The organism is Pseudomonas syringae KCTC 12500, from assembly GCF_000507185.2.
In the GTDB taxonomy this organism is placed as follows: Bacteria; Pseudomonadota; Gammaproteobacteria; order Pseudomonadales; family Pseudomonadaceae; genus Aquipseudomonas; species Aquipseudomonas syringae.
Genome location: NZ_AYTM02000002.1, coordinates 320,377 through 435,719, shown reverse-complemented (window position 1 = coordinate 435,719; position 115,343 = coordinate 320,377). Strand labels below are relative to the sequence as shown.

At 59.6% G+C, this 115,343-nt stretch carries 107 protein-coding genes (2 of these 107 only partly in view); 66 read left to right on the top strand and 41 right to left on the bottom strand.

Annotation, left to right across the window (positions count from 1 at the left end; all coding sequences use genetic code 11):
• The 45 genes from flgK to V476_RS02230 form a co-directional block, all read left to right on the top strand.
• On the top strand, positions 1–1,316 hold the 3' portion of the coding sequence (gene flgK / locus V476_RS02455) for a flagellar hook-associated protein FlgK (protein ID WP_003391318.1). The gene continues 745 nt to the left of window position 1, outside the view; only the last 1,316 of its 2,061 coding nucleotides appear in the window; its start codon lies off the left edge, out of view; the stop codon is at positions 1,314–1,316.
• A 13-nt stretch (positions 1,317–1,329) separates the two neighbouring features.
• On the top strand, positions 1,330–2,922 hold the full coding sequence (locus V476_RS02450) for a flagellar hook-associated protein 3 (RefSeq protein WP_024648360.1): 1,593 nt from the start codon (positions 1,330–1,332) through the stop codon (positions 2,920–2,922).
• Positions 2,923–3,011: 89 nt separating this feature from the next.
• Positions 3,012–6,584, top strand: a complete 3,573-nt coding sequence (locus V476_RS02445) for a glycosyltransferase (protein ID WP_024960295.1) — start codon at positions 3,012–3,014, stop codon at positions 6,582–6,584.
• A 114-nt stretch (positions 6,585–6,698) separates the two neighbouring features.
• Positions 6,699–9,605 (top strand): TIGR00180 family glycosyltransferase, encoded by a 2,907-nt coding sequence (locus V476_RS02440; protein ID WP_024960294.1) that lies wholly within the window; start codon positions 6,699–6,701, stop codon positions 9,603–9,605.
• Between the two features lie 307 nt (positions 9,606–9,912).
• A complete protein-coding gene (locus tag V476_RS02435; RefSeq protein WP_003316797.1) occupies positions 9,913–10,839 on the top strand; it encodes a ketoacyl-ACP synthase III in 927 nt (308 codons plus the stop codon).
• Positions 10,840–11,166: 327 nt separating this feature from the next.
• Complete coding sequence (locus tag V476_RS02430) at positions 11,167–12,015, top strand: flagellin domain-containing protein (protein ID WP_024960293.1); 849 nt, start codon at positions 11,167–11,169, stop codon at positions 12,013–12,015.
• A 72-nt stretch (positions 12,016–12,087) separates the two neighbouring features.
• Positions 12,088–12,480 (top strand): flagellar protein FlaG, encoded by a 393-nt coding sequence (locus tag V476_RS02425; RefSeq protein ID WP_024960292.1) that lies wholly within the window; start codon positions 12,088–12,090, stop codon positions 12,478–12,480.
• A gap of 83 nt (positions 12,481–12,563) precedes the next feature.
• Positions 12,564–14,015, top strand: coding sequence for a flagellar filament capping protein FliD (fliD, locus tag V476_RS02420; RefSeq protein WP_024682833.1), 1,452 nt, complete (start codon positions 12,564–12,566; stop codon positions 14,013–14,015).
• 123 nt (positions 14,016–14,138) lie between these two features.
• Positions 14,139–14,528: a flagellar export chaperone FliS gene (gene fliS, locus V476_RS02415; RefSeq protein ID WP_024960291.1), complete on the top strand. Its 390-nt coding sequence runs from the start codon at positions 14,139–14,141 to the stop codon at positions 14,526–14,528.
• Positions 14,529–14,552: 24 nt separating this feature from the next.
• A complete protein-coding gene (gene fliT, locus V476_RS02410) occupies positions 14,553–14,849 on the top strand; it encodes a flagellar protein FliT (protein WP_003391333.1) in 297 nt (98 codons plus the stop codon).
• Between the two features lie 179 nt (positions 14,850–15,028).
• Entirely contained in the window at positions 15,029–16,504 is a 1,476-nt protein-coding gene (gene fleQ / locus V476_RS02405; protein WP_024960290.1) for a transcriptional regulator FleQ, read from the top strand.
• A 122-nt stretch (positions 16,505–16,626) separates the two neighbouring features.
• Positions 16,627–17,841: a sensor histidine kinase gene (locus V476_RS02400; protein ID WP_024960289.1), complete on the top strand. Its 1,215-nt coding sequence runs from the start codon at positions 16,627–16,629 to the stop codon at positions 17,839–17,841.
• Complete coding sequence (locus V476_RS02395; RefSeq protein ID WP_003422163.1) at positions 17,841–19,256, top strand: sigma-54-dependent transcriptional regulator; 1,416 nt, start codon at positions 17,841–17,843, stop codon at positions 19,254–19,256. Before V476_RS02400 ends, V476_RS02395 begins: the two co-directional genes overlap by 1 nt.
• Before the next feature lie 242 nt (positions 19,257–19,498).
• The gene (gene fliE, locus V476_RS02390) at positions 19,499–19,828 is read left to right on the top strand and encodes a flagellar hook-basal body complex protein FliE (protein WP_003344011.1); all 330 of its coding nucleotides are present in this window, start codon (positions 19,499–19,501) and stop codon (positions 19,826–19,828) included.
• Between the two features lie 15 nt (positions 19,829–19,843).
• On the top strand, positions 19,844–21,628 hold the full coding sequence (fliF, locus tag V476_RS02385) for a flagellar basal-body MS-ring/collar protein FliF (protein WP_016568596.1): 1,785 nt from the start codon (positions 19,844–19,846) through the stop codon (positions 21,626–21,628).
• The gene (gene fliG, locus V476_RS02380; protein ID WP_003316807.1) at positions 21,621–22,637 is read left to right on the top strand and encodes a flagellar motor switch protein FliG; all 1,017 of its coding nucleotides are present in this window, start codon (positions 21,621–21,623) and stop codon (positions 22,635–22,637) included. Before fliF ends, fliG begins: the two co-directional genes overlap by 8 nt.
• Positions 22,638–22,652: 15 nt before the next feature.
• Complete coding sequence (fliH, locus tag V476_RS02375) at positions 22,653–23,471, top strand: flagellar assembly protein FliH (RefSeq protein ID WP_003344005.1); 819 nt, start codon at positions 22,653–22,655, stop codon at positions 23,469–23,471.
• Positions 23,461–24,819, top strand: a complete 1,359-nt coding sequence (gene fliI, locus V476_RS02370) for a flagellar protein export ATPase FliI (protein ID WP_003391356.1) — start codon at positions 23,461–23,463, stop codon at positions 24,817–24,819. The genes fliH and fliI overlap by 11 nt, the downstream gene beginning before the upstream one ends.
• A 6-nt stretch (positions 24,820–24,825) precedes the next feature.
• The gene (gene fliJ, locus V476_RS02365; protein WP_002554288.1) at positions 24,826–25,275 is read left to right on the top strand and encodes a flagellar export protein FliJ; all 450 of its coding nucleotides are present in this window, start codon (positions 24,826–24,828) and stop codon (positions 25,273–25,275) included.
• Between the two features lie 84 nt (positions 25,276–25,359).
• Entirely contained in the window at positions 25,360–25,707 is a 348-nt protein-coding gene (locus tag V476_RS02360; RefSeq protein WP_003344003.1) for an STAS domain-containing protein, read from the top strand.
• Positions 25,667–27,373, top strand: a complete 1,707-nt coding sequence (locus V476_RS02355) for a fused response regulator/phosphatase (RefSeq protein ID WP_024960288.1) — start codon at positions 25,667–25,669, stop codon at positions 27,371–27,373. The genes V476_RS02360 and V476_RS02355 overlap by 41 nt, the downstream gene beginning before the upstream one ends.
• Positions 27,374–27,407: 34 nt before the next feature.
• A complete protein-coding gene (locus V476_RS02350; RefSeq protein WP_024960287.1) occupies positions 27,408–27,764 on the top strand; it encodes an Hpt domain-containing protein in 357 nt (118 codons plus the stop codon).
• 112 nt (positions 27,765–27,876) lie between these two features.
• Positions 27,877–29,283, top strand: a complete 1,407-nt coding sequence (locus V476_RS02345) for a flagellar hook-length control protein FliK (RefSeq protein ID WP_024960286.1) — start codon at positions 27,877–27,879, stop codon at positions 29,281–29,283.
• Positions 29,284–29,807: 524 nt separating this feature from the next.
• A complete protein-coding gene (gene fliL, locus V476_RS02335; RefSeq protein WP_003343996.1) occupies positions 29,808–30,320 on the top strand; it encodes a flagellar basal body-associated protein FliL in 513 nt (170 codons plus the stop codon).
• 9 nt (positions 30,321–30,329) lie between these two features.
• Complete coding sequence (gene fliM / locus V476_RS02330; protein WP_003422170.1) at positions 30,330–31,298, top strand: flagellar motor switch protein FliM; 969 nt, start codon at positions 30,330–30,332, stop codon at positions 31,296–31,298.
• A gap of 61 nt (positions 31,299–31,359) precedes the next feature.
• A complete protein-coding gene (gene fliN, locus V476_RS02325; RefSeq protein ID WP_003316817.1) occupies positions 31,360–31,818 on the top strand; it encodes a flagellar motor switch protein FliN in 459 nt (152 codons plus the stop codon).
• Complete coding sequence (gene fliO / locus V476_RS02320) at positions 31,819–32,259, top strand: flagellar biosynthetic protein FliO (RefSeq protein ID WP_003343990.1); 441 nt, start codon at positions 31,819–31,821, stop codon at positions 32,257–32,259.
• Positions 32,259–33,011 carry a flagellar type III secretion system pore protein FliP gene (fliP, locus tag V476_RS02315; RefSeq protein WP_003412403.1) on the top strand — a complete coding sequence of 251 codons (753 nt, stop codon included), beginning with the start codon at positions 32,259–32,261 and terminating at the stop codon, positions 33,009–33,011. Before fliO ends, fliP begins: the two co-directional genes overlap by 1 nt.
• A gap of 25 nt (positions 33,012–33,036) precedes the next feature.
• Entirely contained in the window at positions 33,037–33,306 is a 270-nt protein-coding gene (locus tag V476_RS02310) for a flagellar biosynthetic protein FliQ (RefSeq protein ID WP_003321783.1), read from the top strand.
• A gap of 6 nt (positions 33,307–33,312) precedes the next feature.
• Entirely contained in the window at positions 33,313–34,098 is a 786-nt protein-coding gene (gene fliR / locus V476_RS02305) for a flagellar biosynthetic protein FliR (RefSeq protein ID WP_032620940.1), read from the top strand.
• A complete protein-coding gene (gene flhB / locus V476_RS02300; RefSeq protein ID WP_024684617.1) occupies positions 34,099–35,235 on the top strand; it encodes a flagellar biosynthesis protein FlhB in 1,137 nt (378 codons plus the stop codon).
• A gap of 214 nt (positions 35,236–35,449) precedes the next feature.
• Positions 35,450–37,579: a flagellar biosynthesis protein FlhA gene (gene flhA / locus V476_RS02295; protein ID WP_003343980.1), complete on the top strand. Its 2,130-nt coding sequence runs from the start codon at positions 35,450–35,452 to the stop codon at positions 37,577–37,579.
• Between the two features lie 11 nt (positions 37,580–37,590).
• A complete protein-coding gene (gene flhF, locus V476_RS02290; protein ID WP_003422173.1) occupies positions 37,591–38,919 on the top strand; it encodes a flagellar biosynthesis GTPase FlhF in 1,329 nt (442 codons plus the stop codon).
• A gap of 115 nt (positions 38,920–39,034) precedes the next feature.
• The gene (gene fleN / locus V476_RS02285) at positions 39,035–39,868 is read left to right on the top strand and encodes a flagellar synthesis regulator FleN (protein WP_003343974.1); all 834 of its coding nucleotides are present in this window, start codon (positions 39,035–39,037) and stop codon (positions 39,866–39,868) included.
• Positions 39,865–40,605, top strand: a complete 741-nt coding sequence (gene fliA / locus V476_RS02280) for an RNA polymerase sigma factor FliA (RefSeq protein ID WP_003316826.1) — start codon at positions 39,865–39,867, stop codon at positions 40,603–40,605. Before fleN ends, fliA begins: the two co-directional genes overlap by 4 nt.
• Positions 40,606–40,861: 256 nt before the next feature.
• On the top strand, positions 40,862–41,236 hold the full coding sequence (locus V476_RS02275; RefSeq protein ID WP_161420660.1) for a chemotaxis response regulator CheY: 375 nt from the start codon (positions 40,862–40,864) through the stop codon (positions 41,234–41,236).
• Positions 41,237–41,255: 19 nt separating this feature from the next.
• Complete coding sequence (locus V476_RS02270) at positions 41,256–42,041, top strand: protein phosphatase CheZ (RefSeq protein WP_003316828.1); 786 nt, start codon at positions 41,256–41,258, stop codon at positions 42,039–42,041.
• Between the two features lie 33 nt (positions 42,042–42,074).
• Positions 42,075–44,336, top strand: a complete 2,262-nt coding sequence (locus V476_RS02265; protein WP_024961251.1) for a chemotaxis protein CheA — start codon at positions 42,075–42,077, stop codon at positions 44,334–44,336.
• A 50-nt stretch (positions 44,337–44,386) separates the two neighbouring features.
• On the top strand, positions 44,387–45,547 hold the full coding sequence (locus V476_RS02260) for a protein-glutamate methylesterase/protein-glutamine glutaminase (RefSeq protein WP_003391381.1): 1,161 nt from the start codon (positions 44,387–44,389) through the stop codon (positions 45,545–45,547).
• Positions 45,547–46,287, top strand: a complete 741-nt coding sequence (locus tag V476_RS02255) for a flagellar motor protein (protein WP_003316831.1) — start codon at positions 45,547–45,549, stop codon at positions 46,285–46,287. The genes V476_RS02260 and V476_RS02255 overlap by 1 nt, the downstream gene beginning before the upstream one ends.
• A gap of 6 nt (positions 46,288–46,293) precedes the next feature.
• Entirely contained in the window at positions 46,294–47,181 is an 888-nt protein-coding gene (gene motD / locus V476_RS02250) for a flagellar motor protein MotD (RefSeq protein ID WP_003316832.1), read from the top strand.
• A 45-nt stretch (positions 47,182–47,226) separates the two neighbouring features.
• On the top strand, positions 47,227–48,015 hold the full coding sequence (locus V476_RS02245) for a ParA family protein (RefSeq protein ID WP_003316833.1): 789 nt from the start codon (positions 47,227–47,229) through the stop codon (positions 48,013–48,015).
• Positions 48,016–48,090: 75 nt separating this feature from the next.
• Positions 48,091–48,993, top strand: a complete 903-nt coding sequence (locus V476_RS02240) for a CheW domain-containing protein (protein ID WP_024961252.1) — start codon at positions 48,091–48,093, stop codon at positions 48,991–48,993.
• Between the two features lie 57 nt (positions 48,994–49,050).
• Positions 49,051–49,530 carry a chemotaxis protein CheW gene (locus V476_RS02235; RefSeq protein WP_003343961.1) on the top strand — a complete coding sequence of 160 codons (480 nt, stop codon included), beginning with the start codon at positions 49,051–49,053 and terminating at the stop codon, positions 49,528–49,530.
• Positions 49,531–49,932: a DUF2802 domain-containing protein gene (locus tag V476_RS02230; RefSeq protein ID WP_003412376.1), complete on the top strand. Its 402-nt coding sequence runs from the start codon at positions 49,531–49,533 to the stop codon at positions 49,930–49,932. It abuts the gene before it with no gap.
• 150 nt (positions 49,933–50,082) lie between these two features.
• Here the strand turns inward: V476_RS02230 and V476_RS02225 are convergent, their stop codons facing one another.
• Both V476_RS02225 and fnr read right to left on the bottom strand, forming a co-directional pair.
• Positions 50,083–50,631, bottom strand: coding sequence for an adenine phosphoribosyltransferase (locus V476_RS02225; protein ID WP_003316839.1), 549 nt, complete (start codon positions 50,629–50,631; stop codon positions 50,083–50,085).
• Between the two features lie 61 nt (positions 50,632–50,692).
• Positions 50,693–51,427, bottom strand: a complete 735-nt coding sequence (gene fnr, locus V476_RS02220; RefSeq protein ID WP_003316840.1) for a fumarate/nitrate reduction transcriptional regulator Fnr — start codon at positions 51,425–51,427, stop codon at positions 50,693–50,695.
• A 152-nt stretch (positions 51,428–51,579) separates the two neighbouring features.
• On the opposite strand from fnr, the gene V476_RS02215 reads away from it, so the two are divergent.
• Entirely contained in the window at positions 51,580–52,047 is a 468-nt protein-coding gene (locus V476_RS02215) for a hypothetical protein (protein WP_003391390.1), read from the top strand.
• Between the two features lie 14 nt (positions 52,048–52,061).
• On the opposite strand, the gene hemN is transcribed toward V476_RS02215, so the two are convergent.
• The 12 genes from hemN to ccoN form a co-directional block, all read right to left on the bottom strand.
• Complete coding sequence (hemN, locus tag V476_RS02210) at positions 52,062–53,444, bottom strand: oxygen-independent coproporphyrinogen III oxidase (RefSeq protein WP_024961253.1); 1,383 nt, start codon at positions 53,442–53,444, stop codon at positions 52,062–52,064.
• Positions 53,445–53,539: 95 nt separating this feature from the next.
• Positions 53,540–54,223, bottom strand: a complete 684-nt coding sequence (locus V476_RS02205; RefSeq protein ID WP_024961254.1) for a sulfite exporter TauE/SafE family protein — start codon at positions 54,221–54,223, stop codon at positions 53,540–53,542.
• A complete protein-coding gene (ccoS, locus tag V476_RS02200) occupies positions 54,216–54,419 on the bottom strand; it encodes a cbb3-type cytochrome oxidase assembly protein CcoS (protein ID WP_003391392.1) in 204 nt (67 codons plus the stop codon). The genes V476_RS02205 and ccoS overlap by 8 nt, the downstream gene beginning before the upstream one ends.
• Entirely contained in the window at positions 54,398–56,872 is a 2,475-nt protein-coding gene (locus V476_RS02195; protein WP_024961255.1) for a heavy metal translocating P-type ATPase, read from the bottom strand. The genes ccoS and V476_RS02195 overlap by 22 nt, the downstream gene beginning before the upstream one ends.
• Positions 56,873–56,874: 2 nt before the next feature.
• On the bottom strand, positions 56,875–57,411 hold the full coding sequence (locus V476_RS02190) for a FixH family protein (protein ID WP_024961256.1): 537 nt from the start codon (positions 57,409–57,411) through the stop codon (positions 56,875–56,877).
• A gap of 10 nt (positions 57,412–57,421) precedes the next feature.
• A complete protein-coding gene (ccoG, locus tag V476_RS02185; protein ID WP_024961257.1) occupies positions 57,422–58,834 on the bottom strand; it encodes a cytochrome c oxidase accessory protein CcoG in 1,413 nt (470 codons plus the stop codon).
• Positions 58,835–58,898: 64 nt separating this feature from the next.
• Positions 58,899–59,351, bottom strand: a complete 453-nt coding sequence (locus V476_RS02180) for a type II toxin-antitoxin system VapC family toxin (RefSeq protein ID WP_024662702.1) — start codon at positions 59,349–59,351, stop codon at positions 58,899–58,901.
• A complete protein-coding gene (locus V476_RS02175) occupies positions 59,351–59,602 on the bottom strand; it encodes a type II toxin-antitoxin system prevent-host-death family antitoxin (protein ID WP_002554250.1) in 252 nt (83 codons plus the stop codon). The genes V476_RS02180 and V476_RS02175 overlap by 1 nt, the downstream gene beginning before the upstream one ends.
• Positions 59,603–59,727: 125 nt before the next feature.
• Positions 59,728–60,705 (bottom strand): cytochrome-c oxidase, cbb3-type subunit III, encoded by a 978-nt coding sequence (gene ccoP, locus V476_RS02170; protein WP_024961258.1) that lies wholly within the window; start codon positions 60,703–60,705, stop codon positions 59,728–59,730.
• Positions 60,702–60,893 (bottom strand): CcoQ/FixQ family Cbb3-type cytochrome c oxidase assembly chaperone, encoded by a 192-nt coding sequence (locus V476_RS02165; protein ID WP_003316853.1) that lies wholly within the window; start codon positions 60,891–60,893, stop codon positions 60,702–60,704. The genes ccoP and V476_RS02165 overlap by 4 nt, the downstream gene beginning before the upstream one ends.
• A 5-nt stretch (positions 60,894–60,898) precedes the next feature.
• Positions 60,899–61,507 carry a cytochrome-c oxidase, cbb3-type subunit II gene (gene ccoO, locus V476_RS02160; protein ID WP_024961259.1) on the bottom strand — a complete coding sequence of 203 codons (609 nt, stop codon included), beginning with the start codon at positions 61,505–61,507 and terminating at the stop codon, positions 60,899–60,901.
• The gene (gene ccoN / locus V476_RS02155; protein WP_024961260.1) at positions 61,507–62,949 is read right to left on the bottom strand and encodes a cytochrome-c oxidase, cbb3-type subunit I; all 1,443 of its coding nucleotides are present in this window, start codon (positions 62,947–62,949) and stop codon (positions 61,507–61,509) included. The genes ccoO and ccoN overlap by 1 nt, the downstream gene beginning before the upstream one ends.
• A gap of 695 nt (positions 62,950–63,644) precedes the next feature.
• On the opposite strand from ccoN, the gene V476_RS02150 reads away from it, so the two are divergent.
• Positions 63,645–64,334: an alpha/beta family hydrolase gene (locus V476_RS02150; protein ID WP_024961261.1), complete on the top strand. Its 690-nt coding sequence runs from the start codon at positions 63,645–63,647 to the stop codon at positions 64,332–64,334.
• A gap of 1 nt (position 64,335) precedes the next feature.
• Here the strand turns inward: V476_RS02150 and V476_RS02145 are convergent, their stop codons facing one another.
• From V476_RS02145 to V476_RS02135, 3 genes are all read right to left on the bottom strand, one after another.
• On the bottom strand, positions 64,336–64,794 hold the full coding sequence (locus tag V476_RS02145) for a hypothetical protein (RefSeq protein ID WP_004417043.1): 459 nt from the start codon (positions 64,792–64,794) through the stop codon (positions 64,336–64,338).
• A 92-nt stretch (positions 64,795–64,886) separates the two neighbouring features.
• Positions 64,887–67,520: a hypothetical protein gene (locus V476_RS02140; protein WP_024961262.1), complete on the bottom strand. Its 2,634-nt coding sequence runs from the start codon at positions 67,518–67,520 to the stop codon at positions 64,887–64,889.
• 49 nt (positions 67,521–67,569) lie between these two features.
• Positions 67,570–69,399 (bottom strand): hypothetical protein, encoded by a 1,830-nt coding sequence (locus V476_RS02135; protein ID WP_024961263.1) that lies wholly within the window; start codon positions 69,397–69,399, stop codon positions 67,570–67,572.
• 604 nt (positions 69,400–70,003) lie between these two features.
• On the opposite strand from V476_RS02135, the gene V476_RS02130 reads away from it, so the two are divergent.
• Entirely contained in the window at positions 70,004–71,947 is a 1,944-nt protein-coding gene (locus V476_RS02130) for an autotransporter outer membrane beta-barrel domain-containing protein (protein ID WP_024961264.1), read from the top strand.
• A gap of 64 nt (positions 71,948–72,011) precedes the next feature.
• Here V476_RS02130 and V476_RS02125 read toward each other — a convergent pair whose 3' ends face one another.
• The 4 genes from V476_RS02125 to acnA all read right to left on the bottom strand — a co-directional run bounded on the left by V476_RS02125 (position 72,012) and on the right by acnA (position 78,610).
• Entirely contained in the window at positions 72,012–72,536 is a 525-nt protein-coding gene (locus tag V476_RS02125; protein ID WP_024961265.1) for a hypothetical protein, read from the bottom strand.
• 749 nt (positions 72,537–73,285) lie between these two features.
• Entirely contained in the window at positions 73,286–74,851 is a 1,566-nt protein-coding gene (locus V476_RS02120) for a methyl-accepting chemotaxis protein (RefSeq protein ID WP_003422194.1), read from the bottom strand.
• A gap of 91 nt (positions 74,852–74,942) precedes the next feature.
• On the bottom strand, positions 74,943–75,740 hold the full coding sequence (locus V476_RS02115; protein ID WP_024961266.1) for a CPBP family intramembrane glutamic endopeptidase: 798 nt from the start codon (positions 75,738–75,740) through the stop codon (positions 74,943–74,945).
• A gap of 125 nt (positions 75,741–75,865) precedes the next feature.
• Positions 75,866–78,610 carry an aconitate hydratase AcnA gene (gene acnA, locus V476_RS02110; protein ID WP_024961267.1) on the bottom strand — a complete coding sequence of 915 codons (2,745 nt, stop codon included), beginning with the start codon at positions 78,608–78,610 and terminating at the stop codon, positions 75,866–75,868.
• 192 nt (positions 78,611–78,802) lie between these two features.
• On the opposite strand from acnA, the gene rlmM reads away from it, so the two are divergent.
• Positions 78,803–79,876, top strand: a complete 1,074-nt coding sequence (rlmM, locus tag V476_RS02105; RefSeq protein ID WP_003422195.1) for a 23S rRNA (cytidine(2498)-2'-O)-methyltransferase RlmM — start codon at positions 78,803–78,805, stop codon at positions 79,874–79,876.
• A gap of 469 nt (positions 79,877–80,345) precedes the next feature.
• Here rlmM and V476_RS02100 read toward each other — a convergent pair whose 3' ends face one another.
• The 5 genes from V476_RS02100 to V476_RS02080 all read right to left on the bottom strand — a co-directional run bounded on the left by V476_RS02100 (position 80,346) and on the right by V476_RS02080 (position 85,611).
• Positions 80,346–81,806: an aldehyde dehydrogenase family protein gene (locus V476_RS02100; RefSeq protein WP_024961268.1), complete on the bottom strand. Its 1,461-nt coding sequence runs from the start codon at positions 81,804–81,806 to the stop codon at positions 80,346–80,348.
• A gap of 186 nt (positions 81,807–81,992) precedes the next feature.
• Complete coding sequence (locus V476_RS02095; protein WP_080278625.1) at positions 81,993–82,850, bottom strand: GNAT family N-acetyltransferase; 858 nt, start codon at positions 82,848–82,850, stop codon at positions 81,993–81,995.
• Positions 82,851–82,888: 38 nt separating this feature from the next.
• Entirely contained in the window at positions 82,889–84,073 is a 1,185-nt protein-coding gene (locus V476_RS02090) for an NAD(P)/FAD-dependent oxidoreductase (RefSeq protein WP_024961270.1), read from the bottom strand.
• A 13-nt stretch (positions 84,074–84,086) separates the two neighbouring features.
• On the bottom strand, positions 84,087–84,485 hold the full coding sequence (locus V476_RS02085) for a RidA family protein (RefSeq protein ID WP_024961271.1): 399 nt from the start codon (positions 84,483–84,485) through the stop codon (positions 84,087–84,089).
• Positions 84,475–85,611 (bottom strand): DSD1 family PLP-dependent enzyme, encoded by a 1,137-nt coding sequence (locus tag V476_RS02080; protein ID WP_024961272.1) that lies wholly within the window; start codon positions 85,609–85,611, stop codon positions 84,475–84,477. The genes V476_RS02085 and V476_RS02080 overlap by 11 nt, the downstream gene beginning before the upstream one ends.
• A 96-nt stretch (positions 85,612–85,707) precedes the next feature.
• Between V476_RS02080 and V476_RS02075 the strand changes: the two genes are divergently transcribed.
• Both V476_RS02075 and recR read left to right on the top strand, forming a co-directional pair.
• The gene (locus V476_RS02075; RefSeq protein ID WP_024961273.1) at positions 85,708–86,592 is read left to right on the top strand and encodes a LysR family transcriptional regulator; all 885 of its coding nucleotides are present in this window, start codon (positions 85,708–85,710) and stop codon (positions 86,590–86,592) included.
• Between the two features lie 110 nt (positions 86,593–86,702).
• The gene (gene recR / locus V476_RS02070) at positions 86,703–87,305 is read left to right on the top strand and encodes a recombination mediator RecR (protein ID WP_003316874.1); all 603 of its coding nucleotides are present in this window, start codon (positions 86,703–86,705) and stop codon (positions 87,303–87,305) included.
• Positions 87,306–87,326: 21 nt separating this feature from the next.
• Here the strand turns inward: recR and V476_RS02065 are convergent, their stop codons facing one another.
• A complete protein-coding gene (locus tag V476_RS02065; protein WP_003316875.1) occupies positions 87,327–87,650 on the bottom strand; it encodes an EscU/YscU/HrcU family type III secretion system export apparatus switch protein in 324 nt (107 codons plus the stop codon).
• Entirely contained in the window at positions 87,650–89,278 is a 1,629-nt protein-coding gene (gene fliK / locus V476_RS02060; RefSeq protein ID WP_024961274.1) for a flagellar hook-length control protein FliK, read from the bottom strand. The genes V476_RS02065 and fliK overlap by 1 nt, the downstream gene beginning before the upstream one ends.
• A 189-nt stretch (positions 89,279–89,467) precedes the next feature.
• Here fliK and ccmA point away from each other — a divergent pair, with 189 nt between their 5' ends.
• From ccmA to V476_RS02010, 10 genes are all read left to right on the top strand, one after another.
• On the top strand, positions 89,468–90,109 hold the full coding sequence (ccmA, locus tag V476_RS02055; protein WP_024961275.1) for a cytochrome c biogenesis heme-transporting ATPase CcmA: 642 nt from the start codon (positions 89,468–89,470) through the stop codon (positions 90,107–90,109).
• Entirely contained in the window at positions 90,106–90,777 is a 672-nt protein-coding gene (ccmB, locus tag V476_RS02050) for a heme exporter protein CcmB (RefSeq protein WP_024961276.1), read from the top strand. The genes ccmA and ccmB overlap by 4 nt, the downstream gene beginning before the upstream one ends.
• 54 nt (positions 90,778–90,831) lie before the next feature.
• Positions 90,832–91,635, top strand: coding sequence for a heme ABC transporter permease (locus tag V476_RS02045; RefSeq protein WP_024961277.1), 804 nt, complete (start codon positions 90,832–90,834; stop codon positions 91,633–91,635).
• On the top strand, positions 91,632–91,808 hold the full coding sequence (gene ccmD, locus V476_RS02040; protein ID WP_003422211.1) for a heme exporter protein CcmD: 177 nt from the start codon (positions 91,632–91,634) through the stop codon (positions 91,806–91,808). The genes V476_RS02045 and ccmD overlap by 4 nt, the downstream gene beginning before the upstream one ends.
• Positions 91,805–92,272, top strand: coding sequence for a cytochrome c maturation protein CcmE (gene ccmE, locus V476_RS02035; RefSeq protein ID WP_024961278.1), 468 nt, complete (start codon positions 91,805–91,807; stop codon positions 92,270–92,272). Before ccmD ends, ccmE begins: the two co-directional genes overlap by 4 nt.
• Before the next feature lie 3 nt (positions 92,273–92,275).
• Complete coding sequence (locus V476_RS02030; protein ID WP_024961279.1) at positions 92,276–94,249, top strand: heme lyase CcmF/NrfE family subunit; 1,974 nt, start codon at positions 92,276–92,278, stop codon at positions 94,247–94,249.
• A complete protein-coding gene (locus tag V476_RS02025; RefSeq protein ID WP_024961280.1) occupies positions 94,246–94,782 on the top strand; it encodes a DsbE family thiol:disulfide interchange protein in 537 nt (178 codons plus the stop codon). Before V476_RS02030 ends, V476_RS02025 begins: the two co-directional genes overlap by 4 nt.
• A complete protein-coding gene (locus V476_RS02020) occupies positions 94,779–95,249 on the top strand; it encodes a cytochrome c-type biogenesis protein (protein WP_003316886.1) in 471 nt (156 codons plus the stop codon). The genes V476_RS02025 and V476_RS02020 overlap by 4 nt, the downstream gene beginning before the upstream one ends.
• On the top strand, positions 95,246–96,445 hold the full coding sequence (gene ccmI, locus V476_RS02015; protein ID WP_024961281.1) for a c-type cytochrome biogenesis protein CcmI: 1,200 nt from the start codon (positions 95,246–95,248) through the stop codon (positions 96,443–96,445). The genes V476_RS02020 and ccmI overlap by 4 nt, the downstream gene beginning before the upstream one ends.
• Before the next feature lie 154 nt (positions 96,446–96,599).
• Positions 96,600–97,007, top strand: a complete 408-nt coding sequence (locus V476_RS02010; protein WP_003316888.1) for a lipoprotein — start codon at positions 96,600–96,602, stop codon at positions 97,005–97,007.
• A gap of 58 nt (positions 97,008–97,065) precedes the next feature.
• Here the strand turns inward: V476_RS02010 and V476_RS02005 are convergent, their stop codons facing one another.
• The 7 genes from V476_RS02005 to V476_RS01975 all read right to left on the bottom strand — a co-directional run bounded on the left by V476_RS02005 (position 97,066) and on the right by V476_RS01975 (position 104,747).
• On the bottom strand, positions 97,066–98,064 hold the full coding sequence (locus tag V476_RS02005; protein ID WP_024961282.1) for a sulfate ABC transporter substrate-binding protein: 999 nt from the start codon (positions 98,062–98,064) through the stop codon (positions 97,066–97,068).
• Positions 98,065–98,167: 103 nt separating this feature from the next.
• On the bottom strand, positions 98,168–98,992 hold the full coding sequence (locus V476_RS02000; RefSeq protein ID WP_024961283.1) for an ion transporter: 825 nt from the start codon (positions 98,990–98,992) through the stop codon (positions 98,168–98,170).
• 701 nt (positions 98,993–99,693) lie between these two features.
• A complete protein-coding gene (locus tag V476_RS01995; RefSeq protein WP_024961084.1) occupies positions 99,694–101,127 on the bottom strand; it encodes an efflux transporter outer membrane subunit in 1,434 nt (477 codons plus the stop codon).
• Positions 101,124–102,008 carry an efflux RND transporter periplasmic adaptor subunit gene (locus V476_RS01990; RefSeq protein WP_003344172.1) on the bottom strand — a complete coding sequence of 295 codons (885 nt, stop codon included), beginning with the start codon at positions 102,006–102,008 and terminating at the stop codon, positions 101,124–101,126. The genes V476_RS01995 and V476_RS01990 overlap by 4 nt, the downstream gene beginning before the upstream one ends.
• On the bottom strand, positions 102,005–102,214 hold the full coding sequence (locus tag V476_RS01985) for a DUF1656 domain-containing protein (protein ID WP_003315925.1): 210 nt from the start codon (positions 102,212–102,214) through the stop codon (positions 102,005–102,007). Before V476_RS01985 ends, V476_RS01990 begins: the two co-directional genes overlap by 4 nt.
• On the bottom strand, positions 102,211–104,298 hold the full coding sequence (locus V476_RS01980) for an FUSC family protein (RefSeq protein WP_024961085.1): 2,088 nt from the start codon (positions 104,296–104,298) through the stop codon (positions 102,211–102,213). Before V476_RS01980 ends, V476_RS01985 begins: the two co-directional genes overlap by 4 nt.
• Entirely contained in the window at positions 104,295–104,747 is a 453-nt protein-coding gene (locus V476_RS01975; protein ID WP_003344167.1) for a MarR family winged helix-turn-helix transcriptional regulator, read from the bottom strand. Before V476_RS01975 ends, V476_RS01980 begins: the two co-directional genes overlap by 4 nt.
• 537 nt (positions 104,748–105,284) lie before the next feature.
• Here V476_RS01975 and V476_RS01970 point away from each other — a divergent pair.
• A complete protein-coding gene (locus V476_RS01970; RefSeq protein WP_003344165.1) occupies positions 105,285–105,953 on the top strand; it encodes a polysaccharide lyase family 7 protein in 669 nt (222 codons plus the stop codon).
• A 19-nt stretch (positions 105,954–105,972) separates the two neighbouring features.
• On the opposite strand, the gene V476_RS01965 is transcribed toward V476_RS01970, so the two are convergent.
• Positions 105,973–107,361, bottom strand: coding sequence for a heavy metal sensor histidine kinase (locus V476_RS01965; protein ID WP_024961086.1), 1,389 nt, complete (start codon positions 107,359–107,361; stop codon positions 105,973–105,975).
• The gene (locus V476_RS01960; protein ID WP_002554192.1) at positions 107,340–108,029 is read right to left on the bottom strand and encodes a heavy metal response regulator transcription factor; all 690 of its coding nucleotides are present in this window, start codon (positions 108,027–108,029) and stop codon (positions 107,340–107,342) included. Before V476_RS01960 ends, V476_RS01965 begins: the two co-directional genes overlap by 22 nt.
• Before the next feature lie 170 nt (positions 108,030–108,199).
• Here V476_RS01960 and V476_RS01955 point away from each other — a divergent pair, with 170 nt between their 5' ends.
• The 3 genes from V476_RS01955 to V476_RS01945 all read left to right on the top strand — a co-directional run bounded on the left by V476_RS01955 (position 108,200) and on the right by V476_RS01945 (position 110,267).
• Positions 108,200–108,805, top strand: a complete 606-nt coding sequence (locus V476_RS01955) for a hypothetical protein (RefSeq protein ID WP_024961087.1) — start codon at positions 108,200–108,202, stop codon at positions 108,803–108,805.
• A gap of 74 nt (positions 108,806–108,879) precedes the next feature.
• Positions 108,880–109,500 carry a cytochrome b/b6 domain-containing protein gene (locus V476_RS01950; protein ID WP_003370324.1) on the top strand — a complete coding sequence of 207 codons (621 nt, stop codon included), beginning with the start codon at positions 108,880–108,882 and terminating at the stop codon, positions 109,498–109,500.
• Positions 109,497–110,267: a molybdopterin-dependent oxidoreductase gene (locus V476_RS01945; RefSeq protein ID WP_024961088.1), complete on the top strand. Its 771-nt coding sequence runs from the start codon at positions 109,497–109,499 to the stop codon at positions 110,265–110,267. Before V476_RS01950 ends, V476_RS01945 begins: the two co-directional genes overlap by 4 nt.
• Positions 110,268–110,449: 182 nt before the next feature.
• Here the strand turns inward: V476_RS01945 and efeO (V476_RS01940) are convergent, their stop codons facing one another.
• From efeO (V476_RS01940) to efeU, 4 genes are read right to left on the bottom strand one after another with little or no spacing between them, the layout of a single operon-like run.
• The gene (gene efeO, locus V476_RS01940) at positions 110,450–111,274 is read right to left on the bottom strand and encodes an iron uptake system protein EfeO (RefSeq protein ID WP_003427240.1); all 825 of its coding nucleotides are present in this window, start codon (positions 111,272–111,274) and stop codon (positions 110,450–110,452) included.
• Between the two features lie 29 nt (positions 111,275–111,303).
• A complete protein-coding gene (gene efeB, locus V476_RS01935; RefSeq protein ID WP_024664591.1) occupies positions 111,304–112,626 on the bottom strand; it encodes an iron uptake transporter deferrochelatase/peroxidase subunit in 1,323 nt (440 codons plus the stop codon).
• A gap of 19 nt (positions 112,627–112,645) precedes the next feature.
• Entirely contained in the window at positions 112,646–113,857 is a 1,212-nt protein-coding gene (gene efeO, locus V476_RS01930) for an iron uptake system protein EfeO (protein ID WP_024961089.1), read from the bottom strand.
• An 8-nt stretch (positions 113,858–113,865) separates the two neighbouring features.
• Positions 113,866–114,720, bottom strand: a complete 855-nt coding sequence (gene efeU / locus V476_RS01925; RefSeq protein WP_004417080.1) for an iron uptake transporter permease EfeU — start codon at positions 114,718–114,720, stop codon at positions 113,866–113,868.
• A 260-nt stretch (positions 114,721–114,980) separates the two neighbouring features.
• Here efeU and V476_RS01920 point away from each other — a divergent pair, with 260 nt between their 5' ends.
• Positions 114,981–115,343, top strand: the 5' portion of a protein-coding gene (locus V476_RS01920; RefSeq protein WP_024961090.1) for a DNA-3-methyladenine glycosylase family protein. Its footprint extends 318 nt past the window's final position; the window shows 363 of its 681 coding nt (coding positions 1–363); it begins with the start codon at positions 114,981–114,983; its stop codon lies beyond the right edge, outside the window.

The window sequence follows — 115,343 nt, the reverse complement described above, 5'->3', positions numbered from 1 at the left end:
CCGATCCGTTGCAGTACAACGTGCAGGTTGCCTACGGCCAGACCCAGACGGATGTGACTTCAGTGCTCACTGGCGGCTCGATCGGTGGTCTGTTGCGTTATCGCAACGAAGTGCTGGTGCCCGCGACCAATGAATTGGGCCGTACCGCGATGGTGCTGTCCGATCAGGTCAACAGCCAGATGAATCAGGGCATCGACAGCAAGGGTAACTTTGGTTCGAACCTGTACTCCAGCATCAACAGTGCGGATGCCATCACCCAGCGCAGCATCGGTAAAACCACCAACAGTGTCGGCTCCGGCAACCTCAACGTGACGATCGGCGACACCAGCAAGCTGACCGCCAACGATTATGAAGTGACGTTCAGCGACTCATCGAATTTCAGCGTGCGCCGTCTGCCCAATGGCGAGAGCGTGGGGGCCGGTTCGCTGGCTGACAATCCGCCCAAGCAGTTCGAAGGCTTCAGTGTGAGCCTCAACGGCAATACGCTGGCGGCGGGTGACAGTTTCAAGGTCATCCCCACCCGTACTGGCGCGGCGGGGATTTCGGTGGCGCTGACCGATGCCAAGGACATTGCAGCTGCGGCGCCCCTGACGGCAACGGCGGGTAGCAGCAACTCCGGCACCGGTGGCTTCACTCAGCCGGTGCTGAACACCAAGTCCAATATCTACGACAGCACCCAGACCGCTGATCTGCGTAATGCGCTCAAATCCTCCACCCCGATGAAACTGGTGATGGGTGCTGCGAACAGCAGCGGCGTGCAGAGCTACACCCTGATCAATGCGAGTGGCGGTGCGGTGCTTGACCAGAATGGCAACGCCGTCGGCGGTTCGATCATTCAGGGCCAGGCCAACACGGTCAAGTTGAACGTTGGCTACACTGACACTACGACGACGCCAAGCAGCAAAACCGCTTTTGAACTGCAAATGACTATCTCCGGCTCGCCGGTTGCCAATGACACGTTCAGCATTGGCATGACCGGTGGTGGCTCGTCCGATAACCGCAATGCGTTGGCGGTGGCAGGTCTGCAGACCGCCAAGACTGTCGGCGTCATCAACGGTGGTGTGGGCACCAGCCTGTCCGGTGCGTATGCAAGTACGGTATCTGTGGTAGGTACGTTGGCCAGCCAGAGCAAGAACGATGTGACCGCCACTGCGGCCGTGGTCAGCCAGGCCAAGTCGTCGCGTGATTCGGTCTCGGGTGTATCGCTCGACGAAGAAGCGTCCAACCTGATCAAGTACCAGCAGTACTACACCGCCTCTTCGCAGATCATCAAGGCGGCACAAACCATTTTCAGCACGTTGATCAACAGTCTTTAAGGAATCGTGAGCCATGCGTATCTCGACTACCCAGTTCTTCGAATCCACGAACACCAATTATCAGCGTAACTATTCGAACCTGAACAAGACCAGCGAAGAGGTCTCCAGCGGCATCAAGCTCAATACCGCGGGCGATGATCCGGTGGGTGCCGCGCGCGTACTGCAACTGGCCCAGCAGAACTCCATGCTGACCCAGTACGAAACCAATATCGGCACGATCAATACCAACGTTGTGACCACCGAAACGACCCTGACCAGCATCATCGACACGATGCAGGCTGCGCGTGAGCAGATCGTCTCGGCGGGCAGTGGCGCCTTTACCGACTCCGACCGTCTCGCCAAGGCTTCGGCGCTCAAGCAGTACCAGAGCCAGATTCTGGGCTTGATGAATAGCCAGGACCCGAATGGTCAGTACATATTTTCAGGTTCCAAGGCTTCGACGCCACCGTATGCGCAGAACGCTGACGGCTCTTACAGCTACAAGGGCGACCAGACCAGCGTCAATCTGGCGGTAGGCGACGGCCTGGTAATGGCCAGCAACACCACGGGTTTCGAGGCTTTCGAGCAGTCGGTCAACACCACCCGTACGTCTGCCACACTGCTTTCTCCTGCAACCGATGACGGCAAGATCGGCCTCAGCGGTGGCCTGGTGACGTCCACTCCGACCTATAACGCCAGCTACCAGGGCGGCGAACCTTACACGCTGACCTTTCTCAGCGGCACGCAGTTCAAGATCACTGATGCCAGTGGCACTGACGTGAGTTCCGATACGTCGTCGGGTGGCAAGTTTTCCCACGGCTCGTTCGATGCCCAGACGTTCACCTTCCGCGGCGTGGAAATGACCCTCAACGTCAACCTGCCTGCCGCTGACCGGGTCTCGGACGCTACCGCAGATGCGGCGCTGACCAATCGCAGCTACCAATTGGCGTCGACACCGGACAGTGTTTCCACAGCGCGCAGCGCCGGCAATACCTCGACGGCGACAGTCAGCAGCTCTGCCGTGGGCAATACCGCTGCGGACCGTACCGCGTTCAACAATACCTTCCCCACAGAAGGCGCAATCCTCAAGTTCACCAGCCCGACCGATTACGACCTGTATGCTGCGCCATTGACCAGTAACAGCAAGCCAGTGTCCAGCGGCACCATGACCGGTTCGACGGCCAATGCCTCCGGCGTGAACTTCAATATCAGCGGCACACCGGCTGCAGGCGACCAATTCATCGTCGAATCCGGCACACACCAGACCGAGAACATCCTGAATACGCTGACCGCTGCGATTAAAGCCCTGTCGACGCCCACGGATGGCAACCTGGTGGCCTCGCAGAATATGACGGCGGCGCTGAACACTGCGCTGGGCAACATGAGCAGTTCCATCGAACAAGCCTCTACGGCACGTTCCAGTGGCGGTGCGCGTCAGCTGGCGGCAACCGCACAAGGCACGACCAACGATCTGCTCAAAGGCAACAACACCACTGAGCAAGGCACTTACGTGAACGCCGATATTGTCGAGGCGACCACCCGCCTGACATTGCAGAAAACCATGCTGGACGCTTCTCAGCAGGTGTTTACCATGCTATCCAAGTTGAACCTGTTCAGTCAGCTTTGAGTTCTGACGTTGAGCATCCGCCGTCTTTTTTCAGCGGTGAGGGGGACCACTCGACTGAAGGGTCCCCAGCCGCTCGCGAGTCAGTCATAGTGAATTCAGTCCCTCTCGTCAGTATTGTCATTCCCGCCCTCAATCCGCGCTTCTTCCGCGCAGCGCTGCAAAGTGCGCTGGACCAGGTCTACGACAATCTCGAAGTCATCGTCTGTGATGATTGCCGTACCGACGAGATCAAGGCGATTTTCGACGAACTGGTGGCTCCCGACAGCGACCGGGCCCGTTACCTGCGCAATCCTCAGCGCCTGGGGTTTCAGGGCAATCTGCTCAAGTGTCTGGAGCAGGCGAGTGGCGAGTACATCAAATTTCTCTGTGATGACGACCGCCTCTATAACTACTGCGTTGCTTATCAGGCGCAAACCCTCGATACCTACAAGGACGTTCAACTCGTCGTCAGCAAGCGCCATCTGGTGGACGTCGATGATTATGTATTGCCGGCCCGCATGGAAAACGTCGGCCTCGTGCCCTACGACGCAGTGTTCAAGGGCGAGGACATGCTGGCGATTTTCGAGCGCACGCCGCGCAATTATCTGGGCGGTTTCAGTGGCGCGCTGATGCGCCGCGCTGATGTACAGGAATACCTGCCGTCCATTGCGCTGCCGCAGGGTTTCGTCGCGCTGCTGGATTTCACGCTGTTCATCTGCCTGCTGCGACGCGGCAATCTCGTTGTGCTGCACAGTATTCAGAGCACCGAACGCTTGCACCCGGGGCGCTTCAGCAGTCAGGGCGATATGCACCAGAAAGCCACCACCGAATGGGGCTGGCTGAACGAAATGCTCCAGGCGCGTAGCGGCGAAGACGCACCGGCCCAGGGCTGGGTGCGTTTTCTGCCTCTGCGTCGCGCCCAAGAAGAGCCGCGCGAGTGGGATGAGGTCGGTCTTTACGGGGTGATGGCTGGTCGTCAGGGCATCATGATGAGCCGCGTCGGCAGCAACAGTGACAGCTACGCAGAGCTTTACGCCGAGTGGCTGTCCTGCCGCCGGTTTTCCGAGCCGCAAAAAAAGTTGCTGGAACAGCGCATTGTCAGTTGGGCCTGGCAGCCACGGATCGTGCCGGTGATCATCGACCCGGATGGCGATGCCGAGGCCCTCGATATCACCTTGCGCAGTCTGGCCGAACAGGACTATGCCGCAGACTCGGTGGTGGTGCTGACCAACGCCAGCGTCGACGATCCGCAGGTGCTGCGTTTTTCTCTGCAGCCGGACTGGGCTCGGCAACTGAACGAAGTATTGCCACTGCTGGACAGTGCCGACTGGGTTTACCTGTTGCGCGCCGGTGACCGGCTGACGCAGCCAGCGTTGCTGATTCTGGCCGAGCGTATCGCCCAGATCCCCGGGCTGCTGTGTGTCTACAGCGACGAAGGCGCGCTGGTCGAGGACGAGTCCAGAGAGCCGATATTCAAACCCGGCTTCAACCTGGACCTGCTGCGTGCCTACCCTTATGTCGGGCGCACGCTGGCGTTCGAGCGCCGAAATCTGCTCGACATGGGCGGTTTCGATCCGGCCTTCGATGAACTCGCCCCGCACGATGTGATCTGGCGTCTGGTCGAGGGGGCAGGGCCGCAGAGCATCGAGCACATTGCCGAAGTGCAGGTCGAGTCGCGTCTGGCATTCGCTGACTGGCTGTCACTGCCCGGTGTCATCGAGCACAGCGAGCCTCTGGTTGCAGCCCACCTGTCACGGATTGGCAGAGAACACGTGATTCATCACGATCAGTTGCCGTTGCTCAATCGCATCGAGTACGTTCACCCGTCGTTGCCGCTGGTCTCGATCATCATCACCGCCAAGGATCAACTGGGCGCCCTGGAGCGCTGCATAGACAGCCTGCTCAGCAACACCACCTACCCGAATTACGAAGTCCTGATCGTCGACAACGCCAGCGAAAGCGCCGAAGCCCGGGCATGGTTCACGGCGATGAGTGAGCTGGGCAGCGACAAGCTGCGGATTTTTTCCCTGTCCGCGGCAGGCAGCGAGGCAGCTGCCCAGAATCACGCCGCCGGACAGGCGCGTGGCGATTATCTGCTGATGCTCAGCGCCTATGCCCTGATTCATCAGGCGGACTGGCTGCAGGGGCTTGTTCACCATGCTCAGCGCCCTGAAGTCGGGATCGTCGGCCCACGCATCCTCAATCCGCAAGGCAATATTCTGTACGCAGGCATGGTCATGGGCATGGATGGCCTGGCCGGTCGGCCGTTCGTCAATTTCCCCGCAGGGGCCAGCGGCTATATGCAGCGTCTGCAATTGACCCAGAACTGGAGCGCGGTCAGCGGCAATTGCCTGATGGTGCGCAAAGAGGTGTTCGATGCCGTCGACGCACTGGAGGCGACGACCTTCACGCAGGGGCTGCAGGACCTGGACCTGTGCATGCGCGTCGGGCGCGAGGGCTACCTGATCGTCGGTACTCCGGATTCATCGCTGGTACTGGCCGAGCCTGCCGCCGCTGAACGTAACGAGACGTCTCGTCAGGTACTCGACAACGAGCAGAAATCGTTCTTCCAGAAGTGGCTGCCGAAAATGGCCAGGGATCAGGCCTACAACCCCAATCTGTACCTCAACGAGGCGCTGTCGTTCGCTCTGGACCCCGGTCTGCTGGCAGGCTGGAGCCCGTTCTGTACCCGCCATCTGCCGTCCATTTTCGGTATGGCGGTCAACTCTTCGGCGGTGGGTCACTACCGGGTCAGCCAGCCACTGCTGGAGTTGATGGCGGCCGGGCGGGTGGTTGGCCGGATGACTTACGAGACCGCAACGCCGGTCGAAATAGAGCGTGAGTCGCCCGATGTCATCGTTTTCCAGGGCCGTTACACAGAAGCCAAGGTTCCGGACATCGAACTGGCGAAGAACTATTCCAGCGCCATGCGTATTTTCGAACTCGATGACTACATCGCCGATGTCCCCGAGCGCAACGAGCACAAGCGCAACATGCCGGACAACATCGGTGCCATGCTTCGCAAAGGCATAGGCCTGTGTGACCGTGTGGTGGTGTCGACTCATCCGCTGGCCGAGGTGCTGTCGAGCATGCACAGCGACATTCGTGTCGTGCCGAACATGCTGGCGACCCACTTGTGGAGCAACCTCAGAACCCAGCGGCGCAGCTCCGACAAGCCGCGTATCGGCTGGGGCGGCGGCACAAGCCACCGTGGGGACCTGGAGCTGATTGTCGATGTGGTGCGCGAACTGGCTGATGAAGTCGAGTGGGTGTTCTTCGGCATGTGCCCGGACCTGCTCAAGCCCTACATCCATGAGTTCCATCCGGGGGTCAGCCTGAAAACCTACCCGGCCAAGCTCGCCAGCCTGAACCTTGATCTGGCCTTGGCGCCGCTGGAATTCCATATTTTCAATGACTGCAAAAGCAACCTCAGGTTGCTTGAGTACGGCGCCTGCGGCTACCCGGTGATCTGCTCCGACACCGAGGCGTATCGCGGCCATCTGCCAGCGACCCGGGTGTACACCAACAGCTCCGAAGAGTGGTTGCAGGCGATCCGCATGCACTTGTCCGACCCCAATGCCAGTTACCGCATGGGCGACGAGTTGCGCGAGACAGTACTGCGTGACTTCATGTTGCGCGGCGAAAACCTGCAATATTGGGCCAACGGCTGGTTGCCGGACTGATCCGATCCGTTTGAACACGCACCAGCGGGTTGTCTGCTGGTGCGGCCACGCTACGCTCTTGCTTCAACGCCCGCTGCGGTTGAAGGCGCAATCGATTCGTTATAAGGAAAGATCATGCAAAGCCATTCGGGAAATGAACACACCGCTTTGAATCAGCGCCTGACCCTGCTGTTGATGGCCAAGGACCAGCCAGACTTCCTGCGCCGCGCCTTGAAGTATTACAGCCAGTTTCCGTGCACCCTCATAGTGGTCGATGCGTCAGCCCAGCCTGATGCGGAGATTGCCGGTACAGCAGGCCTGCATTACCTGCACAGTGACGCGCTGGCCAGTGCCAGCCTTGGCGTCAGGATCGCAGAGGGTCTCAAGCAGGTGACCACCCCCTTCGTGGTTCAGGCTCCGGTCGACAGTTTTTTGCTGCCTGATGCACTGAGCGCAGCGCTGAGCTTTCTTGAGGTCAACCCGACCTACGGCGCCTGTCAGGGCTACAGCCTGAGCTATCAGGCGCAGGTCGGTCAGGTGGACTATTTCCGTCGCGATCGCAAAACCTGCGAAGACTATGCCTCGGATGACGCGGGTGAGCGGGTTCTGAGTTTCATGAGCGAAAGCCTGTCGCTGCTCAGCGCAGTGACGCGCACGGAGCTGGCGCAGCAGTGGTTCACCTCGGTTACCGATGACACCGAACCGCATTGGCAGGAAATCGGCCACATGAACTATCTGGTTGCGGCGGCTCGCCTGCGCATCCTGCCAGTCCCTCATGCGCTGCACTTCACCTCGGGCAAGCAGGCCGAGCTGCGCCATGGCGCGGCCATTGCCGCCGCCGTCAGGCACACTGATCCCAAAGCCAGGACAGCCCGCGATGCGTTCGCCAAAAAACTGGTCGCGCTGCTCGGTGAAGGCGCGGGCTTCGACGGCGCGCAGGGCGAACAGAAGATTCAGGCCGGTCTTGCCGCCATGGGCGAGTGCCTCAAGACTCAGGGCTTCCAGGGCGATGAGAAAATCATCAGCGCGGTGTGGAATGTCGGCCTTGAGCAATCGGACGCGCTCTTCGAGCCTCGCCAGTTCGTCGAAATGCCGTTTTACAACCAGGCACTGTTCGATGAACTGGCCAGAATCGAATTCCTCACCCATCTGATGCCGGCGGGCCGTCTGCAGCTGGAAGGGGTGGAAGCGGCGCTGCTCAAGCAGGCCGAGTTGTTGCGCGAGCAGAGCAACCCGGACGCCGAGGCGCGCATCAGCCGCTTGTGGTACGCCTACGAAACCTACGCTTTCAACCTGGGCGTCGTGAAGAGCCTGATCGCGGAATTGATCAGCGGCAAAGGCAAGGACAGCGAAAAGCAGATCGAACAGGTTTCGGCGTGGAGCCAGCGTCTGCAGGCGGCATCCGCTTTCGACAATGGTCGGCTGCTCGATAGCATGGCTTCCGGTCAACTGCTCAACTGGCTCGATTCGCGCGATCCGGCGCCTGAGGCCCTCAAGCAGATCAGCGACAAGCTCGCCAGCAAACCGGCCGGGTCGCAGATCGGTATCCTGTTGCTGGACCTTGAGGCTGACGTATTCAAGCTGCAGTCCACGTTCGACAGCCTGATCAACAGTCATTACAAGGCCTTCAGGGTGGTGGTGTTCACCACCGGGGAATTGCCAGCCGTGACCACGCTGCACAATACCCTGCACTTTGTGAAAGTCACCGAAAGCAATTACGTCGACAAGATTAATCAGGTCGTCAAACAGTCGCCCAGCGACTGGCTGATGCTCGCGCAGGCCGGCGAAGAGTTCACCCGCAGCGGTCTGCTGCTGGCCAGCGCCGAGCTGATCGATGCGGCGCAGTGCCGGGCTGTTGCCGTGGATGAGGTTCAGCGTCAAGCCAATGGCACGCTGGCCCCGGTGTTCCGCCCTGGTTTCAACCTTGACCTGCTGCAAAGCCTGCCGGCATTGATGGCTCGTCACTGGCTGGTGCGTCGCGAGTTGCTGGTCGAGGCGGGTGGTTACTCGCGCGAGTTTCCCGAGGCGCTGGAATTCGATCTGTTGCTGCGCTTGATCGAGCAGGGCGGCATGAGTGGCCTGGCCCATCTGAGCGAACCGCTGCTGATCTGTGATGCGCCCGAGTTGAAAGACAACTCGGACGAACAAAAAGCGCTCAAGCGCCACCTTGGCAAGCGCGGTTATCAGGCAGAAATCAGCTCGGCGCAGCCTGGTACTTACAAGATCGATTATCGCCACGCCCATCGGCCGGTGGTTTCGATCCTGCTGCACAGCCAGGACAACCTGCCCGAATTGCAGCGTTGCCTGCAAAGCATTCTGCAACGCACCCGCTATCAGCGTTATGAAGTGCTGATCGGCGACAACGCCAGCACCTCTGCCGAACTGTCGACCTGGCTTGACCGGCAGGAGCAGGTGTCGGGTCGCGTGCGGGTGTTCCGGGCCGAACAGCGCATGAGTCCCGCAGCCCTGCGCAATCTGATCAGCCAGGAAGCCGGTGGCGAATACCTGATCCTGCTGGATGCCGAAAGTCAGATCGTCAATGTCGGCTGGATCGAATCACTGCTCAACCAGGCGCAGCGCCCGGAAGTGGGCGTAGTAGGCGCCAAGCTGGTGGATGGCGAAGGCGCAGTGACTCAGGCCGGTCTGGTGCTGGGACTCAATGGCGGCGTGGGTTCTGGGTTCGTCGGCGAGCCCAAGACCGCCACCGGCTACATGCAGCGGCTGGTGGTCGAGCAGAACTACTCTGCCGTGTCATCGGCCTGCCTGATGATTGCCAAGGAGCTGTACAACGCAGTGGGCGGCCTGGATGAGGAGGCATTCGCCGAAGCGTTGGGCGATGTCGACCTGTGCCTCAAGGCTGCGCAGGCTGGATACCTGATCGTATGGACGCCGCATGTGCAGGTGGTGCATTCCGGTGTGCTGCATGCCCCGCAGCAGGCGCGCGAAGCATTGATGGACAAGTGGTCATCGCAGTTCGCGCAGGATGAAGCCTACAACGTCAATCTGGATCTCCACGGCAAAGGCTTCACTCTGGCCGTTTGAGTCGTTCACCCCCGTAAAACCGGCTGCTTCGCGGCCGGTTCGTCACTTTGAAGGCTTCTTCGCAGGAAGCTGCCGGCAAGCATCAAGTGCATGTTCCCTCGACGCAAATTATCCTAAAGCATGCAGACGGGAGTGACCTGCGGGTCATAAAGTGCATCTCCACTGTATTGTTTTACAGGGAGCGACATGCGCCTGACTTGCTTTAACCTGCCAAGCGCCCTGAAAATGTCTGTAAATCACCCCTATTCGGTAGCGCCCCGATTTCGTCGGGACGAAAAATGACCTGTTTACTCATCGGGAAGCCATGATGATTGGCATTAAAAGCATAGCGAGTTACGTGCCTGTTGCAGGTGTTGATAACTACGCTCAAGGCGCCAAATTCGGCAAGGATGAAGAATTCATCCTTGGGAAAATCGGCTCCACCTTTCTGCCGCGCAAAGACGCCGGCCAGGAAACCTCGGATCTGTGCGTTGAGGCAGCCAACACGCTGTTTGCCAATAACCCGCAGCTCAAGCGCGAAAGCATCGATGTGCTGATCGTCGTCACCCAGAATGGCGACGAGGAAGGGCTGCCGCATACTGCAGCCATCGTTCAGGACAAATTGGGGCTGTCGACCAATGTCGCTGCATTCGACATATCGCTGGGCTGTTCCGGCTATGTGTACGGCATTTACGCAATCAAGGGCTTCATGGAAGCGGCAGGCTTGAAAAATGGCCTGTTGATCACTGCCGACCCGTATTCGAAAATTGTCGACCCGGAAGATCGCAACACCACCATGCTGTTCGGTGATGCTGCGACCGCTACCTGGATGGGCGAGGGGGCCGAATGGCAGCTGGGCAAAGCGAAGTTCGGTACCGATGGTTCCGGTGCGCCACATCTGAAGGTCAGTAACGGCATTTTCTTCATGAACGGTCGTCAGGTGTTCAACTTCGCACTGTTGAAAGTGCCGGCGCATCTGCATGAGCTATTGGCCGAGTCGGATCTGACTCCAGACGATATCGATGCCTTCTGTATTCATCAGGGCAGTGCCGCGATCGTCGATGCGGTCGCGCGGCGCTTCGAAGACAAGCCCGAGAAGTTTCTCAAGGACATGGTCGAAACCGGCAACACCGTGTCATCCAGTATTCCGTTGCTGATCGAAAAGCATGTGCTTGGATCTTCGTGGAAGCGGGTCGCCTTGAGTGGCTTTGGTGTGGGACTTTCCTGGGGCTCTGCAATTATCTATAAAGACTGAGTTCGACTCGTCTTACAAAGAACGCCTGCGGATAACTCCCCGGGCGTTTTTAAATTAAACTGTGATCTCCGTCACATTTTGAACTTCGCTACGCAACACGCTTGCCTCACCCTGTTTCTCACTGTCATCAATTCCTCTCTTTTTCGTCGTGTGATTTTGCCCCAAACCCTTGTTTTATAAGGGGTGTCACGGTGATGGCAAAATATTAAAAAAAAACACTCAAGCAACCTGCCATCGCGACGATAACTATTACGAAGGTTCTCTAGGCACACCCGGCGCTTGCAGGGGCCGGAAGCCACGTAGTACCAAACCAACGAGGAATTCATCATGGCTTTAACAGTAAACACCAACGTAGCATCGTTGAACGTCCAGAAGAACCTGGGTCGCGCTTCCGACGCCCTTTCGACCTCGATGACTCGTCTGTCTTCCGGTCTGAAAATCAACAGCGCCAAAGACGACGCTGCTGGCCTGAACATCGCCACCAAGATCAACTCGCAGATCAAAGGTCAGACCATGGCGATCAAAAACGCCAACGACGGTATGTCCATTGCTCAGACCGCTGAAGGCGCGCTGCAAGAGTCGACCAACATTCTGCAACGTATGCGTGAACTGGCTGTTCAGTCGCGAAACGACAGCAACAGCGATACTGACCGCGTTGCGCTGAACAAAGAATTCACCCAGATGAGTTCCGAGCTGACTCGTATCGCCGACAGCACAAACTTGAACGGCAAAGCGCTGCTCAACGGTTCTGCCAGCACCATGACTTTCCAGGTTGGCTCCAACTCCGGCTCTTCGAACCAGATCACTCTGACGCTGAGCGCCAGCTTTGACGCAAACACCCTGGGTGTCGGTTCGGCAATCACCATCGTCGGTTCCGACAGTGCTACTGCAGAGACCAACTTCTCCGCAGCAATCGCCGCTATCGACTCGGCTCTGCAGACCATCAACAACACGCGTTCTGATCTCGGTGCTGCACAAAACCGTCTGACCAGCACCATCTCCAACCTGCAGAACATCAACGAAAACGCCAGTGCTGCACTGGGTCGTATCCAGGATACCGACTTCGCTGCTGAAACTGCACAGCTGACCAAGCAACAGACCCTGCAACAGGCTTCCACCTCTGTTCTGGCTCAGGCTAACCAGCTGCCATCCGCTGTACTGAAACTGCTTCAGTAATAGCGTCGTGAGTTTTAGCGGGGGAGTACTTAACAGTGCTCTCTCGCTTTTTTACTTTCTGAGGTGATGGTCATGGATATGAGTGTGAAGTTGAACGTGACTTATCCGGCCGTTCCACCGGTGAGTCAGGCCCCTGTGCCGGATGCGTCGGTTGACAAGCCTGCTGATAAGGCGCCCGTCGAGCGCGTTGCCGCAACGGCCGAAAGTAAAGGCTCCGGTCTGCACAAGGATGATTCCAAGGACGATGCCAAAGTCAAGGCAGCCGCTGAGGACATCCAGAAGTTCTTTCACGAGGTAAAGCGCAATCTCGAGTTTTCGATTGACGAAGATTCTGGCAAAGTCATTGTCAAAGTGATTGCAAGCGATTCCGGTGAAGTAGTACGACAGATTCCCAATGCAGAAATCCTGAAGCTGGCCGATAGCCTGAGTGATGCGAACAGTTTGTTGTTCCGCGCCAAGGCCTGATCGCCGGTACGGCATGTGTTGTCGGGTCACTCGCCTTTTGAAAGGGCAGCGAACCCCACAGCATTCTTGAAGGGAGAAGCACCATGGCAAGTCCGATTACATCTACAAATGGTATTGGGTCCGGTTTGGCAATCGGTGCCATCGTCGAAGGTCTTGTTGGTGCTGAAAAAGCGCCCAAGCAAAACCAGATCGACAAGCAGAGCGCGTCCACGACTGCATCCCTGTCGGGTGTCAGTCAGTTGACGTCTGCACTGGCTGCGTTCCAGAAAACACTGGACACACTGGCCAGTTCCACCACGCCTGCCTTTCAGGGCTTTGCTGCCACGTCTGCCAATGAAGCAGTGGTCAAGGCCACAGCGGGCAACACGGCAGTCAACGGCACCTACGCGATCAACATTAGCCAGCTGGCAACGCCTTCGAAGGTGGCTACCGCCGCGCTGAGCTCGACGCAGTCGAGTGCTATTCCGAGTGGTACTCTGAAAATCACTCAAAATGGCACTGATTACAACGTGGCGATCGACAAGACCTCGACGCTGCAGGAAGTGCGCGACAAGGTCAACTCGACGCTGCAGGGTAAAGGCATCACTGCCAACATTATCAACGATGACAACGGTTCCAGGCTGGTGTTCAGCTCGACGACCACCGGCAAGGGCAGTGACATTTCGGTGACGGGGTCTTCCGGCCAGGAAGCACTTAACATTGATGGCACCAAGTTGATGAGTGCCTCGGGTACTGGCGCCGGTGCGATTACCGATACCGCCAAGGACGCCGCATTCACGGTCGATGGCTTGAGTCTGACCAGCAAGACCAATACCGTAAGTACGGCGATTTCCGGTCTGACGTTCGAACTGGTCGCGCCCAGCGCTTCTTCTGCTCCTTCGGCATCGACCACAGTCACGGTAGCCACTAACACCGATGGTCTGAAAACGTCATTGCAGTCTTTCGTCGACTCTTACAACACACTGGTTTCACTGGTGTCGTCGTTGACCAAGGGCACTGTCGACAGTCAGGGTAAATACACTGCCGCTGCGCTGACCGGCGATTCCACGCCGCGTGCCCTGCTGGCAACGATACGTGACCAGATTGCCACGGCTACGTCGAATGCCGGCTTGAGTTCCCTGTCGCAGTTGGGGATCAAGACTCAGCAGGCTGACGGTAAGTTGTCGTTGAACGCGGCTGACTTGACCACCGCGCTGAACGACAAGAAGCTGGGCAGCCAGATACAGGCGATGTTCACCGGTACGACCGCTGCTGACGGCACAAGCTCGGGTGGCTTGATTACACGCATGAACAAAGCGCTTGAGCCGTACACGAAAGCTGACGGTGTTCTCGCTGGCAAGACCACCATCCTCAATAAGGTGCAGACGCGACTGGCCAATGATCAGGAGGCGCTTAACCGTCGTATTACGACGTTGACGGCAACCCTCACCAAGAAATACAACGCAATGGACCTGATCGTCGGGCAGCTAAAAGCGACTGCTTCAAGCATTACGTCGATTTTTGATGCGATGAACGCCCAGAAAAACGCCTCGTAAATAACGAGTGCAGAAGTGCCAAGAACCCGACCCTGTGTCGGGTTCTTGCTTTTAGGCTAAAGTTTCCGGGCACTGCGTCGATAGCTTGAGTATCAGTATTCTGGATTTGTTACGAGGCCCATTATGAATCCGATGTTAGCGTTGCGGCAGTATCAGAAAATCGGCGCCCAGGCTCAGACCTCGGAAGCAAGCCCTCATCGTCTGGTCCAGATGTTGATGGAGGGTGGGCTTGACCGAATCGCTCAGGCCAAGGGCGCTATGGCGCGCAAGGATATCGCCAGCAAGGGCGTGCTCATCGGCAAGGCCATCGACATCGTGGGCGGCCTGCGTGAGGGACTGGATCTGGAAAGCTCGCCCGGCGGTGCGTTGGCCAGGCAGGACAGCCTCTATCACTACATGATGACGCGTCTGGCGGAAGCCAACGCCCGTAATGATCAGAAGATACTCGATGAAGTCGCCGGCCTGTTGATCACTGTCAAGGAAGGCTGGGACGCTATCGGCACCCTGCAATAATCTGCTGGCCTGAGGAGAACAATAATGAGTGCTGCGCTCAAGCGTATCGAAGAAACCCGTGAAGCCTTGGTAGGCGCGCTGGCAGATCGTGACTGGGAGGCTATCGTCAAGCTGGACCTGGCATGTCGCGAGTGCGTCGATGCGGTGGTCGGCGAAGCGCCCGACGACGAACCAGCACTGCGCAGCAACCTTGAGGAGTTATTGGGTGTCTACAGGCAACTGATTGATGTTGCAACCGGCGAGCGTCAAGCGGTTGTCGAAGAAATGACTCAAATCCAGAATGCGAAGAGCGCGACGAAGGTATACCATCTGTTTGGTTAATGTTTAATTGTCATTTTTATTGTTCGACAAGATTTTCGCCATAAATTTGACTGTGCCCGTTTTTTTGACTTAACTAGTGATGTTTACTATTTTCTGGCGTCTCAAAGTTTATACAGCTGAGAAAGCCAAGCTGCCCCCCCAATCATGGGCATTGAGTTGACTAGGGAAGTTGCTATTGCATGTGGCGTGAAATCAAGATTCTGCTAATCGATGACGATAGCCAGCGCCGCCGGGATCTGGCGGTTATCCTGAATTTTCTTGGCGAAGAAAATCTCTCCTGTTCCACTCAGGACTGGCAGCAGGTGGTCGGCTCTCTGGCGTCTCCACGAGAAGTACTGTGCGTACTTGTCGGTAGCGTAAACGCACCGGGCAGCCTGCAGGGGCTTCTTAAGACCATCGCGGCATGGGATGAGTTCCTTCCTGTGCTGCTGATGAGCGAAAATTCCTCTGTCGAATTGCCCGAGGATTTGCGCAGGCGAGTCCTCTCTGCCCTCGAAATGCCGCCCAGCTACAGCAAGCTGCTCGATTCGCTGCACCGCGCCCAGGTCTATCGCGAGATGTACGACCAGGCCCGCGAGCGCGGCCGTCATCGTGAACCGAACCTGTTTCGCAGTCTGGTAGGTACCAGCCGTGCGATTCAGCACGTGCGGCAGATGATGCAGCAGGTCGCCGACACCGATGCCAGCGTACTGATTCTTGGTGAGTCGGGGACCGGCAAGGAAGTGGTTGCGCGTAACCTGCACTACCACTCCAAGCGTCGTGATGCGCCGTTCGTGCCGGTCAACTGCGGTGCCATTCCGGCCGAACTGCTCGAAAGCGAGCTGTTCGGACATGAGAAGGGCGCGTTTACCGGCGCGATCACCAGCCGTGCCGGCCGTTTCGAGCTGGCCAACGGCGGCACATTGTTCCTCGACGAAATCGGCGACATGCCGCTGCCGATGCAGGTCAAGCTGCTGCGCGTCCTGCAGGAGCGCACGTTCGAGCGTGTGGGCAGCAACAAGACGCAGAGCATTGATGTGCGCATCATCGCTGCGACGCACAAGAATCTCGAGACCATGATCGAGCTGGGCAGCTTCCGCGAAGACCTTTACTACCGTCTCAATGTGTTCCCGATCGAAATGGCGCCGTTGCGCGAGCGTGTCGAAGACATCCCGCTGCTCATGAACGAATTGATTTCGCGCATGGAGCACGAGAAGCGCGGTTCGATTCGTTTCAACTCCGCCGCCATCATGTCGCTGTGTCGCCATGCCTGGCCGGGCAACGTTCGTGAGCTGGCCAACCTGGTCGAGCGCATGGCGATCATGCATCCGTACGGTGTGATTGGCGTGGCTGAGCTGCCAAAGAAGTTTCGCTACGTCGACGACGAAGACGAGCAAATGGTCGACAGCATGCGCAGCGAGATCGAAGAGCGTGTGGCGATCAACAGCAGCACCCCGAATTTCGCCTCTGGCGCGATGCTGCCGCCTGAAGGGCTCGATCTGAAAGACTACCTCGGTGGTCTTGAGCAAGGCCTGATTCAGCAGGCACTCGACGATGCCAACGGTATCGTTGCCCGCGCTGCGGAGCGCTTGCGTATTCGTCGTACCACGCTGGTCGAGAAGATGCGCAAGTACGGTATGAGTCGTCGTGAGGGCGATGAACAGGCAGATGATTGACGCCGGTTTTTTGTGCAAAAAACCAAGCCCCTGATTTTTCAGGGGTTTTTTTTAGGCACGGGGATTGCTAAGTCTCTCTTAACACACCGTTTACTGACGGTTCGCCACGAGAGAGATGAATCATGTCCCAGGCCGCCCAACTGACTTCCGCCCTATCTGTTCAGGCTCAGTACTCCCCGGAACTGGAAAGTCGTCAGGGGCTTGAGCAGGCATTCTCGCTGTTCAATCAAATGTCGGCGCAACTGACCAATTCCTACGGCGTGCTTGAAGCGCGTGTTACCGAACTCAAGGGCGAACTGGCGCATGCCGGCGCCCAGCGGCTTCAGGAACTGGCGGAAAAAGAACGCCTGGCCAACCGCCTGCAGAATCTGCTTGATCTGTTGCCTGGTGGCGTCATCGTTATTGATGGCATGGGCGTCGTGCGTGAGGCCAATCCCGCTGCCATCGATCTGCTCGGGCAGCCGCTGCTGGGCATGCTCTGGCGTCATGTGATCAGCCGCTGCTTTGCACCCCGTGAGGACGATGGTCACGAAGTCTCGCTCAAGGACGGTCGCAGGCTCTCTATTGCCACGCGTTCGCTGGATGCCGAGCCGGGGCAGCTGGTATTGATCAATGACCTGACCGAAACCCGTCATCTTCAGGAGCAGCTGGCTCGTCACGAGCGCCTGTCGTCACTCGGCCGTATGGTCGCTTCTCTGGCGCATCAGATTCGTACACCGTTGTCCGCTGCGATGATTTACGCCAGCCACTTGACCGAGCGGGAACTGCCGGTGGAAACCCAGCAGCGTTTCGCCGCGCGGCTCAAGGATCGTTTGCATGAGCTGGAGCATCAGGTTCGCGACATGCTGGTATTCGCCCGGGGCGAGCTGCCGCTGACGGATCGGCTGACCCCCGGAGCTCTGTTTCAGGCGCTGCAAAATGCTGCTGCGACGCATGTTCGGGGCTTAGCGGTGCGCTGGCAGTGCGACAGTATCGATGGCGAGCTGCTGTGCAATCGCGACACACTGGTCGGCGCTCTGCTCAATCTGATTGAAAACGCCGTCCAGGCCAGCGCTGGCCGGACGCTGCTGAAAGTCCACGCCTACAGTCGCGGCAATGAGCTGCGGATCTGCTTCAGCGATAACGGCAGCGGCATTGACAAGGCTGGGCTGGCGCGCATCGGTGAGCCATTCTTTACGACCAAGACCACTGGCACAGGGCTTGGTCTGGCTGTGGTGACGGCGGTGTCGCGTGCGCATCAGGGACGCGTGCATTATTTGTCGCGGGTCGGCCGTGGTACCTGCGCCATTATCAGTCTGCCGTTGATCCCGGCTTCCAGTTCGACAGGTACTAACTGATGCCGATCAATGTGCTGCTGGTCGAGGATGACCTTTCGCTCCGGGAAGCGCTTGGGGAAACCCTCGAGCTGGCCGGTTATGACTATCAGGCGGTCGGTTCTGCCGAAGAGGCGCTAGTGGCCGCCGACGCACAGCCCTTCAGCCTGGTGATCAGTGACGTCAACATGCCGGGCATGGACGGGCACCAATTGCTGAGTCTGTTACGCAGCCGGCATCCGCAATTGCCAGTGCTGTTGATGACTGCGCACGGCGCAGTCGAGCGCGCGGTCGACGCCATGCGCCAGGGCGCTGCGGATTACCTGGTCAAACCCTTCGAGCCCAAGGCGCTGATCGCACTGGTTGCGCGGCATGCACTGGGTCGTCTGGAGCCTGCCGAGCGCGACGGGCCGATTGCCGTGGAGCCCGCCAGTATCCAGTTGCTGAACCTGGCCAGTCGCGTGGCGAAAAGCGACTCCACCGTGTTGATCTCCGGCGAGTCCGGTACTGGTAAAGAGGTTTTGGCGCGTTTCATTCATCAAAACTCGCCCCGTGCCGATAAGCCTTTTATTGCGATCAATTGTGCAGCGATTCCGGACAACATGCTGGAAGCCACGTTATTCGGCCATGAAAAGGGTTCGTTTACCGGCGCCATTGCGGCGCAGGCCGGCAAGTTCGAGCAGGCTGACGGCGGGACGATCCTGCTGGACGAGATTTCCGAAATGCCGCTGGGGCTGCAAGCCAAATTGCTGCGTGTGTTGCAGGAACGCGAAGTCGAGCGCGTAGGGGCGCGCAAGCCGATCGTTCTGGACATTCGAGTCGTGGCGACCACCAACCGCGATCTGGCGGGCGAAGTGGCGGCGGGGCGCTTTCGTGAGGATCTGTTTTATCGCCTGTCGGTATTTCCACTGGCATGGCAGGCGTTGCGTCAAAGGACTGCCGATATTCTGCCGTTGGCCGAGCGGCTTCTGGCCAAGCACGTCAATAAAATGAAGCACGCGCCGGTTCGTCTTTCTGCAGAAGCGCAGCAGTGTCTGGTGAGCTATCCATGGCCCGGGAATGTGCGGGAACTGGATAACGCAGTACAGCGGGCCTTGATTCTGCAGCAAGGCGGGGTGATTCAGGCGCAGGATTTCTGTCTGTCCGGGCCGGTTACCAGCTTGCCTGTTGCCGCGCCCGTCGAGGCTGCAGCGGCTGTGACCGTCACTACCGTGGCGGAGAATGCAGGGACCGGCGTCAGTCCGGAATCTGCCGGCGCGCTGGGCGATGACCTCAGGCGTCATGAGTTTCAAATGATCATCGACACCCTGCGTTCTGAACGGGGACGTCGCAAGGAGGCTGCGGAACGCCTGGGTATCAGCCCACGTACATTGCGTTACAAGCTGGCGCAGATGCGTGACGCTGGAATGGATGTGGAAGCCTATCTGTTTGCCACATGAAGGAGGCACACTGATTGCCGTTCCCGATCGGCGGTCACTGAATATTTTTGCTGTGATGCAAGTCTGAAATACACCCGACGCCCCGTAAATAAGGGCGATTCGGCGTGATCTCGTGTCAAGTGACATGATGCACTTATCTGGTGTGGCAAATAGCCGCCATCTAGCTGGCATCGTTGTTGCTATACCTTCTGTACCCGCTGAATCAGTGTCAAAAATTTGCGGGCCTTACGAGAGATATGTCCATGAGCCAAGGTGTTGAATTTAATCGCTTGATGTTGGATATGCGGGCCATGCAGATGGATGCGATGTCTGCGCCCAAGCCCGTGTCCGGTGCGCAGGAAGCCGGTGCCAGCAGCTTCGCTGACATGCTTGGTCAGGCCGTCAACAAGGTCGCGCAGACCCAGCAGGCTTCCAGCCAGTTGGCCAATGCATTCGAAGTCGGCAAGAGCGGCGTGGATCTGACCGACGTCATGATTTCGTCGCAGAAAGCCAGTGTGTCTTTTCAGGCGTTGACCCAGGTACGTAACAAGCTGGTTCAAGCTTACCAAGACATCATGCAGATGCCGGTTTAAGGGACGTACTGAGTCATGGCCGAAGCAGCTGCCGATACCGTTCCTGCAAGAGCGGGCGCTTCCGAAAGAAAACCGTTGTTCGGTATGTCTTTTCTGGAAAATCTTTCCGAAATGACCATGCTGCGGCAGATCGGCCTCATGGTCGGTCTTGCCGCGAGCGTGGCCATCGGCTTTGCCGTGGTGCTCTGGTCCCAACAGCCTGACTATCGTCCGCTTTATGGCAGTCTGGCGGGCATGGACAGCAAGCAGATCATGGACACCCTGACTGCAGCGAACATCAACTACACCGTCGAGCCGAACTCCGGTGCGCTGCTGGTCAAGTCCGATGATGTGCAGCGTGCCCGCATCCAGCTGGCCCAGGCGGGCGTGGTACAGAACGACGCCAACATCGGCTTTGAAATCCTTGATAAGGATCAGGGCCTGGGTACCAGTCAGTTCATGGAAGCCACGCGTTATCGTCGCGGGCTGGAAGGCGAACTGGCGCGTACCATTTCTGCGTTGAACAACGTCAAGGGTGCCCGCGTGCACCTGGCCATTCCGAAAAGCTCGGTGTTTGTCCGTGATGACCGAAAGCCAAGCGCCTCGGTACTGGTCGAGCTGTACGCCGGTCGCTCGCTGGAGCCGAGCCAGGTGCTGGCCATTATCAATCTGGTCGCCACCAGCGTTCCCGAATTGAGCAAGTCGCAGATTACCGTCGTCGACCAGAAGGGCACGCTGCTTTCTGATCAGGCGGAAAACTCCGAGCTGACCATGGCTGGCAAGCAGTTTGACTACAGCCGGCGCATGGAAGGCATGCTGACCCAGCGTGTGCAGAACATCCTGCAGCCGATCCTGGGTAATGACCGCTACAAGGCCGAGGTCTCGGCGGTCGTTGATTTCAGCGCTGTCGAATCGACCGCCGAAAGCTTCAACCCTGACCAGCCTGCCTTGCGCAGCGAGCAGTCGGTCAATGAACAACGTTCCAGCAGCTCAAGCTCGGGCGGCGTTCCGGGGGCGCTGAGCAACCAGCCGCCCGGCCCGGCGACGGCTCCGCAGACTGCAGGTGCTGGTGCCGCCGGTGCTGCCGGCCCCATCGCGCCAGGCCAGCCCCTGCTGGATGCCAATGGTCAGCAGATCATGGACCCGGCAACCGGTCAGCCCGCATTGGCGCCATACCCGGCCGACAAGCGCGTGCAGTCGACCAAGAACTTCGAGCTGGACCGTTCGATCAGTCATACCAAGCAGCAGCAGGGTCGTCTGACCCGTCTTTCGGTCGCGGTAGTGGTCGATGACATGGTCAAGACCAACGCGGCCAATGGCGAAGTCAGCCGTGCTCCGTGGAGCGCGGCGGATCTGGCGCGCTTCACGCGTCTGGTGCAGGATGCCGTCGGTTTCGACGCCAGCCGCGGTGACAGCGTCAGCGTGATCAACGTGCCGTTCTCCAGCGAACGCGCTGAAGTGCTGCCTGAAGCGTCGTTCTATTCGCAACCCTGGTTCTGGGACATCGTCAAGCAGGCTGTTGGCGTGATCTTCATCCTGATTCTGGTGTTCGGTGTGCTGCGCCCGGTGTTGAACAACATTACCAACGGCAAGCGCAAGGAACTGGCAGGTTTCGGTGGCGACGCCGAGCTGGGTGGCATGGGCGGTCTGGACGGCGAATTGTCCAACGATCGCGTAAGCCTGGGCGGTCCGCAGAGCATTCTGCTGCCGAGCCCGACCGAAGGCTATGACGCACAGCTGAATGCAATCAAGAGTTTGGTGGCTGAGGATCCTGGCCGTGTGGCTCAGGTTGTGAAAGAGTGGATCAACACTGATGAATGAACGAGCCATGGTAGCCAAACTCTCCAAAGTTGAAAAAGCGGCTGTACTGTTGCTCTCGCTGGGCGAAACCGATGCGGCGCAGGTGCTCCGGCACATGGGCCCCAAGGAAGTCCAGAAAGTGGGCGTAGCGATGGCGCAGATGCGCAATGTGCATCGCGAGCAGGTCGAAGAGGTCATGAGCGAGTTCGTCGACATCGTTGGCGATCAGACCAGCCTTGGCGTCGGTTCCGACGGCTATATCCGCAAGATGCTGACTCAGGCACTGGGCGAGGACAAGGCCAACGGCCTGATCGACCGGATCCTGCTGGGTGGCAATACCAGCGGTCTGGACAGCCTCAAGTGGATGGAGCCGCGTGCCGTTGCCGACGTGATCCGTTTCGAGCACCCGCAGATTCAGGCCATCGTGGTCGCCTATCTCGACGCCGACCAGGCGGGCGAGGTGCTTGGGCATTTCGATCACAAGGTCCGCCTCGACATCATCCTGCGCGTGTCGTCGCTCAACACCGTACAGCCAGCGGCTCTCAAGGAGCTGAACCAGATTCTCGAGAAGCAGTTCTCCGGCAACGCCAACACGTCGCGTACCACACTGGGTGGTATCAAGCGTGCGGCCGATATCATGAACTTCCTCGACAGCTCGATCGAAGGTTCACTTATGGATTCGATCCGCGAGGTCGACGAAGACCTGTCGGTGCAGATCGAAGACCTCATGTTCGTCTTCAACAATCTTTCCGATGTGGACGATCGCGGTATCCAGGCGCTGCTGCGCGAAGTATCCTCGGACGTGCTGGTACTGGCCCTCAAGGGCTCGGACGAAGCGATCAAGGAAAAAATCTTCAAGAACATGTCCAAGCGTGCCTCCGAGCTGCTGCGCGACGACCTGGAAGCAAAAGGTCCGGTGCGTGTCAGCGATGTGGAAACCGCCCAGAAAGAAATCCTCACCATCGCGCGTCGCATGGCCGAGGCCGGCGAGATCGTACTCGGTGGCAAGGGTGGCGAGGAAATGATCTAAGGATTCAGCCGACTCATGTCCAGTTCCAATAAAGAATCGGCCAGCGACCTCATTCGCGCCAAGGACGCCGGGTTGCTCGATATCTGGGCGTTGCCCAGCTTCGATCCGCACGTCGAGCCCGAACCTGAACCGGAGCCCGAGCAGCTCGACGAACCGGCCGAGATGGAAGAAGTGCCGCTGGATGAAGTCCAGCCACTGACCCTGGAAGAGCTGGAAAGTATCCGTCAGGAGGCCTGGAACGAAGGCTTTGCCACCGGTGAAAAGGAAGGTTTCCACAGCACTCAACTAAAAGTGCGTCAGGAGGCTGAGGTCGTTCTTGCGGCAAAAGTCGCCAGCCTGGAACAACTGATGAGCAACCTGCTGACACCTATCGCCGAGCAGGACACCCAGATCGAGAAGGCCGTCATTCATCTGGTCGAGCACATCGCGCGCCAGGTGATTCAGCGTGAGCTGGTCACCGACTCGGCACAGATTGCCAGCGTCCTGCGCGATGCCCTCAAGCTCTTGCCGATGGGCGCGCAGAATGTGCGAATTTTCATAAACCCTCAGGACTTTCTGCTGGTCAAGGCCATGCGCGAACGTCACGAGGAGTCCTGGAAGATCGTCGAAGATGAAGACCTGCTGCCGGGTGGTTGTCGGATCGAAACCGAACATAGCCGTATCGACGCCAGCGTCGAAACGCGCATCGCCCTGGCAATTTCCAAGATGCACGACCAGTTGCATGAGCAGGTAACCCATCCTGCGGCAGCCGATCTGAGTATCGATCTGCAAGCCTCGCCAGGTACAGTGCCCACTGCTGACGAATCCGACGCGGACACCCTCGATGCGCCTTGATCGCACCAGTTTCGCCAAGCGCCTCGGTTCCTATGCCGAGTCGATCAGCCTGCCTGTCCAGCCCGTAGTGGAAGGCCGCCTGCTGCGCATGGTGGGTCTGACGCTTGAGGCCGAGGGCCTGCGCGCGGCGATGGGCAGCCGCTGTGTGGTCATCAATGACGACAGTCATCACCCGGTGGAAGTCGAAGCCGAAGTGATGGGTTTTTCCGGTGGCAAGGTGTTTCTGATGCCGGTCGGCAGCGTGGCCGGCATCGCGCCTGGCGCACGGGTCGTGCCGCTGGCCGATACCGGTCGGCTGCCGATGGGCATGAGCATGTTGGGCCGGGTGCTCGATGGCGCTGGCCGTCCGCTGGATGGTCGCTCGCCGATCAAGGCCGAAGACTGGGTGCCGATGGATGGCCCGACCATCAACCCGCTCAAGCGTGACCCCATCAGTCGGCCGCTGGATGTCGGCATTCGGTGCATCAACGGTTTATTGACGGTGGGCCGCGGTCAGCGTCTCGGGCTATTTGCCGGTACGGGCGTGGGTAAGAGTGTGCTGCTCGGCATGATGACGCGCTTCACCGAGGCGGACATCATCGTCGTCGGCCTGATCGGTGAGCGGGGCCGTGAGGTCAAGGAGTTCATCGAGCACATCCTCGGCGAAGAGGGCCTGAAGCGTTCGGTCGTCGTCGCTTCGCCAGCCGATGATGCGCCACTGATGCGCTTGCGTGCAGCGATGTATTGCACGCGAATCGCCGAATACTTTCGTGACAAGGGCAAGAATGTCCTGTTGCTGATGGACTCCCTGACCCGTTTTGCTCAGGCTCAGCGGGAAATCGCGCTGGCCATTGGCGAGCCGCCAGCCACCAAGGGTTATCCGCCTTCGGTATTCGCCCGTTTGCCCAAGCTGGTGGAGCGCGCTGGCAATGCCGAGGCGGGTGGTGGTTCGATCACCGCGTTTTACACGGTGCTCTCGGAGGGTGATGATCAGCAGGACCCGATTGCCGACTCGGCGCGTGGCGTGCTCGACGGTCACATCGTACTGTCCCGGCGCTTGGCCGAAGAGGGGCATTACCCGGCCATCGATATTGAAGCGTCCATCAGCCGGGTCATGCCTGCGGTGGTCAGCCCTGAACACATGGCGCGTGCCCAGCATTTCAAACAGCTGTGGTCGCGCTATCAGCAGACCCGCGACCTCATCAGCGTCGGTGCTTACGTGGCCGGTGGCGACCGGGAAACCGACATGGCGATCGCGCTGCACCCGGTGCTGGTGCGCTACCAGCGCCAGGGCCTGCGTGAAAACGAAAGCATAGAAGGCAGCAGCGAGGCGCTGGCGTCGATTTTCGCACCAGCGCCTGGCGGCTGATAAGCCATGGCCCAGAGTCGAGCGGCGCGTCTGGCGCCGGTGGTCGAGATGGCAGAAGCCGCCGAGCGAACCGCCGCCCAGCGCCTTGGGCACTTCCAGGGGCAGGTCAACCTTGCCAATAACAAGCTGCAGGAGCTTGACCAGTTTCGTCAGGATTATCAGCAGCAATGGTTGCAGCGCGGCAGTGCCGGGGTTTCCGGGCAATGGCTGCTGGGCTACCAGCGCTTTCTCAGTCAGCTCGATGTCGCCGTTGCCCAGCAATACAAAAGTCTCGAATGGCACAAGGCCAATCTGGATCGGGCGCGCAGCGCCTGGCAGGATTGCTATGCGCGAGTGGAGGGCTTGCGCAAGCTGGTGCAGCGCTACATGGACGAGGCGCGCAGGCTGGAGGACAAGCGCGAGCAGAAATTGCTCGACGAGTTGTCGCAGCGTCTGCCTCGCCATGAACAATTCTGACGTTTGACTCAATCAGACCCGCAGCAATCTCTCTGGCTGGTCTACGCTATCAATGTCTCGGTGATGAAACACCTCGAGGTTCCCATGACAGTCACTTCCAAACTTTCTGACGATGGCCGGACGCTGATCCTTGAAATCGAAGGACGCTTCGATTTCAACTCCCATCAGGCGTTTCGCGCTGCCTATGAGGACCATCCGCAGTCATTGAATTACGTGGTCGACCTGCGCGGTACGCATTATCTGGACAGCTCGGCGCTGGGGATGCTGTTGCTGCTGCGCGATCACGCTGGCGGTGACAAGGCGTTGGTGCGCCTGGTCAACTGCACGCCTGATGTGCTGAAGATTCTGGCCATTTCCAATTTCTCGAAGCTGTTCGAATTGAGCATACCCAGTGCAGTCAGCCCCGAAAAAACTGTGCATTCTGATCGCTGATGACAGCACCAGTGACCGCTTGCTGCTTTCAACTATCGTTGCGCGGCAGGGTCACCGGGTTCTCAGCGCGGGCAACGGTGTCGAAGCGGTTGCCATTTTCAAGGCCGAAAGCCCGCAGTTGATTCTGATGGACGCCATGATGCCGGTCATGGATGGTTTCGAAGCGGCGCGAAGAATCAAGGCAATGGCCGGCGAATCGCTGGTGCCGATCATCTTCCTGACCTCACTCACCGAAGGCGAAGCGCTCGCACGCTGCCTGGATGCCGGTGGCGACGATTTCATGTCCAAGCCTTACAACCCGCTGGTATTGGCCGCCAAGATCAACGCCATGAACCGCTTGCGGGTATTGCACGAAACCGTCCGCCAGCAGCGTGACCAGATCGCCAGGCATCATGAGTATCTGCTCAATGAGCAGCGTGTCGCCAAGGCGGTGTTCGATCAGATCGCCCACGCCGGTTGCCTGGGGGCGAGCAATATCCGCTACCTTCAGTCTCCCTACGCATTGTTCAACGGCGACCTGATGCTCGCCGCCTATACGCCAGCCGGGCACATGCAGGTGCTGCTCGGGGATTTCACCGGACATGGCTTGCCGGCGGCGGTGGGTGCCATGCCACTTGCCGAGGTGTTCTACGGCATGACCGCCAAGGGCTATGGTCTGGTTGAAATCCTCCGTGAAATGAACGCCAAGCTCAAACGCATCCTCCCGGTCGACATGTTTTGTTGTGCGACGCTGCTGTGTATCAATCTTCCGCAGCGGCAGGTTGAGGTCTGGAGTGGCGGCTTGCCGGACGGTTACCTGTTGCGCGGCGTGCAGGGCGAGCATGTGCCGCTGGCTTCGAATCATCTGCCATTGGGTGTATTGAGCGTCGATGCCTTCGACGCGCGCACTGACGTGTATCCGTTGGCACCGGGTGATCGCATATTTCTATTGTCCGACGGCGTGCTCGACACCAGTAACAGCCAGGAGGAGCTGTTCGGTGCGCAGCGTCTGCGAGAGGTTCTGTCTGCCAATCGCGAACCGCCGTTGCTGATCGAAGAGATCCTCGAGGCGCTCAACGAATTTGGCGGCAAGGCGCGTGACGATGTCAGCCTTCTGGAAGTCAGCGCTGTCGAGGCGCCGCTGAAAAGTCTGCCAGCGATGATGTATTCGGACAGCGGCGCATCCAGCCCGCTGGACTGGTCGGCCAGCTTCGAGTTTCGTGCCTCGACCCTCAAGCGTTTCAACCCACTGCCTTATGTGCTGCAACTACTGCTGGAGGTTCATGGCCTGCGTGATCAGGGGGCCGCACTGCACATGGTGCTTGGCGAGCTGTACAGCAATGCGCTGGAGCATGGTGTGCTAGCGCTGGATTCGTCGCTCAAGCACGATGCAGCAGGTTTCGCGCTTTATTACCAGCAGCGCGCAGAGCGTCTCGACAGGCTGCAGTCCGGCTTCATCCGGGTGACCCTGCAGGTCGAAACGGTCGCGCAGGGCGGTCGGCTGACCCTCAGCGTCGAGGACAGCGGCCAGGGATTCGATGTGGAAAAGACCCGGACGCCGACGTCTGCCAGCAATGAACTGTATGGTCGCGGACTGCATCTGGTCTGCGAATTGAGCCGCGAGGCCAGGTGGTCCAGGGATGGCAGGACCGCCTGCGTGGAATTTTCCTGGAAGGGAGTGGCATAATCCTCGCCTGGAGTCTTGATCAAGGAGTGAACAAGTGTCGATTCATCTGGATTACAGCGTATTGAATGCCTTGCAGGAGGTCATGGAGGACGAATATCCGACCTTGCTGGATGTTTTTCTCAAGGATTCCGAGCAGCGTATCGCGCAACTGCGCCTGGCTGTGGGGTCGCACGATCCTGATTTTCAGGAGTTGAGCCTGACCGCTCACAGTTTCAAGGGCAGCAGCAGCAACATGGGCGCCTTGCAGCTTTCCGAGCTGTGTCGTCAGCTCGAGGACCAGGCTCGCCAGCAGCAGTTCGCAGGCCTGGCAGAGCTGATTCGCACGATCGACAGCGAATACATGACGATTCGCGGGCTGTTCAATTCCGAGCTGCAACTGTTCGTCAGTTGAGTCCTGACGTCACCCCGTTGATTCCCGTTACCAGGGATCATTTAAAAAATTGGCCCGCATATTGCTAAGAACTCCGGTAAGGCGATAACCAGCAGCTGATGCGGAGACCGAAATGCCCCTTGCTACCAATGCGCTTCTTCAGGCCACAACCTCTGTGACCGCCAGGTCCGGTGTGGCCAATAATGCGGTCAAGTCTGCTGACAGCAGCAAGGACGGGGCCTCCAGCTTTTCCAATGTCTATGCAAAGCAGGCCAAAGACACTGCCCCTGCGCGGGAAAATGCGCCAGTAAAGCCAGCTCGCGACAAGACCGCGCCTGACAAGGACAAGGTCGCCGCCGGCAAGGACAAACCTGCAAGTGATCAGGCAAATGCCGCCGACAAGTCGAGCGTTGCCGATAGCGGCAATGATTTGCCAGCCAAGCCGGCTGCTGCAGATGATGACGCGGGGCATTCTGATGCTAAACAGGATGATGCACAGGCCTCTGCCGATCCGGCGTTGACTGAGGGCCAAGCGGTCGTCGATCCGGCCCTTGATCCGGCATTGCAGGCAATGGTCGCACAGGCTCCCGGGGCCCCTGTAGCCAAGGTGCCACCCACTTCGGAAGTCGTCACTGCGCCAGTGGTCTCGGCGCTCACCACCACCACTCAGGCGGCACCGCCGGCCGTGGTTGAAGACGCCTTCAACCCAGACGCCGATCCGCTTGATGGTCTGGATGCCGTGCAGTTGGCGCTGGAAAACGCCACTGCCAAAACCCAACTGGCTGCGCAGAATGCCCAGGCTGCCAACAAGGCGACGCCGAGCAATGCGGAAGCTGACCCCAATCAAAATATCGTCAATAACCTGTCGGTCTTGAGCGAGCAGCTTCCGTCCGAAGGCAGCAGCACTGAAAGCAGCGACAAGTCGTTCAGCGGTTTGATCGGTGAGGGGCTGAAGGATGTAAAAGGCGCCGCCGGTGACACGCGCGTCGACAACTTTGCCGATCGCCTCGCTGCGCTCAGCCAGGCCGCGCAACCCGTACGTGTAGCGGCGGCACCGGCTGCGCCCTTGATGAACCAGCCGTTGGCCATGCATCAAAGTGGCTGGACCGAAGGCATCGTCGACCGCGTCATGTACCTGTCGAGCCAGAACCTCAAGACCGCGGATATCAAGCTTGAGCCTGCCGAACTCGGCCGTCTGGATATCCGGATCAACATGGCGCCTGAGCAGCAGACCCAGGTGACCTTCATGAGCGCGCACCTGGGTGTCCGTGATGCGCTGGAAAGCCAAATGTCGAAGTTGCGTGAGTCGTTCGTGCAGCAGGGGCTTGGCAACGTCGACGTGAATGTCTCCGATCAGTCGCAACAGCAGGCCCAGCAACAGGCTCAAGAGCAGGCCAGTCGCGCCCAGCGCAGCGGTCGTGGTGGGGGCAGGAGCTCTGGCGATAGCTCGGATGAAATCGCAGGCGTCGATGCGGCCATCCCTGTCAGCCAGCCAGCGGCACGAGTGATCGGCACCAGTGAGATCGATTATTACGCGTGAGGCTCCTGCGCCACATGGCAACCGCGACGCGACGTCATGCATTGCCTGAACGTGTTGGCGCAGAAGTGCTTTTTGAACGCGATGGTACAGACGACGCAGAGTGCGACGTAAGTGACGGCTGAGTCCTGGCGCTGCTCCGGCGACCCCCGGATCAGTGACAGGGCAAAGGAACCCGACGAAGTCGGGCCGGAAACGGAGCCAGGGGCTTTGGTCACTTTGGCCCCATCAAAGTGACTCGCCGAGGGGCGAAAAGGTGACCTGAGCCGAACCTCAATCCACCTGACAAAGAAAAACCGCCGTGTGACGCAGAGCGTCACGACCTGCATTCCCACGCGCGTGAGGAACGATAGTCATCAGCTACCGCGCCGCGCCTTCAACGCCTGTACAAGAGTCACCATGCCCTTGCGCCCAAGCGCGTAACCGTTTGTGTCCAATACATCCCCGTTTCGTACAACTCTGGCATAACACTTGCTCTGCCTCTGTCACGTATTGAAGAACCTCTTGAATAGTGACGGATTATTGGCATGGCGCAGAGCGAAGAAGTTAAAGACCCCGCGACCACAGGCAAAGGTAAAGGCAAGCTCAAGCTCATTATCATTGCCGTCGTGGCGTTGCTGCTGGCGGTAGGCTTGTCGGTGGGCGCGACCTGGTTCCTCATGCACAAGAGTGAAAGCAAGGTAGACCCAGCGGCGGCCGCAGCGGCAGCGAACGTCAAGCCCGTGGCGGTGTTCGAGCCGATGACCCCGGCCTTCGTGGTCAACTTCAACGCCAATGGCCGCCAACGCTACATGCAGGTGAGCATCACCATGCTGGGCCGAAATGCAGCCGACATGGAAGCGCTGAAGGTACACATGCCATTGATCCGCAATAATCTGGTCATGCTGTTCGCAGCCATTCCCTTCGAATCACTGGCTTCGCCGATCGGCCAGGAAATGCTGCGTCAGAAAGCGACCGCCAGTATTCAGGAAGTCGCACAGAAAGAACTCGGCAAGACTGTGATAGAACAGCTGCTCTTCACTAACTTCGTATTGCAGTAGGACTCTCACATGGCCGTGCAAGACCTGCTCTCCCAGGACGAGATCGATGCGCTGCTGCATGGCGTCGACGATGGGATGGTCCAGACTGACAACAACAGCGAGCCTGGCAGTGTCAAAAGTTACGACCTGACCAGCCAGGACCGGATCGTCCGCGGACGCATGCCGACGCTGGAAATGATCAACGAGCGATTCGCTCGCTACACGCGTATCAGCATGTTCAACCTGCTGCGCCGCTCGGCGGATGTGGCAGTGGGCGGTGTTCAGGTCATGAAGTTCGGTGAGTACGTGCATTCCCTGTACGTGCCGACCAGCCTCAACCTGGCCAAGATCAAGCCGCTGCGAGGCACCGCGCTGTTCATTCTCGACGCCAAGCTGGTGTTCAAGCTGGTGGATAACTTTTTCGGCGGTGACGGTCGTCACGCCAAGATCGAAGGCCGTGAGTTCACGCCGACCGAACTGCGTGTCGTACGCATGGTGCTGGATCAGGCGTTTGTCGACCTCAAAGAGGCCTGGCAGGCGATCATGGAAGTGAATTTCGAGTACATCAACTCGGAAGTTAACCCGGCCATGGCCAACATTGTCGGGCCGAGCGAGGCTGTAGTGATCTCCACCTTCCACATCGAACTCGATGGCGGTGGCGGCGACTTGCACGTGACCATGCCGTACTCGATGATCGAGCCGATCCGCGAAATGCTCGACGCCGGTTTCCAGTCCGATCTGGACGATCAGGACGAGCGCTGGGTCAACGCGCTCAAGGAAGACGTGCTGGATGTCAACGTGCCGCTCACCACGACCATCGCCCAGCGCCAGTTGCCGTTGCGGGACATCCTGCACATGCGCCCTGGCGATGTCATCCCGGTGGAACTGAGCGACTCGCTGGTCATGCGTGCCAATGGCGTACCTTCATTCAAGGTCAAGCTTGGCTCGCACAAGGGCAAGATGGCCCTGCAAGTAATCGAACCTATAGCGCGACGCTGACCTTTCAGGTCTGCGTCGGAAATTGTTGCGTAACTGAAATACTGCGTGCAGAGGACAACCGATGGCTGATGAAAACGATATGACGTCTGCTGAAGACCAGGCATTGGCCGATGAATGGGCTGCTGCATTGGGCGAAGCTGGCGACAGTCAGGCTGATATTGATGCGTTGCTGGCTGCGGACGCCGGCAATTCGGGTAGCCGGATGGCTATGGAGGAGTTCGGCAGCGTGCCGAAAAGCACCGGTCCGGTTTCTCTGGATGGTCCCAACCTGGATGTGATTCTCGACATTCCGGTGTCGATTTCCATGGAAGTAGGCAGCACCGACATCAACATTCGTAACCTGTTGCAGCTCAACCAGGGCTCGGTGATCGAGCTGGACCGTCTGGCAGGCGAACCCCTGGATGTGCTGGTCAACGGCACACTGATCGCGCATGGCGAAGTGGTGGTGGTCAACGAAAAGTTCGGCATCCGTCTGACCGACGTGATCAGCCCGAGCGAACGCATCAAGAAGCTGCGCTAAGTGAGGCGCTGGCTGAGTGTTTTGCTGACCCTGCCATCGCTGGCCTGGGCTGCCGAACCCGCCGCTCAGGCGGCACCTGCGCAAGTGGCCAACACGGTCTCCGGCGGCATGGGCGGGCAGGTGGTGCAATTGCTGTTCGGTCTGATCCTGGTGATTGGTCTGATTTTCGTGCTCGCCTGGCTGATGCGCCGGGTGCAGCGCGTCGGGCCGAACAGCAATCAGGTGATCGAGCTGGTGAGTTCGCGCGCACTGGGCCCGCGTGATCGGCTGGTGCTTGTGCAGATCGGTAATGAACAAGTGCTGCTGGGCATTACGCCCGGGCGAATCACGCCTCTGCATGTGCTCAAGGAGCCCGTACAGGTGCCGGTGCGCGAGCAGGCTACCCCTGAATTCGCTCAGCGCCTGATGGAGCTGATGGGCAAGGATAAGGACAAGAAGTAATGGGCGCCTTGCGTTTCCTGATACTGCTGTTGCTGGTCATGGTGACGCCTGCTGCGTTGGCGGCCGATCCACTGTCGATCCAGGCGATCACGCTGTCCAACGGTGCCGATGGTCAGCAGGAGTATTCGGTCAGTCTGCAGATTCTGCTGATCATGACTGCGCTGAGCTTCATTCCGGCGTTCGTCATGTTGATGACCAGCTTCACGCGAATCATCATCGTCTTCTCGATTCTGCGTCAGGCCCTCGGCCTGCAGCAGACGCCGTCGAACCAGATCCTCACCGGCATGGCGTTGTTTCTGACCATGTTCATCATGGCGCCGGTCTTCGACCGGGTGAATCAGGATGCCTTGCAGCCTTATCTGGCCGAGAAGCTTTCGGCGCAGGATGCGGTGGCCAAGGCGCAGGTGCCGATCAAGGACTTCATGCTGGCCCAGACGCGCACCAGTGACCTCGAGCTGTTCATGCGCTTGTCCAAGCGTACCGACATCCCGACCCCGGATGCCGCGCCATTGACCATTCTGGTTCCGGCGTTCGTGATTTCGGAACTCAAGACGGCGTTTCAGATCGGTTTCATGATCTTCATTCCGTTTCTGATCATCGATATGGTGGTGGCCAGTGTGCTGATGGCGATGGGTATGATGATGCTGTCGCCGCTGATCATTTCTCTGCCGTTCAAGATCATGTTGTTTGTGCTGGTGGACGGCTGGGCGCTGATTGTCGGCACCCTGGCTGGCAGTTTTGGTGGCGTATGAGCCGTTTTACTGAGGAGTCTGCCCGATGACGCCGGAAGTAGCCGTCGATCTGTTCCGCGAGGCCCTGTGGCTGACTACTGTGCTGGTCGCGATTCTTGTAGTGCCAAGTCTGTTGTGCGGTCTGCTGGTGGCCATGTTTCAGGCCGCCACGCAGATCAACGAACAGACCTTGAGCTTCCTGCCGCGCCTGCTGGTGATGCTCATCACCCTCATCGTCATCGGCCCGTGGCTGTTGAAAATATTCATGGAATACATGCTGTCGTTGTACACCAGTATTCCGACACTGATCGGCTAGCACTGCATGCAGCCGATGCTTGCGCTGACCGATACCCAGATCAGTACCTGGGTAGCGAGTTTCATGCTGCCGCTATTTCGCATCATCGCGTTGCTGATGACCATGCCGATCATCGGCACCACACTGGTCCCGCGTCGCGTACGCATGTACCTCGCCGTGGCGATTACCGTGGTGGTCGCGCCTGCGCTACCTGCCATGCCGCCCGTGCAGGCGCTCGACCTGAGCGCGTTGTTGCTGATCGGTGAGCAGATCATCATCGGCGCCGGGATGGGCCTGTCGCTGCAGTTGTTCTTCCATATCTTCGTGGTCGCGGGGCAGATCATCTCGACGCAGATGGGGATGGGCTTTGCGTCGATGGTCGACCCTACCAACGGTGTTTCCTCCGCGACCATCGGCCAATTCTTCACGATGCTGGTCACCCTGTTGTTCCTGGCCATGAATGGCCATCTGGTGGTGCTGGAGATTCTCGTCGAGAGCTTTACCACGATGCCGGTCGGCAGTGGTTTGCTGGTCAATAACTTCTGGGAGCTGGCCAATGGGTTGGGCTGGGTACTGGCTTCGGGCATGCGACTGGTGTTGCCTGCGATTACCGCGCTGCTGATCATTAACATCGCTTTCGGGGTCATGACCCGCGCCGCGCCGCAACTCAACATCTTTTCCATCGGCTTCCCGCTTACGCTGGTCATGGGCATGGTCATTCTGTGGATGACGATGGGCGACATTCTCAATCAGTATCAACCGATCGCTACGCAGGCCTTGCAGGCGTTGCGCGACATGGTGAGGGCTCGTTGAATGGCAGAAAACGAGAATGGCCAGGACAAAACAGAAGACCCCACGGAAAAAAAGGTCAAGGACTCACGGGCTGACGGCCAGATCGCGCGCTCCAAGGAACTAACCACGCTGGTAGTGATGCTGATGGGGGCGGGCGGTTTACTGGTGTTCGGCTCCGATATCGCCCTGATGATGTCCGAGCTGATGCGCGACAATTTCACGATATCCCGTGAAACCCTGATGGATCAGTCTTACATGGGCAAGGCGCTGCTCAGTTCCGGGATGCATGCGCTGATCGTGGTCCTGCCGTTTCTGATCGCCATGCTGGTCGCTGCATTGGTGGGGCCGATCATGCTCGGCGGCTGGCTGTTCGCAACCAAATCGTTGATGCCCAAGTTCAGCCGGATGAACCCGGCAGCGGGGCTAAAGCGCATGTTCTCGCCGCATGCGCTGGTTGAATTGCTCAAGTCCTTCGGAAAATTTCTGATCATCCTGGCCGTGGCGCTGGTGGTTCTTAACAACGAGCGCAAGGACCTGGTTGCGATTGCTCACGAGCCGCTCGAGCAGGCCATGATCCATAGCCTGATGGTGGTGGGCTGGAGCAGTTTCTGGATGGCGTGTGGCCTGATATTTATCGCGGCGGCGGATGTGCCGTTTGTGTTGTATGAGGCGCACAAGAAGCTGCTGATGACCAAGCAGGAAGTGCGCGACGAGCACAAGAACAGCGAGGGCAGCCCGGAGGTCAAGCAGCGCATTCGTCAGCTGCAGCGTGAAATGTCCCAGCGACGCATGATGGCCTCCGTCCCCGAGGCCGACGTGATCATTACCAACCCGACACACTTTGCCGTCGCCCTGAAATACGATCCCGAACAGGGCGGGGCGCCGATGTTGCTGGCCAAGGGTACTGACCTGGTGGCACTGAAAATTCGCGAAATCGGCGCGCATAACGAGATCCTGATTCTGGAGTCTGCGGCACTGGCGCGTTCTATCTACTACAGCACCGAGCTTGACCAGGAAATCCCCGCCGGCCTGTATCTGGCGGTCGCACAGGTGCTGGCCTACGTCTACCAGATCCGCCAGTTCCGCGCCGGTCAGGGCAAGCGCCCCGACCCTCTGGGCGACATCAAGATTCCTCCCGACCTGCAGCGCGACGCGTAGCCCGCTCTCCCTTCGTTGCCGGCAGACCACCATCTTGCCCATGCTCCGCGTGGGCATGCCGTTCCGGGCGGTCCGCGCTCCGGTTTAACCTGGCTTGTGTCTCTAAAACCTTACCGCCGCTGGCTTTGTAAAAGTTGGACAGCTTTTTGCAACAGGGTCGATACAGGGCGCCATCGGCGTCAATGTTTTGATCTAGTGCGCAGGTAACGAATCAGTGGATCGCTCTCAATTACTCAGTAGCGCACGCAGCAACATCACAGGCCTGGGCCGTGGTCAGTTGGGCGTTCCGTTGTTGTTGCTGATCATGCTGGCAATGATGATGTTGCCCATGCCGCCGTTCCTGCTGGACGTACTTTTCACGTTCAACATTGCACTGTCCATCGTCGTGCTGCTGGTCTGCGTATACGCCCTGCGGCCGCTGGATTTTTCTGTGTTTCCGACCATTCTGCTGGTCGCCACGTTGCTGCGTCTGGCGCTGAACGTGGCTTCCACCCGGGTGGTGATGCTTCACGGCCAGGACGGCCACGCCGCGGCGGGCAAGGTGATTCAGGCCTTCGGTGAAGTGGTGATCGGTGGCAACTACGTCGTCGGTATCGTGGTGTTCGCGATTCTGATGATCATCAACTTCGTGGTTATCACCAAGGGTGCCGGCCGTATTTCCGAGGTAAGCGCGCGCTTCACCCTCGACGCGATGCCCGGCAAACAGATGGCGATCGACGCCGATCTCAACGCCGGTCTTATCGACCAGCCGGAAGCCAAGCGCCGTCGTGCCGAAGTGGCCCAGGAAGCCGAGTTCTACGGGTCCATGGACGGTGCCAGCAAGTTTGTACGCGGTGACGCGATTGCCGGCCTGCTGATTCTGTTCATCAACCTGATCGGCGGCATGCTGGTCGGTATCTTTCAGCACAACATGACCTTCGCCGATGCGGGTCGCGTTTACACCCTGTTGACCATCGGTGACGGTTTGGTGGCGCAATTGCCATCACTGCTGCTGTCCACCGCTGCCGCGATCATGGTGACCCGTGCTTCCGGTTCTGAAGAGATGGGCAAGCTGATCAATCGCCAGATGTTTGCCTCGCCCAAGGCGCTGGCTGTATCTGCCGCCATCATGATCGTGATGGGTCTGGTGCCAGGCATGCCGCATTTCTCCTTCATCGGCCTTGGCCTGGTGGCCGCAGGTGGTGCTTACCTGCTGTGGAAGAAAGACAACCAGGTGAAGGTCGAGGCGCTGGCCGAAGTGCAGCGTCAACAGGACCTGCTGCCGTCACCGACCCGCGTTCAAGACTCCAAGGAGCTGGGCTGGGATGACGTCACCCCCATCGATATCATCGGCCTGGAAGTAGGTTACCGCCTGATTCCGCTGGTGGATCGCAATCAGGGTGGTCAGTTGCTGGCGCGTATCAAGGGTGTGCGCAAGAAGCTCTCGCAAGAGCTCGGTTTTCTGATGCCCACCGTGCACATTCGCGACAACCTTGATCTGGCGCCAAGCGCCTATCGTCTGACACTGATGGGCGTGATTCTGGCCGAGGCCGAGATCTACCCGGATCGCGAGCTGGCGATCAACCCCGGTCAAGTGTTCGGCACCCTTAACGGCATCACCGCCAGAGATCCGGCGTTTGGTCTGGAAGCCGTGTGGATCGAAATAAGCCAGCGCAGTCAGGCTCAGTCGCTGGGGTACACGGTGGTCGATGCCAGTACTGTAGTGGCGACTCACTTGAACCAGATTCTCTACAAGCATTCGCATGAGCTGATCGGCCACGAGGAAGTCCAGCAATTGATGCAATTGCTGGCCAAAAGCTCGCCCAAGCTGGCTGAAGAGCTGGTACCTGGCGTGCTGTCGCTGTCCTCGCTGCTCAACGTGCTGCAAGCGCTGCTGGCTGAACACGTACCTGTCCGTGATATTCGCAGCATTGCAGAGGCTATCGCCAACAACGCCGGGAAGAGTCAAGATACCGCCGCTTTGGTGGCCGCGGTGCGCGTTGGTCTGAGTCGCGCAATCGTCCAAAGCATTGTAGGCGTTGAGCCGGAGCTGCCTGTTATCACTCTGGAACCAAGGTTGGAACAGATATTGCTCAATAGTTTGCAGAAGGCTGGTCAGGGTCAGGAAGAAGGCGTTCTTCTTGAGCCAAGCATGGCTGAGAAGCTCCAGCGTTCGTTGATCGAGGCCGCCCAGCGTCAGGAGATGCAAGGGTTGCCGGTAATTCTTCTGGTAGCAGGGCCTGTCCGGGCGATGCTGTCACGATTTGGACGATTGGCTGTACCGAACATGCATGTTCTGGCGTACCAGGAAATTCCGGACAACAAGCAAGTAACCATCGTAGCGACTGTCGGGCCAAACGGCTGAGGTAGTGAGTCATGCAAGTTAAGCGATTTTTCGCCGCCGATATGCGTCAAGCCATGAAGCTGGTTCGCGATGAGCTGGGCGCTGAAGCGGCCATCATCGGTAACCGGCGCATTGCCGGTGGCGTAGAGCTGACTGCTGCTCTGGATTACAAGCTGTCCGCCCTGGCACCGCGTGTGCCGAACATGGAACTGGAAGACGAGCTGCGCAAGACTCAGTCGCGCATCGTCTCCGCCCAGGCCGAATTGAACAACCGCAGCGACAGCGACGCATCGATCAACCTGCAGCTGTTTTCCGGCAAGCCGGCCAACCCTGCCGATACGCACATTGAGCCGACGCTCGAAGAGCCGCCGCGTCCATTCGCGTACGCACCGGCACAGGCCGCCGAGCCTGCCATTGGCCAGCGCGCCTATGACTCGATGCGCTCCGAATTGAACGGCCTGCGTGAGTTGCTGGAAGTCCAGCTCGGCTCGCTGGCCTGGAACCAGCTGCAGGGCAGTCGTCCGCAGCAAGCCAACCTTTGGCGCCGCCTGCAACGTGTCGGCCTGTCCGGCCCGCTGTCACGCGACCTGCTGTCGATGATTCCGGAGATTGACGAGCCTCGTCAGGCCTGGCGCATGCTGCTGGCGCACCTGGCCCGCATGATCGCCGTACCCGAAGTCGAGCCGCTCGAAGAGGGCGGCGTGATTGCAATGGTCGGTCCTGCCGGAATGGGCAAGACCACCACCCTGGCCAAACTGGCAGCACGTTACGTGCTGAAGTACGGCCCGCAGAATATCGCACTGGTCAGCATGGACAGTTTCCGTATCGGCGCGCAGGAGCAGCTCAAGACCCTTGGGCGCATCCTCAACGTACCGGTCACCCATATCGATCCTGGCCAGTCTCTGGTTCAGGCGCTGGAACCGCTGTTGCGCAAACGCGTGGTACTGATTGACACCGCCGGCCTGCAAGCCAGTGATCCTGCGCTGCGCATGCAGCTGGAAAGCCTCGCGGGTCGCGGCATCAAGTCGCGCAACTATCTGGTACTGGCAACCACCAGCCAGAAGCAGGTGCTGACAGCCGCGTATCACAGTTACAAACGTTGTGGCCTGGCCGGATGCATTCTGACCAAGCTTGATGAAACTGCCAGCCTTGGTGAAGTCCTGAGCCTGGCGATCAGTCACGAACTACCTGTGGCCTACCTCACGGACGGACCACGTATTCCTGATGACCTGCATACTCCGCGTCGTCATCAGTTGGTAAGCCGCGCTGTGAGTGTGCAGATGCAGGACGAGCCTAGCGAAGAAGCAATGGCTGATATGTTTGCTGACCTCTATCACACCCCTGGCAAGAGAGTGGGTTAAGTGATGGATATTATTGGAATGTCCCTGCGTCAACGGTCTGCCATACAGTGTTCATTTGCGAACGTGCAGCCCTCGATGTGGTTTCGGTCTACGCAAGACAAGGTAAAGAAATAACATGGGCAGCATGCATCCCGTACAGGTTATCGCGGTGACCGGTGGCAAAGGTGGCGTCGGTAAGACTAACGTGTCAGTGAACCTTTCACTGGCCCTCGCCGAGCTTGGCCGTCGCGTCATGCTGCTGGACGCCGATCTGGGTCTGGCCAATGTCGACGTGCTGCTTGGGTTGACGCCCAAACGCACGCTTGCCGATGTCATGGAGGGGCGTTGTGAGTTGCGCGACGTGCTGTTGCAGGGGCCGGGCGGGGTTCGAATCGTACCCGCCGCTTCCGGCACCCAGAGCATGGTGCATCTGTCGCCCGCCCAGCATGCGGGCTTGATCCAGGCGTTCAGTGAGATTGGCGACAACCTCGATGTGCTGGTGATCGACACAGCCGCCGGTATCGGTGAGTCGGTGGTCAGCTTCGTGCGCGCCGCTCAGGAAGTGCTGCTGGTGGTGTGCGATGAGCCCACGTCGATCACCGATGCCTACGCCCTGATCAAACTGCTCAACCGCGATTACGGCATGAACCGCTTCCGGGTGCTGGCCAACATGGCACAGAGCCCGCAGGAAGGGCGCAACCTGTTCGCCAAACTGACCAAAGTGACGGATCGTTTTCTCGATGTTGCTCTGCAGTATGTAGGTGCCGTGCCGTACGACGAGTGCGTACGCAAGGCGGTACAGAAACAGCGCGCTGTTTACGAAGCATTCCCGCGTTCCAAATGTGCACTGGCCTTCAAGGCCATTGCCCAGAAGGTTGATACCTGGCCGTTGCCAGCCAATCCGCGGGGTCATCTCGAGTTCTTCGTTGAGCGACTCGTTCACCAGACCAGTGCAGGGCCTGTGCAATGACTGCGAGCGGCTACCAGATGTACAGCAAGACTTCCCGTAATTCACAGTACGAGTTGATCGAGCGCTATGCGCCACTGGTCAAGCGTATCGCTTATCATCTGCTGGCGCGCTTGCCGGCCAGCGTGCAGGTCGAGGATCTGATCCAGGCCGGCATGATCGGCCTGCTTGAAGTCTCCACCAAGTATGATTCCACCAAGGGTGCGAGTTTCGAGACCTATGCTGGCATTCGCATCCGTGGTGCGATGCTCGATGAAGTGCGCAAGGGTGACTGGGCGCCACGCTCGGTACACCGCAATACGCGCATGGTCAGCGACGCAATTCGGTCAATTGAAGCTAAAACCGGCCGTGACGCTAAAGATCACGAGGTTGCGGCCGAACTCCAGTTGAGTCTCGATGATTACTACGGGATTTTGAATGACACCTTGGGCAGCCGCCTCTTCAGTTTCGACGACCTGCTGCAGGACGGCGATCATGAAGGGCTGCACGAGGATGGCGCAAGCGGATCGCTTGAGCCGTCGCGCGACCTGGAAGACGAGCGTTTCCAGGCTGCGTTGGCCGATGCAATTGCCAATCTGCCAGAGCGCGAGCGTCTGGTGTTGGCGCTGTACTACGACGAAGAGCTGAACCTCAAGGAAATCGGAGAGGTTCTTGGGGTCAGCGAATCTCGGGTCAGTCAGTTACACAGCCAGTGCGCAGCTCGTTTGCGAGGGCGTTTGGGGGAGTGGCGAGCGCGTTGACAGGCAATGTGCGGTCCTTGGCCGCACGTTGGCTGCAAGCCGGCTGTGCAGAGCGTTACGTGGTAACAGGATGGACTCGTCAGAAGCCTGTCAGGCATTGCCTTGATGGGCTTGTTTCTCAGGTCCTTGCCTGTTGTTGTGCCAAGCCCGTCGTCGTTTCGTACAGCCGGAGGTGTGCTGTGCCAGTATTGAGTGAACAGCGTGTTCAGGTGCTGAACGCGTTAAAGACTGCTTGGAGGTCGAATTGGACAAGAACATGAAAATCCTCATCGTTGATGACTTCTCAACGATGCGGCGGATCATCAAGAACCTTTTGCGTGATCTGGGGTTTACCAACACATCGGAAGCGGATGATGGTCTGACCGCATTGCCGATGCTGCAGAGCGGTGCCTTTGACTTTCTGGTGACGGACTGGAACATGCCTGGCATGTCCGGTATCGATCTGCTGCGCGAAGTCCGCAAGGACGAACGCCTCAAGAGCCTTCCCGTGCTGATGGTCACTGCCGAAGCCAAGCGTGAGCAGATCATTGAAGCTGCCCAGGCTGGGGTGAACGGCTATGTAGTCAAGCCATTCACTGCCCAAGCCCTGAAAGACAAGATCGACAAGATCTTTGAACGCGTCAATAGCTGATGCAAGCCGCGAGGGCGCTATGGATAACAATGATTCGATGGCCGACTTTGAGTCGACCTTAAAGAGACACGCGCAGGAACTTGTCACCAGCCTTGAAAAGGGTCGTTTCGGTGACGCTGTGCAACTGATTCACGAACTCAACCAGACACGCGACCGCGGCCTTTATCAGGAAGTGGGCAAGCTGACTCGTGAGCTGCACAGTGCAATCGTAAACTTTCACATCGATCCGCACATGCCTCAAGCCGAGGAAGTGTCGCAGATCACGGATGCTACCGAGCGCCTGTCGTATGTGGTGAGGCTGACCGAGAATGCGGCCAACCGCACCATGGACCTGGTGGAGGAGAGTACGCCGGTCATGAACGGCCTGAGTTCCGACGCCAAGGCGTTGAGCGACGACTGGGGACGTTTCATGCGCCGCGAAATCGGTGCCGAAGAGTTCCGCGAGCTGGCCAAGCGGGTCGATGGTTTTCTGACGCGCACCGAGAAGGAAACCCATCAGGTTTCCGCGCATCTCAACGACATTCTGCTCGCCCAGGATTACCAGGACCTTACCGGTCAGGTTATCAAGCGAGTGACGCAACTGGTCACTGAAGTCGAGAGCAATCTGCTCAAACTGGTGCTCATGGCCAGTCATGTCGATCGCTTTGCAGGCATCGAACATGACGAACAATCCATCCTCGATGAAAAAGATCCTAAAAAACATCTCGCTCAGGGTGAAGGTCCGCAGATTCATGCCGATAAACGTGAAGACGTCGTATCCGGACAGGATGATGTAGACGATCTGCTATCGAGCCTCGGCTTCTAAGGTCTGTTGACGGTTAATTTTAGGGAGCACCCCATGAGCTTCGGCGCCGATGAAGAAATCCTTCAGGATTTTCTGGTAGAGGCCGGCGAAATTCTGGAGCAGTTGTCAGAGCAATTGGTCGAGCTGGAAAGCCGACCGGATGATGCTGATCTGCTCAATGCAATTTTTCGCGGTTTTCACACTGTAAAAGGGGGCGCCGGCTTCCTCCAGCTCCATGAGCTGGTGGAGTGCTGCCACATCGCCGAAAACGTGTTCGACATCCTGCGTAAGGGTGAACGTCGCGTCGATTCCGAATTGATGGACGTGGTCCTGGAAGCATTGGACACCGTCAACAGCATGTTCGGTCAGGTACGTGAACGGACTGATGTAACTCCGGCGACGCCAGAACTGCTGGCCGCGCTGGCGCGTCTGGCCGAGCCACAATCCGCCGATGAAGTAGCGGCTCCTGAACCTGAGCCGGTGGTTGAAGTCCAGGCTGCTGCTGCGGTTGCGGAGCCAGCCGCTGGCGACGAGATTACCGATGATGAATTCGAGCAGTTGCTCGATTCGCTGCACGGCTCAAACCCGGTATCTGCAGCGCCTGCAACGGCGCCAGCAGCGGTTGCGGCTGCGCCGGCGGGTGATGAAATCACCGATCAGGAATTCGAATCCCTGCTTGATCAGTTGCATGGCAAGGGCAAGTTTGCGGCTGACGCTGCTCCTGCTCCGGCACGTGCACCTGTGGCGCAGGGCAGTGCAGCGCCTGCCGGTGATGAAATCACCGACGACGAATTCGAAGCGTTGCTCGATCAACTACACGGCAAAGGCTCGTTTGATGGCGCCGTAGCGGCTCCGGTAGCTGCTGCACCTGTAGCCGTTGCGGCCAAGGCACCCGCTGCTGCTTCGGACGAAATCACCGATCACGAATTCGAAAGCCTGCTCGACGAATTGCATGGCAAGGGCAAGTTCGAGCCTGAGGCGATCGTTGCCAAGGCGCCTGCTCCGACCGCAGCGGCTGCTCCGCCACCTCCTGTAGCCAAGCCTGCTCCGGCGCCTGCTGCTAAAGCCGAGCCGGCCAAACCCGCGGCGGCTCCGGTCCCTGCGCGCACTCCTGCGCCTACCGGCGAAAAGCCGGTGGCGACAGAAGCCGAAACCACGGTTCGTGTCGATACCGCCCGACTGGACGAGATCATGAACATGGTCGGCGAGCTGGTGCTGGTGCGTAACCGTCTGGTGCGCCTGGGTCTCAACAACGGCGATGAAGCCATGTCCAAGGCAGTTTCCAACCTGGATGTGGTGACTGCCGATCTGCAGACTGCGGTGATGAAAACCCGCATGCAGCCGATCAAGAAAGTCTTCGGCCGCTTCCCGCGTCTGGTCCGTGACCTGGCTCGCCAGCTCAAGAAAGAGATCAACCTGGAACTGGTCGGTGAAGAGACCGACCTTGACAAGAACCTCGTAGAGGCGCTTGCCGATCCACTGGTCCACTTGGTGCGTAACGCAGTCGACCACGGTATCGAAACGCCGGAAGAGCGCGAAGCCACGGGCAAGTCCCGCGGCGGTCGTGTGATCCTTTCGGCAGAGCAGGAAGGCGACCATATCCTGCTGTCGATTTCCGATGACGGCAAGGGCATGGACCCTAACGTACTGCGCTCCATTGCAGTGAAGCGCGGCGTCATGGACAAGGATGCAGCCGATCGGTTGAGTGACACCGATTGCTACAACCTGATCTTCGCGCCGGGCTTCTCGACCAAGACCGAGATTTCCGATGTGTCGGGTCGCGGTGTGGGCATGGACGTGGTCAAGACCAAGATCTCCCAGCTCAACGGCTCGATCAACATCTACTCGACCAAGGGCCAGGGTTCGAAGATCGTCATCAAGGTGCCGTTGACCTTGGCGATCATGCCGACCCTGATGGTGATGCTGGGCAACCAGGCTTTCGCTTTCCCGCTGGTCAACGTCAACGAAATCTTCCACCTGAACCTGTCGACTACCAACGTGGTTGATGGCCAGGAAGTGGTGATCGTACGTGACAAGGCCTTGCCGCTGTTCTACCTCAAGCGCTGGCTGGTCAGTTCGGCGGCTCACGAGGAGCAGCGCGAAGGGCACGTGGTAATCCTCACGGTCGGCACTCAGCGCATCGGCTTTGTCGTCGATCAACTGGTCGGTCAGGAAGAAGTGGTCATCAAACCGCTGGGCAAGATGCTGCAAGGTACGCCGGGTATGTCGGGCGCCACCATCACCGGTGACGGTCGCATCGCCTTGATTCTCGATGTACCCAGCATGCTCAAGCGTTACGCCGCACGGCGTATCTGAACCCGGGGTCGCGGGCAGCCTGGCTGCCTGCGGCACCTATTGGAGTGTTTATGGCAGTCAAGGTCCTGGTGGTGGATGATTCCGGTTTTTTCCGCCGCCGCGTTACGGAAATTCTTTCTTCGGACCCCAACATTGTAGTGGTCGGCACCGCCACCAACGGCAAGGAAGCGATTGAGCAGGCGCTGGCGCTCAAGCCGGATGTCATCACCATGGACTACGAAATGCCGATGATGGATGGCATTACGGCAGTTCGCCATATCATGCAGCGTATCCCCACCCCGGTATTGATGTTCTCGTCGCTGACGCACGAAGGTGCGCGCGTGACGCTGGATGCTCTAGACGCCGGTGCGGTGGATTTTCTGCCCAAGAATTTCGAAGATATCTCGCGCAACCCGCAGAAGGTCAAGCAACTGCTGTGCGAGAAAATCAACAGCATCTCACGCAGCAATCGTCGTTCCAGCGGGTTCGGTTCAGCCAGTGCAACTCCGGCAGCACCGGCTCCGTCGACGTTGACCAGCCGCGCTTCTGCGCCAGCCCCGGCACCCGCCAGGGCGGTGCCGTCACGCACGGCAACACCTGCTGCCGCTTCGGCCGCCCCGGCCCATCATGCACCGGCGCACCCGACGACGTCAGGCACGGCCAAGCGTAAGGCCTACAAACTGGTGGCCATAGGCACGTCAACGGGCGGCCCGGTCGCACTGCAACGCGTACTGACCCAACTGCCAGCCAACTTTCCGGCACCACTGGTGCTGATTCAGCACATGCCTGCGGCGTTTACCAAGGCGTTTGCCGAGCGTCTCGACAAACTGTGCAAGATCAGCGTCAAGGAAGCAGAAGACGGCGACGTGCTGCGTCCTGGTCTGGCGCTGCTGGCACCGGGTGGCAAGCAGATGATGGTTGACGGACGCGGCACGGTGAAGATTCTGCCGGGCGACGAGCGCCTCAATTACAAGCCTTGCGTCGACATCACCTTCGGCTCTGCCGCCAAGTCCTACGGCGATAAAGTGCTTTCGGTGGTCTTGACCGGCATGGGCGCCGACGGCCGCGAGGGCGCGCGTTTGCTCAAGCAGGCTGGCAGTACCGTGTGGGCTCAGGATGAAGCGAGCTGCGTGATTTATGGCATGCCGATGGCCATCGTCAAGGCTGAACTCGCGGATGCGATCTACAGTCTCGACGACATCGGTCGGCACCTGGTAGAGGCCTGTCTCTGATGGATGTACTGAGCCTTATCGGTCTGATCCTGGCGTTTGTCGCAATCATTGGTGGTAATTTTCTCGAAGGCGGGCACCTCGGTGCCTTGCTCAATGGTCCGGCGGCGCTGATCGTGTTGGGCGGTACACTCGGTGCTTCGCTGTTGCAGTCGCCGATGAACGCGTTCATGCGTGCCATGAAAATTATCCACTGGATCATTTTTCCGCCACGTATCGATCTGCCTGGCGGTGTCGATCGAGTGATCGGCTGGAGCATGACCGCTCGCAAAGAGGGCTTGCTGGGTCTGGAAACCGTAGCTGATTCCGAGCCCGACGGTTATTCGCGCAAGGGCCTGCAACTGTTGGTCGACGGTGCAGAACCCGCCGCGATTCGCAGCATTCTTGAAGTGGATTTCATCACGCAGGAAACCCGCGATATTCAGGCTGCGAAAGTATTCGAAAGCATGGGCGGCTACGCGCCGACCGTGGGTATCATCGGCGCAGTCATGGGCCTGATCCATGTCATGGGCAACCTGGCTGATCCCAGCCAGCTGGGCAGTGGTATTGCGGTGGCCTTCGTCGCCACCATCTACGGCGTGGCCATGGCCAACCTGATCCTTTTGCCAGTGGCGAACAAACTCAAGGCCATTGCCCACCGTCAGGCGCGTTACCGCGAAATGTTGCTTGAAGGTCTTTTGTCCATCGCCGAGGGTGAAAACCCGCGCTCCATCGAACTCAAGCTGCAAGGCTTCATGGAGTAACAACGCATGGCTCGCCGTCGTCAGGTCGAAGAACATGAAAATCACGAACGCTGGCTGGTGTCGTATGCCGACTTCATTACCTTGCTGTTCGCGTTTTTCGTGGTGATGTACTCGATTTCCTCGGTCAACGAAGGCAAGTACAAGATCCTGTCCCAGGCATTGGTTGGCGTATTCAACGACACTGAACGCACCATGAAGCCGATCCCCATCGGTGAGCAGCGCCCGGTCTCGGTCAAGCCTGCCGAGCCCCTGGTCAAGGACAGCGAGCAGACTGACGCCGGTATAGGTCAGGCGTCCGATGACCCGTTGCAGACCATTGCCCAGGACGTGCGCGATGCGTTCGGTGACCTGATCAAGTCCGATCAGATGACGGTGCGTGGCAACGAACTGTGGATCGAGATCGAGCTCAACTCCAGCATGCTTTTCGGCAGCGGCGATGCGATGCCCAGCGACAAGGCGTTCACCATCATCGAAAAGGTCGCCGGAATCGTCAAACGCTTCGACAACCCGATCCATGTCGAGGGCTTTACCGACGACCAGCCGATCAGCACTGCACAATTCCCGACCAACTGGGAGCTGTCTTCGGCACGTTCTGCCAGCATTGTGCGCATGTTGGCCATGGACGGCGTCAATCCGGCGCGACTCGCTTCGGTGGGCTACGGTGAATTTCAGCCGATCGTTCCCAACACCAGCACGGCCGGACGCGCCAAGAACCGCCGTGTAGTGCTGGTTATCTCGCGCAATCTGGACGTTCGCCGCAGCCTGACCAGCGCTGGATCGGCCAATGTGCAGCCTGATGCTGCATTGCGGCGTGCTGGCACACAAACTGCACCGGTGCCAGCAAAGCCGCCGGTACGCGCGAACGCCGTCAATTCTCCGTCACCCGCCCCCTAAACATCGTATCGGTATGGTCGTCGCTGTACGCAAGGAAAACAATTAATGAGAGTCTGGGCAGTAGCCAACCAGAAAGGTGGAGTCGGAAAGACCACCACGACCATTGCCCTGGCCGGTTTGCTGGCCGACTCAGGTAAGCGCGTGGTTGTGGTCGATCTGGACCCTCACGGCTCCATGACCAGTTATTTCGGGCATAACCCGGACGAGCTGGAACACAGCGCTTTCGATCTGTTTCTGCATAAAGGTGCTGTACCGGACGGTCTTCCCGGCCAGTTGTTGCTGCCTACCAGCGATAAACGCATCTCGTTGATCCCCTCCAGCACCGCGCTTGCCACGCTGGAGCGCCAGTCACCCGGCCAGAGCGGCCTGGGTCTGGTTGTCGCGAAAAGCCTGGCTCAGTTGTGGCAGGATTTTGACTATGCGTTGATCGACAGTCCGCCGCTGCTGGGCGTTCTCATGGTCAATGCACTGGCGGCCAGCCAGCAACTGGCGATTCCGGTGCAGACCGAGTTTTTGGCCGTGAAAGGTCTGGAGCGCATGGTCAATACGCTGACCATGATCAATCGTTCGCGTAAGGTGCCGTTGCCTTACACCATCGTGCCGACCTTGTTCGACCGCCGTACCCAGGCATCGATGGGCACCTTGAAACTGTTGCGCGACAGCTTCCCCGAGCATGTCTGGCAAGCCTACGTGCCGGTCGATACACGACTGCGCGATGCCAGCCGTCTGGGGCTTACGCCGTCGCAGAACGACAGCAAGAGTCGCGGTGTGATCGCTTACCGGGCATTGCTCAAGCATATGCTCGCCGAGCAGCTCAATGCGCAGGTGGCCTGACGTGAACGTCTACTCTTTCTGCATTGTTTGCTCAAGTGATGCCTCAATGCGGCCGATAACTGTATCAGGCTGCACATGCTCCATTTTTCGTTGGGCCCCGGTATGAACCGCCCTGTAGAAGTAGCAACACGACCCAAACTGGCTTTGCAGTCCTACCTGGACGCACTGCTGTACGACGCGACTGAAGTGCTCGAAGAGCCCGTCAGCAGCATCGATGAATTTCAGGCGGCTGTGCTCGAAGAGCAGGCCTTTGATGCGCGGATGCAGGCGCAGATCAAGCCGCTGGCGGTCGCGGTTGCCGCGCCGGCTCCGGTGGCTGTCAAGGTGCAGGTAGCAGCGCCCGCGCCAGTGGTTGAAGTCGCTCCGGTGATCGTTGCCGAAGCGGTGCAGGTTGAAGTGGCTCAGGTTGAAGAGGCAGTGACAACCGTTGCGCTGGTGGAACCGGTCGCCGAGTTGAGCACGCTGGCAGCCCGGCGTACCCCTACACCACCGCCGACCAGTGATGGTCGTCCGGCATGGGCTGCCGAGCCATTCGAATGCCTGTTGTTCGATGTGGCCGGTCTGACACTGGCGGTGCCGCTGGTGTGCCTGGGGTCGATATATCCGCTGGCGGGGCAGGAGCTGACGCCGCTGTTCGGTCAGCCGGACTGGTTTCTCGGGATCCTGCCGTGTCAGGCAGGCAACCTGAAAGTGTTGGATACCGCGCGCTGGATCATGCCTGATCGCTACCGCGACGATTTTCGCCAGGGATTGCAGTATGTGATTTCGGTGCAGGGATACGAGTGGGGGCTGGCGGTGCATCAGGTCAGCCGTTCGTTGCGTCTTGATCCGAACGAGATCAAATGGCGCGCGCAGCGAGGTCATCGTCCATGGCTGGCGGGTACGGTCATCGAGCATATGTGCGCGTTGCTGGATGTAGCAGAGTTGGCCGAGCTGATAGCCAGTGGTGCGGTCAAGCAGTTGAACAAGTCGAAATAATCATGGGTCGATGCCAGTGGCGTCACCTGCAAAGAACACACGTGAGGGGTTGGGGTTATGAATAAGTCGTCTGCACAAGGTTCCGAAGATCCTATTCTGCAATGGGTTACGTTCCGCCTGGACAACGAGTCCTACGGCATCAACGTAATGCAGGTGCAGGAAGTGCTGCGCTACACTGAAATCGCCCCGGTGCCGGGTGCGCCAAGCTACGTGCTGGGCATCATCAACCTGCGCGGTAACGTCGTGACGGTGATCGACACCCGTCAGCGTTTTGGCCTGGACCCGGTTGAAGTCAGCGACAACACGCGTATCGTGATCATCGAAGCCGACAAGCAAGTGGTCGGTATTCTGGTCGACAGCGTTGCGGAAGTGGTTTACTTGCGTCAGTCAGAAGTTGAAACTGCGCCTAACGTCGGTAACGACGAATCGGCCAAGTTCATTCAGGGCGTTTGCAACAAGAACGGCGAACTGTTGATTCTGGTTGAACTGGACAAAATGATGTCCGAAGAAGAGTGGTCCGATCTGGAGAACATCTGATTGATCTTTGAGGTAGCTGTCGTCTTTCTGGGCATTCTCTGGGTAGTGACCCTGTTTATGTTCCTGGCCCATACCAGGCGTCAGCGCAAGCTCGACGCCGAGCGTGATGATGCGGCTGCCTTGCGGGATCAGCGGATCAAGGAGTTGGCCAGGCGTCTGGACAACTACCAGAACGGCACGGTGCGCATGGGCGAGGCGTTGCATGAGCTGCGTGCCGTCGTTGCGCCGTTGCCGGACAAGCTCACCGCTCTGGAGCAGCGCGATCCCTCCACGCTATCCTTCGCCCAGGCCGCCCGTCTGGTCGGCATGGGTGCCAGCATCGACGAGCTGACCCAGTCCTGCGGCCTGACCCAGGCCGAAGCGCAACTGATGACCAAACTGCACGGTAATACAGCGAGCTAGTTTCTCGGTCGTATGGCTATCGTTCCCATGCTCCGCGTGGGAATGCAGTTCGTGACGCTCCGTCGTCAGCGCCATCGCGATAAAAAAGCGCGTTTACGATAGCCGTGAGTGCTGGACCGTTCGGAACCTGTAACTCTCATGCCTGTGCCGTTACTGCTCGTCCAGCGCAAACTCGGTCAGGCAGAACGTCGGGATCTTCAGGTCGTTAAGACGCTGGGAGCCGCCCAGTTCCGGCAGGTCGATGATCGCAGCAGCCTCGTACACTTCGGCACCCATACGGCGGATCAGATTGGCAGCGGCGATCAGCGTGCCTCCGGTCGCGATCAAGTCATCGAACATGATGACCGAGTCACCTTCGCACAGACTGTCGGCATGCACTTCCAGATACGCTTCGCCGTATTCGGTCTGATACGCCTCGGACAGTACATCGGCAGGCAGTTTGCCTTGTTTGCGGAACAGCACCAGCGGCTTGTTCAATTGATACGCGACCACCGAACCGATCAGAAAACCCCGCGCGTCCATGACGCCGATATGGCTGAACTCGGCATCGATGTAGCGCTGCACGAAGCTGTCAATCACCTGACGGGTGGCCTTGGGCGACTGGAACAGGGGTGTGATATCGCGGAAGACCACGCCCGGCTTGGGGAAGTCCACGACCGGGCGGATGAGGGATTTGAAGTTCGATTGATCGAAAGTCATCAGGGGATTCCATGGCAGTTTTGGCCGACAGTTTAAGCCGACCCGCCAAAGATCGCACGTTTCAGCTTTGCATCGACCCGCCAGCCAGTGCGCACAGCTCGATGGGGGCGAGGATGTGAATCTCTTTGCCCTCGGCAGAAATCAGCTGATTTTGCTGGAACCGGGTAAAGACACGGGACACGGTCTCGACTGCCAGACCCAGGTGATTACCGATTTCGTTGCGCGACATACTCAGGCGGAACTGATTGGCCGAAAAGCCTCTGGCGCGGAAGCGTGCAGACAGGTTGATCAGAAACGTGGCGATACGCTCATCGGCGGTCTTTTTCGAGAGCAGCAGCATCATTTGCTGATCGTCACGGATCTCACGGCTCATGACGCGCATCAACTGCCGACGCAGTTGCGGCAGTTTCGCGGAAAGCTCGTCCAGACGCTCGAAAGGGATTTCGCAGACCGACGTGGTTTCCAGTGCCTGGGCCGAGACTGGGTAAGCCTCGGCGTCCATGCCGGACATGCCCACCAGTTCGCTGGGCAGGTGAAAACCGGTGAGCTGTTCTTCACCGCTGTCACTGATATTGAAGGTTTTCAACGCCCCGGAACGCACCGCATAGACCGACTCGAAGGTGTCCCCCTGACGAAACAGAAATTCGCCTTTCTTCAGCGGGCGGCCGCGTTTGACGATCTGGTCAAGGCAGTCCATGTCTTCGGTATTCAACGAAAGGGGCAGGCACAACGGCGCGAGACTGCAATCCTTGCAGTGAGCCTGGTTTTGCGCGCGCGACTTGACTGGCTCGGACATCACTTAATTCCTTGTGGGAAATCACACATAAGCCGTAAGGGTAACTCACCCGTGCTTGTCGGGGCCAGCCTGCAAATCGGTCGGCGTCGTCAAGGTTACAGGTTGCCTGCCGATAACCACGTATTCCTTCAGCCAAGCCAGGATGCCTCGTCATGTCAACGACACTCCCGTTGATCAGCAGCATTACGATACGGACTGCGACCTCGCAGACCACCTACAGTAACGCTGAGCAAATCACTACCGCGGCGTCGGCAAGTGAGACAAAGGGCGTACAGGTCAATTTGTCGGCAGAAGGCAAGGCGGCTGCGTCATCGTCTTCCAGAAACGCTGATATCGAACAGAGCGGCCTGCCTGGTTCCGTGCAGAAGATCCTCAAGGCGATTCGCGAACTTCAGCGCAGGATCGAGGAAACCATGGAGCAGATCCAGAAGGCGCTGAATGACCCCAGCCTGAGCCCCGAGGAGCGAAGGACCAAGGCTGCGGCGCTACAGACCGTGCTCAGCACGTTGCAGGCGCAAGTGAGCAATTCCACGGCCGATCTGTCGTCGCTCATGAACAGCCTGGGCTCCAGTGACGCCGACAAGACCAAGGCGGGGATGCTGGTTCTGGCCAAAATGTAGCACCCGGCCGCGGGTCATATCACCTGGGAGAACTGCTGTCTGTTCTGCCGGGTCAAGTAAGTATCGAAGACCATGCACACTGCGCGTACCAAAAGGCGGCCTGCCGGTCTGACTTCAATGCCCGTCTCGCTCAGCGTAATCAGCCCGTCGCTCGCCATGCCAAGCAGTTGCGGCCACGCTTCGCTGAAATAGTCCCTGAAATCGATGCAAAAAGTCTTTTCGATCTCGCCGAAATCCAGCGTGAAGTGGCAGATCAACTGCTGAATGATCGCGCGCCTGATGCGGTCGTCATCGTTGCAGATCAGCCCGCGTCGGGTTGCTGGCTGGTCGCTGTCCAGCAGCCTCAAGTACTCGTTCAGGTCGCTGCTGTTCTGGCTGTACAGCTCGCCGACCTGGCTGATGGCCGAGACACCCAGGCCGATGAGGTCGCAGTGACCGTGCGTGGTATAGCCCTGAAAGTTGCGCTGCAGGGTCAGGTCTTCCTGAGCGGTGGCCAACTCGTCGTCGGGCAGGGCGAAATGGTCCATGCCGATGTAGCGATAGCCGGCGTTGCCCAATTGCTCGACGGTGCGCTCCAGCATCAGCAGTTTGCTTTCTGCATCCGGCAGGTCTGCCACGTCGATGCGCCGCTGCGGCATGAAGCGCTCGGGCAGATGCGCATAGTTGAACACCGACAACCGATCGGGCTGCAGATCGATGACCTTGTCCACGGTGTGGCTGAAGGTTTGCGGATTCTGTGTGGGCAGACCGTAGATCAGATCAATATTCACCGAACGAAATTGCAGCGTGCGCGCCGCTTCAACGATTGCGCGGGTCTCTTCCAGGCTCTGCATGCGGTTGATCGCCCGCTGCACCGTCGGGTCGAGGTCCTGCACGCCCAGGCTGACCCGGTTGAAACCCAGCTCGCGCAGCAGCCCCATCGTCGACCAGTCGGCTTCGCGAGGATCGATCTCGATGCCATAGTCGCCGGAGTCGTCGTCCAGCAGGTTGAAATGCAAGCGCAGCTGCGCCATCAAGCGGCGCAGTTCGTCGTGACTGAGAAAGGTCGGCGTACCGCCGCCCAGATGCAGTTGCTCCACCACCTGACCGGGCGCCAAGTGACAGGCGAGCATCTGTATCTCGTGCTCGAGCCGTTGCAGGTAGGCCTGAGCGCGTCCGCGATCCTTAGTGATGACTTTGTTGCAGGCGCAGTAGTAGCAAATGTTCGCGCAGAAGGGCAGGTGCACGTAGAGCGACAACTGACGTGACGCCTTGCGGCTTTCGCGCAGCGCGTGCAGCAGGTCGAAGGCGCTCACTTGGGTATGAAACTGCATCGCTGTCGGATAGGACGTATAGCGCGGTCCGGCCACATCGTAGCGATGGATCAGGTCTGAATTCCAACGAATGGCGTCAAGCATGCGCGCGTTTCCCGGTCCGGCTGGCGATATCGCGAGCATACGCAGGAGGCGGAGGGTCGGCGTTGATGTGGATCAAATGGCAAGAGTTGCCGGCCTCAATGTGCCATCAGCCAGTGCTGATGCGGGCCTGGCAAGGTCCAGATACCGAAGACCATCACCAGCAAGCCTCCCGCCATGCGCACGCCACGTATGCGCAGTAAAGCCGTGATGCGTTCGGCAGTCAGGCCGGTGGCCAGCAGAACGGGCCAGGTGCCCAGCCCGAAGGCCAGCATCAGCAGTGCGCTGTCGAGAGGATTGCCCTGGCTGGCGGCCCACAGCAGGGCGCTGTACACCAGCCCGCAGGGCAGCCAGCCCCACAGGGCACCGAGCAACAAGGCGCGCGGCACACTGGACACCGGCAACAGGCGACTGGCCAAGGGTTGCAAATAACGCCACAGGCCTCGGCCTAGACGTTCTATATAGGTCAGTCCGCTCCACCAGCCGGCCAGGTACAGCCCCATCATGATCAGCAACACGGCGGCGACGATGCGCAGGCCCGTCGCCAGCGGACTTTGCGCCACAGCCCAGCCGACCAGTCCGGAACACAGGCCGGCTGCGGCGTAACTGAGAATGCGCCCCAGGTTGTAGGCCAGCAGCAGACGAAACCGGCGGCTGCGCTGTTCCTTGGGGATGGCCAGCGTCAGGGCGCCCATCAGGCCGCCACACATGCCCAGACAGTGGCCGCCGCCGAGCAGCCCGAGAATGAACGCCGAGAACAGCATCGAAGCGAGTTCAAACATCGCGTTTCTCGTCCGGGCCCGGTTGGGGAGACTCAGGCGGGGCATGCTCCACAGGCGGTGTGTCGTCGAACAATATGCTGTGTGCCGGACCGTCCATGTCGTCGTACTGACCGCTGTCCACTGCCCAGAAGAACACGTAGATCGCCACGCCCACCAGCAACAGAGCGGCAGGAATCATGATGTAAAGCGCGGGCATGAAACCTCCGGGGCAGATGGGGAAACGGGCGCACGACGCGGCAGGCGGGTCAGGCGCAAGGCGTTGAGTACCACAGTCAGCGAACTGAGCGACATGCCGATCGCCGCCCACACCGGAGTGATCCAGCCCAGCGCCGCGAAGGGCAGCATGAGGCCATTGTACAGACCGGCCCAGAGCAGGTTTTCGATAATGACGCTACGCGTGCGCCGGGCCAGATTCAGCGCGTCGATCAGCACCGGCAAACGGTTACACAGCAGCACGGCGTCAGCGCTGGTTTTGGCGAGGTCGGTGGCCGAGCCCATCGCCACACTGATGTCGGCTGCTGCCATGACCGGTACGTCGTTCACTCCGTCACCGATCATCAGCACCTTGCGCCCCTGAGCCTGAAGCTGGCGCAGCACCTCCAGCTTATCGTCCGGGCGCATGCCGCCACGCGCCTCGTCTATGCCCAGCGCCTGCGCGACACGGTCAACCATCGGCGAGCTGTCACCAGACAAAAGCAGCGTCTTCCAGCCCCGCGCCCGGCACGCGTGTAACAGAGTGCCTGCATCCTCGCGCAGTCGGTCGTCCAGTACCAACCATGCGAGTGGGCCCTGCGTATCGCCCAGCAACAGCCATTGGCCGGAACGCTCGGTTGGCAAGGGTGTTTCAGCACCGCTCAGCGCACAGACGAAGGCCGCCTCGCCGATGCGCAGCAGATGCCCGTCAACACGACCTTGCAGGCCCAGTCCCGGTGTGCTGAGCACCTCTTCGGCAGCCGTTGGCGCTCGACCGAAGGCGCGGGCGATGGGATGCTCGGAGCGGTTTTCCAGGGCTGCCGCCAGTTCCAGGCAGCGATTGGCGTCCAGCTCGCGCAACGGGTGAATGCCGCGCAGTGTCAGGCGCCCTTCGGTCAGGGTGCCGGTCTTGTCGAAGATGACCGTATCGATCTGGTTGAGGCCTTCGAGCACATGACCCCGGGTCAGCAGCAAACCAAGTTTGTGCAGCGTGCCGGTCGCCGCAGTCAATGCAGTCGGCGTCGCCAGCGACAGTGCGCAGGGGCAGGTAGCGACGAGCATGGCCAAAACGATCCAGAACGCGCGCGATGCGTCCAGCTGCCACCAGATCACTCCGATCAGCGCGGCCGCGATCAGCGAAAGCAGCAGAAAGGTCTGTGCTGCACGGTCGGCGATCTGCGCGAGTCGGGGCTTTTCTGCCTGCGCGCGTTCGAGCAGTCGGACAATGGCCGAAAGACGGGTTTCGTGGCCCAGCGCCGTCACGGCAACAGTCAGCGGGCTTTCGACATTCAGCGTTCCTGCGGTGACCGCATCGCCCACGCTGCGCATCTGTGGCAGGTATTCGCCGGTCAACAGCGATTCATCGACACTGGAGTGACCCTCGAGGATTTTGCCATCGGCCGGTATCACTGCACCGGGCTGCACCAGCACCCGATCAGCCAGGTGCAGTTCGCTGAGCATGATGCGCTGGCTCTGGCCGTCATCGCTGAGGCGCAGGCATGAGGCGGGCAGCACGTTGACCAGTTGGGCTGTGGCCGCCGCCGTGCGCTCGCGAGCCCGGCGTTCCAGGTAACGTCCTGCCAGCAGGAACAGCGCAAACATGCCGACTGCATCGAAATACAGTTCGCCAGCGCCGGTGACGGCGGTCCAGATCCCTGCGGCGTAGGCCGCGCCTATTGCCAGCGACACCGAGACATCCATTGTCAGGTGACGGCTGCGCAGGTCGCGCCACGCGCCGCGAAAGAACGGCGCGCAACTGTAGAAGACGATCGGCGTGGTCAGAAACAGCGCCACCCAGCGCAGGATGGTGTGCATCTGCGGGCTGAGGTCGATATTGAACTCAGGCCAGGTGGCCATGGTTGCCATCATTGCCTGAAACCACAGCAGGCCGGCGACGCCCAGTTGTCGCAACGCCAGGCGATTGTCACTCGCCATGCGTTCGGTAGCGCGGTCGGCCTGCCATGGATGGGCGACATAGCCAATCGCGTGCAGTTCGTTCAGCAATTGGCTGAGGGCAAGCTGGTCGGCGTTCCAGCGCACCAGCAGGCGATGAGTGGACAGGTTCAGCCGCGCTTCGGTCACCGCTGGCAATCGCCCCAGGCGTTGCTCGATCAGCCAGCCGCAGGCCGCGCAACTGATGCCTTCGACAAGCAGGGTGGCCTCTGAGAGGTCGCCGTCGTGGCGCACGAACGGCGCCTGTACGTCGGGGGGGTCGTAGAGCGCCAGGTCATCGAGCAATTGGCTGGGCAGGCTTTCCGGGTTGGCCGAGGTTTCACTGCGATGGCGGTAATAGTTGTCCAGACCGCTCGCGACGATGGCCTCGGTTACTGCCTGGCAACCGGGGCAGCACAGCTGTCGGGTTGCACCGAGCACCACCGCGTTGAAATGGCTGCCCGCCGGAACCGGCAGGCCGCAGTGGTAACAGTGCACCGGCGCGGGGGAGAAGGGCTTTGCCACGTTCAGTCTTTCCGGCGTTGCGCGGCTTGCAGGGGTTCATCACCCAGGGTCACGTCATTGGTGCCGATCTGTTCTTCCTCGAACAGGCGCCAGGTCTGCTCGCCTTCGACACCCAGCAGTTCCACAAAACGCCGACCGTTGACCTTGTCCTGCAACTGACCGATGTAACGGCCTGGTTCGGACGGGCTGCGGGTCAGGAACACCCGGCGATCACTGTCAGGGCGCGTGGGCGAAATCAGGTTGAGTTCTAGACGCTCCGGGTTGCTGTTGCCACTCAGGCGAAGTTCGACTTCGCCGGTCAGCTCATCCATTTTCAGGCGCGCGTGCAGCTTGAGGGTCTGGGCGAGCACTTCACGATTCAACGAGCGATTGATGCCCTTGCCGGCCTCGTAATAGTTATCGGTGACCAGCGGATCCGGGTGGGTCACGGCGATGAACACCATCGACAGGCTCAAGGTCACCGAGCCGGTCAGGATGGCGATGATGATCCATGGCCAGAGATGCCGGTACCAGGGGCTTGCAGCAGTCGCAGCGGGCATGACGGGGCTCTTAACGAATAGGTGGGCCAAGAAAGCGGCTTTGGGTCTCGACCTGTGTATCGCTGTCGATGTCCTTGAGGGTAAAGGTTACCTCGTTGCTGTGCGACGGTAGTTTTTCCGGCGCGCTGGACAGCTCCACCGGCAGGCTGACGATTTCACCCGCCGGGACGCTGATTTCCCGACGGCCCTGCAGTTTCAGGTCGGAAAGGCCGCTGGCCTGCAGGACATAGGTGTGGTCCACCTGATCCTTGTTCATCACTTTCAGGCTGTAGACGTTTTCGATCCGGCCCTCGGCGTTTTCCCGGAACAGCATGCGGTCCTTGCTGACCTCCAGGCCCACCAGCGTACGCATCCAGAAAGCAGCCGTCAGCAGCGCAATCATCAGCAGCAGGACCAGCGCATAACCGATCAGGCGCGGGCGCAGGGTGCGGGTGCGTTGCCCGGCAAGGTTGTGCTCGGTGGTGTAGCGAATCAGGCCGCGAGGGTAATCCATCTTGTCCATGACCGTATCGCAGGCATCGACGCACGCTGCACAGCTGATGCACTCCACCTGCAGGCCGTCACGAATGTCGATGCCGGTCGGGCAGACCTGCACGCACATCGTGCAGTCGATGCAGTCACCCAGCCCCAGTGCCTGAGGATCGGCTTCCTTCTTGCGCGGGCCTCGGGCTTCGCCACGATTCTGGTCGTAGGAGATGATCAGCGTGTCCTTGTCGAACATCACGCTCTGGAACCGCGCATAGGGGCACATGTAAATGCATACCTGTTCGCGCAGCCAGCCGGCATTAAGGTAAGTGGCCAGGGTAAAGAAACCGACCCAGAAATAGGCCCAGCCATCCGCCTGGCCCGTGAACAGATCCACGCACAGCGTGCGAATGGGCGAGAAATAGCCCACGAAGGTCATACCGGTGGCAAACCCGATCAGCAACCACAGGCTGTGCTTGGCGAACTTGCGCAGCATTTTGCCGGCACTCATAGGGGCATGGTCGAGCCTGATGCGCTGGTTGCGGTCGCCTTCAGTCACTTTCTCGCACCACATGAAGATCCAGGTCCAGACACTCTGCGGGCAGGTATAGCCACACCAGACCCGCCCGGCATAGACGGTGATGAAGAACAACCCGAACGCTGCAACGATCAGAATGCCGGACAAGAGGATGAAGTCCTGCGGCCAGAACGTTGCGCCGAAGATGTAGAACTTGCGTTCCGGCAGGTTCCACCAGACCGCCTGATGCCCGCTGCGACTCAGCCAGACCGTGCCGAAAAAGATCAGCAGCAACAGCGCGCCGCCGAGCATCCGCACATTTCGAAACAGGCCTTTGAACGCGCGGGTCTGGATCTTCTCGCGCGAAGCATAGAGGTCGGTGAATTCGCCGCCTGTTTCGGATGCCGGGGTGATGTTGTGTACTGGAATCTGTTTGGTCATCGATGAGTCCAGCGGCAGTGGCTTGGCCCCGACCGATACAGGTCAGGCAGGTTCACATCCGCGTTCAACGTGATGCACGTGAATAAGCGGCCGCTTCTTCATTCAACTGGCTGACCCAGGGATTGAGCAACGCGACCCCGGACGACTGAAAATCCATTGTGTTGCGTGTAACCACGGTCATGCCATGCACCAGCGCAGTGGCTGCTATCAAAGCATCGCATTCGCTGCGCGGGTCGGGAACGTGCAGTTGAGCGCAGCGTCTTGCGACCTGGGTGTCGACTGTCAGGATACGCCCGGCGAACGCCTTCAATACATGCTGGTCGAGCCACATTCGCAATCCTGCGCCTTGTGTCGGCTCGCGGCGTTCGATGCGCAGGATACCTGTTTCGAGTTCAAGAATCGTGATGGACGAGATGAACAGACTGGAGGCCATTTGTGTTCGCGACCAGCGCAGTACGTTGGCGTCTGCAGTGCGCTTTCTGAGCTCTGAAACCACGTTGGTGTCGAGCAGGAACATCAGGACAGATCAACCTGTCGGGGCGTGATCACGGCGCGCTGAGGCTCGAACTCGATATCGATGTCAGTGGGCATTATCAGCATGTCGGCGATGCTTGCCGCGCTGCCGGTCAGCTTCAGGTAATCCTCGATGCAAAGCAGCACATGGGCCGGGCGGCCGCGGTCGGTAATGAACACCGGGCCTTCATTAGCCGCTTTCTTGGCCCCGCTGGTGTCCTGATTGAATTCACGGCTGGAGAGGGTAGTGGTCATATGTGCGACTTCCAGAATGAGTAGACAGGGTGTCGTGGTCATCAACGAGTCTAGTCATGTAGAGATGTAACTACAAGGAATTTGTTCTTTCAGAATGCTACAACCCCAGGCTGACCGGAGCCCTGTCATCTGGATTCGGCTGGCGGCTCCTGGCGGGACAGGCTGTAAACATAGGCAGCCAGAATATGAACCCGGTCATTGCCTTGCAATGCTTGCTGAGCAGGCATCTGGCCCTGGCGGCCATCACGAATGGTCTGCTGCAACTGAGCGAAGCTGGAGCCGTAGATAAACGCGTTGGGGTGGGTCAGGTCCGGCGCGCCGAGAATCGGCATTCCTTTGCCCTCTGGCCCATGACAGGCAACGCACAGGCTGGCGAAGGTCTTCTGTCCTGCCACCGGGTCAGCCTTGGCATCCTGCGGTAGTGCGCGCGCGTCCAGTTGCGTCAGCACATAGGCAGCCACATCGCGCACCCCTTGTTCGCCAAGCGCGCCGCCCAGGGCCGGCATCACGCCCATGCGCCCGGCGAGGATAGACGTCTTGATCGCCTGCGCATCGCCGCCCCAGCGCCAGTCGGCATCGGTCAGATTGGGAAAGCCATAGGCGCCTTTCGCGTCAGAGCCGTGGCAGACCGAGCAGTTGGACGCGAACAGGCGTGCGCCGATTTTCAACGCCTGCGGGTCTTTCGCCACTTCCTCGACGGGCATGGCGGCGTACTTGGCAAACAGCGGCCCGTAGCGGGCTTCGGCGTTTGCGACTTCCCGTTCCCATTCATGGACACTGGTCCAGCCTTGCTGGCCGTCGGAGAATTGTGTCTTGCTGTCCTGGTCCCGGTATTCATAACCGGGCAGCAAGCCCTGCCAGTTGCCCAGGCCCGGGTACAGGAGCAGATACCCCAGGGCAAAGACGATGGTCGCTAAGAATAGATAGAACCACCATCTGGGCAGCGGGTTGTCGTACTCCTCGATACCGTCGAATGTATGGCCGACGGTTTCATCCGTGGGTTCGTCGGGCTGACCTTTGCGCGTGGACACCAGCAGCCAGAGCATGGCGATGAGGGTGCCCAGGGTCAGGACCGCGACGTAAAGGCTCCAGAACGTGCTCATGACCGGCCTTCCCGTTCAGCCTTGGCATTTTCGACCTTGCCGATGGCCTCGGGGTCATCCGCGAAAGGCAGCAAGGTCGCGTCGTCGAAGTCTGCCTTGCGGGCAGGGCTGAACACCCACAGCATCAGGCCGATGAAGGCGACCATCACGACCAGTGTGCCAAGGCCTCGAATCATTCCGATGTCCATCATGATCACCGTTTGCTCTTGATGAGCGTGCCAAGGCCTTGCAGATAGGCCACCAGCGCGTCCATTTCGGTCTTGCCCTGCACTGCAGCCGCTGCACCGGCGATATCCGCGTCGGTGTAAGGGGTGCCGAGGGTACGCAGCACCTGCAGCTTTTTTGCAGTCTGCGTGCTGTCGATTGTCTTCTCGGCCAGGAACGGATAAGCCGGCATGATCGAGGTCGGGACCAGGTCGCGCGGGTTGTTCAGGTGTACCCGGTGCCACTCGTCCGAGTAGCGACCGCCGATCCTTGCCAGGTCCGGCCCAGTGCGTTTGGAGCCCCACAGGAAGGGATGGTCCCAGACACTTTCGCCTGCCACCGAGTAATGCCCGTAGCGCTCGGTTTCGGCGCGCAACGGGCGGATCATCTTCGAGTGGCAACCGACACAGCCATTGGCGATGAACACATCACGGCCTTCCACCTCAAGCGCGCTGCGTGGCTTCATGCCCTCGATAGGCTGGTTGGTGACGTCCTGAAAAAACAGCGGGACGATCTGCGTCAGCCCACCGATGCTCACGGCAATCACCATGAAAAAGGCCAGCAGGCCGATGTTTTTTTCCAGCGCATCGTGCTTCATCAATGCGCTCCTGCGACTGCGATGCGGGTGGCCGCTGCGGCCGCCCGCGGGTCAGAGGCACGTATCGTACGCACGACGTTGTAGGCCATCAGCAACATTCCGCTGGTGAAAATCGCGCCGCCGATGGCCCGCACGATATAGCCCAGGTGGCTGGCCTGCATGGTTTCGATGAAGGAGTAGGTCAGCGTGCCGTCGTCGTTCACCGCGCGCCACATCAGGCCCTGGGTGATGCCATTGACCCACATCGAGGTGATGTACAGCACGGTGCCGACGGTCGCGAGCCAGAAGTGCGTGTTGATCAGACTGACGCTGTACATGTGCGGGCGGGCGTAGAGTTTCGGAATCATGTGGTAGACCGACCCGATGGTAATCATCGCGACCCAGCCCAGTGCTCCGGCGTGGACATGGCCGATGGTCCAGTCCGTGTAGTGCGAAAGCGAGTTGACGGTCTTGATTGCCATCATCGGGCCTTCGAAGGTCGACATGCCATAAAAGGCCAGCGAGACCACCAGAAAGCGCAGTATCGAATCGGTCCGCAATTTATGCCACGCGCCCGACAGCGTCATCATGCCGTTGATCATCCCGCCCCAACTGGGGACCAGCAGAATGATCGACATCACCATGCCCAGCGACTGCGCCCAGTCCGGCAGGGCGGTGTAGTGCAGATGGTGCGGACCGGCCCAGATATACAGGGTGATCAATGCCCAGAAATGCACGATGGACAAACGATAGGAGTAGACCGGGCGCTCGGCCTGTTTGGGCACGAAGTAATACATCATGCCGAGAAAGCCGGTGGTCAGGAAAAACCCGACGGCATTGTGTCCGTACCACCACTGGATCATGGCATCGGTCGCACCGGCATACGCCGAATAGGATTTGAACAGGCTGACCGGCAACGAGATATGGTTGACGATGTGCAGCATGCCGGTCACGACGATGAACGCCCCGTAGAACCAGTTGGCGACATAGATATGCCGGGTGCGGCGTTTGACGATTGTGCCAAAAAACACCGCCGCGTAGGCGGCCCAGACGATGGCCAGCAGAATCGCCACCGGCCATTCGAGCTCGGCATATTCCTTGGTAGTGGTGTAGCCCATCGGCAGGGTCACGATGGCACCGACAATCACGGCCTGCCAGCCCCAGAAGGTAAAGGCCGCCAGACCATCGGAAATCAGCCGCGTCTGGCAAGTGCGTTGCACCACGTAATAGGAGGTGGCGAACAGCGCGCAGCCGCCGAAGGCGAAGATCACCAGATTGGTGTGCAGCGGGCGCAGGCGTCCGAAGGTGGTCCATTCAAGTTCCAGGTTCAGCCCTGGCCAGACCAGCTGCGAAGCAATGAACACGCCCAGACTCATGCCGACCACACCCCAGACCACGGTCATGATGGCAAACTGGCGCACCACGGTGTAGTTGTAGGTTGTCGGACTGATTCTTGTGCTCATTGCAGACTTCCACGATTCAGAGGGTTACCGCAGACGTAATCGGGCCAGGGCGATGCAGTGCTGGAAATGGCATCGAAGCACACCGAAAAGGCAGGGGCAGGAACAGACAGGCACATCAACGAGCGTCAAAGGATTGCGGCAGACGCGTGTTGGCGAGTTTAACTTTGAAACAGGGGTGTGGGAAGTCGCAGGCTCTGCACGAAAAGTGGCGGTGCTGGGTGATGCTGCATTGAGAGCAGGCTCAGAAGGTATTCCGCACCCCGTTGCAGGGTGCGGAGTTCACGCATCGCCGCTGGACTGGAATACAGCGGTGGCGATCTTCGCGTACAGACGAGTTGATCAGGACTCGCGCAAAGACTGTCACGTCTATTCAGTCGGCAGTAACACCTGTCATTGCCCAGCAAGTTGGCCTGAGCAGGCATATGACTCTGGTGACCGACTCAGCGGTGTTGTTGCACGTGCGCGCGTCCAGTGCCGTCAATGAAACCGCCCGGCTGTGTCGAGTTTGGGGCGCTCATTGTCTCGGTGCTTGACCTTGTGCACCTTGACACAGTACCCAGGCAGACCTGAATGGTGGCTGTCCGACGTGGCAGGGCATGTCGATGCACCGTGCGCTCGCGATTCGTGCGGGATGCACAATCCTGTTCGCCGTTATAGTAGCGGGCTACTCTGTGACCCAACTGAATGAGGCAACCATGAGCAACGGCTTGAAGCCTGTTATCGGTACCGATCAATGGCTGAGACTGGCCAGTGAAAGAGGCTGGCTGTGGACGCCGGCGCAGCCTGCGCATGTGCTGGACACACCGACCCTGCTGCTGGCACATGGTGCAGGCGCCCCCATGGACAGCGACTTCATGAATCGCATGGCGGCTGATCTGGCGGCGCAAGGTATCAGCGTGCTGCGCTTCGAGTTTCCCTACATGACGCAGCGGCGTCAGGGCGGCAGCAAGCGCCCACCCAATCCACAAGCGCAACTGCTGGAGTGCTGGAGAGCGGTGTTCGCCTGCGCCCGTGATTACATCCCCGGACGTCTGGCGATCGGCGGCAAATCAATGGGCGGGCGGATGGCCAGCTTGATCGCCGATGAGCTTGAGGTCGATGCGCTGGTGTGTCTGGGGTATCCGTTCTACGCCGTTGGCAAGCCAGAAAAACCACGCGTGGCTCATCTGGCCGAACTGAGGACGCCCACGCTGATCGTTCAGGGCGAACGCGACGCGCTGGGCAATCGCGAAGCAGTAGAGCGCTATGCATTGTCCAGTGCCATCCGGCTGCACTGGTTGCCGACTGCCAATCACGACCTAAAGCCACTGAAGGTCGCGGGTATCAGCCACGAGCAATGCCTGGCTGAATCCGCGAGAGAGATTGCCGGGTTCCTGCGCGGCTGAGTCACCGGCAATACAGGTCGAAGGCGCCGTCGGTCACATCAAGGTTGATGGATGACATATTGAAACTGAACACGGCCCTTATCCGCAGTGTGCAGGGGTTGGCTTCAAACAGAACCAGCCGGCCGCCCTGGAAATGCGCCGAGTGGTAGACGGTGTTCTTCCTGTGCAGCGCTTCGGTGTAGATCACCTTGATCTGCTCATGACCGATCAGGTCGTGGCCGCCGGGCTCGAGATCGCGATCCAGAAACAAGCCGATGGTGGTTCGTCGGCTGCCCACCTTGCCATCGGCGATGACCTGCCATATCCAGTGAGCGGGGGCCTGTTCCAGCTCCGATCTCAGTGTCAATCGACCTGTCAGTGAGGACGTCCTGAAAGGTTGTGTGTTGATGCTCGCGGCAAAGCGGTCTTCGAGAACAACAGGGTGGACGCAGCGTTTGGGTGAGGGAGTCGGTCGGTGCATGGGCTGGCCCTGAGAAGCTCCTGAAAACGACGACAGGGCGTTACACCTTTGGCGCAACGCCCTGCCGTATTAACAATGGGTTCAGCAATCGATCATCTGATGCCTACGCCAAGACTGGAATTGTGACTCTTCAGTTTGAAGTTGCCGCCAGTGACCATGTTTTTCACGTAATACCAGTTCCATCCGCCGATACCGGCGCTTGAAACAGTCGACGACCAATAATTGCCTTTGCCCATCGGCCAGCGATTGCCATACAGGGCGTGGATATCCACCAGCTCGTGGATGGTTGGAATCCTCGCGCCGTTGTTGCCCGCGTTTTTGCTGATCTGAGAAAAGCTGCCGCTGCCCAGGCCGATGCAATGGATGACGCCGGTGACGGTCACCGTGTATTGCTTGCTCGCGCCCAGCGCATCGGTCGCAGTAATGATGGCCGTGCCTTTGCCCCGAACCGAGGTCAGGCCATTGCTGTCCACTTTCGCGACCAGTGGGTCGCTCGAAGCGTACTGATAGGGTGCCTGTCCGCCACTGGCCTGACGCAGAAGGGTGGTGTCGGCCGGGAAGTTCGGCAACAGGTCCGGTGAGCCCGGAAGCAGATACACCTTGCCACCCAGCGTGACCGGCGAAGTGTCCAGCACCAGCTCGGGCTGCGCCGCCAGAATCTGCAAGGCCAGCGTGCCGGATACCTGAACCAGACCGTTGACGCGATTGACGACATAAGAAATCGCCACCGTCTGCCCGGCGTTTGCCGTCACCAGCGCCGCAGCAAACACTACCTCCAGCGTCTTGCCCGCGTCCGCGCCGGTCAGGGTTTTTTCCCGGGTGTCGTTGCCGTTGGGCCCTTGCCACTGGGTGATGACCTGGTCGCCCGCTTGCAGATTGGCCGTGGCGTCGATCACCACGGTTGCACCGGATGAAGCGTTGGCCGGGTCGAGCGCGGTGCCGATGGCTTCTTTCAGGGTGGGGGTGGGGAGGGGCAGTGCCACCGTCTCACGGATAGTAATTGCTGATTTCTCCGATTCAGCAATTCTGTCTTCGTGTTGTACCGTATACCAGACCTGCACCAGCCTGTTTAAATTGGCATCTACGTACCGTTTAGGAATGCGGAATACGGTTTCCCTGTTGACGGTTCCGGAATTAACAACGGTGTAGGTGCCATAGGTACCCTCTGCGTCAACGCCTTCCCAGTGAATGGTGACTTTGTCTCCCTCAGCCATTGCGCGATAAGGCGACACGCGAACAATGGCTTCGAGTGGTACATCGGCCGGGTCGAGAATGCCGTCCGCACTCAGCTTATCTACAACAGGAGCTTCCAGCGGAGTGCTGTTATCCACGTCCACGAGCAACCGTAGTGTGGGCGATTTGAAGAACGCTTTCGCGTAGGTGGTTACGGTGTAGTAAACCTCAAGTGAGCCGCCTGCCAATGCACCAACCTTTTCATCCGGGATCAAATACTCGATGCTCTTGCCGATATCATCGGCATTCAGGTTTTTAACCTCCTGATGCATGACCGTCTCACCGTTAGCAGTTTTGCCAATCCATACCAGGTTGATGTCATGGCCGTCTGCCATGAAGTAATAAGGCGGCACCTGAGTGATCACATTGTGACTATCAGGGTTCAGAACTCCATTGGTGACGCCTTGGACATGTGGTAATGATAGTTGCTGAGGTTGACCGAGTACTGCGAGAGTCAGGCTCTTTGAGCGCAACGCCTCGCCAGTGCCTTTGATCACTGTGTATTTCAGACGTGCCCGGCCCTGTGCGATGGGATGGAACTGTTCATTGGGGATGAGAAACTCCACGAAGCTGCCAGGTATCTGAACCACTTTTGATGCGCTGAAGGACTCCAGTTGAATGCCTTCTGCAGTATTACGCTCCATCACGAAGTTTATGATGTCACCGGTGGCGATACTGGCATGTGACAGCACGAGCGCTTGAACATCTGCGCCGGCCAGCTTATCGAGGTCAAGCTCCATGTTGGGCGCCTGCGGGGCGATGGGGGCCTGCAGGCTGGAGTTGCCAGCTTCGACTGTGACATAGGCTGGGAAAGAGAAGCGGGACCAGTTATTGACGATATCCCTGACATCGTACCGGACAACAATATTTTCCGAGTCCCCTGCTTCGATAATGATCTGCTTGTCGATACTCACAGTGACCGGTTTACCAACCTGGTCTGCTGTCAGAGGAGGATGTTCGACTCTGATGCCGTGCCAATAGATAAAAATCGAATCACCTGCAGCCATATTTTCGTAAGCGTCGAGGGTAACGCTTACCCCCTCAGGTGAGGTGATCACGCCAGACGGGTTGACGGTCGGGATGTCGAGCTTTTCATTTTCGTAGGGTGTGGCTGGGTCGGGATCCCGACCACCGGGGATTTCCAGTTTGACGACTATTTTGTTAACAGGCGAATGTTCCTGAATATTGGAGGGGAACGGTGTATAGAGATAGTTGACATCAGTAAGGCCTGACTGGACCCAGCGGGTATCCACATACAATGAAAAAAAGCCATTGGTGTTCGGTGAGTCTGAAGAATGTGTGTAGGTATCAATAACCTCATTGTGTGTGCCCCAGAACAGGTCGATCCGGTCTTTTGGCTTGAGGTTGATAGGGCCGATCAGTATTTCTATCGACTTGGCCGGATCTGCTACGTCAACATCGCCAATGCCTTGAGGGTTATAGCTCAAGGGCAGTGGAACAGGCAGTGCAGGTAAGGTCTGTAGTGTATTCATGGATGTTCTCTTTTTGTGTTTAACGATAAATGGCGAAGTTCAGGCGAGGTCAAATTCTGCAAAGTCCACCGACACGCATATCAACGTAGGCGCTGGCGCGTTTTGAATTACCTTGGCCCATACTGCTTCTTACCTGGAAGCTGATCTCGGCATGCCCGTAACAGTGCTGGTTCAATACAGTGCGGGGCACCAGAATATTAACGCCGTTTTGGACCTCTTCCTGAGTGAGGGCCGGTGACGTGACTGACCATTCGAATTTTTTATCATCGCCCACCAGCTCGTTGTAGGCTTCATAGGTGAAGACAATGACTTGTCCTGGGGCCATATTTAAATAGGGTTGGATAAAAATGGGGGCGCCTTGCGCACTGTTTTCAAAGGTGAGCGTGCCGTTGGCAGACAGCGACATAAATTGCGGCGCTTCTGGTCCGTCCGGGCCACCCGGTAATTCATTTTTTGAACGCACGATCAAGCCCTGCTCTGATGACGTGGAGAGATTGGGATTACCCTCGGTTTTGACGGTGTAATAAACTCTGATGTCGTTTCCTGTGCCCACGGCGGTGAACTTACTGTTCAGCGCAGTGAGCAACAGCGTACGGCCGGCGACGACGTCGCTGTTGGTGAGCGTGTAGGGTTGTTCCAATACCTCTTGGCCGCCCCAAAAGACCGTCAAGATCTGATTGGCCTTAAAGAGAGGGTTCCAGTTAACCAATACGGTGGCGTCAAGCTCAAAGTCGTTCTCATCAATAAAGTTGTCTTCATTGCTGGGCGTGTTGCTGCTACCTTTGATCGTCGGTTTGTCGAGAATGCCGGGCACGGGCAGCTCGATGTTGACAAGCACCTCAAGCGGGTCTGAAGTACCGGTAACCTGTCCGTTTCTAATGACGTCATACTTGATATCGCGCAGACCATTCTGAGCCTGTTCAATGATCAGATACGGGACATCAAAAAATAGAATGAAAGGCTCGCCCAGGTCCTCCACGGCAATAGCGGCAGGCCCTAACTCTTCAGAACCCCAGTGCAGGAGAATCTGATCGCCTTCCATCAAAAAGGACGAGAAAGGAATTTTCACCTCGACGCTGGCCATGGCTTCTGCGTAATCAACCACGCCGTCGTTATTATCAATAACCGGAGCAGGCAGGCCGGGCGTCACTTCGGTCAGAAACAGAGGGATGGTAATTTTTTGAGACTCGGCAGACGTGTTGCCGGCTCGGTCTGTCACCGTGTAATAGGTTGCACCTGCAGGGCTGCCGAGAGCAGTAAGAAACTCTTGGGTAAACAGGATTTCGATCGCTTGACTTTCATCTTCCAGACCGTTCAGTTCAAGCTCTGGACCGGGCACGTTTCCCCAATAGGTTTTGATAACGTCGCCGCGATTCAGTCCCGAATATCCGAAAATGCTACCGGTCAATACACCGCCCATGGACTGAAGCTCTTCAAGTGTCAGGCCATCTTTGGCCTCAGCCGGAAAATCCATGTAACCCAGTTGATGGGCGCCCGGAGCGGTGCGGTCGACAACAAGCGTTTTGATTTGGGACGATTGCTTCGCACCACTGGGATAACCGATCGTCATGTAGTCAAGTTCGTACGCGCCATCGTCTTTCAGTTCGGTGTCGACGGGGAGGGTCAAGCGTAATAGCGTTCCGACCGGTGGAAGAGGTATCAGTTGGCCTGCTAAACCAACTTCATCGCCATTCAATCGCAACTGGTAAGAGTCTTGAAGCCTGGCACCTTCCCAGACTGGAAAATCGACGATGATGTCATTGGCAAGGTCGGCTGTTTTTATAAGTCCGTCCACTTCGTCTGCGACAGGAACAAACGGTGGTATGAGCGTCGGTTCTTGATTGGGGCCGCGTGTGTAAAAAGTATTTTTTTGACGCATGTCGAAATTCCTCTATTTAATTTTTTATTGACCAGCAGGAGTGTCCTGATGTCGTCAGTCGATAACGATAAACCCAGGGGCGCTTGGCCGTCAGAGAGAAGCTCTTGGCTTCATCTGGATTTTTAAGTAATAGACTTTTTGAGCGGCTGTCAATGCTCTGTAAATAAATATTCTTATGGATGTAGGCTGGCTGTCCAATCCGGTGGACTTAATGTTTTGTGGGAAGGGTACTACTAAAATTTCGGAATTGGACTACTTGTTTGTTAGTGGAAATTAATTGTATCCGCTAGCGTCGCAGCCACAATAAAACTCCTATGAATGTTGAGGGTTTCTTATTGTGGCTGAGTGTTTTATTGGGAAGTGTGGGCTTTACAGGGCAGGGCTGGGCGCTATTGCTTGCCTCGCGTCGACTCACGTGATGGCCGACTCTCCGCTTAGGGAGATTGTCAGAGACCGGACAGAGTATGTGGATGCGGCCAGCGCATTTGATAGTTACTCTGTATACGGTACTGGATACCTTCATTCCGACGGGGCTGCGATCAAACATATTTATTCCTACGGCGGAAGGACCGAGTTAACTGGTAATACCCTGGTCAAGGATGGAATGTTGTCTGACCGTGACGCTCGAGCTTTAGTTAAGGACTCCACCATCCTCAGCGATCGCACGGTAGCGCTCATCGTGCAGGGCAACTCGAACGTGACACTTGAACACAGTGTCGTTGAGGGAAAAGGGGGCGGCATTACCGTTGTCGAGGACGCCTCGGCCCTGATCAGCAATACACAGGTCAGCTCGCTGCAGGATGAAGTTGGTAGACACACTGGCTGGGGCGTTGGCATTTTTGGCGCTCGCGCTGATATCACTTCCCGGAGCTACATAAAAGGCTTGTCTCACGGGGTATGGTTCACTCATCCAGGCCTCACAGTGGGTGATGGAACGCAGTTCAATCACGGTCAACTGAGCATCGACAACTCTACCGTCGAAGGGCTGACAGGAGCCGCCATAAGGGTGGAAGGGCGTGAGGGTATAAGCCACCTTGCGGATATTGAGATCAAGAACGACACCCTCCTGCTGTCCGGCAATGGCATGCTTCTTGAGGTTCTGAACCAGAGCACCGCCAACTTCAACGTCGACAACAGCACCCTCAATGGCAACCTTGTCGCCGATGACACCAGCACCCTGAACATCACGCTGCAAAACGGCGCGCAATTGAACGGCGACATCGTCAATGGCAACCGTCTGGCGATTACCTCGGGCAGTCACTGGCAGATGCATGGCGACAATGCCGTCAGGTCGCTTTCCCTGCAGGCTGGCAGGGTCTCGTTTGCTGGCGAAGGGTTTCATACCCTTTCGCTGAATGAGTTGTCAGGGGCTGGCACGTTCGGCTTGCGCGTGGATCTGGACAACGGCGTCGGAGACCTCATTGACGTCAACGGCCAGGCCAGTGGGCAGTTCGGCTTGCGGGTGCGCAACACGGGGGAGGAGATTGTGTCTGCCGACATGGCACCGCTCAAGGTGGTGCATACCGAAGGTGGCGACGCGCAATTCAGCCTGCTGGGCGGACGGGTCGACCTGGGCGCCTATTCGTATTTGCTGGAGCGGCAGGGCAATGACTGGTTCATCGTCGGTAAACACAAGGTCATAAGCCCTTCGACCCAGAGCGCGCTAGCCCTTTACAGTGCGGCACCTGCCATCTGGATGAGTGAGCTCTCTACCTTGCGTTCGCGCATGGGTGAGGTTCGTGCAAGCGGCAGGGCGGGCGGCTGGATGCGTGCCTATGGCAACAGGCTGAATGCCACGACCAGTGACGGTGTTGACTACCGGCAGAAACAAAGTGGCCTGTCGCTGGGTGCCGATGCGCCCGTCGAGGTCAGCAACGGCCAACTGGTAGTGGGTGTGCTGGGAGGGTACAGCACGTCCGGTATCGATTTGAGCCGTGGCACTACGGGTAAAGTCGACAGCTACTATGCAGGCGCCTATGCCACCTGGCTGTTGGACGAAGGCTACTACGTTGACGGCGTGCTCAAACTCAACCGCTTTCGCAACAAGGCAGATGTTGCCATGAGCGATGCAAGCAAGGCCAAGGGTGACTACACCAACAACGGGGTAGGGGGATGGGTAGAGTTCGGCCGCCACATAAAACTGGCGGACGATTACTTTCTCGAACCGTTCGCTCAGTTGTCCAGTGTCGTCGTTCAGGGACAGGAACTGCGCCTGGACAACGGCATGAAGGCGAAGAACGACCAGACCCAATCGGTATTGGGCAAGGTGGGCACCTCGCTGGGCCGCAGTGTCGCGCTCAAGGATGGCGGGGTATTGCAGCCTTATGTGCGCGTCGCCGTTGCACAGGAGTTTTCGCGCCGCAACGAGGTGAAAGCCAACGATGTGAAATTCGATAACAGCCTGTTCGGTTCGCGCGGCGAACTGGGAGCCGGGGTATCGGTGTCGCTGTCCGAGCGTATGAAACTGCACGCAGACTTCGATTACATGAAAGGGCGGCATATCGAGCAACCTTGGGGGGCAAATGTTGGGCTACGCCTGGCATTCTGATCCTTAAGGCCAGTGCCTGAGCAGCACCAGAGCCCCCGGTGAATGATCACCGGGGGCTTTTCAGTTAATGATCGGTGAACCTGCGTTTGCGTTGTCTGTGTCGGGAGGTGACAGGCACCGCGTAGTTGACGTTCACCCGTAGCACTGGCGATGTGCCGATCAGTCGATGATCACGATAAAGCTCGTAATACAGATCAACCAGACCGTACTGAATATAGGGCGTAAAAGTGTAGGAAATGCACAGCACACGTATCACGCTGTTTTCGCCTACCCGATGAAAAAGCGTTGTCGATGACAGGTTTTTTCCCCAATAAAAACGGATTTCGTCACCCCAGCACATTTTGATTGACCCTGGGATATGAATGGTAATGCCCGCATGTGCCTGTTCGTGACTGATGGAGTCAGGATCGATGTCGGGCAGCACAGGTGCTTTCAGCGTATCGGAAATGTCGGATGGAAGATGGAGGGGGCTCGCGTGCCGGTAGAGGCTCTCGTGGGGCGGGGCTTCTTGAACAGTGATCGCGCTGTCGGGATTGTTTTGTTCTTTTTGGGTGCGCGCCGCTACATCCGTGGATTGTTCTTTATCCATCGTGAACTCTTTTATTGACATTAAGTTGAGTTGTTATGTGCGTGCCGGCAGTTGTCGGCAACGGAAATATTACAAGGCACATAAGTGTTCAGGTCAAGTGTCTGCAGATGTCAAAGCCAAGCCAACGTTGTGTGAGGTTGTGCAGTTACATTTGGTATCATGTGCATAGTGAATTATCGCTAGTTAGTGTCGGAGATGCTGTAAATAAAGGGTGTGGCTTGATCTGGGTATTTTTCCAGGGCTTTTTAGGCATGAATTACTTGTAGGACATTAACTACAGATAAGTCTTACAAAAGGTAAAAAAATAAGTTTTGACTGAATTCCCACTCCTGCGTAGGAATATTCACTCAGCTTTATCATTAGGGTCTCGCACGCGTTAGCATGCGAGGCCGTCAAGGTTGTGAGCCAAAATGTAGGCTACTGTGCTTAAATCTGTATTGAAAGTGCCGGGGTCTCCAGGCCGAGCAGGAACGCTTTGTTGAAAACGATCTGCATGTCGGCGTAACGGGTAATAGATAACTACCGCATCACCTGAATTTCAACTAATCTGAGTAAGTGTTCACTGTCAATAGACAAAAATCATGCATGGCTGCTACTGAAGATTTTAAAGAAATATCCTACACAGTCTTCAGATGGCTTTTAAGATTTCGTCAGATTTGAATAGAGTGTTAACAGTGCATACTACTAATACTCATAAAAAAGCCCCGACCAACCGAAGTTTGTCGAGGCTTGGCATACAGTCTCAGGCCTTAGCGATTAAACCGCTCTACCAGTGAATACTGTGAGTTGGCCGTGTCGGTCAGTTCACCACTTAATACCGCAGAGCGACGCGCTTCGTCAGAGGTCTGGTCTGCCAGGCTGGCGATGGTGGCGATGTTGCGATTGATTTCCTCGGCCACGGCACTTTGCTCTTCCGTGGCGGTGGCGATTTGCGTGGTCATGTCGGTGATATTGGCGACAGCCTCACTGATGCCCACCAGCGCCTGATCGGCCTCCAGTACCCGGGCAACGCCTTCTTCGGCCTGACGGCGACCGGTGTCCATGGTGTGTACCGCGTCGGTTGCGGTCTGCTGCAGTTTGGCGATCAGGCCATGAATCTGCCCGGTGGACTCGGCGGTGCGTTGCGCCAGCTGGCGCACTTCATCTGCCACGACGGCAAAGCCGCGACCCATCTCACCGGCGCGCGCTGCTTCGATCGCGGCGTTAAGGGCCAGAAGGTTGGTCTGGTCGGCGATGCCTTTGATCACATCGACCACGCCGCCGATTTCATCGCTGTCCTTGGCCAAGCGGGTCACGGTCAGGCCGGTTTCGCCCACCGAGGTGGACAGGCGCTGAATGGCTTCGCGGGTTTCACCGGCGATATCGCGCCCGCGACGCGTCAGTTCGTTGGCCTGCTGGGTGGCGTCAGCGGCACGGTTTACGTGGCTGGCGACTTCCTGAGTGGTGGCGGCCATCTGGTTGATGGCGGCGGCAACCTGCTCGGTTTCCACACGCTGACGTTCCAGCCCGATCGAACTGGCATTGGCCAGCGAGTTGGACTGACGAGCCTGGCTGTTCAGGTGTTCGGCCGTGTCCTGCAAACGCGTCAGGCAGGTTTTCATGCGCGCTTCCTGGCTGAGGATCGACATTTCCAGGCGCGCTTGCGGGCCGCGGCTGTCGGTGTACATCTGCGCGATCAACGGGTCGGAAGTGGTCTGCTCGGCCAGGCGCAACAAGCGTTTGGTGCCACGCTGCTGCCAGGAAAGCCCCAGCAGGCCCAGTGGTACCGACAGTGCCGCAGCCAGGGCAAACCCCCAGTGTGAGTTGAGCCACACGCCGATCAGGAAGCTCAGTTGGCTGACCAGAATGAACGGCAGCCAGTCCTGAAGTACCGGCAGCCACTTGTCGCGGTTTGGTACGGCGCTCTTGCCCTTGTTGAGGCGGGTGTAAAGCGCCTCGGCACGGCGGATCTGTTCGGCGGTCGGCTTGATACGTACCGACTCGAAACCCACCACCTGGCGGTTTTCCAGCACCGGCGTCACGTAGGCATTGACCCAATAATGGTCGCCGTTCTTGCAGCGGTTCTTGACGATGCCCATCCACGGCTGCCCGGACTTGAGCGTGGTCCACATGTGCTCGAATACAGCAGGCGGTACATCCGGATGACGCACCGTGTTGTGCGCCGCACCCACCAACTCAGCCTCGCTGTAACCACTGATGTCGACGAAGGCATCGTTGCAATAGGTGATGGTGCCGCGGGTGTCGGTGGTGGAAATCAGTCGTTGTTCGGCAGGAAATGTCCGCTCATGTTGAGTGACGGGCTGGTTGTTGCGCATGGGATTTCGATCCTTCGATCCGGAAGACTATGGCGTGGTTATCGGCGGGCACGTCGATAAATTGAGCGGCGTGCGACAAGTGACCGTAGAGTCAGCCCTGGCGGGCCAGCATGGGGTAGGTGAACAGCCCGAAATGCACGAGGTTCAGGCCCAGATGGCTGATGACGGCGGCCTGCAGCCCGCCGAAACGAAATGCGATGCCGTATCCCAGGCCCGCCATGCTCGCCAATGCTACCCACTGCGGGCCGGCACCTGCGTGCGCAAGTCCGAACAGGCCGGCAGCGAGGGTGATCGATAATGCCGTCGCATACCTTGAGCCCTTGAACAGGCGCATCAGGCTGCCTTGCAGATAAGCGCGGAAAAACAGCTCTTCGGTCAGGGTCACCAGCAACAGATTGTTGAGCAGCCATATCAGGCCCTGGTCAGGCCATTTCGGTGTCCAGCCGACGACGTTCAACATGACCGCAGCGGTCATGCAGAACGCCGACGTCACAATCAGCGCCAGAAGCCCGGTTTGCAGTGAATGGGCGACGTCAACCTTAGGCAGAATCCAGGGGCAGGCCAGTATCAGCCAGAAGCCGATCAGCGGCTTGTCCAGACTCAGGTCCATGGAGAACAGCGCGGCATCGGCACTGAATCGCGTTGCTTCGATGACGTTGGCGTTATTGAAGCCAGGCGCCAGGTGAAAGGCCAGCGCCAGACCGGTCACGATGAACAATCCGTGGCCACACAGGCGAATGGAGGAATAAGAGGATCGCGCCACGCAGAACCAGGCAATGAACAATGCGCCAAAGCTCAGCGCTGCCGAAGGGGCAAGGTTGCCGTGGAACAACGCCAGCGCGTAGCCGCTGCTCAGGAGGCAGAAAGTCAGCCAGTGCCTTGTGGTCATGAGTAAGTCCTGCCTTGAGAGCGGGGAATTCTATCCGGCGTTCAGCAGGGCAGGGGCGAGATTATAGAAATTTTCATGCAAGGGGCCTGCCCCTGAAACTGGGTGCAGGCCCTATTCAGGGGGTATCAGGACGCGATCAGCTGGCGCAGCACGTAATGCAGAATGCCACCTGACTTGAAGTATTCCACTTCGTTAAGCGTATCGATGCGGCACAGCACGTCGACGGTTTCCTTGCTGCCGTCTTCGCGTTCTATATGCAGGGTGAGGCTCATGCCCGGCTGCACGTCTGCGTTGGTCAGCCCGGTGATCTTCAATGTCTCCTTGCCGGTCAGGCCGAGGGTCTTGCGCGTCTGGCCGTTCTTGAACTGCAATGGCAACACGCCCATGCCCACCAGATTCGAGCGGTGAATCCGTTCAAAGCTTTCGGCGATGACAGCCTTGACGCCCAGCAAGTTGGTACCTTTGGCAGCCCAGTCACGGCTTGAGCCCGTGCCGTATTCCAGACCGGCAATGATCACCAGCGGCGTGCCTTCTGCCTGATAGCGCATGGCTGCGTCGTAGATCGCCAGCTTCTCGCCGGAGGGCACATACACCGTGTTGCCACCTTCTTCACCACCGAGCATTTCGTTGCGAATGCGGATATTGGCAAACGTCCCGCGCATCATCACTTCATGGTTGCCACGGCGCGAGCCGTAAGAGTTGAAGTCCTGATACTTGACGCCTTTCTCCTGAAGGTAGCGCCCGGCAGGACTGTCGGCCTTGATATTACCGGCGGGTGAGATGTGGTCGGTGGTTACCGAGTCGCCCAGCAGGGCCAGGATGCGCGCGTTTTCCACGTCTTCGATAACCGGCAGCGGACCGTCGATGCCGTCGAAGAACGGCGGGTGCTGAATATAGGTGGAATCGTCCTGCCAGACGTAGGTGGCAGCCTGCGGCACCTCGATGGCTTGCCATTGTTCGTCGCCGGCAAAGACTTCGGCGTATTCCTTATGGAACATGCCGGTGTTGACGCTGGCCACGGCGTCGGCGATTTCCTGCTGACTCGGCCAGATATCACGCAGATAAACCGGCTTGCCGTCTGCACCTTCGCCCAGCGGCTCGCTGCTGATGTCGATGCGCACCGAGCCTGCCAGCGCATAGGCAACTACCAGGGGGGGCGATGCCAGCCAGTTGGTCTTGACCAGCGGATGGACGCGGCCCTCGAAGTTGCGGTTGCCCGACAGCACCGACGCAACGGTCAGGTCGGACTGCTGAATGGCTTTCTCGATAGGCTCCAGCAGCGGACCGGAGTTGCCGATGCAGGTGGTGCAGCCGTAACCGACCAGATCGAAGCCCAGGGCGTCGAGGTATTGGGTCAGACCCGCTGCGTTGTAATAATCGGTCACCACTTTGGAACCGGGAGCCAGCGAGCTTTTCACCCACGGCTTGCGTTTCAGGCCTTTCTCGACGGCTTTTTTCGCGACCAACCCGGCTGCCATCATGACGCTGGGGTTGGAGGTATTGGTGCAGGACGTGATCGCTGCGATCACCACGGCGCCGTCTTTCAGGTGATAAGTCTGGCCGTCGTATTCATATTGGGTTTCGCCACTGACCTGAGCCTCGTTGCCAACCGCGACACCGCCGCCGCCTTCGCTTTCCAGCCGACCTTCATCGACCTTGGCAGGCTTGACCTGCAGACCGAGGAAATCGCTGAACGCCTTGGAGACATTCGGCAGTGCTACACGATCCTGAGGGCGCTTGGGGCCGGCAAGGCTGGCTTCGACCGTGCTCATGTCCAGTTCCAGGCTGTCGGTGAACACCGGTTCCTGGCCCGCCAGGCGCCATAGACCCTGAGCCTTGCAATAAGCTTCGACCAGCTTGACGGTTTCTTCGGGGCGACCTGACAGACGCAGGTAGTCCAGCGTCACGTCATCGACCGGGAAGAAGCCGCAGGTCGCGCCATATTCGGGCGCCATGTTGGCAATGGTCGCGCGGTCGGCCAGCGGCAGATCGGCCAGGCCGTCGCCGTAGAACTCGACAAACTTGCCGACCACACCTTTCTTGCGCAGCATCTGGGTGACAGTGAGCACCAGGTCGGTGGCGGTGATGCCTTCCTTCAGTTTGCCGGTCAGCCGGAAACCGATCACTTCCGGGATCAGCATCGACACCGGCTGGCCGAGCATCGCCGCTTCGGCTTCGATACCGCCCACGCCCCAGCCCAGCACGCCCAGGCCGTTGATCATCGTGGTGTGCGAGTCGGTACCGACCAGGGTGTCCGGGAACGCGTAAGTGCGGCCGTCCTCTTCCTTGGTCCATACCGTGCGGCCCAGATATTCGAGGTTCACCTGATGGCAAATGCCGGTGCCGGGTGGCACCACGCTGAAATTATCGAAAGCGCTCTGGCCCCAGCGCAGGAACGCGTAGCGCTCGCCGTTGCGCTGCATCTCGATATCGACGTTCTCGCCGAAGGCTTCGGCGTTGCCAAACTTGTCGACCATCACCGAGTGGTCGATCACCAGGTCCACCGGGGAAAGGGGGTTGATTCGCTGCGGATCGCCGCCGGCCTTGGCCACGGCCGCGCGCATGGCGGCCAGATCGACCACCGCCGGTACGCCGGTGAAGTCCTGCATCAGGACGCGGGCAGGGCGGTATTGAATTTCCCGGTCCGAACGACGCTCGGTCAACCAGTCGGCGAGGGCCTTGAGGTCGTTGCCGGTTACCGTCTTGTTGTCTTCCCAGCGCAGCAGGTTTTCCAGCAGCACCTTGAGTGACATGGGCAGCTTGTCCAGATCGCCCAGTGATCGGGCGGCTTCCGGCAGGCTGAAGTAGTGGTAGGTCTTGTTATCGATTTCGAGGGTTTTAAGGCTCTTCAGGCTATCGAGGGAGGGCATGAATGTCTCCTTTGAGGAATGTTCTCCGAACATCGGTTTACGGGCTCCATGTGCATCAGGTCGGGAGCGCCGCATCAGGCTTCAAGTTCTGTGGACTGTTCGGCCGCACCAGTGGTTCCTGGATTGGGCTATCATGCGCGGCTTTCAAGTCTGCGGGGTTACGCCCGAGTGCCCACTGCCCAGGAGTAACCCATGAATACACTGTTTATGCACTGCCGACCCGGTTTTGAGGGCGAAGTCTGCTCGGAAATAGCCGATCACGCCGCGCGCCTGGACGTGGCCGGGTATGCCAAGGCCCGTCCCGACACGGCCTGCGCCGAATTCATCTGCACCGAGGCGGATGGCGCCGAACGGCTGATGAACGGTCAGCGCTTCGACAAGCTGATCTTTCCCCGGCAGTGGGCGCGGGGTCTGTTTCTCGAGTTGCCGGAAACCGATCGCATCAGCGTGATTCTCGCGCAGCTGGCGGCGTTCCCGACCTGCGGCAGTCTGTGGCTGGAGGTCGTGGATACCAACGACGGCAAGGAACTGTCGAATTTCTGCAAGAAGTTCGAAGCGCCGCTGCGCAAGGCCCTGACTCAGGCGGGCAAACTGGTGGATGACCCGCGCAAGCCGCGTCTGCTGCTGACCTTCAAGAGTGGTCGCGAGGTGTTTCTCGGTCTGGCCGATGCGGACAACTCCGCCATGTGGCCCATGGGCATCCCGCGCCTCAAGTTTCCCCGCGAAGCGCCAAGCCGGTCGACCTTGAAGCTTGAAGAGGCCTGGCACCACTTCATTCCCAGAGACCAGTGGGACGAGCGCCTTTCCGGCGACATGACCGGCGTGGACCTGGGTGCCGCGCCGGGCGGCTGGACGTATCAACTGGTGCGCCGCGGCATGCTGGTGACCGCCATCGATAACGGGCCGATGGCGGAAAGCCTGATGGACACCGGGCTGGTGCAGCATCTGATGGCGGACGGCTTTACCTACAAGCCTCGACAGCCCGTGGACTGGATGGTCTGCGACATCGTCGAAAAGCCTGCGCGCAATGCGGCGCTGCTGGAGACCTGGCTGGGTGAAGGCCTGTGCCGCGAAGCGGTGGTCAACCTCAAGTTGCCGATGAAACAGCGCTACGCTGAAGTACGCCGACTGCTCGACCGCATCGAAGAGGGCTTTCAGGCGCGAGGGGTACGGGTGTCCATCGGCTGCAAACAGCTCTACCACGACCGCGAAGAAGTCACCTGCCACCTGCGCAGGCTGGACGTGGCCAAAGCGGCGAGAAAGTGATTTCTCACTATAAAAACACCTCTGCTATCGTGCCAATGCTCCGCGTTGGCATGTCTTTCGTGACGCTCTGCGTCACATCCGTGCTGCTGGTTGTGCGTAGTTAGTGCTCTAAAGTGCTTTTCAACCGCGATGGCACTGACGACGCAGAGTGCGACGTAAGTGACGGCTGAGTCCTGGCGCTGATCCGGGGGTAGCCTGGCAGGACGCCAGGCTAGCCGCACCGGGCCATGGAGGGCCCGTTGCGGCGACCCCCGGATCAGTGACAGGGCGAAGGAACCCGACGAAGTCGGGCCGGAAACGGAGCTTGGGGCTTTGGTCACTTTGGCCCCATCAAAGTGACTCGCCGAGGGGCGAAAAGGTGACCTGAGTCGAGCCCCAATCCAACTGATATCGCAGAACCGCTGTGTGACGCGGAGCGTGGGAACGATAGTCAACTACATTCCAAATTAGCGCGCATCACAAACCCTACTCAGCCAAACCCCACAATAGCCTTGGTCTCCAGATACTCTTCAAACCCCTGCACGCCGTACTCGCGACCGTTGCCCGAGCGCTTGTAGCCGCCAAACGGGGCCATCGGGTTCCAGGCGGGGTAGTTCAGGTGCACCTGCCCGGCACGAATGCGCGAAGCCACCGCGCGTGCCTGCTCGAGGTTTTGCCCCTGGACATGCGCACCCAGGCCATAGACCGTATCGTTGGCAATTGCGATAGCCTCCTCGACCGTATCGTAGGCAATCAGGCACAGCACCGGGCCGAAAATCTCTTCCTGGGCGATACGCATCGACGAGTCCACCTCGGAAAACACCGTTGGCCGGGTATAGAAGCCTCGCTCATGGCCCTGCACCCGTCCCGGCCCGCCGCACACCAGCTTCGCGCCTTCGCTCAGCCCGGCATCGATCATCGCCTGGACACGGTGAAACTGCGCCTCGTTGGCGATCGGGCCCAACACCGTCTGATCCAACTGCGGATCACCCACAACAATGGCTGCGGCCGTTTCGGCAGCCAGAGCCTCGACTTCCGCCAGTCGGTTTCTGGGCACGATCATTCGCGTCGGCGCGCTGCACGACTGACCCACATTGCGGAACGCGGCCATCACGCCGGGCGGCACGGCTTTGGCGAAGTCGGCGTCGGGCAGCAGGATATTCGGTGATTTGCCGCCCAGTTCCTGAGTCACTCGTTTAACCGTCGGCGCGGCGGCTTGCGCCACCAATGCGCCTGCCCGGTTGGAGCCGGTGATCGAGATCATGTCGATATCAGGGTGGGCCGCCATCGCGCCGCCGACCTCGGGGCCGCTGCCATTGACCAGGTTGAACACGCCGGGCGGCAGACCCGCGTCATGCACCAGTTGCGCGAACAGCAGGGCGCTCAGGGGTGACAATTCGCTGGGCTTGAGCACCACCGTGCAGCCGGCCGCGATGGCCGGGGCGACTTTGGCGGTGATTTGATACAGCGGCCAGTTCCACGGCGTGATCAGCCCGCACACACCGATGGGCTCGCGTTCGATCGCCGTGCCGCCTTCGACGGTGTGGAAGCGGTAGCTCGCCAGCAGGTCACGTGCGACACGCACGTGTTCTGCGGCCAGCGGCACCTGCATGGCCCGCGCCGAACTGATGGATGCGCCCATCTCCAGCGAGATCGCCTGCGCCAGTTGTTCCTTGCGCTCGATAATGAGCTCGTAGATTCGGCCGATGACCTGTGCCCGGGCGTGTGGCGAGGTGCCGGACCAGCTGGCAAAGGCTGCCCGCGCTGCCGCAACCGCACGGTCGACATCGGCGGCCGAGCCACTGGCGACATGCGCCACCACCTCTTCGGTCGCAGGGTTGATCACCGCGATACTGACCGGGTCGAGCGGGGCGGACCAACCACCATCAATATAGAGTTTCAGCGCGGTGTCCGGATCAACGTGATGGCTGTTCAAGGACTGTGAGGTCATCCAGCGGGCTCCCTGGAGCAATAGTGGTCAAGGCCAGGCCCTTTACGGTCAGGCCGTTCGATACCCATAAGCTAACAAAGCAGTCTGGATAAAAAGCGCCGATCTGCCGGGTTGCAAAGAATAATCTGCTGTATGCAACCCGCTAACATGGCGGACCTGTTTCGGCCGTTTACCCGCGCTGGTGACTCAGCCGATCGCCTGAGTCACCAGCGCGAATTGCTGCACATCCGGGTTGTAGGCGGGCGGCGTCCCGAGCACCATGCGCGGTGCCCTGTCGACACACGGCAGACCCAGGCTTTCGAGCCACGGCGCCAGCCCGCAGTCAGCCAGAATGTCGAAGCGCACGAACAGACCGGGTATCTGTTGCAACAGGTGTTCAATCAATCGTTGTGCCTGATCGACATCACGGGCAACCACCGGACCGATGATATGACCGCGCCCGAAACGGCGCAGCAGGGCGATGCCTTGCAACTGGCCTGCGTGTTCAATGCCGACCGCCTGTTCTGCATCGTGCAACAGATCAGTCAACACGGCAGTGCGATCCAGGCCGCTGCCCGCGTTGGCCAGGCGGATCAGTTCTGCGTGGTCGGTCGTGCCCAGCGTACGTATCGGCAGGTCGTCTTTCGCTGGCGCCAGCCCTGACAGGTCGGCAACGCCCTGATGCTGCTGGATGCGTGCGAAGTCAACGAAACCCAGGCTCTGGTAAAGCGGCGCGCCCAGTTCCGTAGCGTTGAGGATCGGCGTGCGCGGTGCCGTCGCGTCGAGGCACAGCTTCATCAAGCGGCGACCGATGCCTTTGCCCTGATGATCATCGCGGACGATCACCAGCCCGATCGAGGACCAGTCGCCCTGATGGCAGGTAAACGCCACGCCAACCAGCTGGCCATCGTGCTCGGCGACAAAACCCTCGGAAGTACGTTGCACCATCGCCCAGTCCTGTTCGCGGTGTGGCCACTTGAGGCTCACTGAAAGGGCATGGGCTGCCGGGATATCCGCCGCAGTCACGGGGCGATACTGATAGTGAGCGTCTGAGGTTGCAGGCATGGCGCCTCCGTTGCGATGAGGTGGGTGAGTGGTTGGGCTCATACCAGCTTTCCAGTGCTCATCAGGCTGGACATGAGCGGCATCTCGATGGCGGTCGGGTCGGTGAAGCGGCGAATATCGAACGGGCTGATCAACGTGCGCGTGCTGCCTGTGCTGATCAGCTCGGCCATGACGTCACCGACGCCGGGACCAAGCTGAAAACCATGGCCGCAGAAGCCAAACGCGTAGAACAGGCCGTCGACTCTGCCGCTGCGGCCCATGATCGGCAGCGAGTCTGGTGTGTAACTCTCGATGCCGCTCCAGACGCGGATGATGTTCAGCTTTTCTGCCCCCGGTAGCAGGCGTTTCATCTGTTTCATCTGGTTGGTCAGGCTCTCCGGCTTGAAGTAGGCGCGGCGGTTGAGCATGTCCGGTCTATTGCGATTGCCGCCCCCGATGATGATGTTGCCGCGCGGGATCTGTCGGAAATAGATCACTTCTTCCTTGATCTTGGTAAACACCCCAATCACCGTCGGCAGTGCGTAAGGTACCGGTTCTGTCACCGACATCTGCGGTCCGTTGGGCTCAAGAGGTACAGACTCGCCGAACTGCTCGGCGAGCCTGGCACCCCAGGCACCGGCAGTGATGAGCAACTGTTCGGCGACGAATAGCTGTCCATCGGCGGTGGTGACTTGAAACTCGCCGCCGACCTTCTGTACCTCGGTCACTTCAGTGCGTTCTTCGATTCTTGCCCCCGCACGAATCGCCGCGCGGGCGAACGCGGGGGCTGCCAGCCTTGGGTTGGCGTGCCCGTCATGGGGCGCATAGGAACCGCCTTTGACTTGCGCACCGAGAAACGGAAAACGGTCGTGCAGCGCCTTGCCGGAAAGGATCTGCAAGTCCAGCTCGCGGGCTTCCGGGGCGGCGGCATAGGCCTCCAGTTCGGCGATTTCGTCTTCGCGATAGCACACGCGCATATGCCCGCTGGGAATGAATTCCAGGTCTTCGCCGATCAGCTCCGGCAGGCGCTTCCACAGTGCCCAGGAGCGATTGGACAGTTCCAGCTGGCCGAGAAACCGTCCCTGACGGCGCACGTTGCCGAAATTCACACCGCTGGCATATTGGCCGATCTGGTCGCGCTCCAGCAGGGTGACCGAGCGGCCGTGCTGGCGCAGAAAAAACGCGGAGGACGCGCCCATGAAGCCGCCGCCGATAATCAGGACATCGCTTTTTTGTGGGGTCATGAAGGGCTCCCGCTCATGTGGATTGGCTACAACGCGCCAGCGCTTCGATCTCGATCAGGTAGCCGTGGTGCAATTCCGGGACCGGCACCACCGCGCGCGCAGGGCGATGCTCGCCCAGATAGCCCGCGTAGAGGCGGTCGAAGGCAGGCCAATGCTGGACGCCGGCGATATAAATGGTCACTTTCAGCAGGTCATCCGTATTGCATCCCGCCGCGCCAAGGATGGCCAGCAGATTGTCCAGCGCGACCGCAGCCTGGACCTCGAACGGCTCGCCGACGCTGTGACTGCCATCGGCGCGCACCGGCAGTTGTCCGGAAACATGCAGCGTGCCTTGATGCAGCATCGCCTGCGAATAATGCCCACCGGGTGCTGCGGCCAGGGACGTACTGATCGGTTTCATCTCACCAGCCATGCAGGCGACTCCAGGTATGGATTGCGCCTTCGCTGTCGCAGGCGTGGTAGTCCGGGAATTGCGCGCCGGTGGCACAGGCGTGGTTGGGCAGAATGCGCAGTCGGCTGCCGATGGGAAAACGCTCGCTGATGTCGGCCTCGCTGCCCGCAGCAAGCGTGATGATGCCGTGCTCCTGATTGGCACCGGTGACCCGTGCACCGTCGATCCATTCACCGCTTTCGCTGCACACCTGGCCGTAGCCGAAATCCTCACTCTGGCGCTGCGTGCCGCGATCGCGGCTCATGGCCATCCAGCCTGCGTCAACGATGATCCAGCCCTTGTCCTGCTGATGGCCGATGACCGTGGTCAGCACGCTCAGGGCCAACTCATCTGCCTGGCATACGCCAATGTTGTGCATCACCAGATCGAAGAACACATACACCCCGGCGCGAACTTCGGTCACGCCGTGCAGGCTCTGCGCCGACAGTGCCGTCGGCGTTGAACCGATGCTGACGTCCGCACAGGGCAGTCCTGCCTGACGAATCCGCTCGGCGGCGCTGACGCAGAGCCTGCGTTCCTGTTCGGCGAGGGCTTGCAGTGCTGCGGGTGTGTCGAGGTCATAACTGGACCCGGCATGGGTCATTACCCCACGCAGTTGCATGCCACCGTTGACCAGCGTGCTCGCGACCTCGACGAGCGAGGGGTCGTCGACGGTCAGGCCGGAGCGATGACCGTCGCAATCGATTTCTATCCAGACGTCGAAACGTTCGTCATGCGCCTGGCCGAAGGCGACAATTGCCCGGGCAGCCGTCACGCTGTCGGTCAGGACGCTCAGGCGGCAACCCTTGCGCCGCAGTCTGAGTGCCTGCTCCAGCTTGCCGGGTGCAATGGCGACGGCATAGAACACGTCGTCGATGCCCTCGGCAAAGCAATGCTCAGCCTCCTTCAGCGTCGACACCGTGACGCCGCTGGCACCCGCTGCAATCTGCGCCTGTATGACCGGCAGGCATTTGCTGGTCTTGACGTGCGGGCGCAAACGCACGCCCAGCTCGTTCATGCGTTGTTGCATACGCTGGATATTGTGCTGCATGCGCGACACATCGAGCAGCGCGACAGGCGTATCGAGAGAAGACAGGGAGGCTGACATGGAAAGCGCTCGTGTGGCTGGGTACGGGAGCCACTCTACGCAGCGATGATGAAGCTGTGGTTCAATACGTGATCATCAATCATTAAGCTGAAGTGAATGATCGCTATCGAAGACCTGCGTCTGGCCGTGACCCTGTCGCGTTGCGAATCGCTCAGTGCTGCCGCCAGAATCCTCAACGTCTCGCCGCCGGCGTTGTCGATGCGCTTGCGCAAACTGGAGACGCAACTGGGCATCACCCTGGCCAGTCGCGACGCCAGACGCCTGAGTCTGACCGCTGATGGCGAGCGTTTCGCCCGCGAAAGCGCACAGTTGCTGGAGCAACTGGAGTCACTCCCGGAGTCTTTCAGGCAGCGTGATGAACGGCTGGTGGGCACATTGCGTCTGGCAGCGCCGTTCGGTTATGGACGCCAGCGCATTGCGCCGCTGCTGGCGCGCTTCGCCAGGCTGCATCCGCAGTTGTGTCTGCAGCTGGACCTGCGCGAAACACCCTGGCCGGACCGTCACGACAGCGATGCGGTGATACACATCGGCAGCCTCAATGACAGCCAGTGGATCGCCAGGCCATTGGCACAGAATCATCGCTGGCTGTGCGCCAGCCCGGCATATATCGAGCAGCATGGTGTGCCCTCGACGCCCAATCAACTGGCTGGCCATCGCTGCATCTGCATTCGCGAAAACGATGAAGACGTCACCCTCTGGCACCTGAGCAAGGGCCAGACGAAAAAGACCCTGCGCATCGAGCCCGCGCTGCTCAGCAACGACGGCTCGGTCGCCCGGCGTTGGGCCGAACAGGGGCTGGGCATCGTGTTGCGCTCGCAGTGGGACGTCAGCGACGCCATTGCCAGCGGCAGGCTGGTGCGGGTGCTTGCCGATTGGCAACTGGCCAGTGCGCCGATCAACCTGCTGGTGCCTGTACGCAAGCATCGCAGCGCACGGGTACAGGCGTTGACCGAGTTTCTCGAGACAGCCCTGAAAGCCTGATTCGGCAAAGCACCGGCACGCTGTTGGTCGCTGTGTTGAACACCTTAATTGACGCTCACGGCAACGCGCGGGTATAAACCGCGTCTTGTGTTTTTGTCGGATTTTTCTCCATGAGCTTCAGCCCCCTGATTCGCCAGTTGATCGATGCCTTCCGCGTGCTGCCGGGCGTCGGTCAGAAAACCGCCCAGCGCATGGCGTTGCAGTTGCTGGAGCGCGACCGCAGCGGCGGTTCGCGGCTGGCGCAGGCACTGGGGCAGGCGATGGACGGCGTGGGTCACTGTCGCTCATGCCGCACGCTGACCGAAGAGGAACTCTGCCCGCAATGCGCAGACCCGCGTCGCGATGACACGCTGTTGTGCGTGGTCGAAGGCCCGACGGATGTCTATGCGGTGGAGCAGACCGGCTATCGCGGTCGTTACTTCGTGCTCAAGGGGCACCTGTCGCCGCTCGACGGCCTGGGACCGGAGGCCATTGGCATTCCGCAATTGATGGAACGCGTCAGCCAGCAGGGCACCTTCACCGAGGTGATCCTCGCGACCAATCCAACGGTGGAAGGCGAAGCGACCGCGCATTACATCGCCCAGTTGCTGCATGACAAGGGCTTGGTCGCATCGCGCATTGCCCACGGCGTTCCTCTGGGTGGCGAGCTGGACCTGGTCGACGGCGGCACGCTGGCGCATTCGTTTGCAGGGCGCAAGCCGATTGCAATGTGATACCGGCCAGCGCTTCTGCAGTCAGTAGCGCGGCGTAATATCGCGCTCGACAGGTGGCGCGTTCGGGTCCTGACCAGCCGGAAACTTGCCTTTCAGGTGCCAGGCGAACGCGATGATTTCGGCAATCGTGCGGTACAGCGGCTCGGGAATACTGTCGCCCAATTCCATGCGGGCCAACAGCTTGACCAGTTCAGCGTTCTCATAGATGGGTACTTCGTATTCGCGGGCAATGGCCAGAATCGCCTCGGCCAACTGGTCGTCGCCCTTGGCGCTGAGCGTCGGGGCGTGCTGGCCGTCATAGCTGAGGGCAATCGCCTGGCGCGGAGTGTGTTCGGGTAGGCTCATCAGGCGTTCTCGTCGATCCAGCGTTGTTCGAGCGCGGTACGCGGACCGCTTGGTGGTGCGCCGTGGCTGCAGGCCAGTTCGCCCACTGCCAGGCCGCAGGCTATCAGCCGTTCGCGCAGATACCCCAGCTCATGTTCGATCAATGCCGCGCTGTCGGGGCGCTCGGCCCACAGCTGGCTGGACAGCGTGCCGCGCAGTAACTGCGCATGCACCTGCAAGGGGCCCAACGGCTCGAGATCGAACGCCAGGTCGACTTTCCAGAGCTTTTCCCGGGTGTCCTTGATCTCGATACCATCACGGTCTTCGGCCGCGTCCTGATCGGGCGTGTCTTCACGCTGCACCTTGACCTGCAAGGGCACGATGTCGTGGGCGTTGCGCATCGGCACTTCCAGCTGCCAGGTGGTCACCTGGGCGCCGTCGGCGTTGGTGCGCGTTTGTTCCAGCCCGCCCAGTTGATGGCTTTGCAGGCGTGAGACAGCAGCCGCAGCGAGCTTGAGGAGGATTTCCAGATCATCCTCCTTCTCGCCACCGCTGACCGTGCGCGACGGCAGCGGAAAAATGCTTGGCTGAGTGCGTGCCGCGACCAGGCCGAGGGTGCCCAGCGCATTGCGGATTGCATTGGGCATCGTGCGCGCCAGGGTGTTGGACGCCGCCGCTGCGCCGTAAGACATATTGTCCGGCAGGCCGGGCAGGATCTGGGCGATCAGACGCATCAGGTTGGCCTTCATGTCCGGTAGCTGCTGCGCCGGGTTCAATCCGGCCAGCAGTCTGGCTTCCAGAAACACGCCACTGGCGTTCAGCGCCTGGGCCACGCCTTTAGGGGTGGTCATCTGCTCGACGTCGGGCAGGTCGGCGAGCAACTGATTGATACTGGCCTGCAGCGGCGCGCTGATGGCCGGGCTGGTACTGGTCGGGCTGCCGGACTGCAGGTTTTGCAGGGCATTGATCAGGGTGTCCAGCGAGCCTTGACGATTTTGCTGTGCGGACAGTTGCTGCGCCACGGCCAGTTGGTCGAAACGACCGGGCAGGGCCACGAAGTTGAGTGCCTGATTGCCTTGTACCTGGGCGCTCAAGAGGCTGCCAACCGTCAGCGGCTGCGGGCTCTCGATGGTCAGGCTGGAACCCGCCAGCGCCGTGTTGAGCAGCATCACGATGGAGCGGTAGATGGGCGTCGCCGCAGCGGGGTTCTGGGTGGCCAGTTGATTGACTGCCTGAGCGATCACCTGGCTGGTCATGACTTTGCCTTGCAGCAGCGTGCCAACCGGTAATTGTTGGGTATCGATGCTGGTCATCGAGTTTTTCAGCGCGCCGTTGAGCTGCTGCAGCGTCAACGTCAGCTCGTTGGCCGACGCCTGCGCCACTTGCAGCAGGCTGCCGGGCGTGAACGGGACGCTGCTGGTGACCGGTAAATTGGTCAGGCTGCCGTTGGCGAGCACCAGCCGCAACAGCAGCTGGAAGTTCTGGTTGACCTGCTTGAGGGTCAGCACCTCGGCGTTAGCGATTTCGCCTTCGGGGATCAGATTTTCCGCTGATTGCAGCATGGTCAGCACTTGCGCGGGGGAGATGCCGGCGCGCAACAGTGTCAGGGTGGCGTTTGTTGCCGGAACGCTGGTGATGTCGCCTGTCATTGAACTATCAACCCGAGGAAATTGCCCCTTTGATAACAGGACTCGCATGTATAATACCGGCCGAAACCGGACCAGCCGCCATTAACTTCTCTTCATGTAACGGCCGTATCAATCCCGACTTGAACCGCGTTTTACTCCGTATGTCTCTGTTTTGGCACATTTCGCGACGCAAAGCACTGGAAACGCTTCATGATCCCAGCCACCCCATTTTTGCAAGCGACGGCTCTGGCGTGTGAGCGGGACGGGCGGATGCTGTTCGAAAACCTCGATCTTCATCTGCACGCGGGCGACATGCTGCAGATCAGCGGTCCCAACGGCTGCGGCAAGACCAGCCTGCTGCGCCTGCTGTGCGGGTTGATGCAGCCAACGGCCGGGCAGGTGGTGCTCGACGCGCAGCCAGTGGATCGTGGGCCCGCGGCACCGGGCAGCAAGCTGTTGTGGATCGGTCATGCGCCAGCGCTCAAGGATGTGCTGACGCCGCTGGAAAACCTGTCCTGGCTCAGCGCCCTGCACCAGCCAGCCGATGCCGGCGCGATAGCTACCGCGCTAGATGCGGTCGGCCTTGCAGGTTTCGAGGACGTGCCCTGTCACACTTTATCGGCCGGGCAGCAGCGTCGCGTCGCGCTGGCACGTCTGTATCTGCCGGGCCCGCCACTCTGGCTGCTCGACGAGCCGTTTACCGCGCTCGACCGCCAAGGCATCGAGCAACTGGAAAACCACCTCGCCCGGCACTGTGAACACGGCGGCATGATTGTCATGACCACCCACCACAGCCTGAGCCGTCTGCCCGCGGGCTATCGGGACCTCGACCTGGGGCAGTGGTCAGCATGAGCAATGTGTTTGTTCTGCTGATGCTCCGTGAGGTGCGGCTGCTGGCGAGGCGTCCGGCAGAGCTGGCCAACCCGCTGGTGTTCTTCGCGATCGTGGTCGCCCTGTTCCCGCTGGCGCTGGGGCCGCAGGTGCAATTGTTGCAAACCTTGTCGCCGGGGCTGGTCTGGGTGGCGGCACTGCTGGCCGTGCTGCTGTCGCTGGACGGGCTGTTGCGCAGTGATTTCGAGGACGGCTCGCTGGAGCAGTGGGTCCTTTCGCCGCACCCGCTGGCCCTTCTGGTGCTGATCAAAGTGCTGGCACACTGGGTTTTTTCCGGGCTGGCACTGGTACTGTTGTCACCTTTGCTGGCCTTGATGCTCGGTCTGCCGGTGCAGTGCCTGCCGGTGTTGATGGTTTCGCTGCTGCTGGGCACCCCGGTGCTCAGCCTGTTGGGGGCGTTGGGCGCGGCGTTGACCGTGGGTTTGAAGCGTGGCGGCCTGCTGCTGGCATTGTTGATTCTGCCGCTGTACATCCCGGTGCTGATTCTGGGCAGTGGCGCGTTGCAGGCCGCACTGCAGGGCATGCCGACGACCGGCTATCTGCTGTGGCTGGGCAGCCTGGCGGCGCTGGCGATCACCCTGACACCCTTTGCGATAGCCGCTGGCCTGAAAATCAGCATCGGCGAATAATTGAGGTTCCGGGATCGAGACTTCGATGCCGGTCAACACCCTGGATGCACCCTGATGAAAAGCAACGCCATGAAAAGCAGCATCGGTTGGGCCTGGCTGCACACGCTCGGCTCGCCGAAAGGGTTTTACCGCGTCAGCGCACGCCTGCTGCCCTGGCTGAGTGTTGCCGCTTTGCTGTTACTGGTCATCGGCATGGTCTGGGGCCTTGCGTTCGCGCCGCCGGATTACCAGCAGGGCGACAGCTTCCGTATCATTTATATCCACGTCCCTGCCGCGATGCTCGCCCAGTCCTGTTACGTCATGCTGGCCGTGTGCGGGTTGGTCGGGCTGGTCTGGAGAATCAAGCTGGCCGATGTCGCGCTGCACTGCGCTGCACCGATTGGCGCGTGGATGACCGCGCTGGCGCTGGCGACCGGCGCGATCTGGGGCAAGCCCACCTGGGGAGCATGGTGGGTCTGGGACGCGCGACTGACCTCGATGCTGATTCTGCTGTTCCTGTATTTCGGCCTGATCGCGCTGGGCAATGCCATCAGTAACCGCGACAGCGCCGCCAAGGCCTGCGCTGTGCTGGCCGTCGTCGGTGTGGTGAACATTCCGATCATCAAGTATTCGGTCGAGTGGTGGAACACCCTGCACCAGGGTTCGACGTTCAGCCTCACGGAAAAGCCCGCCATGCCGGCTGAAATGTGGCTGCCGCTGCTGTTTACCACGCTGGGTTTCTATTGCTTGTTCGGCGTGCTGTTGATGATGCGCATGCGTCTTGAAGTGCTGCGTCGCGAAGCGCGCACCCAGTGGGTCAAGGCCGAGATTCTGCGCAGCCTGGGCCACACAGCAGCGCAGTCGGAGAACACGCTTTGAGTTTTGCATCGTTCAGCGATTTTCTTGCCATGGGCCGCCACGGGGTGTTTGTCTGGTCGGCCTACGGTTTGTGCCTTGTGGTGCTGCTGGTCAACGTGGCGCTGCCGCTATGGGCGCGGCAGCGGTTTCTGAAACAGCAGGCACGTCGCCTGAAGCGGGAGAATCGCCCGTGAGCCCGCTGCGCAAAAAACGCTTGTTGATCATTGTCGCGCTGCTGGCCGGTGTCGGTCTGGCCGTGACCCTGGCCCTCGGCGCCTTGCAGGAAAACATCAACCTGTTCTACACCCCCAGCCAGATCGCCAATGGCGAGGCACCGATGGATAAGCGCATTCGGGCTGGCGGCATGGTCGAAAAGGGCTCATTGCAGCGCTCGGCCGATTCGCTGGACGTGCGTTTTGTGGTCACCGATTTCAACAAGTCGGTAACCATCACCTATCGAGGCATTCTTCCTGACCTGTTTCGTGAAGGGCAGGGCATCGTGGCGCTGGGCAAACTCAATGCACAGGGCGTAGTGGTGGCCGATGAAGTACTGGCCAAGCATGACGAGAAATACATGCCCCCCGAGGTCACCAAGGCGCTGCGTGACAGCGGTCAGACGGCACCGGCTGCGCCTTCCACACCCGTCAAACAGGGTTGATCGATGATTCCCGAACTCGGCCAGCTGGCCATGATTCTGGCATTCTGCTTTGCGCTGGTGCAGGCCATCATTCCGCTGATCGGCGCATGGCGCGGTGATCGCTTGTGGATGAGCCTTGCCCGTCCGGCAGCCTGGGGCCAGTTCAGCTTTCTGATCTTCGCCTTCGGTTGCTTGACCTACGCGTTCATGGTCGACGACTTCTCCGTCGCCTACGTTGCGCAGAACTCCAACACCGCGCTGCCCTGGTACTACAAGTTCAGTGCCGTGTGGGGCGCGCATGAGGGTTCGTTACTGCTCTGGGCCTTGATTCTCGGCGGCTGGACCTTCGCCGTGTCGGTGTCTTCACGGCAACTTCCGCAGGTGATGCTGGCGCGGGTCCTCGCCGTGATGGGCATGATCAGCCTGGGTTTCCTGTCGTTTCTGATCCTGACCTCCAACCCGTTCGCGCGTCTGTTGCCGCAGATGCCCGCGAATGGACGTGATCTGAACCCGTTGTTGCAGGATATTGGCCTCATCGTGCATCCGCCGATGCTGTACATGGGCTATGTCGGCTTCTCCGTGGCCTTTGCGTTCGCCATCGCGGCCTTGCTAGGCGGTCGACTCGACGCTGCCTGGGCGCGCTGGTCTCGTCCGTGGACGCTAGTGGCCTGGGCCTTTCTCGGCATCGGCATCAGCCTGGGCTCGTGGTGGGCGTATTACGAGCTGGGTTGGGGCGGCTGGTGGTTCTGGGACCCGGTGGAAAACGCCTCGTTCATGCCCTGGCTGGTGGGCACTGCGCTGATTCACTCGTTGGCGGTCACGGAAAAACGCGGCGTATTCAAGAGCTGGACGGTATTGCTGGCCATTGCTGCGTTTTCACTGAGCCTGCTGGGCACGTTCCTTGTCCGTTCCGGGGTGCTGACCTCCGTGCACGCCTTTGCCTCGGACCCGGCGCGCGGTGTGTTTATCCTGATGTTCCTGCTGGTCGTGGTGGGCGGCTCGCTGACCCTGTTCGCGATTCGCGCACCGGTGGTCAAAAGCCAGGTCGGATTCGGCCTGTGGTCGCGGGAAACCCTGCTGCTGGGCAATAACCTGTTGCTGGTGGTTGCCGCGTCGATGATTCTGCTGGGCACCCTTTATCCGCTGGTGATCGATGCCATGAGCGGCGCCAAGATGTCGGTCGGCCCGCCGTACTTCAATACGCTGTTCGTGCCGTTGATGGGCTTGTTGCTGGTGGTGATGGCGGTCGGCGTACTGGTGCGCTGGAAGGATACGCCGCTGAAATGGCTGCTCGGCATGCTGGCCCCGGTACTGATCGGCAGCGTCGTCCTGGCGGTGCTGGCCGGTCTGCTGCTGGGCGATTTCCAGTGGGCGGTGCTGGCGACCCTGATGCTCGCCGCCTGGGTGCTGCTGGCCGGGGTTCGCGACCTGCTCGACAAGACCCGCCACAAGGGTTTGCTCAGCGGCGCACGCGGTCTGACCCGCAGCTATTGGGGCATGCAGCTTGCGCACCTTGGCATTGTCGTGTGCGCGCTGGGGGTGGTGCTGTCGAGCCAGAACAGCGCCGAGCGCGATTTGCGCATGGCCCCTGGCGAGTCCACCGAACTGGGTGGGTATACCTTTGTCTTCGAGGGTGCCCGGCATTATGAAGGGCCTAACTTCACCTCTGATCGGGGCACGGTTCGCGTGTTGCGCGACGGCGTTCAACTGACCGAACTGCGCCCGGAGAAGCGCCTCTACACCGTGCAGCAGTCGATGATGACCGAAGCGGGCATTGATGCCGGTTTCAGCCGGGACCTGTATGTCGCCCTGGGTGAACCGCTGGGCGATGGTGCGTGGGCCGTTCGGGTTCACGTCAAACCGTTTGTGCGCTGGATCTGGCTGGGCGGCCTGCTGACCGGCCTGGGCGGGGTGCTGGCGGCGCTGGACCGGCGTTATCGCACCCGGGTAAAGAACAAGGTGCGCGAGGCATTGGGTCTGTCGGGAGCTGCACAATGAAACGCTGGGTCATGGTGCTGCCATTAGTGCTGTTTCTGGGCGTGACAGCGTTTTTGTATCGCGGTTTGTATCTGGACCCCGCCGAGCTGCCCTCGGCACTGATCGGCAAGCCTTTTCCGGCATTCTCGCTGCCGGCGGTGCAGGGCGAGCGGATGTTGAGCCGTGCCGATCTGCTCGGCAAACCTGCGCTGGTCAACGTCTGGGGCACCTGGTGCGTGGCCTGCCGGGTGGAGCATCCGGTGCTGACCCGGCTGGCGCAGCAGGGCGTGCTGATCTACGGCGTGAATTACAAGGACGTCAACGCGGACGCGCTGAAATGGCTCAAGGAATTCCATGATCCTTATCAGCTGAATATTCGTGACCAGGACGGTTCTCTGGGCCTTAACCTGGGGGTGTACGGTGCGCCGGAAACCTTCCTGATCGATGCTCAGGGCGTCATTCGTTACAAACACGTCGGGGTCATCGACGACGCAGTGTGGCGCGAAAAGCTTGGCGCGCGCTATCAGCAACTGGTCGATGAGGCGCGGCCATGAAGCGCTGCCTGATGATCGTCCTGTTCAGCGTGCTGTGTTCCGGCATCGCCCACGCGGCCATCGACGCTTATGCTTTTCGCGACGATGCCGAGCGCGCGCGCTACAGCGAACTGACCCGAGAACTGCGCTGCCCGAAATGCCAGAACCAGGACATTGCCGACTCCAATGCGCCGATTGCCGCTGATTTGCGCAAGGAAATCTACCGCATGCTGGGCGAAGGGCAGAGCAATCAACAGATCATCGATTTCATGGTCGATCGCTATGGCGATTTCGTTCGCTACAAGCCGAGCCTCAATGCACGCACCTGGCTGCTGTGGTTCGGGCCCGCCGGCCTGCTGGTTGGCGGGTTTGTGGTGATCGGCCTTATCGTTGGCCGCCGCCGCAAGGCACAATCCGCACAGACCGACGAGCTTTGCGAAGATGAGAAGCAGCGTCTTGCCACCTTGCTGGATGAGCACCGCCCATGATCGACTTCTGGATGGCTACCGGGCTGTTGCTGATGGTCGCGCTGAGCTTTTTGCTGATTCCGCTGCTGCGCGGCCATCGCGCGCAACGGGAAGAAGACCGCACAGCTCTGAACGTGGCCTTGTATCAGGAGCGACTGAGCGAGTTGCAGGTTCAGCAGGAGCAGGGCGTGCTGTCGGTGGCGCAATTGCAGTCTGCACGTGCCGAAGCAGCGCGTGAGCTGCTTGCCGACACCGAAGGCGCAGAGCCCGCCCGCACATCGCGTCTGGGCAAGCCCTTGCTGGTGCTGGCTGCGCTGCTGGTCCCGGTGTTGGGGCTGGCGGGCTATCTCCAGCTGGGTGCCAGTGACCGGGTTGAACTGAGTCGCGAATTCGCTCGACCACCCACCTCGCTGGCAGACATGACCCAGCGCCTTGAGCGCAGCGTGCAGGCTCAACCGGATTCAGCCGAAAACCTGTATTTTCTGGCGCGCAGCTATATGGCGCAGAACCGCCCGGGTGATGCCGCGCAGATGTTCGAGCGTTCAGTGGCGCTGGCCGGAAGGCAGCCCGAGTTGCTCGGGCAGTGGGCTCAGGCGCTGTATTTCGCCAGTGACAAACACTTCACACCCCAGGTTCAGGTGCTGACCGACGAAGCGCTGCTGGCTGACCCCAAGGAAGTCACTAGCCTTGGCCTGCTCGGGATTGCCGCGTTCGAAACACAGCGCTATCAGGCGGCGGTGGATTACTGGACCCGGTTGCTTGCAGCACTGCCCGCAGATGACGCATCGCGTTCGGCGCTGGAAGGCGGCATTGCCCGCGCCAGAGATAACCTCGCCAAACGCCCTGCAGACGCGGCGCCTGCTCCTGCGGTTAAGGCGAAGTCGATAAAAATTCATGTCGAGCTGGCTGCGGCGCTTCAAGGCAAGGTAAGGCCGAACGACAGCGTGTTCATCTTCGCCCGCGCGATCAATGGCCCGGCAGCGCCTTTGGCGGTCAAACGCATTACCGTGGCGGACTTGCCTGCCGACGTGGAACTGAGCGATGCCGACGCAATGATGCCGCAACTGAACCTGTCGAACTTTGCGCAAGTCCAACTGGTTGCGCGAGTGTCTCGCGCAGGGCAGCCAACCACCGGTGAGTGGGTCGGCCGCAGTCAGCCACTGGCCAGTGATGCTGCGGCGCAGCAGGCGTTGACCATTGACAGTCCGGATAACTAGCCTCTGTACGTAAAGTGGCTGCGCTCGGTGATGCTGCGTTAAAAACAGGCTCGGAATGCTCATTTACAACACGTAAACTCCGCTTCCTCGCCTGTTTTTGCCTTGCCTGACCTTCGCTCGCCGACTTTTCGTACAGAACCTAGAGAATTCGCTTATGTACCGTACCGCACGCATCACCTTGTTGGGTCTGGTCGTTGGCCTGAGTGCCTGTGCTGTCCAGCATCCGGCACCGCCACATAGCCAGGATCCTATCCTTAACCTGCCGGGTGGCCAGCAGCCCGGCGCACCGCGTCCGAGTAGCGCGCCTTCGGAGCCTGCCAAGGCGCCTGCCGCAGCGCCGAAGTCCTCGGCCAGTTTCGCGCCGCCACCGGGCGGCGGCAGCCACTGGGACCCGCGCCTGGGCGTGTACGTGATGGACGATCAGCCTAATACCTTCTATCGCCAGCGCACTTACTACCAGTGGAATGACGGCTGGAGCTGGGCAACCAGCCCCAACGGTCCGTGGCAGGCGACTGATGTCAGTGGCGTGCCGGCAGGGCTGGGCAAACAGTTCAGTAAATGATCCAGGCTCAATAAAAACGGCGACCTCGAAGGTCGCCGTTTTGCATCGCCTGAGCGGTTTATTTGCCCGGATAGATCTGGTCGAACACACCGCCGTCGATGAAGTGGGTCTTCTGCACCGTGCGCCAGTCGCCGAAGGTTTTCTCCACCGAGAGGAAGTCCACTTTCGGGAAGCGATCGGTGTACTTGGCCAGTACCTGCGGGTCACGCGGGCGCAGGTAGTTTTTGGCAGCGATTTCCTGGCCTTCCGGTGACCACAGGTATTTCAGGTATTCCTCAGCCAGGGGGCGGGAGCCTTTCTTGTCCACGACCTTGTCGACCACACTCACCGGTGGCTCGGCTTCTGCCGACACGGAGGGGTAAACCACTTCGAACTGATCGCGACCGAATTCGCGGGCGATCATTTCCGCTTCGTTCTCGAAAGTGACCAGCACGTCGCCGATCTGGTTGGTCATGAACGTTGTGGTCGCACCACGGCCGCCGGTATCAAGGACTGGCACATGGCTGAACAGATCACCGACGAATTTCTTCGCCGCCGCCTCATCGCCGCCTTTTTTCAAGGTGTAACCCCAGGCCGAGAGGTAGGTGTAGCGGCCGTTGCCCGAGGTTTTCGGGTTGGGCACGATGACTTCCACGCCATCCTTGATCAGGTCCGGCCAGTCTTTGATCGCCTTCGGGTTGCCCTTGCGCACGATGAACACCGTGGCCGAGGTGAAGGGCGCGCTGTTGTTTGGCAGGCGGCTGACCCAATCTTCCGGCACCAGCTTGCCATTGTCGGCCAGGGCGTTGATGTCAGTGGCCATGTTCATGGTGATCACGTCAGCCGGCAGCCCGTCGATGACCGAACGCGCCTGCTTGCTCGATCCGCCGAAAGACATCTGCACGGTCACATCTTCATGCTTCTCGTCTTTCCAGTGTTTCTGGAAGGCGCTGTTGTAGTCCTTGTAGAAATCACGCATCACGTCATAGGAGACGTTGAGCAGCGTTGGAGCTGCCTGGGCAGCGCTGGCAAAAGCCAGGCCGGCGGCCAGTAGCGAGGCGGCGAAGAGTTTATTCACTGCAGGGTCCTTGAGGTGAAGAGTCGTGTGATCAGCCTGATGGCGTAATGCCGCGACACTATCAGCATCGCGCCTGCGGTTTAAAGACCGAAAAGATCTTTGCTTATGCCTTGTGCTCGGTTTTTTTAAACAATTGATTGCCACAACGTGAGCAGAACGCCGCGCCATGCTCGTGAAGGTTTTTCGAGCACACCGGGCAGTCGTGTTTCAACTGCTCGCCGCGCATGGCGTTGGCCAGCTCGGCGGTGAATATCCCGGTGGGCACGGCGATGATCGAGTAACCGGTAATCATCACCAGCGAGGAGAGCATCTGGCCGAGCGGGGTCTTGGGCACGATGTCGCCAAAGCCCACCGTCGTCAGGGTCACGATAGCCCAGTAAATGCCTTTGGGAATGCTGGTGAAACCATGCTCCGGACCTTCGATCACATACATCAGCGTGCCGAACACGGTGACCAGCGTAGACACCGTGACCAGAAACACGATGATCTTCTGCTTGCTGCCACGCAGCGCCGCCAGCAGGTAATTGGCCTGCCGCAGGTAGGTGCCGAGCTTGAGCACCCTGAAAATCCTCAGCATACGGATGATCCGCAGGTATTGCGCATCGCTGTAATAGATAGACAGCACGCCCGGCACGATCGCCAGCAGGTCCACCAGCCCGTAGAAACTGAATGCGTACTTCAGCGGCCGCGGCGAGCAATACAGGCGCAGCATGTATTCGATGGCAAACATCAGCGTGAAGCCCCATTCGATCCATGCGAAAAGCATCGCGTAATCACGATGAATACTCTCGATGCTATCGATGATAGTGACCAGCAGACTGAGCAGAATCGCGACCAGCACCGCCTTGTCAAACATCCGCCCGGCAGGCGTATTGGCCTCGAAAATAACAATATGCAGCCGCTCGCGGCGGCTGAGAGAGCTGTCCATGGTGGTTCCCGAATCAAAGATCGGGAGAGCCTAGGAGCATTGGGTGGTTGAGTGCAAGCGCACAAGACTTGCGGGAGCGAGCCGGGCGACGCTTCGCTTGATGGCGAAAAGGTCGTTATAGTCCGCGTAAAGGTGACCTGAGTTGAACCCAAATCCACCTGACAAAGAAAACCGCTGTGTGACGCGGAGCGTGAGGAACGATAGTCAAAATCGCAGCCACTGCCACCGAAATGCTTTTCGATCACGATGGCACTAACGACGCAAATTGCGACGTAAGTGACGGCTGAGTCCTGGCGCTGATCCGGGGGTAGCCTGGCAGGACGCCAGGCTAGCCGCACCGGACCATGGATGGTCCGTTGCGGCGACCCCCGGATCAGTGCCAGGGCGAAGGAACCCGACGAAGTCGGGCCGGAAACGGAGCCAGGGGCTTTGGTCACTTTGGCCCCATCAAAGTGACTCGCCGAGGGGCGAAAAGGTGACCTGAGCCGAACCTCAATACACCTGACAAAGAAAAACCGCTGTGTGACGCGTAGCGTCACGAACTGCATTCCCACGCGGAGTGAGGAACGATAGTCATCAGTTTCCGGGCCGTGCCTTTAGCCAAATTGCTCTGAAGCGCTTTTCAATCGCGATGGTACTGACGACGCAGAGTGCGACGTAATCCATCCGAACGAGGCCTGATGGCGAGGCGAACGCCCATCCTACTGCTGCGCCACGTCATCCTTCTCCCAGCCGCCGCCGAGAGCCAGAAACAGATTGATCTGCCCCATCGCCACCTGCGTGTTGGCCTCGGCCATCTGCGCGCGTACGTCAGTGTAAGTGCGCGTAGCCTGCAGATCGGCGAGGAACGAGGCGCGTCCGGCCTGATAGAAACGGTGTGTCTGGTCAGCCGCTTCCTTGGCAGATTGCTCGGCGTCTTTGAGCGCGTCGCGGCGGTCGAGCAGGGCGGTGTATTGCGCCAGACCGGTCTGGGTTTCACGGATGGCATTGAGCACCACACCGTCAAAGCGCGCCAGCGCAGCTTGCGCCGAGGCTTCGGCCTGATGGATGCGGGCGCGTGAGCCGTTGGACGGGATAGTCCAGTTCAGCAGCGGCCCGAAGCCCCAGCGATTGGCCGCCGGCTTGCCAAGGTTCTCGATCAGGCCGGTGGTGCCAATGCTCGCGCCGATGCTGATGTCCGGATACAGCTCGCCGGTGGCAACGCCGATCTCGGCAGTCGACATCGCCAGATGGCGTTCAGCCTGACGCACATCCGGGCGGCGTTTGAGCAGTGCTGCGCCGTCGCCCACCGGCATGACCTGCGCAATATGCGGCAGCTGGTTGCAGGTGCTGACCCCGGCGGGCAGTTGCTCGACAGGTTTGGCCAGCAACATCGACAGGCGGAACATCGCAGCCTGACGACGCGCCTCGTAACGGGGCATTTCGGCGCGCAATGACTTGAACTGCGTCTGCGAACGAGTGACCTGGGTTTCATCGCCACGCCCGGCATCACGCAGGCGCTGGTTGAGGGACACACTCTGTTTTTGCAATTCCAGCGATTCGCGGGCGATGTCGAGCTCTTCGTTGGCCGCACAAATCTGCGTGTAAGCGCGCACCACATCGGCGACCACCGTGATACGTGCCGTATCCACCGCCGCCTGATTGGCATCGACATTGGCCTGCGCCGCTTCGATGCCACGCTGCAAGGTGCCGAACAGATCGAACTGGTACGAAGTGGTCAGACCCACATCGCCGACATTGGCCACCGGCACCTTGTCGGTCAGCAGAAACGCCTCGCCAGACTCCTGCACGCGCTGCGCGCCGATCTTCGCGCCGTTGGTAAAGCCGCCGGCCGCCTCGGCCTCCGAGGTCTGATAGCGGGCACGCTGCAGGTTGGCGGCAGCGATGCGCAGGTCGGTATTGGAAGCGATTGCCTGGCCCACCAGCTCATCCAGACGCGCATCCTGGTAAAGGCGCCACCAGTGAGCAGGCACCGGGGCCGAAACCGTGTTGACCGAGCGACCAGCCAGTTCACCCTGCAAGTCAGGGCGATTGATCGCGCCGTCTTTGGGCAACTGGTAATCCGGACCGACCATCTGGCAGGCCGACAGCACGGCGGTAAAGCCGAGCGCGGCCACGCGTAAAGCACGTTTCATCGGCTGCGCTCCTGCGTGTCGTCGATAATCGACACCGTCGCGGTACGCCCGGCAATCATGCGGAAATCGGCAGGCACGTCATCGAAGGCAATCCGCACCGGAATCCGCTGCGCCAGACGCACCCAGCTGAAGGCCGGGTTGACGTTGGGCAGCAGGTTCGAGCCGCTGCTGCGATCGCGGTCTTCGATACCGGCAACGATGCTCACCACATGGCCGGTCAGCCGCGCGTTGTCGCCGATGACACGGATGTCGACGCCCTGGCCGACATGGATGCCATCGAGCTTGGTTTCCTCGAAATAGCCATCGATGTGGAACGACGTCGAATCGACCACTGAGAGCACCGGACGCCCGGCAGTGACGAACTCATGTTCGCGGGGGGCGCGGTCGTTGAGGTAGCCGTCCACCGGACTGCGGATCACCGAGCGATCCAGGTTCAACTGCGCGGCATCCACCGCAACCTTTGATTCGCCCAGTGCCGAAAGGGCTCGGGCTTCGCGTGACTGGCTTTCTTCCAGTTGTTCGCGGGCGACCAGATTGCCCAGGCCCCGGTTACGTTTGTTCTCACGGCGTGCCTGCTCCCAGGTTTCCTGACGTTCGGCGACCGTCGCCTGCGCCTGGCGCAGTGCCAGACGGAAGCGGTCCTGATCGATGGTGAACAGGACCTGGCCCTTGTGCACAGGCTGGTTGTCAGTGACTTCGACCTTCTGGATCAGCCCGGACACGTCCGGTGCGATCTGCACGATGTCGGCGCGGATATGCCCGTCGCGCGTCCACGGTGCATACATGTAATACATCACCATGCGCCATACGACCACGGCGGCGAGGGTGACAACCAGCAGGGTCAGGACCACGCGGCCCAGTGTCAGTATCGGTTTTTTCATGTCATCAGGTATCGACTTAGAGTATCCACGGCGCCGAGCAACAAAGCGTATAGACCTACGTTGAACAAAGCCCGGTGCCAGACCAGACGGTAGAAGTGGGCACGCGACAGCACCGCGTGCACGACCAGAAACAGCAGATAGGCGATGCCCATCATCGCCAGGAACGTGGGGATGAAGATCCCGCTGATGTCCAGATCACCGATCACAGGGGCGCTCCATCAATGTTGTGCGGCAGTTGCTCGGTCAGTTCGCCGCCCACGGTGACGATTTCGACCCCCGGTAGCAGCGCCAGGCGCAGGCCGCTGAGAGCATGCAGCAGGTGCAGTCGGGCCGGGTTGTCGCCCATCTCCTGATCGGTCAGTGAACGGCGTGCGCGGTCCATGGCCATCAGCAGGCCTCTGGGCGCCGGCAGCCGTTCACCGGCCTTGCGGCACTGTTTGAAATAGCCGCTGACTTCTTCGATCACCTGACGCAGCAGTACCTGGGCCGCTGGCGTGGCACGGCGGGTGTAGGCCAGCAGGTCGAGCATGTTCAGCGCGACGCGCAGTTCACGCAAGGCAATCCCGGTGTCCTGGGCGGTGAGCGTCAGGCGCGGCAGTTGCTGCATCAGGCGGTCGAGCATTTGCACGCCCATGCGCCGATGCTCGGCCAGCGAAGCGTTTTCACTGAGACTGGCGATGTCACGCCAGCTGAAACGGGTGAGGCGCTTGACCGCCAGTTCGACGCCGAACGGGCGGAACACCAGGGTCCAGATGAAGGCGAACAGCAGCCCGGCAGGACCCGCCAGGTTGGCATTGAGGAAGTTCATGAAGTCCGCGTCATAAGCGCTTTGGATACTGATGAACGACGAGGTGTTGACGATGGTCAGCAGCGTGCCGAGAAAGAAGCGCGGCTGCACGGTCAGGGTCCCGACGCATATGAACGGCACGGCGAAGGCCAGCACCAGCATCGGGAAGTCATGCAGGTTGGGCAGCACCACAAACAGGTACAGGCTGGCGAACACCACCGAGAGCAGGGTCCAGAAGAAGAACCGGTAGATTTGCGGGGCAGGGTCGTCCATGGCGGCGAAGAAGCTGCACGACACCGCCGCCAGTGCCACGGCACTTGCGCCGTCTTTCCAGCCGAGCAGAATCCACAACACCGACGCGGCGATGATCGCCAGTACTGTCGAGGTCACCGAATAGAGCATCAGACCGCGGTCGAGAAACGGGGTCAGCCGGCCCAGGCGCCAGTGGCGATAGACCGCGCGCCACTGTGACTGGTCGTCGGTCTTGATCGCGTATTGCAGGGTTCGGCAATCCAGCCACAGGTCGATCCATTCACCCAGCCTGAACAGCGTATTGGAAAGCAGCAGTTGGTCGCGGTCGTCCAGTTGCGCGGAGTCCGGTTGCAGGCTCTGCAGATCGCGGTGCAGCTGCTGCCATTGCTCCACCTGCGGCCCATCGGCAGTGCTTTCGAGCCAGTCGCAAGCCTTTTGCAACAAGGGCTTGATGCTGGCCAGCAGCTCGGGCGAGCGTCGCTCCAGTGCCCACAGTGCGTCGTCCAGCGCATCGATGACTGGCAAGAGGTGGATCATCCGGCCGCGCAGTTCATTGGCGTTGCGCACGGTTTGCTTGCGGGCGCCTTCGTGGCTCAACTGGCCGATCATCATTTCCAGCGAGTTGAAGCTGCCGACCATCGAATTGCGCAGCGTACCGATTTCTTCGGGCTGACAGGTGCGGTTGATAAAGCGCTGGCTGTAGGTCGCGGCATCGCTGAACCACTTTTCCGTGGTGGCCTGAAACACCGGCGCCAGGCGTCTGGGCCAGAACATCGCACCCACGACAGCGGCGCAAATGATGCCGAGAAAAATCTCTTCGGTACGCGACACCGCGATGTCGAATACAGCCTGCGGGTTGTCGACCACCGGCAGCGAAATCAGCGGCATGGTGTAGCCGGCGAGCATCAATGCGTAGCTGTTGGCGGTGCGCAAGTGCAGGGACAGAAACAACAGGGTACCGGTCCAAAGCCCGACCACGATGGCCAGCAACAACGGCGTCTGCACGAACATCGGCACCAGCACGACCGATGCCGCCGCACCGGCCAGGGTTCCGGCCGCTCTGTACAGCGCCTTGGAACTGGTCGGGCCGACGAAGGGGCTGGAGACGATGTACACCGTGGCCATTGCCCAATAGGGGCGGGGCATTTCCATCAACAATGCGATGTAAAGCGCCAGCATCGACGCGCCGAAGGTGCGTACACCGTAGAACCAGTCACGTGCAGGTGGAACGCTGGAGAAAAATCCGTTCAAGCCTGGCCCCCGTGTTCGCGCTGCGCCGCATCGGCAAACGCCTGTAACACCCGCAAGGTGGCTTCCAGGTCGGCAGGTTGCAGGCCTTGCAGCACTTCGGCACGCAAGCGGGTCAGCTCGGCTTCGATGGAACAGGCCAGTGCGCGACCTTTGCGCGTCAGGCTCAAGGCCTTGGCGCGGCGGTCATTCGGGTCTTCGGTGCGGCAAACGATATCGGCCTGGCACAACTGATCGAGCAGACGCACCAGCGTCGGGCTCTCCATGCCGGCCGCCTGAGCGACTTTTACCTGATGTGCGCCATCGCCCAGGCGTGCGATGGCCAACAGCGGACCTGCGCAGGCTTCGGAAATGCCATAGGTCACCAGCGTGTTCTGGCAGATGCGTCGCCATTGGCGAGACGCGGCCACCAGGCCACTGCTGATTGTCCGATGCAGGGATTCGACAGACATGGAAACACCAGGAATTTAGTTAGGAGCAATATTGTTAGTAGGGATATAAATAGCTTGCTAACTAATATCCCGTAACAACTGCTTACAGTCAACCCGAAGCTGCCCGGCGGAGGCGCTTTCTTTCTAACCGTTAAAAACGTGTTTTGAGACGACGTGACGCTCTAAAAGGGTCGCCTTGGTGTGCTTCAAGCGGCGGAAGTTCATTTATCCTGAAGATAACCGCTACCGTCTGTCGGTTATTTGGGGTTTTTCGCGCTGTGGCGGACTCGATACATTCAAAAAAATGACGCGCTTCACAAAACACTTCTTCACGTTAATCAACGCTTGTAGCTCGACAGTGGCACATTGCCGCACTGCAGCAATTGATATCGGGGTGATGGCATTGGCTGTTTTTAGACGTTTTGTTGACGCCAAAGCGTTGTCGGGTCTGTTTTAAAAATAAACGATTAAGCCGATAGTCTGGATGACCAAACGGGCCAGCACACCCGTTCCAGAGCCATTCAGTTGGTGCGTGATACGCACCTTGCGAGCTACGCGATGATCGACCTTGCTACCTGGAATCTCTCCGTACCTGTCGGAAGCCCCGCGACCATCATCGAAACCCCCAAATTGGTAAAGGGCTATCGGGATGGCTACTTTCAATCAGGGGATACGCTGTTCTTCTGGGCGCCGGTGACGGGTTCAACCACCGAAAACGCCAAGTACCCTCGTTCCGAATTGCGCGAGACGACTTCAGACGGAAGAGTCTTCAACTGGGCCTACTCCAGTGCCGACAACTTTCTGCGCGCGACCCTGGAAGTCGATCAAGTGCCTTCCAGCGGCAAGATCGTGATCGGTCAGATTCACTGCTACCAGAGCACCGAACCGCTGCTGAAGGTGGAGTATCAGTACAAGGAGAAGCTGCAGACCGGCAACATCGTCGCCAAGTTTCGTCGTACGCCGGACTCGGAAATCGAGGTCATCACCATCGCGCAAGGTGTGCCGCTCAACAAGCAGTTCAACTACACCATCAACCTGTCGCCGTCTGGCGATCTGACGGTCAATGCCTTTGACGCAGTCTGGTACGCCAAGCTGGATTCAGCCTGGGCCAGCAAACTGTTCTACTTCAAGGCAGGGGTCTATACCCAGGACAATACCGGCTACACCACGGAAGGCGGCTCGGCCACCTTCTACAAGCTGGCCATTGCCCACGAGAAAAAGAATTGATCCTCGCGTACCGCAGGCCTCAGGCCGCCGGGAATATCAGACTGAAGCAGATTCTGCCGGCGGCGGGTTGATCGACTTCGACCCGACCGCCGTGCAGTTGCATGATTGCCGTGACGATCGCCAGCCCCAGGCCGTTGGAATCCGAACGCTCATGGCGTGAGGCGTCACCGCGATAGAAACGATCGAACAAGCGCGCGAGTGTGGCTTGCGGCAGCACCGGTCCCTGATTCTCCACATCGATCTTCCAGTGCTTGTCCACAGCCGTCACCCGCATCAGAATTTCGCTGTCTTCATCGGCGTAGCGAATCGCATTGGCGACCAGATTGCTCAATGCACGCCGCAGCAGAATCGGATCGGCCAGCAACGTGCCTTGTCCGTTGGTGCTCAGGGTCAGATTGCGTTCTTCGGCCAGCCCCTCGAAATAGCCGGCGACCCGTTGCAGCTCATCATGCAGATCCAGCGACTGACGTTCCAGCGCGGCTTGGGCTTCGTCCGCCCGTGCCAGAAACAGAATGCTTTCTACCAGCCGCGAGATGCGCTCCAGCTCTTCCAGATTGGAGGCCAGTAGCGCCTGATATTCATCGGCGCTGCGGTTCTGGCGCAAGGCGACCTGGCAGTGGCCCATCAGCGAGCCGACGGGTGTGCGGATTTCGTGGGCCAGATCGGCAGAAAACTGCATCAGGCGTCGGTAGCCATCGTCCAGACGGTCAAGCATGGCGTTGAAGGCGTCGCTCAGTTGTTGCAGTTCGACGGGCGTATCACGGCTGTCGAGGCGTTTGTGCAGGCTGGCCGGGGTGATTGCGGCGGCATGGGCGGCCATTATTCGCAGCGGATGCAAGCCGCGACGCAGCAGCACATACCCCAAGGCTGCGGTTATCAGAAACGCCAGGGCCACGGCTATATAGATGCGCTGACGGAAGCTGGCGAGCATGGCCATTTCCTTGACCATCAGGTGTGCGGCCTGCAAGCGTACTTCGACACCGTTGGACATCACCTGCACGGCAGCCGCGCGCAACGGCACGCCTTGCAGGCTCATGCCGCTGCGCAGGTCGTCGACCCGCAGCGGCTGGTCCTGCGCCACGGTCGGCAGCTCCGGCAGAGGCGCGTGCTGCGGGTTGACCGAGATCACTGGTGATTTGCCCGGCTCGCCGATGATGAAGATGTCTTCTTCACTGTCGAGCATGTTCTCGAACAGCTGCGGACTGCTTTTGAGGTTGTCCATGGTCAAGTCATAGCGCAGCAGCTTGCGAAAGTGGTCCAGCCGCGCGAGCACGGCATGGTCGCTGCGTTGCATGACCGTTTCTTCGATGGACTGATACAGGTACAGGCCTGCGCCGCTGACGGTAAGCATCGCCACCAGGGCAAAGGCCAGGGTCGAACGCAGGGTCAGGGAAGGCTGGCGTCGCATGGCCGCACCTCGCACACATAACCGATGCCACGCACGGTGTGGATGAGTTTGACCGGGTAGGGCAGGTCCACCTTGCTGCGCAGGCGCTTGATGGCGACGTCCACGACATTGGTGTCGCTGTCGAAATTCATGTCCCAGACTTCCGAGGCAATCTGTGCCCTGGACAGTACGTCGCCTTCGCGGCGCAATAACAGGTGCAACAGGGCGAACTCCTTGTTGGTCAGCACGATGACCTGTTGCTGGCGCGTCACCCGGCGGCGCAGCAGGTCCAGTTCCAGATCGGCCAGATGAAAGTGGTCCGCCTCGCGTACCACGCCCCGGCGCAGGATGGTGCGGATGCGCAGCAGCAGTTCAGTGAAGGAAAACGGCTTGACCAGATAATCGTCGGCACCCAGTTCCAGGCCGCGAATCCGGTCCTGCAACTGGTCGCGCGCGGTCAGAAACAGCACTGGCACGTCCTGCCGGGCGCGCAGTACTTCGATGATTTGCCAGCCATCGATGCCCGGCAGCATCACGTCCAGCACGATCAGGTCATAGCGGTTTTCCAGCGCCAGGTGCAGGCCGTCGGCCCCGTGCTGGGTCCAGTCCACCTTGTAGCCGGACTCACCCAGACCCTTCTTCAGGTACTCGCCGGTTTTGGTGTCATCTTCAATCAGCAGGATATGCATCGTTTTGTCCGCTACGCTTTTGCCTGCACCCATGGTGCGCCGATGCCGGAGTCTAACCAGTTGCCGACAAGGTGTCCGACGAATGACAAAAATGTCATTGCCCGGTCATTCTGCGGTGCCGGTAGCGGTGCAAAGATGGGTTTCAGATCTCACCTGCCAAGGAAGTACCGATGAAGACTGCACTCTCTACTACGTTCGGCCTGCTGTTGCTCAGTGCCGCTGTCATGACCCAGGCTGCCGACATGAAGGTGGTCAAACCGATGCGTGGGACCGTCGACAGCGTCAGCGCCGACACCCTCGATTTCACCACCCGTTCGGGTCAGCACGAAAGCATCAAGCTGACTGACAAGACCGGTATTCGTCTTGTTTCCGAAGCGGACTTCAAGCAAATCAAAGGCGACAGTTTTGTCGGTTCGGCTGCCATCCCGCAGGCGGACGGCACACTGAAAGCGCTGGAAGTGACCGTTTTTGAGGCGAGCCTCAAAGGCAGTGGCGAAGGTCACTATGGCTGGGAAAACGCTGATGGCAGCACCGGCACCATGACCAATGGCACCGTTGGCACGTTGGCTGGCACCGATGGTCGCACGCTGACCGTCAAATACGAGGGTGGCGAGAAGAAACTGGTGGTGCCGCAGGATGTGCCTATCGCCTACGTCGAGCCAGGCAACGTCGACCAGTTGACCAAGGGCGCCAACGTCGTGGTGTTCCCGGCTGACGACGGCAAGTCCGCTCGTGGTGTGGCCGTCGGCAAAGGCCGTTTCACCCCGCCGATGTAATCACCGCCATAGCTGTCAGGGGCGCAAGGCTGCCCCTGACAGCCTTTTCCAGGCCTGATCAGAGGGATCTCGACATGAAAACCCGCCCCATCCATCCGTGGCCGGTGCGCCTGACCCACTGGGTCAATGCTGTGGGCATGGTCTGTATGTTTATGAGCGGTTGGGCGATCTACAACGCATCGCCACTGATGCCGTTCACCTTTCCCAAATTCTTGACACTCGGCGGCTGGCTGGGCGGTTCCATTGCCTGGCACTTCGCGGTGATGTGGCTGTTGGTCATCAACGGTCTGATTTATGTGTTGTATGGCGTGTTCAGCCGCCATTTCAAACGCGACCTGTTGCCGGTCCGGCCGTCCGAAGTGACGCGTGACATGAGTGACGCGTTGCGTTTTCGACTGGTCCACGTCAAAGGCCGTTACAACGCCGTGCAACGGTTGATGTACTGGTTGGTGCTGGCCATGGGCGTGCTGGTGGTGCTTTCCGGTCTGGCTATCTGGAAACCGGTGCAGTTTCAGGGGCTGGTCAGTCTGCTGGGCGGATTCGATTTCGCCCGTTGGGTACATTTCGGGGCGATGACCGCCATCGGCGCGTTCGTCATCGTCCATCTGCTGCTGGTCGTGCTGGTGCCCAGTACTTTGCTGCCGATGATTACCGGCGGCCGCCAGCCGAACGAAGACGGAACTGCGCAATCATGAACGAACCACGTAAACGCAACACTCAGCGTATCCGCCTTGAGCCCGCGCAAGAGCGCCAACTGGTCGATATTCAGCGCCGCTCGTTTTTGCGCGCCGGGCTGACCGTGGGCGCGATGTCGATGCTCACAGGCTGCAACCTGCAGGATGGCGATCAGGTCGATAAAGTGCTATGGGCCATGTCGCGCTGGAATGACCGGGTTCAGGCCTGGCTGTTCAACGGCCAGAAGCTGGCGCCGACCTACAGCAAGGCGCAGTTGACCAACCCGTTCCCGTTCAATGCGTTCTACCCTGAATACAATGTGCCGGAGCTGGATCTTTCCGATTACCAGCTGGCGGTGTCGGGGCTGGTGCGGGACAAGCAGCCGTGGACGCTTGAGGCGCTGCGCAAACTGCCGCAACGCACGGACATCACGCGGTTGATCTGCATCGAGGGCTGGAGTGCGATAGGGCAGTGGGGCGGCGTGCCGCTGAAGACGTTCCTGGAGTATATCGGCGCTGACACGACGGCGCGTTTTGTCGGTTTCAAGTGCGCTGACCGCTATTACTCGAGCCTGGATATGCCCACTGCGTTGCATCCGCAGACGTTGCTTGCGCTGGACTTTGGTGAAGTGGCGCTGCCACCTGATTACGGTTACCCGTTGCGGGTGCGGGTGCCGACCAAGCTGGGCTTCAAGAATCCCAAGCACATCGTGGAGATTTTCGTCAGTAACGAGAATCCTGGGGGGTATTGGGAGGATCAGGGGTACAACTGGTTCAGCGGGATCTAGGAACGGACGCAGAGCGTCTCGAACGGCATGCGACGCAGAGCGTCGCACGATGGCGGTAGTGAGATTATCGTTCCTCACGCTACAGCATGGGAATGTAGTTCGTGACGCTCTGCGTCACACTCAGGTGCAGTGACCACGGGCACGGCAAAGAGCCGCACCTTGGGCAGGCGCGGCGCTTCAGATCAGTTCAGGCCCAGTTTGCCGCGCAGGGTCGAGAGGTCTTCTGCCAGGGTGTTGACCGGACCGATCAGGGCTTTGCGGTCATTCTCTTTGACCTTGTCGTAGGTTTCAAAGCCACCGTCCTTGGTCTTGTACTTGGCGAGGATTTTGTCCACGGTGGCGAAGTTCTTGTCGACTTTGCTCGAGAAGGCTTTGTCCTGCTGTTCGATCTGCGGGCGGAACAGGTCGACGATTTTCTTCGCACCGTCGATGTTGCCCTGGAAGTCATACAGGTCAGTGTGGCTGTAACGGTCTTCTTCGCCGGAGATCTTGGTCGCTGCCACTTCTTCCAGCAGGGCTGCGGCGCCGCCGACGACTTTTTCAGGCGGGAAGGTCAGTTCGGCCACGCGCTTTTCCAGGTCTTTGACGTCGCTCAACAGCTTGTCGGCGATAGGGCCCTGATCCTTGGTGGTGTTCTGCGAGAACAGCGCATACTCCAGGCGATGGAAGCCGGTGAAGTCTTCCGCCGTAACGCCTTGTTCATGGTCGTCGACGCGTGAGTCGATGGACGCGTCCAGGTCACTGAACAGTTCGGCAATCGGCTCTACCGACTCGTAGTACACGCGAGTAGGGGCGTAGAGCTTTTTGGCTGTCGCGATGTCGCCTTTTTTCACGGCATCGGTGAATTTCTGGGTGTGGCTGACCAGTTCTTCGATGTTCTCGGTCACGTAGATCTTGTAGTCCGACACCGGGCCTACCAGATCCAGCGGCGCGGTGGCGGCGAAGGCCGCCAGTGGAGTCTGGAGCAGGCCAAGGGTCAGGAGCAAAGCCAGGGGCGTCTTTTTCATGAGTGTCTTCCGGGTCAGGAGTGGATAGGTCATGCGTTTTGAGTGGACGATACGGCCGCCAGCAGCGAGCGACCGATGAAATCCTGGTCGCCGGTTACCCCCGGCAGGGTGAAGAAATAGCCGCCACCGACCGGCTTGAGGTACTCCTCCAGCGGCTCGCCGTTAAGCCGGCTCTGTACCGTAATGAAGCCTTTTTCCAGATCGGCCTGATAGCAGATGAACAGCAGGCCCATGTCCAGTTGACCGTTCTTGTTCACTCCGTTGGAGTAATTGAACGGGCGGCGCAGTATCAGGTTGCGCTGGCTTTCGGCGGTACGCGGGTTGGCCAGGCGGATGTGCGAATCCAGTCGGGTTTTCTTGCCTTCCGGGTCGGCTGCGTAGTTGGGCACATCGCTCTCGACTTTGCCGTCCATGGGCGCGCCGGTGCTTTTGCTGCGGCCGAAAATCGACTCCTGCTCCTGCAAGGGCGTGCGGTCCCAGCGCTCGACGAAGTTGCGGATGATGCGCACCGCCTGATAGCTGCCGTTGGCGGCCCAGGCCGGTTCGTCGCTGCCCGGCTGCACCCAGACCAGTTCGTTCATGGTCTTCTGGTTGTTGGAATCCGGGTTCGCCGAGCCATCCCGGAAACCCAGGAAGTTGCGTGCGCTTTCCGGCGGCTGACCGGGTTTCTTCGGTGCCTGGGGCGGCACGGTGCCTTCCTGTTTCCAGCGCACCAGCAGCAGGTCGGGCAGGTTCTTGACGATGTCGCGCAGCGCATGGATGTTGCTGTCGGCAGTGTTGGCGCAGAACTGGATGCTCAGGTCGCCATGGCAACTGGCCGGATCCAGCGCATCGTTGGGGAAACCGGTCATGCGGCTCAGGCGTTTCGGCTTGACCGGGGTCAGACCGAAACGCTCGTCGAACAGCGACTCGCCTACCGACACGGTGATGGTCAGGTTGTCCGGGGTCACCACCGGACCGAGAATGCCTGAGTCCGGCGGTGGCAGTTTCGGATCGATCTCCGGCACCGGGCCACCGGTCATCAGGAACGCGATGCGCTCGTTCAGGGTGCGAAACAGACGTTCCAGGTCCTCACGGTCGGCGGCCAGAACATCGAACGCTACCAGCATGCCCGCAGCAGGGCGCGGGTTGACGATGCCGCTCTGATGCAGGCCGTGAAACTCGTTGTGGTCCTGCGTTTTCTCACTGTTCGGCGCTTCGGCGACCTGCGCAGGTGCTGCGGCAAGTGCGTTGCCACTCAGGCTGCTGCCAGCCAGCGCGGCCCCTGCAGCGCCGAGCCCCATCAGAACGCGGCGGCGTTGCAGGGAGGCCGGAGCATTGCTCGTGTCTGAATTGCTGTCCGGATTTTTCATCGTGCTGTGCTCCAGTAAATCAAAGGCCGGAGAGGCCGAGTGCCGGGTCGATGCCATTGAGTGCGTCAGCCAGAGCGCCAGCCTTGGCGGCGATCTGCTGACGTTGCGTCTCATTCACCTGATCGTAGGGGCGCACGCCACCATCGGCGCTGCTCAACGCATCGAGCGTGGTGTCCAGATCAGCCATGGCTGCGTCGATCTTCTGCAACAGATCACCCGCACTGCGGGCCAGCAACGGCCGCAGCAGGTCGACGATCTTGCGGGTGCCGTCCAGGTTGGCGGCAAAGCCGTTGAGGTCGCTGTGGCTGTAGCGTTCCTCTTCGCCGTTGCTGCGTACCTCAGCCAGGCTGCGCAGGGTGCGCGTGGCAATGGCCGCCAGCTGTTCGGGCGCCAGCGATTGCGCCATCAACTGTTGCTTGAGCTGGGTGACGTCGGTTTGCAGACGCTGCGCGACCGGCGCCAGGCCCTCGACGCTGTGTTGCTCGTACAGGCCATATTCAATGCGGTGAAAGCCGCCGAAGCCAGGATCCTGTTCACGTTTCTCGTAATAGTCGGCGCGGGCATTGATCGCATTGTCCAGCTCGGCAAGGCGCTGTGCAGCCGGTGCGATGCGCTGGTAGACGGCGCGGGCGGGCAGGTAGGCCGCCTGGGCGGCGCTCAGGTCGCCGGCATCAATGGCCTGTTGCAGGGCGGTGACGGCCTTGATCAGCGCCGAGCTTTGCAGGCTCAGGTACACGCGGTACTCGGAGAGCGGCCCGATGAAGGCGGTCATGGACGGACGCGCCTTGGCCTTGGCGTCGGACTCTGCCGTCGGCGTGACATGCAAGGTGCCGCGCGGATTACTCAGCAGACCGCAGGTAATCGTGTAATCACCGGGCGTCAGGTTGGCATTGATCACCTGGCTCAGCCCTGGTGCGATGTTTTCCCGTTCTTCAATCACCAGCACGCCATCGAGAATTTCCCATTCGACGGCGCGTTCCGAGCGGTTGACGATGCGGAAGGCGTTCTTGCCCGCAGCGACCGTCAAGGCGTTCGGTTCGCAGTTATGAGCGTGGATATTGACCACGGTCTCAGTACCGGCATTGGCCGCGCGCTTTTTGGCTGCGACCTGCGAGGCGTAGTAGAACAGCCCGCCTGCGGCGATCATCAGGATCACTGAGCCGGTGACTGCCAATCGCAGGACACGGGGCGGCCGGGCTTTCCCGGAAGGCCCTGAGGGACGGTTAGACATGGAGGCCCTTATTCGTTCGTAACAGAAGATGTGTTTGGCTGCATGACCTTGCCAGCGGCCGGGGTGTGCGGCTTGAAGAACAGCAGCAGCGCCCCGATCAGGTAAATCAGGTAGGCACTCAGGGTGCTGACCGTCGGCGCGTCCTGGTAACCGAACATGCCCGCCAGTACCGAACCGGCAGGACCGTCCATCGGCAGCAGCGCACTGATGTCGAAAACCACTTCCTGCAGGTGATTCCAGACCCCGGCTTCATGCAGTGCCTGGACGGAGTTGGCGAGAATGCCCGCCGCCACTACCAGAATGAACAACCCGGTCCAGCGGAAAAACAGGCTCAGGTTGAGGCGCATGCTGCCGCTGTAGATGGCCACACCGAAAGCGACTGCCAGTAACAGGCCGAGCAGGGCGCCCAGCGGCGCGCCGGAGCCGTCGCTCTGCTGGAACACGGCGAGCAGAAAGAAGACGGTCTCCAGGCCTTCGCGGGCCACGGCGAAAAACACCATGGCGATCAGCGCGTAGGTCTGGTTTTTCGAGCCGGTGAGGGCGGCGTCGAGTGATTCATGCAGCGCGTTTTTTATCGACCGTGCGACCTTGCGCATCCAGAACACCATGGAGCTGAGAATGCCGACCGCGATCAGGCCGACGATGCCTTCGAACAGTTCCTGCTGCTTCTGCGGAAACTCGGCGCTCATCAACTCAAGCCCGCCGCCGACGAACAGCGAGAGCGCGGCAGCCAGAAATACGCCGATCCATACCGCAGGCATCCACTCGCCGCGGCCGGTCTGCTTCAGGTAACTGGCGATAATGCCAACGATGAGCGCGGCTTCGATGCCTTCGCGCAGCATGATCAAAAAGGGAACAAGCATATCTCACCGAGTCAAAGCTGTAGGGTGAACGTGTCTCAGCGGGTCGTAGGCCGGAAACACTGCGTAACATAATGATACTCATTCTTGAATGCGGGTAGTTGTTTTTTATCGGCCTTGCGTTTTTGGCAGGTCGTTCAGGTCAGGTTCAGGTAATCGGTCATGGTGTTTTGAACGTTCCGCGGTCTTCGCAAATCAGCGATCATTTCCGCCTCTGCGTAAACCCTGTTTGCCCGCCTGGCCGCTTCAATCTGGAAGTCATCATGTCATCAAAATCACACAGCGCTGACCGCGAGCATGCTGAGGCGGTCGCGGCGCTTAGGTCCATAGACGTGCAATGGCAGTCGTTGATCGACCATGTCGGCCCTTGTCTGCATCCGGTCAGCGCAGCGCAGGACCCGTTTCAGGCGCTGGTCAAGGCGGTCGCCTATCAGCAATTGCATGCCAGGGCGGGCGATGCGATGGTCAGGAGGCTGCGTGCGTTGTTTCTGGATGACAGCCTTCCAGAGGTCAGCTTTCCGGGCGCGCAGGCACTGGTCGATCTGGATGATCAGGCGCTGCGCTCCTGTGGCTTCTCGTCGTCCAAATGCCGGGCGATCAAGGCGATTGCCGCGGCGCGGCTGGAC

Bases quoted from the DNA above. Each gene is read 5' to 3' on its own strand.
- V476_RS02000 (WP_024961283.1), bottom strand. From the start codon at position 98,992: ATGGACAGCTCTCTCAGCCGCCGCGAGCGGCTGCATATTGTTATTTTC.
- efeB (WP_024664591.1), bottom strand. From the start codon at position 112,626: ATGAAAAATCCGGACAGCAATTCAGACACGAGCAATGCTCCGGCCTCC.
- ccoP (WP_024961258.1), bottom strand. From the start codon at position 60,705: ATGAGCACGTTCTGGAGCCTTTACGTCGCGGTCCTGACCCTGGGCACC.
- V476_RS02020 (WP_003316886.1), top strand. From the start codon at position 94,779: ATGAAGCGCTGCCTGATGATCGTCCTGTTCAGCGTGCTGTGTTCCGGC.
- V476_RS02045 (WP_024961277.1), top strand. From the start codon at position 90,832: ATGAAAAGCAACGCCATGAAAAGCAGCATCGGTTGGGCCTGGCTGCAC.
- V476_RS01945 (WP_024961088.1), top strand. From the start codon at position 109,497: ATGAACGAACCACGTAAACGCAACACTCAGCGTATCCGCCTTGAGCCC.
- V476_RS02180 (WP_024662702.1), bottom strand. From the start codon at position 59,351: ATGTTCCTGCTCGACACCAACGTGGTTTCAGAGCTCAGAAAGCGCACT.
- ccmB (WP_024961276.1), top strand. From the start codon at position 90,106: ATGAGCAATGTGTTTGTTCTGCTGATGCTCCGTGAGGTGCGGCTGCTG.
- V476_RS02190 (WP_024961256.1), bottom strand. From the start codon at position 57,411: ATGCCCGCTGCGACTGCTGCAAGCCCCTGGTACCGGCATCTCTGGCCA.
- ccmI (WP_024961281.1), top strand. From the start codon at position 95,246: ATGATCGACTTCTGGATGGCTACCGGGCTGTTGCTGATGGTCGCGCTG.
- flhF (WP_003422173.1), top strand. From the start codon at position 37,591: ATGCAAGTTAAGCGATTTTTCGCCGCCGATATGCGTCAAGCCATGAAG.
- V476_RS02400 (WP_024960289.1), top strand. From the start codon at position 16,627: ATGTCCCAGGCCGCCCAACTGACTTCCGCCCTATCTGTTCAGGCTCAG.
- ccoG (WP_024961257.1), bottom strand. From the start codon at position 58,834: ATGACCAAACAGATTCCAGTACACAACATCACCCCGGCATCCGAAACA.
- V476_RS02150 (WP_024961261.1), top strand. From the start codon at position 63,645: ATGAGCAACGGCTTGAAGCCTGTTATCGGTACCGATCAATGGCTGAGA.
- fliL (WP_003343996.1), top strand. From the start codon at position 29,808: ATGGCGCAGAGCGAAGAAGTTAAAGACCCCGCGACCACAGGCAAAGGT.
- V476_RS01960 (WP_002554192.1), bottom strand. From the start codon at position 108,029: ATGCATATCCTGCTGATTGAAGATGACACCAAAACCGGCGAGTACCTG.
- fliM (WP_003422170.1), top strand. From the start codon at position 30,330: ATGGCCGTGCAAGACCTGCTCTCCCAGGACGAGATCGATGCGCTGCTG.
- V476_RS02395 (WP_003422163.1), top strand. From the start codon at position 17,841: ATGCCGATCAATGTGCTGCTGGTCGAGGATGACCTTTCGCTCCGGGAA.
- fliP (WP_003412403.1), top strand. From the start codon at position 32,259: ATGGGCGCCTTGCGTTTCCTGATACTGCTGTTGCTGGTCATGGTGACG.
- V476_RS02100 (WP_024961268.1), bottom strand. From the start codon at position 81,806: ATGACCTCACAGTCCTTGAACAGCCATCACGTTGATCCGGACACCGCG.
- V476_RS02440 (WP_024960294.1), top strand. From the start codon at position 6,699: ATGCAAAGCCATTCGGGAAATGAACACACCGCTTTGAATCAGCGCCTG.
- V476_RS02255 (WP_003316831.1), top strand. From the start codon at position 45,547: ATGGATGTACTGAGCCTTATCGGTCTGATCCTGGCGTTTGTCGCAATC.
- V476_RS02345 (WP_024960286.1), top strand. From the start codon at position 27,877: ATGCCCCTTGCTACCAATGCGCTTCTTCAGGCCACAACCTCTGTGACC.
- efeO (WP_024961089.1), bottom strand. From the start codon at position 113,857: ATGTCTAACCGTCCCTCAGGGCCTTCCGGGAAAGCCCGGCCGCCCCGT.
- V476_RS02090 (WP_024961270.1), bottom strand. From the start codon at position 84,073: ATGACCCCACAAAAAAGCGATGTCCTGATTATCGGCGGCGGCTTCATG.
- fleN (WP_003343974.1), top strand. From the start codon at position 39,035: ATGGGCAGCATGCATCCCGTACAGGTTATCGCGGTGACCGGTGGCAAA.
- V476_RS02025 (WP_024961280.1), top strand. From the start codon at position 94,246: ATGAAACGCTGGGTCATGGTGCTGCCATTAGTGCTGTTTCTGGGCGTG.
- fleQ (WP_024960290.1), top strand. From the start codon at position 15,029: ATGTGGCGTGAAATCAAGATTCTGCTAATCGATGACGATAGCCAGCGC.
- V476_RS02140 (WP_024961262.1), bottom strand. From the start codon at position 67,520: ATGAATACACTACAGACCTTACCTGCACTGCCTGTTCCACTGCCCTTG.
- V476_RS02235 (WP_003343961.1), top strand. From the start codon at position 49,051: ATGAATAAGTCGTCTGCACAAGGTTCCGAAGATCCTATTCTGCAATGG.
- V476_RS02120 (WP_003422194.1), bottom strand. From the start codon at position 74,851: ATGCGCAACAACCAGCCCGTCACTCAACATGAGCGGACATTTCCTGCC.
- fliR (WP_032620940.1), top strand. From the start codon at position 33,313: ATGCAGCCGATGCTTGCGCTGACCGATACCCAGATCAGTACCTGGGTA.
- fliN (WP_003316817.1), top strand. From the start codon at position 31,360: ATGGCTGATGAAAACGATATGACGTCTGCTGAAGACCAGGCATTGGCC.
- fliH (WP_003344005.1), top strand. From the start codon at position 22,653: ATGTCCAGTTCCAATAAAGAATCGGCCAGCGACCTCATTCGCGCCAAG.
- efeU (WP_004417080.1), bottom strand. From the start codon at position 114,720: ATGCTTGTTCCCTTTTTGATCATGCTGCGCGAAGGCATCGAAGCCGCG.
- V476_RS01965 (WP_024961086.1), bottom strand. From the start codon at position 107,361: ATGCGACGCCAGCCTTCCCTGACCCTGCGTTCGACCCTGGCCTTTGCC.
- V476_RS02260 (WP_003391381.1), top strand. From the start codon at position 44,387: ATGGCAGTCAAGGTCCTGGTGGTGGATGATTCCGGTTTTTTCCGCCGC.
- V476_RS02165 (WP_003316853.1), bottom strand. From the start codon at position 60,893: ATGGACATCGGAATGATTCGAGGCCTTGGCACACTGGTCGTGATGGTC.
- motD (WP_003316832.1), top strand. From the start codon at position 46,294: ATGGCTCGCCGTCGTCAGGTCGAAGAACATGAAAATCACGAACGCTGG.
- recR (WP_003316874.1), top strand. From the start codon at position 86,703: ATGAGCTTCAGCCCCCTGATTCGCCAGTTGATCGATGCCTTCCGCGTG.
- V476_RS02275 (WP_161420660.1), top strand. From the start codon at position 40,862: ATGAAAATCCTCATCGTTGATGACTTCTCAACGATGCGGCGGATCATC.
- V476_RS02240 (WP_024961252.1), top strand. From the start codon at position 48,091: ATGCTCCATTTTTCGTTGGGCCCCGGTATGAACCGCCCTGTAGAAGTA.
- fliJ (WP_002554288.1), top strand. From the start codon at position 24,826: ATGGCCCAGAGTCGAGCGGCGCGTCTGGCGCCGGTGGTCGAGATGGCA.
- V476_RS02095 (WP_080278625.1), bottom strand. From the start codon at position 82,850: ATGCCTGCAACCTCAGACGCTCACTATCAGTATCGCCCCGTGACTGCG.
- V476_RS02205 (WP_024961254.1), bottom strand. From the start codon at position 54,223: ATGTTTGAACTCGCTTCGATGCTGTTCTCGGCGTTCATTCTCGGGCTG.
- V476_RS01955 (WP_024961087.1), top strand. From the start codon at position 108,200: ATGAAGACTGCACTCTCTACTACGTTCGGCCTGCTGTTGCTCAGTGCC.
- V476_RS02215 (WP_003391390.1), top strand. From the start codon at position 51,580: ATGTCAACGACACTCCCGTTGATCAGCAGCATTACGATACGGACTGCG.
- V476_RS02080 (WP_024961272.1), bottom strand. From the start codon at position 85,611: ATGTCAGCCTCCCTGTCTTCTCTCGATACGCCTGTCGCGCTGCTCGAT.
- V476_RS02425 (WP_024960292.1), top strand. From the start codon at position 12,088: ATGGATATGAGTGTGAAGTTGAACGTGACTTATCCGGCCGTTCCACCG.
- fliS (WP_024960291.1), top strand. From the start codon at position 14,139: ATGAATCCGATGTTAGCGTTGCGGCAGTATCAGAAAATCGGCGCCCAG.
- V476_RS02010 (WP_003316888.1), top strand. From the start codon at position 96,600: ATGTACCGTACCGCACGCATCACCTTGTTGGGTCTGGTCGTTGGCCTG.
- V476_RS01975 (WP_003344167.1), bottom strand. From the start codon at position 104,747: ATGTCTGTCGAATCCCTGCATCGGACAATCAGCAGTGGCCTGGTGGCC.
- V476_RS02175 (WP_002554250.1), bottom strand. From the start codon at position 59,602: ATGACCACTACCCTCTCCAGCCGTGAATTCAATCAGGACACCAGCGGG.
- V476_RS02435 (WP_003316797.1), top strand. From the start codon at position 9,913: ATGATTGGCATTAAAAGCATAGCGAGTTACGTGCCTGTTGCAGGTGTT.
- V476_RS02430 (WP_024960293.1), top strand. From the start codon at position 11,167: ATGGCTTTAACAGTAAACACCAACGTAGCATCGTTGAACGTCCAGAAG.
- fnr (WP_003316840.1), bottom strand. From the start codon at position 51,427: ATGTCCGAGCCAGTCAAGTCGCGCGCGCAAAACCAGGCTCACTGCAAG.
- hemN (WP_024961253.1), bottom strand. From the start codon at position 53,444: ATGCTTGACGCCATTCGTTGGAATTCAGACCTGATCCATCGCTACGAT.
- V476_RS01970 (WP_003344165.1), top strand. From the start codon at position 105,285: ATGATCGACCTTGCTACCTGGAATCTCTCCGTACCTGTCGGAAGCCCC.
- V476_RS02225 (WP_003316839.1), bottom strand. From the start codon at position 50,631: ATGACTTTCGATCAATCGAACTTCAAATCCCTCATCCGCCCGGTCGTG.
- V476_RS02130 (WP_024961264.1), top strand. From the start codon at position 70,004: ATGTTGTCTGACCGTGACGCTCGAGCTTTAGTTAAGGACTCCACCATC.
- V476_RS02135 (WP_024961263.1), bottom strand. From the start codon at position 69,399: ATGCGTCAAAAAAATACTTTTTACACACGCGGCCCCAATCAAGAACCG.
- ccoS (WP_003391392.1), bottom strand. From the start codon at position 54,419: ATGCCCGCGCTTTACATCATGATTCCTGCCGCTCTGTTGCTGGTGGGC.
- V476_RS02270 (WP_003316828.1), top strand. From the start codon at position 41,256: ATGGATAACAATGATTCGATGGCCGACTTTGAGTCGACCTTAAAGAGA.
- V476_RS02265 (WP_024961251.1), top strand. From the start codon at position 42,075: ATGAGCTTCGGCGCCGATGAAGAAATCCTTCAGGATTTTCTGGTAGAG.
- V476_RS02075 (WP_024961273.1), top strand. From the start codon at position 85,708: ATGATCGCTATCGAAGACCTGCGTCTGGCCGTGACCCTGTCGCGTTGC.
- fliF (WP_016568596.1), top strand. From the start codon at position 19,844: ATGGCCGAAGCAGCTGCCGATACCGTTCCTGCAAGAGCGGGCGCTTCC.
- V476_RS02310 (WP_003321783.1), top strand. From the start codon at position 33,037: ATGACGCCGGAAGTAGCCGTCGATCTGTTCCGCGAGGCCCTGTGGCTG.
- ccoO (WP_024961259.1), bottom strand. From the start codon at position 61,507: ATGAAGCACGATGCGCTGGAAAAAAACATCGGCCTGCTGGCCTTTTTC.
- V476_RS02085 (WP_024961271.1), bottom strand. From the start codon at position 84,485: ATGGCTGGTGAGATGAAACCGATCAGTACGTCCCTGGCCGCAGCACCC.
- V476_RS02125 (WP_024961265.1), bottom strand. From the start codon at position 72,536: ATGGATAAAGAACAATCCACGGATGTAGCGGCGCGCACCCAAAAAGAA.
- fliI (WP_003391356.1), top strand. From the start codon at position 23,461: ATGCGCCTTGATCGCACCAGTTTCGCCAAGCGCCTCGGTTCCTATGCC.
- fliD (WP_024682833.1), top strand. From the start codon at position 12,564: ATGGCAAGTCCGATTACATCTACAAATGGTATTGGGTCCGGTTTGGCA.
- flhB (WP_024684617.1), top strand. From the start codon at position 34,099: ATGGCAGAAAACGAGAATGGCCAGGACAAAACAGAAGACCCCACGGAA.
- V476_RS02450 (WP_024648360.1), top strand. From the start codon at position 1,330: ATGCGTATCTCGACTACCCAGTTCTTCGAATCCACGAACACCAATTAT.
- V476_RS02115 (WP_024961266.1), bottom strand. From the start codon at position 75,740: ATGACCACAAGGCACTGGCTGACTTTCTGCCTCCTGAGCAGCGGCTAC.
- V476_RS02145 (WP_004417043.1), bottom strand. From the start codon at position 64,794: ATGCACCGACCGACTCCCTCACCCAAACGCTGCGTCCACCCTGTTGTT.
- V476_RS01990 (WP_003344172.1), bottom strand. From the start codon at position 102,008: ATGAAAAAACCGATACTGACACTGGGCCGCGTGGTCCTGACCCTGCTG.
- acnA (WP_024961267.1), bottom strand. From the start codon at position 78,610: ATGCCCTCCCTCGATAGCCTGAAGAGCCTTAAAACCCTCGAAATCGAT.
- V476_RS01995 (WP_024961084.1), bottom strand. From the start codon at position 101,127: ATGAAACGTGCTTTACGCGTGGCCGCGCTCGGCTTTACCGCCGTGCTG.
- V476_RS02245 (WP_003316833.1), top strand. From the start codon at position 47,227: ATGAGAGTCTGGGCAGTAGCCAACCAGAAAGGTGGAGTCGGAAAGACC.
- fliG (WP_003316807.1), top strand. From the start codon at position 21,621: ATGAATGAACGAGCCATGGTAGCCAAACTCTCCAAAGTTGAAAAAGCG.
- rlmM (WP_003422195.1), top strand. From the start codon at position 78,803: ATGAATACACTGTTTATGCACTGCCGACCCGGTTTTGAGGGCGAAGTC.
- V476_RS02030 (WP_024961279.1), top strand. From the start codon at position 92,276: ATGATTCCCGAACTCGGCCAGCTGGCCATGATTCTGGCATTCTGCTTT.
- ccoN (WP_024961260.1), bottom strand. From the start codon at position 62,949: ATGAGCACAAGAATCAGTCCGACAACCTACAACTACACCGTGGTGCGC.
- fliK (WP_024961274.1), bottom strand. From the start codon at position 89,278: ATGACAGGCGACATCACCAGCGTTCCGGCAACAAACGCCACCCTGACA.
- fliT (WP_003391333.1), top strand. From the start codon at position 14,553: ATGAGTGCTGCGCTCAAGCGTATCGAAGAAACCCGTGAAGCCTTGGTA.
- ccmA (WP_024961275.1), top strand. From the start codon at position 89,468: ATGATCCCAGCCACCCCATTTTTGCAAGCGACGGCTCTGGCGTGTGAG.
- efeO (WP_003427240.1), bottom strand. From the start codon at position 111,274: ATGAAAAAGACGCCCCTGGCTTTGCTCCTGACCCTTGGCCTGCTCCAG.
- V476_RS01950 (WP_003370324.1), top strand. From the start codon at position 108,880: ATGAAAACCCGCCCCATCCATCCGTGGCCGGTGCGCCTGACCCACTGG.
- fliE (WP_003344011.1), top strand. From the start codon at position 19,499: ATGAGCCAAGGTGTTGAATTTAATCGCTTGATGTTGGATATGCGGGCC.
- fliA (WP_003316826.1), top strand. From the start codon at position 39,865: ATGACTGCGAGCGGCTACCAGATGTACAGCAAGACTTCCCGTAATTCA.
- V476_RS02065 (WP_003316875.1), bottom strand. From the start codon at position 87,650: ATGAGCCTACCCGAACACACTCCGCGCCAGGCGATTGCCCTCAGCTAT.
- V476_RS02360 (WP_003344003.1), top strand. From the start codon at position 25,360: ATGACAGTCACTTCCAAACTTTCTGACGATGGCCGGACGCTGATCCTT.